The 115343-nt window shown below is 72.2% G+C and carries 93 protein-coding genes (2 of these 93 running past the window's edge); 44 read left to right on the top strand and 49 right to left on the bottom strand.

What is annotated here, in order from left to right; genetic code table 11:
- The 5 genes from A4E84_RS32005 to A4E84_RS31985 all read right to left on the bottom strand — a co-directional run.
- Positions 1-1018 carry the 5' portion of a winged helix DNA-binding domain-containing protein gene (locus A4E84_RS32005; protein WP_062929886.1) on the bottom strand. Its footprint begins 98 nt before the window's first position, so the window shows 1018 of its 1116 coding nt (coding positions 1-1018); its start codon is at positions 1016-1018; its stop codon lies off the left edge, out of view.
- 421 nt (positions 1019-1439) lie between these two features.
- Complete coding sequence (locus tag A4E84_RS41450) at positions 1440-5843, bottom strand: AAA family ATPase (RefSeq protein ID WP_062929885.1); 4404 nt, start codon at positions 5841-5843, stop codon at positions 1440-1442.
- The gene (locus A4E84_RS43075) at positions 5836-6930 is read right to left on the bottom strand and encodes an effector-associated domain EAD1-containing protein (protein ID WP_062929884.1); all 1095 of its coding nucleotides are present in this window, start codon (positions 6928-6930) and stop codon (positions 5836-5838) included. Before A4E84_RS43075 ends, A4E84_RS41450 begins: the two co-directional genes overlap by 8 nt.
- Positions 6931-6934: 4 nt before the next feature.
- Positions 6935-7966, bottom strand: coding sequence for a S1 family peptidase (locus tag A4E84_RS31990; protein WP_062929883.1), 1032 nt, complete (start codon positions 7964-7966; stop codon positions 6935-6937).
- A 37-nt stretch (positions 7967-8003) separates the two neighbouring features.
- Positions 8004-9260: an alpha/beta hydrolase gene (locus A4E84_RS31985; RefSeq protein ID WP_062929882.1), complete on the bottom strand. Its 1257-nt coding sequence runs from the start codon at positions 9258-9260 to the stop codon at positions 8004-8006.
- Between the two features lie 844 nt (positions 9261-10104).
- On the opposite strand from A4E84_RS31985, the gene A4E84_RS31980 reads away from it, so the two are divergent.
- On the top strand, positions 10105-10674 hold the full coding sequence (locus tag A4E84_RS31980) for a cysteine hydrolase family protein (RefSeq protein ID WP_062931684.1): 570 nt from the start codon (positions 10105-10107) through the stop codon (positions 10672-10674).
- A gap of 54 nt (positions 10675-10728) precedes the next feature.
- Complete coding sequence (locus A4E84_RS31975; protein WP_062929881.1) at positions 10729-11613, top strand: bifunctional helix-turn-helix transcriptional regulator/GNAT family N-acetyltransferase; 885 nt, start codon at positions 10729-10731, stop codon at positions 11611-11613.
- 261 nt (positions 11614-11874) lie between these two features.
- Here the strand turns inward: A4E84_RS31975 and A4E84_RS31970 are convergent, their stop codons facing one another.
- Positions 11875-12606, bottom strand: a complete 732-nt coding sequence (locus A4E84_RS31970) for a flavodoxin family protein (RefSeq protein WP_062929880.1) — start codon at positions 12604-12606, stop codon at positions 11875-11877.
- A 125-nt stretch (positions 12607-12731) separates the two neighbouring features.
- Between A4E84_RS31970 and A4E84_RS31965 the strand changes: the two genes are divergently transcribed.
- Entirely contained in the window at positions 12732-13733 is a 1002-nt protein-coding gene (locus A4E84_RS31965) for an NAD-dependent epimerase/dehydratase family protein (protein WP_062929879.1), read from the top strand.
- A gap of 789 nt (positions 13734-14522) precedes the next feature.
- Here A4E84_RS31965 and A4E84_RS31960 read toward each other — a convergent pair.
- Positions 14523-15635 carry a sensor histidine kinase gene (locus A4E84_RS31960; protein WP_062929878.1) on the bottom strand — a complete coding sequence of 371 codons (1113 nt, stop codon included), beginning with the start codon at positions 15633-15635 and terminating at the stop codon, positions 14523-14525.
- Between the two features lie 2 nt (positions 15636-15637).
- Positions 15638-16363 carry a response regulator transcription factor gene (locus A4E84_RS31955; RefSeq protein ID WP_062929877.1) on the bottom strand — a complete coding sequence of 242 codons (726 nt, stop codon included), beginning with the start codon at positions 16361-16363 and terminating at the stop codon, positions 15638-15640.
- A gap of 128 nt (positions 16364-16491) precedes the next feature.
- Between A4E84_RS31955 and A4E84_RS31950 the strand changes: the two genes are divergently transcribed.
- Genes A4E84_RS31950 through A4E84_RS31940 form a run of 3 tightly spaced genes read left to right on the top strand, consistent with a single transcriptional unit; the run spans position 16492 to position 18601 of the window.
- Entirely contained in the window at positions 16492-17202 is a 711-nt protein-coding gene (locus A4E84_RS31950; RefSeq protein WP_062929876.1) for a glycosyltransferase family 2 protein, read from the top strand.
- Complete coding sequence (locus A4E84_RS31945) at positions 17199-17846, top strand: TIGR04282 family arsenosugar biosynthesis glycosyltransferase (protein ID WP_062929875.1); 648 nt, start codon at positions 17199-17201, stop codon at positions 17844-17846. The genes A4E84_RS31950 and A4E84_RS31945 overlap by 4 nt, the downstream gene beginning before the upstream one ends.
- Positions 17843-18601, top strand: coding sequence for a class I SAM-dependent methyltransferase (locus A4E84_RS31940; RefSeq protein ID WP_062929874.1), 759 nt, complete (start codon positions 17843-17845; stop codon positions 18599-18601). The genes A4E84_RS31945 and A4E84_RS31940 overlap by 4 nt, the downstream gene beginning before the upstream one ends.
- A gap of 316 nt (positions 18602-18917) precedes the next feature.
- On the opposite strand, the gene A4E84_RS31935 is transcribed toward A4E84_RS31940, so the two are convergent.
- Entirely contained in the window at positions 18918-20159 is a 1242-nt protein-coding gene (locus A4E84_RS31935) for a molybdopterin-dependent oxidoreductase (RefSeq protein WP_062929873.1), read from the bottom strand.
- Positions 20160-20275: 116 nt separating this feature from the next.
- Between A4E84_RS31935 and A4E84_RS31930 the strand changes: the two genes are divergently transcribed.
- Positions 20276-21631 carry a hypothetical protein gene (locus A4E84_RS31930; RefSeq protein WP_062929872.1) on the top strand — a complete coding sequence of 452 codons (1356 nt, stop codon included), beginning with the start codon at positions 20276-20278 and terminating at the stop codon, positions 21629-21631.
- Positions 21632-21647: 16 nt separating this feature from the next.
- On the opposite strand, the gene A4E84_RS31925 is transcribed toward A4E84_RS31930, so the two are convergent.
- Positions 21648-22154: an ATP-binding protein gene (locus A4E84_RS31925; protein WP_062929871.1), complete on the bottom strand. Its 507-nt coding sequence runs from the start codon at positions 22152-22154 to the stop codon at positions 21648-21650.
- 353 nt (positions 22155-22507) lie between these two features.
- Between A4E84_RS31925 and A4E84_RS31920 the strand changes: the two genes are divergently transcribed.
- The 4 genes from A4E84_RS31920 to argG all read left to right on the top strand — a co-directional run bounded on the left by A4E84_RS31920 (position 22508) and on the right by argG (position 29028).
- Positions 22508-24316, top strand: a complete 1809-nt coding sequence (locus A4E84_RS31920; RefSeq protein WP_062929870.1) for a methylmalonyl-CoA mutase family protein — start codon at positions 22508-22510, stop codon at positions 24314-24316.
- Positions 24316-26490: a methylmalonyl-CoA mutase gene (gene scpA / locus A4E84_RS31915; RefSeq protein ID WP_062929869.1), complete on the top strand. Its 2175-nt coding sequence runs from the start codon at positions 24316-24318 to the stop codon at positions 26488-26490. The genes A4E84_RS31920 and scpA overlap by 1 nt, the downstream gene beginning before the upstream one ends.
- On the top strand, positions 26487-27479 hold the full coding sequence (gene meaB, locus A4E84_RS31910) for a methylmalonyl Co-A mutase-associated GTPase MeaB (RefSeq protein WP_062929868.1): 993 nt from the start codon (positions 26487-26489) through the stop codon (positions 27477-27479). Before scpA ends, meaB begins: the two co-directional genes overlap by 4 nt.
- A gap of 94 nt (positions 27480-27573) precedes the next feature.
- The gene (argG, locus tag A4E84_RS31905) at positions 27574-29028 is read left to right on the top strand and encodes an argininosuccinate synthase (protein ID WP_062929867.1); all 1455 of its coding nucleotides are present in this window, start codon (positions 27574-27576) and stop codon (positions 29026-29028) included.
- Between the two features lie 74 nt (positions 29029-29102).
- Here argG and A4E84_RS31900 read toward each other — a convergent pair whose 3' ends face one another.
- The 3 genes from A4E84_RS31900 to A4E84_RS31890 form a co-directional block, all read right to left on the bottom strand.
- Positions 29103-29792, bottom strand: a complete 690-nt coding sequence (locus A4E84_RS31900) for a neutral zinc metallopeptidase (protein WP_079129194.1) — start codon at positions 29790-29792, stop codon at positions 29103-29105.
- Between the two features lie 157 nt (positions 29793-29949).
- Positions 29950-31383 (bottom strand): Re/Si-specific NAD(P)(+) transhydrogenase subunit beta, encoded by a 1434-nt coding sequence (pntB, locus tag A4E84_RS31895; RefSeq protein WP_062929865.1) that lies wholly within the window; start codon positions 31381-31383, stop codon positions 29950-29952.
- Between the two features lie 6 nt (positions 31384-31389).
- Positions 31390-32946: a Re/Si-specific NAD(P)(+) transhydrogenase subunit alpha gene (locus A4E84_RS31890; protein WP_062929864.1), complete on the bottom strand. Its 1557-nt coding sequence runs from the start codon at positions 32944-32946 to the stop codon at positions 31390-31392.
- Positions 32947-33246: 300 nt separating this feature from the next.
- On the opposite strand from A4E84_RS31890, the gene A4E84_RS31885 reads away from it, so the two are divergent.
- Complete coding sequence (locus A4E84_RS31885) at positions 33247-34776, top strand: MFS transporter (protein WP_062931683.1); 1530 nt, start codon at positions 33247-33249, stop codon at positions 34774-34776.
- A gap of 9 nt (positions 34777-34785) precedes the next feature.
- Here A4E84_RS31885 and A4E84_RS31880 read toward each other — a convergent pair whose 3' ends face one another.
- From A4E84_RS31880 to A4E84_RS31855, 6 genes are all read right to left on the bottom strand, one after another.
- Positions 34786-35238 carry a VOC family protein gene (locus tag A4E84_RS31880; protein ID WP_062929863.1) on the bottom strand — a complete coding sequence of 151 codons (453 nt, stop codon included), beginning with the start codon at positions 35236-35238 and terminating at the stop codon, positions 34786-34788.
- Between the two features lie 62 nt (positions 35239-35300).
- A complete protein-coding gene (locus A4E84_RS43860) occupies positions 35301-36161 on the bottom strand; it encodes a helix-turn-helix domain-containing protein (RefSeq protein ID WP_062929862.1) in 861 nt (286 codons plus the stop codon).
- Positions 36162-36198: 37 nt separating this feature from the next.
- Entirely contained in the window at positions 36199-37851 is a 1653-nt protein-coding gene (locus tag A4E84_RS31870; protein ID WP_062929861.1) for a glycoside hydrolase family 13 protein, read from the bottom strand.
- Between the two features lie 30 nt (positions 37852-37881).
- Entirely contained in the window at positions 37882-38715 is an 834-nt protein-coding gene (locus tag A4E84_RS31865) for a carbohydrate ABC transporter permease (protein ID WP_062929860.1), read from the bottom strand.
- Positions 38712-39773, bottom strand: coding sequence for a carbohydrate ABC transporter permease (locus tag A4E84_RS31860; protein ID WP_062929859.1), 1062 nt, complete (start codon positions 39771-39773; stop codon positions 38712-38714). The genes A4E84_RS31865 and A4E84_RS31860 overlap by 4 nt, the downstream gene beginning before the upstream one ends.
- An 11-nt stretch (positions 39774-39784) precedes the next feature.
- The gene (locus A4E84_RS31855; protein ID WP_062929858.1) at positions 39785-41092 is read right to left on the bottom strand and encodes an ABC transporter substrate-binding protein; all 1308 of its coding nucleotides are present in this window, start codon (positions 41090-41092) and stop codon (positions 39785-39787) included.
- Between the two features lie 286 nt (positions 41093-41378).
- Here A4E84_RS31855 and A4E84_RS31850 point away from each other — a divergent pair, with 286 nt between their 5' ends.
- The 5 genes from A4E84_RS31850 to A4E84_RS31830 all read left to right on the top strand — a co-directional run bounded on the left by A4E84_RS31850 (position 41379) and on the right by A4E84_RS31830 (position 46348).
- A complete protein-coding gene (locus A4E84_RS31850) occupies positions 41379-42434 on the top strand; it encodes a LacI family DNA-binding transcriptional regulator (protein ID WP_418082231.1) in 1056 nt (351 codons plus the stop codon).
- A 64-nt stretch (positions 42435-42498) separates the two neighbouring features.
- Positions 42499-43311, top strand: a complete 813-nt coding sequence (locus A4E84_RS31845) for a class I SAM-dependent methyltransferase (RefSeq protein ID WP_063827525.1) — start codon at positions 42499-42501, stop codon at positions 43309-43311.
- Between the two features lie 180 nt (positions 43312-43491).
- The gene (locus A4E84_RS31840) at positions 43492-44934 is read left to right on the top strand and encodes a family 43 glycosylhydrolase (protein WP_418082230.1); all 1443 of its coding nucleotides are present in this window, start codon (positions 43492-43494) and stop codon (positions 44932-44934) included.
- Positions 44935-44995: 61 nt separating this feature from the next.
- Positions 44996-45922 (top strand): polysaccharide pyruvyl transferase family protein, encoded by a 927-nt coding sequence (locus A4E84_RS31835; protein WP_062929856.1) that lies wholly within the window; start codon positions 44996-44998, stop codon positions 45920-45922.
- Between the two features lie 105 nt (positions 45923-46027).
- Complete coding sequence (locus A4E84_RS31830) at positions 46028-46348, top strand: DUF3040 domain-containing protein (protein WP_062929855.1); 321 nt, start codon at positions 46028-46030, stop codon at positions 46346-46348.
- Positions 46349-46363: 15 nt separating this feature from the next.
- Here the strand turns inward: A4E84_RS31830 and A4E84_RS31825 are convergent, their stop codons facing one another.
- The 3 genes from A4E84_RS31825 to A4E84_RS31815 form a co-directional block, all read right to left on the bottom strand.
- The gene (locus A4E84_RS31825) at positions 46364-47344 is read right to left on the bottom strand and encodes a glycosyltransferase family 9 protein (protein WP_062929854.1); all 981 of its coding nucleotides are present in this window, start codon (positions 47342-47344) and stop codon (positions 46364-46366) included.
- Positions 47345-47972: 628 nt separating this feature from the next.
- Positions 47973-48572, bottom strand: a complete 600-nt coding sequence (locus A4E84_RS31820; RefSeq protein ID WP_062929853.1) for a D-glycero-alpha-D-manno-heptose-1,7-bisphosphate 7-phosphatase — start codon at positions 48570-48572, stop codon at positions 47973-47975.
- On the bottom strand, positions 48569-49570 hold the full coding sequence (locus A4E84_RS31815) for a glycosyltransferase (protein ID WP_062929852.1): 1002 nt from the start codon (positions 49568-49570) through the stop codon (positions 48569-48571). Before A4E84_RS31815 ends, A4E84_RS31820 begins: the two co-directional genes overlap by 4 nt.
- A 146-nt stretch (positions 49571-49716) precedes the next feature.
- Between A4E84_RS31815 and A4E84_RS31810 the strand changes: the two genes are divergently transcribed.
- Both A4E84_RS31810 and A4E84_RS31805 read left to right on the top strand, forming a co-directional pair.
- Positions 49717-50505, top strand: coding sequence for a polysaccharide deacetylase family protein (locus tag A4E84_RS31810; protein WP_418082229.1), 789 nt, complete (start codon positions 49717-49719; stop codon positions 50503-50505).
- A 28-nt stretch (positions 50506-50533) separates the two neighbouring features.
- A complete protein-coding gene (locus A4E84_RS31805) occupies positions 50534-50974 on the top strand; it encodes a hypothetical protein (RefSeq protein WP_062929851.1) in 441 nt (146 codons plus the stop codon).
- A gap of 36 nt (positions 50975-51010) precedes the next feature.
- Here the strand turns inward: A4E84_RS31805 and A4E84_RS31800 are convergent, their stop codons facing one another.
- From A4E84_RS31800 to A4E84_RS31780, 5 genes are all read right to left on the bottom strand, one after another.
- Positions 51011-52162, bottom strand: a complete 1152-nt coding sequence (locus A4E84_RS31800; protein ID WP_062929850.1) for an XdhC family protein — start codon at positions 52160-52162, stop codon at positions 51011-51013.
- Positions 52163-52199: 37 nt separating this feature from the next.
- The gene (locus tag A4E84_RS31795; protein ID WP_062929849.1) at positions 52200-53657 is read right to left on the bottom strand and encodes an NCS2 family permease; all 1458 of its coding nucleotides are present in this window, start codon (positions 53655-53657) and stop codon (positions 52200-52202) included.
- A gap of 110 nt (positions 53658-53767) precedes the next feature.
- Complete coding sequence (locus A4E84_RS31790) at positions 53768-56167, bottom strand: xanthine dehydrogenase family protein molybdopterin-binding subunit (protein WP_062929848.1); 2400 nt, start codon at positions 56165-56167, stop codon at positions 53768-53770.
- 2 nt (positions 56168-56169) lie between these two features.
- On the bottom strand, positions 56170-56751 hold the full coding sequence (locus tag A4E84_RS31785) for a (2Fe-2S)-binding protein (protein ID WP_062929847.1): 582 nt from the start codon (positions 56749-56751) through the stop codon (positions 56170-56172).
- Positions 56751-57641, bottom strand: a complete 891-nt coding sequence (locus A4E84_RS31780) for an FAD binding domain-containing protein (protein WP_062929846.1) — start codon at positions 57639-57641, stop codon at positions 56751-56753. Before A4E84_RS31780 ends, A4E84_RS31785 begins: the two co-directional genes overlap by 1 nt.
- A 306-nt stretch (positions 57642-57947) precedes the next feature.
- Between A4E84_RS31780 and A4E84_RS31775 the strand changes: the two genes are divergently transcribed.
- Together A4E84_RS31775 and A4E84_RS31770 are read left to right on the top strand one after the other, a co-directional pair.
- Positions 57948-59621, top strand: coding sequence for a PucR family transcriptional regulator (locus tag A4E84_RS31775; RefSeq protein WP_062929845.1), 1674 nt, complete (start codon positions 57948-57950; stop codon positions 59619-59621).
- Between the two features lie 164 nt (positions 59622-59785).
- On the top strand, positions 59786-60553 hold the full coding sequence (locus tag A4E84_RS31770; RefSeq protein WP_062929844.1) for a hypothetical protein: 768 nt from the start codon (positions 59786-59788) through the stop codon (positions 60551-60553).
- A gap of 325 nt (positions 60554-60878) precedes the next feature.
- Here the strand turns inward: A4E84_RS31770 and A4E84_RS31765 are convergent, their stop codons facing one another.
- The gene (locus A4E84_RS31765) at positions 60879-61712 is read right to left on the bottom strand and encodes a GntR family transcriptional regulator (RefSeq protein WP_062929843.1); all 834 of its coding nucleotides are present in this window, start codon (positions 61710-61712) and stop codon (positions 60879-60881) included.
- Positions 61713-61886: 174 nt separating this feature from the next.
- Between A4E84_RS31765 and A4E84_RS31760 the strand changes: the two genes are divergently transcribed.
- Both A4E84_RS31760 and A4E84_RS31755 read left to right on the top strand, forming a co-directional pair.
- On the top strand, positions 61887-62738 hold the full coding sequence (locus tag A4E84_RS31760; protein ID WP_062929842.1) for a (2Fe-2S)-binding protein: 852 nt from the start codon (positions 61887-61889) through the stop codon (positions 62736-62738).
- Positions 62739-63043: 305 nt separating this feature from the next.
- Positions 63044-64084: a DUF2637 domain-containing protein gene (locus tag A4E84_RS31755; RefSeq protein ID WP_062929841.1), complete on the top strand. Its 1041-nt coding sequence runs from the start codon at positions 63044-63046 to the stop codon at positions 64082-64084.
- A 57-nt stretch (positions 64085-64141) separates the two neighbouring features.
- Here A4E84_RS31755 and A4E84_RS31750 read toward each other — a convergent pair whose 3' ends face one another.
- Both A4E84_RS31750 and A4E84_RS31745 read right to left on the bottom strand, forming a co-directional pair.
- Positions 64142-64624 carry an ATP-binding protein gene (locus A4E84_RS31750; protein WP_237305022.1) on the bottom strand — a complete coding sequence of 161 codons (483 nt, stop codon included), beginning with the start codon at positions 64622-64624 and terminating at the stop codon, positions 64142-64144.
- 428 nt (positions 64625-65052) lie between these two features.
- The gene (locus tag A4E84_RS31745) at positions 65053-65673 is read right to left on the bottom strand and encodes a hypothetical protein (protein WP_062929840.1); all 621 of its coding nucleotides are present in this window, start codon (positions 65671-65673) and stop codon (positions 65053-65055) included.
- 231 nt (positions 65674-65904) lie between these two features.
- Between A4E84_RS31745 and A4E84_RS31740 the strand changes: the two genes are divergently transcribed.
- On the top strand, positions 65905-67299 hold the full coding sequence (locus A4E84_RS31740) for a helix-turn-helix domain-containing protein (protein WP_062929839.1): 1395 nt from the start codon (positions 65905-65907) through the stop codon (positions 67297-67299).
- Here the strand turns inward: A4E84_RS31740 and A4E84_RS31735 are convergent.
- Both A4E84_RS31735 and A4E84_RS44805 read right to left on the bottom strand, forming a co-directional pair.
- Complete coding sequence (locus tag A4E84_RS31735; RefSeq protein ID WP_062929838.1) at positions 67296-69038, bottom strand: pyruvate dehydrogenase; 1743 nt, start codon at positions 69036-69038, stop codon at positions 67296-67298. The two genes, A4E84_RS31740 and A4E84_RS31735, sit on opposite strands and share 4 nt — an antisense overlap.
- A gap of 66 nt (positions 69039-69104) precedes the next feature.
- A complete protein-coding gene (locus tag A4E84_RS44805; protein ID WP_079129190.1) occupies positions 69105-71261 on the bottom strand; it encodes a protein phosphatase 2C domain-containing protein in 2157 nt (718 codons plus the stop codon).
- A 210-nt stretch (positions 71262-71471) separates the two neighbouring features.
- On the opposite strand from A4E84_RS44805, the gene A4E84_RS31725 reads away from it, so the two are divergent.
- Positions 71472-71954: a DUF456 domain-containing protein gene (locus A4E84_RS31725; RefSeq protein WP_062929837.1), complete on the top strand. Its 483-nt coding sequence runs from the start codon at positions 71472-71474 to the stop codon at positions 71952-71954.
- Positions 71955-71971: 17 nt separating this feature from the next.
- Here the strand turns inward: A4E84_RS31725 and A4E84_RS31720 are convergent, their stop codons facing one another.
- From A4E84_RS31720 to A4E84_RS31695, 6 genes are all read right to left on the bottom strand, one after another.
- Positions 71972-72466, bottom strand: coding sequence for a methylated-DNA--[protein]-cysteine S-methyltransferase (locus A4E84_RS31720; RefSeq protein WP_062929836.1), 495 nt, complete (start codon positions 72464-72466; stop codon positions 71972-71974).
- Positions 72463-73875, bottom strand: a complete 1413-nt coding sequence (locus A4E84_RS31715) for a DNA-3-methyladenine glycosylase 2 family protein (RefSeq protein ID WP_062929835.1) — start codon at positions 73873-73875, stop codon at positions 72463-72465. Before A4E84_RS31715 ends, A4E84_RS31720 begins: the two co-directional genes overlap by 4 nt.
- 106 nt (positions 73876-73981) lie before the next feature.
- Complete coding sequence (gene rsgA, locus A4E84_RS31710) at positions 73982-75100, bottom strand: ribosome small subunit-dependent GTPase A (RefSeq protein ID WP_062929834.1); 1119 nt, start codon at positions 75098-75100, stop codon at positions 73982-73984.
- Positions 75101-75403: 303 nt separating this feature from the next.
- Positions 75404-76897 (bottom strand): cellulose-binding domain-containing protein, encoded by a 1494-nt coding sequence (locus A4E84_RS31705; protein WP_062929833.1) that lies wholly within the window; start codon positions 76895-76897, stop codon positions 75404-75406.
- Positions 76898-77130: 233 nt separating this feature from the next.
- Positions 77131-78453: a radical SAM protein gene (locus A4E84_RS31700; RefSeq protein ID WP_062929832.1), complete on the bottom strand. Its 1323-nt coding sequence runs from the start codon at positions 78451-78453 to the stop codon at positions 77131-77133.
- Positions 78454-78579: 126 nt separating this feature from the next.
- Positions 78580-79587, bottom strand: a complete 1008-nt coding sequence (locus tag A4E84_RS31695; RefSeq protein ID WP_062929831.1) for a hydroxyacid dehydrogenase — start codon at positions 79585-79587, stop codon at positions 78580-78582.
- Positions 79588-79773: 186 nt separating this feature from the next.
- On the opposite strand from A4E84_RS31695, the gene A4E84_RS31690 reads away from it, so the two are divergent.
- The gene (locus tag A4E84_RS31690; protein ID WP_062929830.1) at positions 79774-81030 is read left to right on the top strand and encodes a D-arabinono-1,4-lactone oxidase; all 1257 of its coding nucleotides are present in this window, start codon (positions 79774-79776) and stop codon (positions 81028-81030) included.
- A gap of 31 nt (positions 81031-81061) precedes the next feature.
- Here A4E84_RS31690 and A4E84_RS31685 read toward each other — a convergent pair whose 3' ends face one another.
- On the bottom strand, positions 81062-81406 hold the full coding sequence (locus A4E84_RS31685) for a helix-turn-helix transcriptional regulator (protein WP_062929829.1): 345 nt from the start codon (positions 81404-81406) through the stop codon (positions 81062-81064).
- A 134-nt stretch (positions 81407-81540) separates the two neighbouring features.
- Between A4E84_RS31685 and A4E84_RS31680 the strand changes: the two genes are divergently transcribed.
- From A4E84_RS31680 to A4E84_RS31640, 9 genes are all read left to right on the top strand, one after another.
- The gene (locus A4E84_RS31680; protein WP_079129189.1) at positions 81541-82308 is read left to right on the top strand and encodes an ANTAR domain-containing protein; all 768 of its coding nucleotides are present in this window, start codon (positions 81541-81543) and stop codon (positions 82306-82308) included.
- 201 nt (positions 82309-82509) lie between these two features.
- A complete protein-coding gene (locus A4E84_RS31675; protein WP_062929828.1) occupies positions 82510-83757 on the top strand; it encodes an ROK family transcriptional regulator in 1248 nt (415 codons plus the stop codon).
- Positions 83758-83988: 231 nt separating this feature from the next.
- Positions 83989-85248: an ABC transporter substrate-binding protein gene (locus tag A4E84_RS31670; protein WP_062929827.1), complete on the top strand. Its 1260-nt coding sequence runs from the start codon at positions 83989-83991 to the stop codon at positions 85246-85248.
- A 20-nt stretch (positions 85249-85268) separates the two neighbouring features.
- Positions 85269-86234, top strand: coding sequence for a carbohydrate ABC transporter permease (locus A4E84_RS31665; RefSeq protein ID WP_062929826.1), 966 nt, complete (start codon positions 85269-85271; stop codon positions 86232-86234).
- The gene (locus A4E84_RS31660; protein WP_062929825.1) at positions 86231-87112 is read left to right on the top strand and encodes a carbohydrate ABC transporter permease; all 882 of its coding nucleotides are present in this window, start codon (positions 86231-86233) and stop codon (positions 87110-87112) included. The genes A4E84_RS31665 and A4E84_RS31660 overlap by 4 nt, the downstream gene beginning before the upstream one ends.
- 12 nt (positions 87113-87124) lie before the next feature.
- The gene (locus tag A4E84_RS31655; protein WP_062929824.1) at positions 87125-89998 is read left to right on the top strand and encodes a glycoside hydrolase family 2 TIM barrel-domain containing protein; all 2874 of its coding nucleotides are present in this window, start codon (positions 87125-87127) and stop codon (positions 89996-89998) included.
- 125 nt (positions 89999-90123) lie between these two features.
- Entirely contained in the window at positions 90124-91119 is a 996-nt protein-coding gene (locus tag A4E84_RS31650; protein ID WP_062929823.1) for an ABC transporter ATP-binding protein, read from the top strand.
- Position 91120: 1 nt separating this feature from the next.
- Complete coding sequence (locus tag A4E84_RS31645) at positions 91121-91924, top strand: ABC-2 family transporter protein (RefSeq protein WP_062929822.1); 804 nt, start codon at positions 91121-91123, stop codon at positions 91922-91924.
- 1 nt (position 91925) lies between these two features.
- Positions 91926-92732 (top strand): ABC transporter permease, encoded by an 807-nt coding sequence (locus A4E84_RS31640; RefSeq protein WP_062929821.1) that lies wholly within the window; start codon positions 91926-91928, stop codon positions 92730-92732.
- Here A4E84_RS31640 and A4E84_RS31635 read toward each other — a convergent pair.
- Entirely contained in the window at positions 92722-94014 is a 1293-nt protein-coding gene (locus A4E84_RS31635) for an MFS transporter (protein ID WP_062929820.1), read from the bottom strand. The genes A4E84_RS31640 and A4E84_RS31635 overlap by 11 nt on opposite strands.
- A gap of 249 nt (positions 94015-94263) precedes the next feature.
- On the opposite strand from A4E84_RS31635, the gene A4E84_RS31630 reads away from it, so the two are divergent.
- The 5 genes from A4E84_RS31630 to A4E84_RS31610 all read left to right on the top strand — a co-directional run bounded on the left by A4E84_RS31630 (position 94264) and on the right by A4E84_RS31610 (position 98581).
- Positions 94264-95046 (top strand): hypothetical protein, encoded by a 783-nt coding sequence (locus A4E84_RS31630; protein ID WP_062929819.1) that lies wholly within the window; start codon positions 94264-94266, stop codon positions 95044-95046.
- A 491-nt stretch (positions 95047-95537) separates the two neighbouring features.
- A complete protein-coding gene (locus A4E84_RS44800; RefSeq protein ID WP_062929818.1) occupies positions 95538-95849 on the top strand; it encodes an alpha/beta hydrolase in 312 nt (103 codons plus the stop codon).
- Positions 95846-96994: a WD40 repeat domain-containing protein gene (locus A4E84_RS31620; protein WP_062929817.1), complete on the top strand. Its 1149-nt coding sequence runs from the start codon at positions 95846-95848 to the stop codon at positions 96992-96994. Before A4E84_RS44800 ends, A4E84_RS31620 begins: the two co-directional genes overlap by 4 nt.
- A gap of 13 nt (positions 96995-97007) precedes the next feature.
- Entirely contained in the window at positions 97008-97592 is a 585-nt protein-coding gene (locus A4E84_RS31615) for a TetR/AcrR family transcriptional regulator (RefSeq protein WP_062929816.1), read from the top strand.
- A gap of 74 nt (positions 97593-97666) precedes the next feature.
- The gene (locus A4E84_RS31610) at positions 97667-98581 is read left to right on the top strand and encodes a phosphotransferase enzyme family protein (protein WP_062931676.1); all 915 of its coding nucleotides are present in this window, start codon (positions 97667-97669) and stop codon (positions 98579-98581) included.
- A 391-nt stretch (positions 98582-98972) separates the two neighbouring features.
- On the opposite strand, the gene A4E84_RS31600 is transcribed toward A4E84_RS31610, so the two are convergent.
- The 3 genes from A4E84_RS31600 to A4E84_RS31590 form a co-directional block, all read right to left on the bottom strand.
- Complete coding sequence (locus A4E84_RS31600; protein ID WP_062929814.1) at positions 98973-99785, bottom strand: isocitrate lyase/PEP mutase family protein; 813 nt, start codon at positions 99783-99785, stop codon at positions 98973-98975.
- Between the two features lie 126 nt (positions 99786-99911).
- Entirely contained in the window at positions 99912-101594 is a 1683-nt protein-coding gene (locus tag A4E84_RS31595; protein ID WP_062929813.1) for a DUF2264 domain-containing protein, read from the bottom strand.
- A 79-nt stretch (positions 101595-101673) separates the two neighbouring features.
- Positions 101674-102717: a rhamnogalacturonan acetylesterase gene (locus tag A4E84_RS31590; protein WP_062929812.1), complete on the bottom strand. Its 1044-nt coding sequence runs from the start codon at positions 102715-102717 to the stop codon at positions 101674-101676.
- A 191-nt stretch (positions 102718-102908) separates the two neighbouring features.
- Between A4E84_RS31590 and A4E84_RS31585 the strand changes: the two genes are divergently transcribed.
- Positions 102909-104573: a rhamnogalacturonan lyase B N-terminal domain-containing protein gene (locus A4E84_RS31585; RefSeq protein WP_062929811.1), complete on the top strand. Its 1665-nt coding sequence runs from the start codon at positions 102909-102911 to the stop codon at positions 104571-104573.
- Between the two features lie 6 nt (positions 104574-104579).
- Here A4E84_RS31585 and A4E84_RS31580 read toward each other — a convergent pair whose 3' ends face one another.
- Both A4E84_RS31580 and A4E84_RS31575 read right to left on the bottom strand, forming a co-directional pair.
- A complete protein-coding gene (locus tag A4E84_RS31580; RefSeq protein WP_062929810.1) occupies positions 104580-105992 on the bottom strand; it encodes an RICIN domain-containing protein in 1413 nt (470 codons plus the stop codon).
- Position 105993: 1 nt separating this feature from the next.
- Complete coding sequence (locus tag A4E84_RS31575) at positions 105994-107115, bottom strand: glycoside hydrolase family 43 protein (RefSeq protein ID WP_062929809.1); 1122 nt, start codon at positions 107113-107115, stop codon at positions 105994-105996.
- A 218-nt stretch (positions 107116-107333) separates the two neighbouring features.
- Between A4E84_RS31575 and A4E84_RS31570 the strand changes: the two genes are divergently transcribed.
- Positions 107334-109427 (top strand): autotransporter-associated beta strand repeat-containing protein, encoded by a 2094-nt coding sequence (locus A4E84_RS31570; RefSeq protein WP_062929808.1) that lies wholly within the window; start codon positions 107334-107336, stop codon positions 109425-109427.
- A 12-nt stretch (positions 109428-109439) separates the two neighbouring features.
- On the opposite strand, the gene A4E84_RS31565 is transcribed toward A4E84_RS31570, so the two are convergent.
- From A4E84_RS31565 to A4E84_RS31555, 3 genes are read right to left on the bottom strand one after another with little or no spacing between them, the layout of a single operon-like run.
- On the bottom strand, positions 109440-110267 hold the full coding sequence (locus tag A4E84_RS31565) for an MOSC domain-containing protein (protein ID WP_062929807.1): 828 nt from the start codon (positions 110265-110267) through the stop codon (positions 109440-109442).
- Positions 110268-110290: 23 nt separating this feature from the next.
- Positions 110291-111409: an aminoglycoside phosphotransferase family protein gene (locus tag A4E84_RS31560; RefSeq protein ID WP_062929806.1), complete on the bottom strand. Its 1119-nt coding sequence runs from the start codon at positions 111407-111409 to the stop codon at positions 110291-110293.
- A gap of 9 nt (positions 111410-111418) precedes the next feature.
- Positions 111419-112801: an amino acid permease gene (locus tag A4E84_RS31555; RefSeq protein WP_062929805.1), complete on the bottom strand. Its 1383-nt coding sequence runs from the start codon at positions 112799-112801 to the stop codon at positions 111419-111421.
- A 130-nt stretch (positions 112802-112931) separates the two neighbouring features.
- On the opposite strand from A4E84_RS31555, the gene mmuM reads away from it, so the two are divergent.
- Positions 112932-113843, top strand: a complete 912-nt coding sequence (gene mmuM, locus A4E84_RS31550; protein WP_062929804.1) for a homocysteine S-methyltransferase — start codon at positions 112932-112934, stop codon at positions 113841-113843.
- Positions 113844-114000: 157 nt separating this feature from the next.
- Positions 114001-115059: a LacI family DNA-binding transcriptional regulator gene (locus A4E84_RS31545; RefSeq protein WP_062929803.1), complete on the top strand. Its 1059-nt coding sequence runs from the start codon at positions 114001-114003 to the stop codon at positions 115057-115059.
- A 33-nt stretch (positions 115060-115092) separates the two neighbouring features.
- On the opposite strand, the gene A4E84_RS31540 is transcribed toward A4E84_RS31545, so the two are convergent.
- On the bottom strand, positions 115093-115343 hold the 3' portion of the coding sequence (locus A4E84_RS31540; protein WP_062929802.1) for a carboxylesterase/lipase family protein. It continues 1354 nt past the right edge of the window; 251 of the gene's 1605 nt are visible here — the last part of the coding sequence; the start codon falls outside the window, past its right edge — the gene reads right to left on this strand; its stop codon occupies positions 115093-115095.

Genomic DNA, 115343 nt, shown 5'->3' with positions numbered 1-115343 from the left:
CCCGGGTGAGGCGTTCGAAGGGCTCGACCACGAGCGCGTCCTCCTCCAGCCGCCACAGCCCCGCGAGGAAGCCGTCGACGAGGAGCGTGCGGTGGGCCAGGTTCCCCTGCCACGAACGGCCCCGGTGCTCGGGCGGGACGACACGGGTGCGGTCGGCGTGCGAGAGCAGCAGGTTGTCGAACTCGGGCAGGAAGCGCGGCGGCGCTGGGGTCTCCGGGTCGGGGCGGGGGGCCTCCGGGAGGTCGAAGAGTTCGACGCCCGTCTCGTCCTGGAAGGTCACGAGCCGCGGACGGAGACGTTCGAAGGCGTCACGCAGCCGGGTCATGCCGGCCCAGGCCTGCATGTCCTTCACCGAGGCGGGGCCGAAGGCGGCGAGGTAGCGCAGGACGACCGCGTCGGGCGCGGGGGCGGGTCGCGCGGGCCGGCCGAGCCAGTGCTCGGCGGTGGTGAGACGGACCTGCCCGCTGCGCCCCCACAGCCCCCGGGGCGTCACCTGCACGAGCGGGAGGCGGCAGCGGGCGGCGACGGCAAGGGCCTGCGGATCGGCGTCGGGCCACTCCCGGAGCAGGGCCTCGCGCAGCTGCGTCATGGTGCGGGGCTCGGTCTCGACGAGGTCGCGGGCGAGTCCGGCGAGCCGCTCCAGGTCGACACCGGCGAGTCCCTTGCGGAAGGTGACGAGCTCCCGGTCCCGGGCGGGCTGCACCAGCGGTCGCAGGGTGAGGCAGTCGTCCGCGGTGTGGGTGTGGATGGTGGAGCGCATCGTGACGATCCGGACGGCCTCGCGGTCCGCCATCAGCCGGGACAGCGCCTCGGGGGTGAACCCGTCGAGGCGGGCTGCGAGCGCGTAGTACGGCGGCTTGACGTTCTGCGCCTGGAGCCCGACCAGATGCTCGACGGCCGCCGCGACGGACAGCCGGGCGGGGCGCAGGAGCAGCTGGCGGTCGAGGGTCGCGCGGTTCAGGGCACGCGTGCCGAGCAGGGGTGCCGTGCCGGTGACGCTCCGCTTGGTGTTCGTCATGTGAGGCACGGTAGCGACACTTGCGGACAGGTTCTGTCCGCGACTCCGGGGGCCCCGCCCGGCGACCGCTCCCGCACTTGCGGACAGGTTCTGTTCGCAACTCCGGGCCCCCGCCCGGCGACCGCTCCCGGCGGGGAACGCCAGGACTCCGCACTGCGGGAGCAGGCCGGGCCGCACGGGCACGGCAGGAAGGTGACCCGGCGGAGTACTCGTTGCCCGGGTATGCCCGGGACAGCCCCGGGCGGCAGGCGGCCAGGACGATCAGGCGGGCGCGCAGCTGAAGCCGCACCAGGTCAGGCGCCCAGAGCAGATGACGATCGGCGCCCGTCCCGGTCGTGCAGGCGGGAAGATCCGGATATCCGTCGAATGTGATGCCCTGGCACGCGAAGTGGACGACATCCGCCTCAGCAGGGAACTCCGGTCAGTCGCCGTCCTCGGGGTCCACGACGAGGACGACCTGGCCGGCGGACCGGTTGCCCTCCTCCACCGTGACCCGGTACAGCCCCGGCGCCGGGAAGGTGACCTCGGCGACCACGTCCTCGTCGTCGTACCGGCGTACCACAGCCACGATCGACGGAGACAAGCCGTCGATGTGATCGCACCGGACAGGCACCTGCGACCGGGCACCGCGGACCTGGATCATGCAGCGCTGCCCGGCCTCCACGACGTCGGACAGGGACAGGGAAAGTTCGTGCCGATCGGACGAGGGCAGCCCGATGCCCCCGTCATCCGGCAGAGCTCGCGCGAGGCCCCGTCCGGACGAACCGGGGGCGGCCTCGGCCACGTGCCCCTCCGACAGCATGTCCCGCACCCAGGTCAGGACAGTGCGATGAGTCGTCAACGCGCCGTACTGGACAGGGACGAAGAAGTCCCCGCGCGTCGGCGAGCTCGCGGACCGGCAGGGCACCACACCGTCCCCGCCGAGGTCCCACCGGCTGAGGTTGCCGTGCTGGTCCCTTACGGGCTCCCCGTCGTTGTGCATCCGCACCGAGCTCAGCAGGGGGAGGACCGTGCCGTCGGACCTGAGGCGGACGCTCTGCACAGTGGGCTGCCCGCTGCCCACCACGGCCTGAACCGGTGACACCAAAGAAGCCGCGTCCGTGTCACGACGGGTGCGCATCGCATCCCTGGCGAGCGCCGTGTCACCGCCCAGCCATCCGATGTCGTCGAGCTCCAGGCGCCGTACCTCCCCGTCGTGGTGCTCGACGCAACGGTAGTCGGGCAGCAGGTCGTAGAAGCCGGGCAGGGTCCGCATGATCTGCCGCAGCGCCAGGGAAGGCACCGCCGCCGGGCCGGAGTTCCGGTAAGGACGCAGCACCTCCAGGGCCTTGGGGACCCCGCGGAAGGGCGTCCCCAAGCAGAGGACCTGCCGCGTGACTTCGGCGAGGCCGCGGGCCATCGCCGCGCGGACGACGAGTCCGCCCGTGGAGTGTGCGACGAACACCAGCCGGGGCTCGCGTGCGTCGTACCCCGCTCCGCCGCCCGTCCGGGCGACCTCCGGATGGGCTCGCCAGCGCTCCAGGTGGCGGGTGGCCGCCTGTGTCAGGAGGGCCGCGTTGTGTGCGGCGGACAGGCGCCAGTCGTAGGAAAACTCCAGTACGGCATCGGGATGGACCACGGAGTCCCTGACGGTCCGCAGCAGGCGGCCATACGGTTCCAGACCGCCGAAGAGGGGCGCCCAGGCGGGCGTGCGCAGGAGGCCGCCGGGACGGACGCGGCGGGTGTCGCCGGCGCGTTCGTCCGCCGTGAGCTCAAGGGCTCGGGCTCCGTTGCGCCACCACACGTCGAGCAGACCCGCGATGGCGTCGTGTCCCCACAGACGCCTGCCGGAGTCCGTGTCCTCCAGCGCGCTGCCCATGAATCCGGGGACCACGACCACGGCGTCCCGGCCGGCCCCGGGCATCGGGACGGCCGAGCCGGGCCGGCTGCCGCTCCTGCTCCTCGTGTACGAAGCCTGGTCGACCTCGTACTGGTAGGTGTTGACGAGGGCGTGGTGCCAGGACGGTTGCCGCTCGGCGCGGCTGTCGATGTAAGCGCCGACCACCTCACCACGGACGGTGCTGTTGTGGCCGGCCAGCCAGGTCGAGGAGTTGTCCTCCTGCCCGGTGTCCGCCTCGTCGTCGTCTTCCCGGCGGGCAGCCGGCTCCTTCTTCGCCGCCCGTGTCACCTCGGCGAGGTCTCGTACGTCGTCGTCGCTGAGCGACGTCCGCAGGATCTTGCCGGCAGCGCCCTGGACGTCGACTCCGAGCAGACGGGCGGCCTGTGACACCAGCTCCGGCACGTGATCGCCCACCTCCGCGGCGAGTTCACGGACGAGCGCGGGATGCCGGGCCCGCTCGCGTGAGCCCAGCCGGGAGACGCGCTCCACCACCTCGTCCCGCAGCCGCCGTGCCTCCACGCTGTCCGCGCGGTCCTCCCGCCGGTGCAGGCGCAGTTCGGCCACGGCGACGCTCAGCGGGAGTGCCTCGCCGAGCCCAGGGGGCTCGGCCGCCCGGCGCGCCTGGCGCAGAAGAGCACGCGCGGCACCGAAGCGTCCGAGGTCCTCGTCGATACGGGCGCCGCTCACGGCGATCTCCACGAACCCGCGGGCGTCGGAGAGCCGGGAAGCCAGTTCGAGCGCCGGCTCGACCAGCTCGCGTGCCTCCACCATCCGGCCCAGCACGGTCAGCGCCCGGATGCGCAGTGCTGCCAGCTCGACGTCCCCACCCACGTGGTCCGGACGTTCGTCCAACAGGAGCAGCGTCTCCTCGGCCCTGCCTTCCGCCAGGCAGGCGGTGCCGGCGCGCAGCGCCTGGCGTGCCCAGGTGTCGTCGTCGGCCTGGCGCAGCAGGTCGGGGGCGACGGTGATGCCGAGCCGCTCGGAGAGGTAGATCCGGCCGCGTACGGGCAGTTCTTCGAGGGCGGAGTCCAGCAGCTGGCCGGCTCCGCTCAGCCACCGGCGATCCAGCGTCCTGGCCGACTGACCCAGACACAGGCGGTGGTAGAGCTCCTCCGCCCGGTGCTCGACGGCGTTGACGGGGTCTCGCTCGGCCAGGTCCGCGTAGTAGGCGACCGCCTTGCGGTGAATGCGATGTACGAGGGTGCGCCCCTCGCCTCTCAGCATCGGCAGCATCACGCGGCGCACATCGGCGCGGTGGACGACGGCTTCCCGCCCCGGTGTTTCCTCGACGAGAGCCGCCTCTTCCCGGAGCCGCCGGAACAGGGTTCGGGCGCGTCGCTCGTCGACTTCTCCCAGACCGCACGGTCCGGCCAGTACGTGGCGGATCACGTCCGGGGTGACACGGCGGACGGTGAGCCCTGGGCTGGCGATGCGTCGCAGCCCTGGATCGTCCAAGTGGTCGAGGATGCGCCGGTAGAGGATGCCCTGACGTTCCTCCGGCTGGAGCCGCAGCTGCACTTGGCGGCGCAGCGACGCGTCGCGCAGGGCTTGTGGCCCTTCCCGGCGGAAGAGGTCGGCGGCCAGTTTCAGACTGAGCGGGTCGGATCCGACCGTCCGGATGACGGTCTGCAGCGCGGCCTCGTACTCCCGGCCACCGCCGGGCAGCAGCCGGCGCAGGTAGCTTTCCGCGGTGGCGGGATCGAAGCCCTCCAGCGGCACGTGCGCGAACCGTCCGTCGTCGACGGGTGCTCGGCCCGCGGCGATGATCCGCAGCCACGGGCACAGGTCTTGCAGGACTTCGAGGAAGTCCAGCAGCCGTGCCAGGGTGAAGGCCCCCTTGCGCTGGGCCTGTTCGAAGGTGTCGAGAACCAACAGGACCGGCCGGTTCCCGGGACGCAGCGCCCCGGTCACCAGATGGGCGAACCGGGCGACGAGGGCCGTCTCGTCGCTCCGCCGTCCCGTTCTCGGGCCTCTGGTGCCCCGCAGCTCGCTCTCCGCCCTGCTGTCCGCCTCCAGGGTGGTGCGCACCGCCCCCTGAAGCTCGGGTACCGCGGGTCCGTCGAGTGCGGGTAGCAGTATCGGCAGCTGCCGCAGCATTTCGCCCAGCACCGTGAGCGGCTGCTCCGGCACCAGGTCGGTGCGATCGAAGGGGAGATAGGCGTAGGGCCGTCCGTGCGACGGCCGGGCCCGCGTGACGCCGTCCAGCACGAAACGGGCGACGAGGGTGGACTTGCCCACGCCGCCGGGGCCGTGGATCAGCAGCCAAGGGGGCCGTCCCGGTGGGCCGTCCGCACCGGTGCGGACGTGCCGGGCCAGTTCCCCCAGTTCACGCTCGCGCCCGCAGAAGGTGGCATCGGCCAGTGCGTCCAAGGGCTGGAAGAGTCTCGCCAGTTCGATGTGCCGGCTGATGTCCTGTGTGCCGGGCAGGGTGAGGGATCGTGCGGCCAGGGCGGCGCGGGCGCGCGGCGCGTCGTCGAGCCAGCCGGCGACGGTGAGGGCGGCGTGCAGCTCTTCCAGGCGCAGTTCGCCGAGCGGCCGCGCGGTGCCCGTCAGGAGCCGCTCCGCGCAGTCCCGCGCGGTGTCCTGTCCCGTCCCGGCCCCCGAGCGCAGGGCCGCCAGCAGGCGGTCCGGGGTGCCCAGTCGCTCCAGCGTCGTCGTGCGCGCTGCCGGAAGCAGTCGCCAGCGCCGGCCCTGACGGGTGGTCACCCGCTCGCAGTCGTGCGAGAGGAACTCCCGCAGGGCCGCTTCCGCCGTGTGTTCGCCGGGCCCGTCTTCCTCCAGCTCGGCCGCGTCGAAGGCGCTCACCAGGGCCGTCTTCTCCCGCAGCGCCCACCGCCGCGGTCCCGCGTCATCGGCGCCGGGCAGGGCACCGGTGGAAGGGGCCGAGCGCAGGAGGTTCAGGACGTCGTCCTCGGTGACGTCCCTCCCGGGTGAGGACTCAGCCACCTGTTCCTCCGTACATCTGGTAGAGCTGCCGGCCGCGGAGCGCGGCCACATGGGAGATCCGTTCGAGGGGCAGGGGCAGGCCGGGGTCGTGGTCGCCGCCGGTGGCCTCGCGCAGCACCTCCTTGACGAGGAGATCGGCGACGGCCGGGTCGATCCGCGCCCCGGCGCTCGCCGCGATCGAGCAGAAGAACTCGTGCAGGTGCTCCACGCCGATCGGGCCCAGGCGCGTGCGCCACACATACGGGTCGGCGGACGGCTGGAGTTGTCCGTCGTAGGCGATGAGGACCATGTTGAGGCGGTCACCGGTCTCCCCGTCGACCACCGCTTCCGCAAGGCCCTCCACCATCCGCAGGGCGGATGGGGTCAGCGCCGTCCCCACCATGCCGTCGAAGACGAGCCAGTGGTCCTCCGACAGAGCGCGCATGTGCCGCTTGGCCACGTTCACCAGCCGTCTGACGTGGGTGGCTTCGGACGCGTAGGGGTCGCCGTGGCCCAAGTCCCAGCCGAGCTGGTCGGTGAGCGCGGCGGCGATGTCACTCACCTCGACGGGTGGCACGTACGCGGACAGATCGATCTTGTACGGGGTGATCCTGCGATTGCCGAGGACGTGGCAGAGCAGGAACCAGGTCCAGGTCTTGCCGCACCTGCGGTCGCCGTCGACGATCAGTACCCGGCCGCCGGGGGCGTCGAGCATCTCGCGCAGGGTCGCGCGCAGTTCGCCCCGGTCGATGAACGCCCTCGTGCGTCCGCCGCCGACCAGCAGCGCGGCACAGGGGTCGGTCTCCTTTGCGGGCGGTTCCTGGGACAGGAGCACCTTGAAGATGTCGTACTCGGCACTGTTCGGATGGTGTGCGACGACCTGGATCAGTTGCCGCAACTTGCGTGCGCAGGCCGCGTGTTCCAGCACGCGCGGCCAGATGTCGGTGAGGGGTCCTCTCCATTCGATGGCCGCGGGGAGGAGACCGACGGCCGCGACGAACTGCCGGACGGAGGCCTCTCTGTCGTGGACCTTCAGCAGCACGTCCAGGAGTTCGCGGGCTTGCGCGTCGTCGAACGCGAAGACGGTCTGGTCGAGCAGGAGCGCCACTGCGTCACCTCAGCCCCGCGTGCGCCATGCCCGCCGCGACCCGCTCGATCCTGACGCCCTCATTGCGGTACTCGGCCGGTGCGCTGAGCGGGCCGATCCGGGTCCAGCGGCGATGCAGGGCGACGAGCCGCCACCGCTCGTCGAAGACGGGCGAGCCCGACGATCCTCGGTCGGTGTCGGTCCAGTACTGGACGATCTCGTCGTCGACGTAGCGCACGACGTTGTGCCGCGCGGCGAATTTCTTCACTCCGCCGTTCGGGTGCTGGATGATGTAGAGGCGGTCGCCCACGTCCAGGCCGGCCCGCTCCGGCAGTTCGATCACGACCGCGTCGTCGGGCAGGGGTCCGGCCGCCTTGATGACGGCCCAGTCGTCCGTCTCGTCACCGACCACGGAGCCGGGATCGCAGGCGACGCTCACGTGCTCCAGGTCGCGGCCGTCGAGGTCCTGCTCGTAGCCGAACCAGGCATCCACCTGCTCCGGGCGGGTGCCGCCGCCGCACAGGACATGATGATTGGTCAGCAGCAGGTCGTGGCTCACCCGGAATGCCGTGCCGTGGTAGCGGCGCCCACGGTCGTCGGTGACGAGCAGTCGGCACACCGCCGTTGCCTGTTCCGTTCCCCGGCGCAGGAACGCCACGTCCTGGAAGGTGTCGGTGCTGAAGATCCGTCGTTCCAGGGGGTCCGGGTCGGAGAAGTCCTTCCACGTACCTGGCGGAGGATCCGCCGCGGGTGCCTCGAGAACCGGCCTGTCTCCGATCAGTTCCTTCAGACGCTCCGCCACCGCGAGGTCCGGCCCGCTCTCGATCACTGAGAGCAGTGCCCTCAGCTTGCCCTGGTTGCGGGCGGCCGGGATGAGGTCGAACCAGACGCCGTAGACCGGCTGCCGCCAGTCCACGTCCCAGGTCACGATGCCCGCCTTCCCCGCCATGGCCTTCACGGCCATCGGCTCGTCGTAGACGGAGACGAGCAGTTCCTGGAGTTCCCGGGCTCCGGGGGCGCTCCATTCGAAGGGTAGGCGGTCGAGGAAATGCGTCATCGCTGTCACCTTGCTGCGGGCGGACGGTCGGCAGGCGTCACTTCTGCGGCTGGAAGGACCAGTAGGACCCGTCGGCGTGCGGCACGGACACCAGCCCGAAGCGCCGGGACGGCGGGAGGGCCTGCCGCAGCAGGCCGTAGACGTCCGCGAGGACGGACGTGTGGTCGCCCACGTACGAGTGGCCCATCAGCCCGGTGTCGAGGGCGCTGGCGTCGACGGTGTCGAGCCCCGGGGCGACGACGATTCCGGCCCCGGCCTGGCCGGCGCGCGGTGCGGCCGCCAGGGTGCGGGAAGCGGCCAGGGCTCGGTCGACGGACGATGCGTAGAGGGTGCATCCGGCCGCCTGCCGGGCGATGCGGGGAAGGCGCCGACGGAACACCTCGGCGTCGACGTCGGGCGCGGCGAAGATCACCTGGCCGAGTCGGCCGGAGCCCTCGGGCAGGCTCGTGGTGTCGAAGTCGGCGAGTGCTTCGGTGAGCAGCCGGTTCCCCATGCTGTGGGCCAGCACATGCACCTCGCTCACGTTCGTCTCTGTCAGAACCAGGCGCAGGAATTCCTGGAAGTACGGCACCGCGCGGCTGACGGAGTTCTCGTCCGCCACGTAGCCACCGACCGTGCCTTTCGACGGCCAGCTGTAGAGCAGGGGGACGCCGGTGAAATTCAGGTCGTAGGCGATCTGGGCCGCACGCATCACGGCGTCGCGGAACGGGACGTTGTAGCCGTGGACGAACAGCAGTGCCTGGTCCACCTCGCACTCCGCGAGCCGTTTGCGGGTCAGCTCGGTGAACTCCGGGGCGGTGGACCTCGCCACGGCGCCGAGGGTCGCGACCCTGGCCGGATCGTCCCGGAAGCGCAGCCGCCACACACGGGATTTCTCCGCGGCGCCCATACGGTGGTCGTCCGGGATTCCCACCCGGGCTTCCCCGTACGTCAGTTCCCCGCGCCCCGCGCCGAAGCCGGCCCGCTTCCCGTCGAGCGCGCGGTCCGTGGCGTACAGCACCGGAACCAGCAGTGAACGCTGCCAGGCGACCCAGTGCGGCGGCGGCGCGGCGGGGCCGAACCGCTCCCGGCGGGCCGCAAGAGCGTCGAACTCGGCAGCCAGCATGGCTCCGAGCGGAGCGTGGGCTTCGAATGCCAGGGCCACTTCGCGCGCCGCCGAATCGATCGCCTCATACGTCTCGGGCGTCGGCGTCTCCTCCGTGCCGCCGGCTGCGGAGACGTGCTGTACGGCGTCCAGCTCCCGCAACGCCGTCAGAACATGTGACTCCAGGCGTTCGAGGTCGGCTCCGTGCACGAACTCAGCTGCTTGCGGCCACACTTGCGCGACTGCGGGAACGAGTGGTCCCCAGTCCTCCACGTTGCCCCCCATGACTCCGAGAAGACTGCCGATACGCGGACCGGATGACTCACGGCCCCCCGAGGCATCATAAGGCGCGGGTCGGCCGCCTCGGAGGCCAAGTGCGCGGGTACCGAACCACGGTTGTGGCCGCGGCGCAGGGGTGCCCCTGAGTACCCGGCCTCATCGGGCTTGAGCAGCCGCTCGGATATCCCACCGCAGGTCAGCAGGACAAGGTCGTCCTGGGCGACCCGGTCCGGATCCGTCCGAGGGTGGCGCTCAGAGGCAAGAGGCGGGGACATCCGATGAGCAACGCGGCCGAGCAGATGCACATGTGGGCACATCCGTTGGTGCAGCGCCTTCTGTCACCGGAACTCGACCCGGATCACTGCGCGGTCTTCGGTAGCGGCCCCATGCGGGCACATGGACTCAAGAAGTCGCTCGGGGACCTCGACATCGTCGCCCGAGGGGGTCGCCCGGCATCCGCTTCGTCCAGCTCCGGCACGTGCTCGCCTACAGGCGCCGGCTGCGACGGCCGAAGGACGTCCCGGACATCGCCGCACTGGAGCAGGCTCTCGGCGCACCTGCGCACGCCTGCGGCCCGCGAGCGGCCTGAGCGCGGTTCCGTGCGGATCGGACACCCGAGCGGCTTGTTAGGCCCACCGCACCCCCGGGTACTCAGCAGTACATTCCCGGAACCCGCACCACCCGCACCACTCGGGAGATCCGATGCTCCGACGTCCACCCCCACGGCATCCCGCCGCAGCCCATGAGTGACGACACCGGACGGGCGGTGGAGGGCATGGAACGAGGCGCGGACCCGGCGCGGTCGGCTCTGATCTTGATCGACATGATCAACACCTACGACCATGAGGACGCCGAGCTCCTCGTGCCGTCCGTCGAAGGGATCCTGCCGGTCCTGACCGAGCTGCTCGGCCGGGCCCGCGAGGCGGACGTTCCCGTGATCTACGTGAACGACAACTCCGGGCTGTGGCGCTCACACCACGGAGAGCTGCTGGACGCGGCCCTGTCCCAGCCGAACGCCCATCTGATCGAGCCCATCCGGCCCGACGACCGGTCGCTGTTCGTCATGAAGGCACGCCACTCGGTCTTCTTCGAGACACCGCTGTCCTATCTCCTGTGGAGCCTGGACGTCGGGCACGTGGTCCTGACCGGCCAGGTCACCGAGCAGTGCGTCCTCTACTCCGCTCTGGACGCGCACATCCGCCACCTGGAGGTGACGGTGCCGAAGGACGCCGTCGCCTCTATCCATACCCACCTGGCGTCGGCCGCCCTGGAGATGATGGAACGCAACATGGGCGCCCGGATCACCACGGCGAAGGAGACCGAGTTCGAGCCCCACAAGACCTGAAGGCCGCCTTGCCCCTCCTTTACTCCGACGCCATTACCTGACTAAGGTCAGAGAATGACATCGGAGCAGGTGGAACGCGTGCGGCGCTTCAACCGGACGGTCGCCGAGCGGGTGGGGGTGCTGCACGACCACTATCTGGGCGGGGCGCGCCCCTACGGCCAGGCCCGGCTGCTCTGGCAGATCGGCGACGGCGGCACGCACGACGTACGCGGCGTACGGGAGCGGCTCGGCCTCGACTCCGGCTATGTGAGCCGCCTGCTGCGGGCACTCGAACGCGACGGCCTCGTCACCGTCGAACCGCACCCCCTCGACCGGCGGGTCCGCACCGTACGGCTGACCGAGGCCGGGCAGCGCGAGCGCGCCTTCCTCGACGACCGCAGCGACACACTGGCCGCCTCGCTCCTCGACCCGCTCGACGCCCGGCAGCGGGAGCGGCTGACCTCCGCCATGGCCGAGGTCGAGCGGCTGCTGACCGCCTCGGTGGTCTCCCTGGAAGAGCTCGGCCCCGATCACCCGGACGCCGCGCACTGCCTGCGGTCCTACGCCGCCGAGCTCGGCGAGCTCTTCGACGGCGGTTTCGACCCCGCGAACAGCCTGCTGCCCGACCCGGGCGAACTGCGCGCGCCGCGCGGGCTGTTTCTCGTCGCCCGCTTGCACGGCGAACCGGTGGGCTGCGGCGGGCTCAAGCTGCCGGCCGGGGCTCCCGCGGAGATCAAGCGGTTGTGGGTCTCCCCCGGGACCAGAGGACTCGGCCTGGCCCGACGCCTGCTGTCCGAACTGGAGGCACGCGCCGCCCGGCACGGCAGGGACCGGGTGCGGCTCGACACCAACAAGGCGCTGACGGCGGCGACTCGTCTCTACCGCGACAGCGGCTACACCGAGGTCCCCGCCTTCAACGACGAGCCCTATGCACACCACTGGTTCGAGAAGCGGCTGTGAGACAGCGGGCCCGTCGGGCTCAGCCGCAGCGGCGGCCGGAGTTGATGCAGCCGACGGCCTGCTTCATCAGCGCACCGCCCTGGCTTCCGGTTGTGCCTGTGTCCCTGGTCCATGGTTGCCTTCCGTTCGTCTGTCACCTGTGACACCTGTTTCTGGTGTGTCTGGTGTGACCACGTGCCCGCTGGGACGAGGGCCGGCCACCGATTCCGCCGGGCGTCACCGTCGCGTAGGAACGCGGGCGCCCCACTCCTGCCGCGCCGGTCAGCGGTGCTCGGGGTTGTCCGCACCGGGGCGGCACCCGGCGTCCCACTGCGAGCGCTGGTTGCCGTGGGCGGGAACTCCTCCGGCGCGCTTCAGCAGGGCCGCGATGTGCATGAGGTTCCAGGTCATGAAGCTGGTGTTGCGGTTGGTGAAGTCGTTCTCCGGGCCGCCGGAGTCCGCGTCCAGGTACGACGGTCCGGGACCGGCCGCTCCGATCCAGCCGGCGTCCGCCTGCGGCGGGATCGTGTAGCCGAGGTGCTGGAGGCTGTAGAGGACGTTCATCGCGCAGTGCTTGATGCCGTCCTCGTTGCCGGTGATGAGACAGCCGCCGACCCGGCCGTAGTAGGCGTACTGCCCCTGTGGGTTGAGCAGCGAGGAGCAGGCGTAGAGGCGCTCGATGACCTGCTTGGTGACGGAGCTGTTGTCGCCCAGCCAGATGGGGCCGGCCAGGACCAGGATGTCCGCCGCCATGACCCTCTCGTACAGCGTCGGCCAGACGTCCGTGGCGAAGCCGTGCTCGGTCATGTCCGGGTAGACGCCGGGCGCGATGTCGTGGTCGACGGCGCGGATCAGCTCCGTGGTCACGCCGGCGTTGTCCATGATCGACCGGCTCTTGTCGATCAGGCCCTGGGTGTGGCTGCGCTGCGGGGACGGCTTGAGCGTGCAGTTGATGTAGAGGGCGGTCAGGTCGTCGAAGCGGTGGGCCGCATCGGGTGCGGAGGGGGCTGTCATGGGGGCAGGTTCTCGTGCCGGGTCCGGTTTGTTGCGCTCCGGCACACCCGTGCCCGTCTTACGGAGTCATGACGTACGGCCGCGTTCTGATGAGGCGGGGGCCGTGGGGCGCCTAGCGTGCCCGTATGCGCGTACTGGTCACCGGCGGAGCCGGGTTCATCGGGTCGCACGTGGTCTCCGCCCTGCGGGAGCGGGGGCACGAGGCGGTCGTGTTCGACGTGCGGGAGGATCCCGCGGCCGACGTACGGGACACCGCTGCGGTGCGCCGCGCCCTGGCCGGTGTGGACGCCGTGTGCCACCAGGCCGCGAAGGTCGGGCTCGGCGACGGGGTCGCCGACGCGGCGGACTACGTCTCGCACAACGACCTGGGGACGGCCGTGCTGCTCGCGGCCATGGCGGAGGCGGGCGTTCGGGCCCTCGTGCTCGCCGGGTCGATGGTCGTGTACGGCGAGGGCCGGTACGCGTGTGCGCGGCACGGGGTGGTGAGGCCCGGGCCGCGGGCCGTGGCCGAGCTCGACGCGGGCCGGTTCGAGCCCCCGTGCCCGGTGTGCGGGGACGCCCTCTCCCCCGGGCTGGTCCGCGAGGACGCCCCGGCCGATCCGCGGAACGTGTACGCGACGACCAAGCTCGCCCAGGAGCATCTGGCCGCCGCCTGGGCCCGCTGCACCGGCGGGTCGGCGGTGTCGCTGCGCTACCACAACGTGTACGGGCCCGGCATGCCCCGGGACACCCCCTACGCCGGGGTCGCCTCGTTCTTCCGCTCGGCGCTCGCCCGGGGCGAGGCCCCGCGGGTGTTCGAGGACGGGCGGCAGCGCAGGGACTTCGTGCACGTCCGGGACGTGGCGGCGGCGAACGCCGTGGCGCTGGAGGCGGCGGCCGCCCCGGGCGCGCTCACCGCGTTCAACACCGGCAGCGGTGACCCTCACACCGTCGGCGAGATGGCGCGAGCCCTGGCCGCCGCGTACGGCGGCCCCGAGCCGGTCGTCACCGGCGAGTACCGGCTCGGGGACGTACGGCACATCACCGCGGACTCGTCGCGGCTGCGGGCGGAGTTGGGGTGGAAGCCCGCGGTCGGCTTCGAGGAGGGCATGACGGAGTTCGCGCGGGCGGGGATGCGGGGCGCCTAGCCGGCCGGCCCGGGGCGGGGCGGGACCGGTGGCCACCGTGGCCGCCGGCGTCCCCGGTCGCGGCGAAGGCCGGTGGGGAGGGACAGCACCACGGCGGTGGCCGTCGCGGCCACCGCCGTGGTGCTGTCCCTCGACCGGCTGCCGAGCCCGAGAGCCCGCGGGAGCGGGCCCGAACGCCTCGCCTGCCCGCGGGTGACGGGGTGCGGCTCGACGGGCGGGCCGCGGTGGCGGCGCGGAAGCGAGGTGCCCATCCCAATGCCCCGGGGTACGGCGCGGCCCCCGCGCCCACGGCGCCGGTCCGCCGGTCCACCGGTCCACCGATCCGCCGATCCGCCGATCATGACCAAGCCGGAGCGGCCTGCGCGGAAGCGAGGTCCCCGCGGCACAGCTCCCGCCCACGGGCGCCGGCCCACGGCCGCCAGCCCACCGGTCGAGCCGAGCCACCGACGCCGATGCCGACGCAGACGCCGACGCAGACGCCGACGAGAAAGCAAGGTGCCCATGGACACCTGCCCGCCGATCACGGCCGCGGTCGCGGTGGCCGGCGCGGGGCCGGGACCCGGCGCGGGGCCACGGCTCGGCACAGCGCCAGAACCCGGCACACGGCCACGGCCACCGCCGATCACGGCCGCGGTCGCGGTGGCCGGCGCGGGGCCGGGACCGGCGCGGGGCCACGGCTCGGCACAGCGCCAGAACCCTGCACACGGCCACGGCCCGGCACAGCGCCAGAACCCGGCACACGGCCACGGCCCGGCACAGCGCCAGGCCCCGGCACGGCCCCCGGCCGATTCACGAAGCGGCCGCGGGCAGCACCACCTCGAAGCGGCAGCCACCGGGAATGTTGCGTACGTCGGCCCGGCCCTGGTGGGCCTCCACGATGCCGCGCACGATGGCCAGGCCGAGGCCCGCCCCCGCCGGGGGCGTCCGGGCGTGTGTGCCGCGCCAGCCGGTGTCGAAGACGCGCGGCAGGTCCTCCTCGGGTATGCCGCCGCAGCCGTCCGTCACCGACAGGACGACGCCCTCGGGGGAACGCTCGGCGGCGATCGCGACCGTGCCGTCGGCCGGGGTCCGGCGGATCGCGTTGACCAGCAGGTTGCCCAGCACCCGGCTCATCTCCTTGCCGTCCACCTCCACCGGCACCGGCTCGACCCGGCCACCCACCAGCCGCACCCCGTGCGCGCGTGCGAGGGGGTCGACGCCGGCGAGGGCGTCGCCGACAAGGTCGTACAGGGAGATCCGGGTCGGTGTCAGGGCCAGGGCCCCGGCGTGGATGCGAGAGAGCTCGAAGAGGTCGCCGACCATGTCGTTGAGGCGTTCGACCTCGGTCCGCATCTGCCTGAGATAGCGGTTCGGGTCGGCGGCGACGCCGTCCTCCAAGGCCTCCGACATGGCGCGCAGACCGGCCAGCGGGGTCCGCAGGTCGTGCGAGATCCAGGCGACGAGTTCACGGCGGGAGGTCTCCAGGGCGCGTTCCCGCTCCCGGGACTCGGCGAGTCTGGCGCTGGTGGCCGCCAGCTCACGGCTCACCGCGGCGAGTTCGGCGGTGGCGGGCCCGTCGGGTGCGGCGAAGTCCCCGCCGTCGCCGAAGGAGCGCGCGGCCACGGCGAGTTCACGGCTGCGGGCGACGACCCAGCGGCCCAGCAGCAGGGCGGTGGCCAGGGAGACGACGGCCGCCATGGCGACGACGGTCGTCACGACGGTCAGGTCGTGCGGCGACAGGAACATCGCCCAGGCGACGGCGAGCGTGCCCGCGAGCATCGCGACGACGCCGACCGCCGCCACCACCGCGAGCGAGACGGTCAGCGAACGGCGCCGGATCAGGCGCAGTACACCCGCTCCGGCCAGCCCCGTCACGGCGGCACCGGCGAAGGCGTACAGGGCGATCAGGAGGTTGTCGCGCACGGTCAGTCGTCCCCTTCACCGGGCTCGAAGCGGTAGCCCACGCCCCAGACGGTCTGGATCAGGCGGGGCCGGGCCGGGTCGTCCTCGACCTTGCCGCGCAGGCGGCGGACGTGGACCGTGACGGTCGACAGGTCACCGAAGTCCCACCCCCAGACCTCCCGCATCAGGTCCTCGCGGCCGAAGGCCCGTCCCGGGTGGCGCAGGAAGAAGGAGAGCAGGTCGAACTCCCTCAGGGTGAGGGCGAGTTCGGTGCCGTTCTTGGTGACGCGGCGGGCCGTGGGCTCGACGGTCAGACCGGCCGCTCCCAGCCGGTCCCCCGGGGTGGCGGGGCGGCTGCGCCGCAGCACCGACTCGACGCGCAGGACGAGTTCGCGGGGGCTGAAGGGCTTGGTGACGTAGTCGTCGGCGCCGACCTCCAGGCCCAGGATGCGGTCGTCCTCGTCGCCGCGGGCGGTGAGCATGATGACGGGTAGGGGGCCGTTGCCGCGGATCCGCCGGCACACTTCCAGACCGTCCATGCCGGGCAGCATCAGGTCGAGCACGACGAGATCCGGCCGGCGCGCGGCGGCGCGTGCGAGGGCGCTCGGGCCGTCGTCGGCGCGGTCCACGGCGTAACCGGCGCGGTCCAGATATCCGGCGACGACCTCGGCGACGGTCGGATCGTCGTCGACGACCAGGATCCTGGGGGTCCGGCCCGCGGCGTCGGGGGGCTCGTACGGCTGCTGCATGCCTCCAGCCTGGCATCAGGCCGCCCCCGGCGGGACCCGGGCACCGCTCCGGCCGCCCGACGTCCGCGTTTCGTAAGGAGTGATGGTCCGGTATGCCCGATTCGCGTTCGTAGGGTGAAGCCGTGACGATGACACCTCCGGACGTCGACGTGGTGCTGCCCTGCCTGAACGAGGCCGAGGCCCTCCCCTGGGTGCTCGAACGGATTCCGCCGGGCTGGCGCGCACTCGTAGTCGACAACGGTTCCACGGACGGCTCGGCCGGCATCGCCCGCGCGTGGGGCGCGACCGTGGTGCACGAGCCGCGGCGGGGCTTCGGCGCCGCCTGCCACGCCGGACTGACGGCCGCCACCGCCGACGTGGTGTGCTTCTGCGACTGCGACGCCTCCCTCGACCCGGGACTCCTGGCCCCCTTCGTACGCGAAGTGCGCGACGGCGGGGCCGACCTGGTGCTCGGGCGGCGGCGTCCGCAGGGGCGGGGCGCGTGGCCGCCGCATGCCCGGGCCGGCAATCTCGCGCTCGCACGGATGCTGCGCCGCCGCACCGGGCTGCGCCTGCACGACCTCGGCCCCCTGCGCGCCGCCCGCCGGGAGGAACTGCTCGCCCTCGGCCTCAGCGACCGGCGCAGCGGCTATCCGCTCCAGATGGTCGTCCGCGCGGCCGACGCGGGGTGGCGGATCGCCGAGCACGACGTGCCGTACCTGCCGCGTGCGGGGGCCTCGAAGGTGACCGGCACCTGGCGCGGTACGTGGCAGGCCGTACGGGACATGAGCCGCGTGCTGGCCGAAACGCCCGCGCCCGAGAGGGGAACGACCACGCACGAAGGGGGACCCGTCCGTTGACCACGCTCCTCGTCATCGCCAAGGAGCCGCGACCGGGCCGGGTGAAGACGCGGCTCACGCCGCCCTTCACGCCCGGGGAGGCGGCCGAACTGGCCGAAGCGGCCCTGGCGGACACGCTGAACGCCGTGGCGGCCACGCCCGCCACCCGGCGCGTCCTGGTGCTCGACGGTGCCCCAGGCCCCTGGCTGCCGCCGGGTTTCGACGTCGTGGCGCAGTGCGCGGGCGGTCTCGACGAACGGCTGGCGGAGGCCTTCGCGGGCTGCGCCGGCCCCGCCCTGCTCATCGGCATGGACACCCCGCAGGTGACCCCGGAGCTGCTCACCGTGGACTTCGCCGACTGCGACGCCTGGTTCGGCCCGGCGGAGGACGGCGGCTTCTGGGCCCTCGGCCTGGCCTGCCCGGACCCCGCTCTGCTGCGGGGCGTGCCCATGTCGACGCCGGTGACGGGTGCCGTGCAGCGGGAGCGGCTGGCCTCCGCGGGACTACGGGTGCGCGACCTGCCGCCCCTGCGCGACGTCGACACCGCCGCCGACGCCCACGCCGTCGCCGCACTCGCCCCGCGGGGGCGCTTCGCGGCGCGGCTGGCCCGGTGTCCGGCGGCCGGAGGACCGGTCACCGGGCCGGGCCCGGTCGGTCCCCGATGAGCGCCCCGTCCGCGACCGCCCTGGCGTGGGCCGCCGCCGACCCCTACGACGCCGCCCTGCGCGCGGGCCGCGGCCCGCTGTTCCTGCGGCGTACGGACGGCTGGCTGCTGCCGCTGGAGGTGGAGCGCTGGTGCGCCGGGGCCGACCCGGTCGACCGGGACGTGCTGGACCGGTGCGAGGGAGCCGTGCTGGACGTGGGGTGCGGGCCCGGACGCCTCGTGGCCGAACTGGCCGCCCGGGGGCGGGCCGCCCTGGGGATCGACGTCAGCGAGGCCGCGGTGGAGCACACCGCCCGGCTCGGGGGCCAGGCGCTGCGGCGGTCGGTGTTCGAGCAGCTGCCCGGCGAGGGCCGCTGGGACACCGTGCTGCTCATGGACGGCAACATCGGCATCGGCGGCGACCCGCGTGCCCTGCTGGAGCGGGTCGCCGGGCTGTTGCGCCCCGGAGGTCTGCTGATCGCCGAGACGGTCCCCGCGGACGTCGACGAGCGCGTGCGCGTGCACATCACCGACGCCCGTGCCACCACCGGCGACCCCTTCCCCTGGGCGCGGCTCGGCACCCGGGCGCTGCTCGGGTACGCGCGGGACTGGGAGCGGGCCGGTCAGTGGACGGCCGGCGGACGGCACTTCGCCGCCCTGCGCAGCCGCAGCAGCCGCACCACCAGCAGCAGCGCCGAGCCACCGAAGAGGACGGCGGTGATCAGCAGCCAGCGCGCGAGGAACACGTCGGCGGGCAGACCGGTGGCGGACCGGTAGCGCCGCTCCACCGCGCCGCTGATCAGCGGGAACCACACGAGGAGCAGCAGCCCGGAGAGGGCGGCCGGTACGCGCACGTACATCGCCCACTCCCGGCGGCGGACCGCGCCGAACCCGGATACCACCGCCCGGTCCGCCGCCGCGTACAGCGGCAGCAGCACGAGGTCGTGCAGCAGCGCCGCGCCCACGACCCACAGCGCCACGCCGAACCAGTCGCCGGCGAGCAGGCGCACCCCCGCGTAGACCGCGAGGGCGAACGAGCAGGACAGCAGCAGGAGGTGCAGGGGGCTGCCGAGCGGGAGCCGCGGTGCGCGCATCAGAGGTCTCCGAACGTCATGCGGGCCACCCACTTGGTGTTCAGCACACCGGGCGCCGCGGGCACGATGATCCGCGCCGGGTAGCCGTGGTCGGGGGACAGCTCCTCGCCGTTGACGTACAGGGCGAGCAGGGAGCGCGGGTCGGCCACCTGGTCGGCGCTCAGGGCGGCCTTGCGGAAAGCTCCGTGCCGCTGGAGGGACTCGACGAACACGTCCGGCGGGTCGTCCTCGTACCCGACGAGGGCCGCGAGGTCGCGCAGCCGCACCCCGCGCCACCACTGGTCCGGCGTGGACCAGCCCTCCACACAGGCGATGGGCAACGCCGAGCTGTGCAGGGCGAGCCCGGTGAGCCGGGCGCGGCTGAGGCGGACCGTGCCCGTACGCCCCGTCACCACGAGCCGCCACGCGTCCTCGGCCGTTTCCGCCGTGTCGATCCCGGCGTACGCGGCGGTCTTGTTGATCTGGAAGCCATTGGGGCCGCTGCCGGGTTCGGCGCCCCCGTGCGGGGCGAGGAGGGCGGTGCGCCGGAGCGGGCCCCCGAAGTTCTGTCCCACGGTCGTGGCGAACAGCAGCAGTGAGCCGCCCCCGACGAACCACAGGGCGCCCCGCCGGGAGACGGTCGGCTCGGCGGGACGGGGGGACACCAGGTCGTTCTTCTCCTCCCTCAGCCGCCGCAGATTGCGCAGGGCCGTGGGCGCCTTCAGCAGGGCGTGGGCCACGAAGGCGGCGAAGAACACCCAGGCGCCGTAGAAGTGCAGGGGGTAGAACGAGCCCGGGAAGACGTAGTCGAGCTGGACGTTGAGGACACCGGTCACGAACTCGAACAGTCCGCCGCCGACCAGCAGGAGCAGCGAGATCCGCTCCAGGGCGTGGGCGAGGGAGCGGGCCGGGGGCAGGGTGAACAGCCTCGGCACGACGGACCACAGCTTGGCGAGCAGGACGGGGATCAGGGTGATGCCGAGGGTGACGTGGACGCCCTGGTTCAGCCGGTACAGCCAGTGCGGGTTCGTCGGCCAGGAGAAGAGGTAGAAGCCGAGGATCCCCTTGTCCGGGGTCTTGTCGTTGACCGGCGACAGGTCCGGGTTGTAGGCGGCGTACGAGAGGAGTCCCGTCACGAACAGCACGGTGATGCCGGCGAGCAGGACCAGGCCCAGCACCGAGGTGAACCAGGGGCCGCGCAGGGGGCTGCGCCAGAAGCCGGGGGACGTGGGGAGCCGCAGGTCGCGTGGATCGTCTCGCATGAGCCGACGGTAGGCCGCGAGCACCCCGCGGGAGGGTGCGCGACCCATGACGAAACGCTGACGTCGGACCCGGTCGGCGGCCCGCGGCCGGTCGCGCGGCCTAGCGTGCCGGTGTGATGCGCACCCCGCCCTCCGCCCCGCCGTCCCTGGACCTGCGCCGTGACCTGTACGCCGTCGCGGCCGCCGTGCTGCTCGTGACGGTGTCCGTGGCCGTCGGCCGCCACATCGAGGACACCCGCCGGACGTTGTTCGTCGACTGGCCCCCACTGCTGGCCTCCTGGGCGCCGCACCTGGGCCCCGGCACGCCGGCCGCCGTCCTGGTGGCGATCGCCACCGTCGCCCAGGGTCCCGCGCTGGCGGCCCGCCTCCCCTGGCGTGCCCTGCTCCCGGCCGCCTGGGGCACGGCCATGGCGTGGATCTTCTCCCTCGCCCTGGTCGACGGCTGGGACCGGGGCATCGCACGCCGGCTCACCACCCGCCACGAATACCTCCAGGTCATCGACCGCTTCCATGACATCCCGGCGGCGCTGCGGGGCTTCACCGGGCACATCCTGCTGGACTCCCCCGACAACTGGCCCGCCCACATCGCCGGGCATCCGCCCGCCGCCACCCTCACCTTCGTGCTGCTCGACCGGATCGGGCTGCGGGGCGGGGGGTGGGCGGGGGTGTGGTGCATCGCCGTCGGGGCGACCGCCTGCGTGGCCGTGCTGGTGACGATCCGCGCGCTGGCGGACGAGACGCTCGCCCGCCGGGCTGCCCCCTTTCTGGTCCTGGCCCCGGCGGCCGTGTGGATGGGCACCTCGGCCGACGCGTACTTCGCGGCGGTGGCGGCGTGGGCGGTGGCACTGCTGGCCCTCGCGGTCACCCGGGGATCCCTGGGGTGGGCGGGCGCGTCCGGGCTGCTGTTCGGCCTGACCTGCTACCTGTCGTACGGCCTCACGCTCGTCGCGCTGATCGCCGGGGCGGTCCTGGTGCTCGGCCGGCACGGCATCCGGGAGCGCCCGGCCCTGTCGGTGCCGTGGCTCGCCGGGCTGGCGGTGGTCCCCGCGGCGTTCACGATCGCGGGATTCGACTGGTGGGAGGCCTACCGACTGCTGGTCACGCGCTACGGCCAGGGGGCGGGCGGCATCCGCCCCTACGGCTACTGGGTGTGGGCCAACCTGGCCTGCACGGTGCTCGTCACGGGACTGGCGACGGCGGCGGGACTGCGGCGGACGGCGGCCGCACTGGTCCGGCGTCGCACCGGCCCTCCAGCCGCCGTACGTCTGGCGTTCCTGGTCTCCGTCGCGCTCCTGGCCCTGCTGGTCGCCGACCTGTCCGGCATGAGCAAGGCGGAGACGGAACGCATCTGGCTGCCCTTCGCCCTGTGGCTGCTCCCGGCATGCGCGTTCCTCACCCGCCCCCGCGCCTGGCTCACCGCCCAGGCGCTGCTCGCGCTGCTCCTCAACCATCTGCTGATCACCGGGTGGTGACCCGCTGCCTGCGGCGTCAGGCGACCGGGTGGGTGTCGGTCATGGCGACGGTGTCGACGTCGGGGGCGACGTCCGGTGCCGTGCGCAGGTAGGCGGTGATCTGCTTGCCGGTGCCGAGGGGAGCGACGGCGACGTCCGCGCTGACCGTGTGCACCACGTGCATGCCGTGGCCGCCGAAGCGCTGCCCGTCGCGCTTCCTGACCACCGGCAGCTCGGCGGAGGTGTCCCACACGGTGATGGCCAGTCCGTCGTCGGAAAGCTGCAGGATCATCCCGCAGGCGCCGGGAGCGTGCCGGATCGCGTTGGTGACGAGTTCGCTGACGACCAGTTCGGCGTCGATCGCCAGCGGGGCCGGTACGGGCCTGCGGCCGGTACACGGTACGTACGCCAAGAACGCCTGCAGCGCCCGGCGCGCCTCGACGGCGCAGGCCGCGCCGTCGGCCCAGACCGCGCCGCAGCGCAGGGCGGCCTGCTCGTCCGTGCCCGGCTCATCTGCCGCCTGCTTCATAAGCGGGATGACCATGTGGGGCTCTTTCGTTGTGGTTCATGTTGCTCAGGGGTGCTTCGGTCGCTCGTCTACCCCGGAGCGGACCGGGCATACTGCCCTCCGCCCACCGTTGTGTTGCGCTCTGCGCCGCACTCGCCCGTCCGCGTGTCCCGCCACCTCCTCCGGCTGCGCCGAGCTGAGCTGTTCACTCCTTCGCCGGGAGGCCCTCGCAGGAGTACGGGCACCTGACCGCCGACGCCGCTCCTCTAGTACCTGACCAGACCTGACTCAAGAGCGGCAGGTGGAGATCAGGGCCACATTCTCGGCGAGGGAAAGGTCACAGCCGCGCCCACTGCTGCTCCTTCGTGTCCGTGACCTAGCATCCGAGCATGACGGTCCTGCCTGACGACGGGCTCGAGCTGGCCGGCGAATTCCCTGACGTGCCCCACGAGCAGTGGCAGCGCCTTGTGGCGGGTGTCCTGCGCAAGTCGGGCAAGGACGTGGAGGGCGCCGAGGCCGAGGAAGCCCTGTCCACCGCCCTGGAGGACGGGTTGCGCACCCGCCCCCTCTACACCGCCCGTGACTCCGCGCCGGAGCCGGGCCTGCCCGGGTTCGCGCCTTTTGTGCGCGGCGGCCGGGCCGAGGGGAACACCCTCGGCGGCTGGGACGTACGGCAGCGGCACACGGTGGCCGACAGCGGACCGGTGCTGACGGACCTGGAGAACGGCGTCACCTCCCTCTGGCTGGGCGTGGGCGGCTCCGGCATCCCGGTGCCGGAGCTCGGCCGGGTGCTCGACGGGGTCCATCTCGACCTCGCCCCCGTCGTCCTCGACGCCGGGCCCGACACCGAGGACGCCGCGCGGGAGTTGCTGCGGCTGCACGAGGAGCGCGGTGTCGCCCAGGACAAGGCGCGCGGCAACCTGGGCGCGGACCCGCTGGGCCACGAGGCCCGCAGCGGGCAGCAGGGTGACTTCGCGCCGGCGGCCGGACTCGCGCGGCTGTGCGCCGAGGGGTACCCGGGGCTGCGGGCACTGACCGTGGACGCGCTGCCGTACCACGAGGCCGGTGGCTCGGCCGCCCAGGAGCTGGGCTGCTCGCTGGCCACCGCGGTGGCGTACCTGCGGGAGCTGACCGGGGCCGGGCTCAGTGTCGAACAGGCCTGTGCGCAGCTGGAGTTCCGGTACGCGGCGACCGCCGACCAGTTCCTGACGATCGCCAAGCTGCGGGCCGCGCGCCGGCTGTGGGCCCGGGTGGCCGAGGTCTGCGGGGCGCCGCGCGCGGGGGCGCAGCTCCAGCACGTGGTGACGTCGCCGGTGATGATGACGCGCCGCGACCCGTGGGTGAACATGCTGCGCTCGACGATCGCCACGCTGGCCGCCGGCGCGGGCGGGGCCGACGCGGTCACCGTGCTGCCCTTCGACCACGCCCTCGGCCTGCCGGACGCCTTCGCGCGCCGGATCGCCCGCAACACCTCCACGATCCTCATCGAGGAGTCGCACCTGGCCCGGGTGATCGACCCGGCGGGCGGCTCCTGGTACGTGGAGCGGCTCACCGACGAACTCGCGCACGCGGGCTGGGAGTTCTTCCGGCGCATCGAGCGGCTCGGCGGCCAGGCGGCGGCCCTGCGCTCCGGGGACCTCGCGCGGGACCTGGCCGAGACCTGGCAGGCACGCACCGGCAGGCTGGCCAAGCGGCGCGAACCCATCACCGGTGTCAGCGAGTTCCCGTTCCTCGCGGAGAAGCCGGTCGTGCGGGAGAGCGCGCCCGAGCAGCCGTCCGGCGGACTGCCGCGGGTGCGCCGTGACGAGGCGTACGAGGCGCTGCGCGCCCGCTCCGACGCCCACCTCGCCGCGACCGGCTCCCGGCCCCGGATCTTCCTCGCCGCGCTCGGCCCGGCCGCCGCCCACACCGCGCGGCTCACCTTCGCCTCGAATCTCTTCCAGGCGGGCGGCATCGAGCCGGTCACGGAGGGCGGCTTCGAGGAGAGCGGTGCGAGCGAGGCCGTGCTGTGCTCCAGCGACGCGCTGTACGAGGAGCAGGCGGAGGCGGTGGCCGGGCGGCTGAAGGCCGCCGGTGCCGCGCACGTGTTCCTCGCCGGGCGGCCCGGGGACCACCCCGGTGTCGACGGTTACGTCTTCGCGGGCTGTGACGCCGTCGCCGTGCTGTCCGCCACCCTCGACCGCATGGGAGTGTCCTGATGGGAATCCCCGACTTCTCCGGGATCGAACTGGGGATGCCGGCCCCGGACGGCGGCGCCGACGAGTGGCGCACGGCGGTCAAGAACGCCTCCGGCGGGGACGACCTGCTGTGGGAGACCCCCGAGGGCATCGCGGTCAAGCCGCTGTACACGGGCCGTGACCTGGAGGGCCTGGACTTCCTGGAGACGTACCCGGGCGCTGCGCCGTATCTGCGCGGCCCGTACCCGACGATGTACGTCAACCAGCCCTGGACGATCCGCCAGTACGCCGGCTTCTCGACGGCCGAGGAGTCCAACGCCTTCTACCGGCGCAACCTCGCGGCCGGCCAGAAGGGCCTGTCGGTCGCGTTCGACCTGCCCACGCACCGCGGGTACGACAGCGACCACCCGCGGGTGACCGGTGACGTCGGCATGGCGGGCGTGGCCATCGACTCGATCTACGACATGCGGCAGCTGTTCGACGGGATCCCGCTGGACAGGATGACGGTGTCGATGACGATGAACGGCGCCGTGCTGCCGGTGCTGGCGCTGTACATCGTGGCGGCGGAGGAGCAGGGCGTACCGCCCGAGAAGCTGGCCGGGACCATTCAGAACGACATCCTCAAGGAGTTCATGGTCCGCAACACCTACATCTATCCGCCGAAGCCGTCGATGCGGATCATCTCCGACATCTTCGCGTACACCTCGCAGCGGATGCCGCGCTACAACTCCATCTCCATCTCCGGCTACCACATCCAGGAGGCGGGTGCGACGGCCGATCTGGAGCTGGCGTACACGCTCGCTGACGGCGTGGAGTACATCCGGGCGGGCCGTGAGGCGGGCCTGGACGTGGACGCGTTCGCGCCCCGGCTGTCGTTCTTCTGGGCGATCGGCATGAACTTCTTCATGGAGGTCGCCAAGCTGCGGGCGGCGCGCCTGCTGTGGGCGAAGCTGGTCAGGCAGTTCGACCCGCAGAACGCCAAGTCGCTGTCGCTGCGCACCCATTCGCAGACCTCGGGCTGGTCGCTGACCGCGCAGGACGTCTTCAACAACGTCACGCGCACGTGCGTCGAAGCCATGGCGGCGACCCAGGGCCACACGCAGTCGCTGCACACCAACGCCCTCGACGAGGCGCTCGCGCTGCCCACCGACTTCTCGGCGCGCATCGCCCGCAACACGCAGCTGCTCCTCCAGCAGGAGTCCGGCACGACCCGCGTGATCGACCCGTGGGGCGGCAGCGCGTACGTGGAGAAGCTGACGTACGACCTGGCCCGGCGGGCCTGGCAGCACATCGAGGAGGTCGAGGCCGCGGGCGGCATGGCCAAGGCCATCGACGCGGGCATCCCGAAGCTGCGCATCGAGGAGGCCGCGGCCCGCACCCAGGCCCGGATCGACTCGGGCCGCCAGCCGGTCATCGGCGTCAACAAGTACCGGGTGGAGACCGACGAGCAGATCGACGTCCTGAAGGTCGACAACTCCTCCGTGCGGGCGCAGCAGATCGAGAAGCTTCGGCGGCTGCGCGCGGAGCGGGACGAACGGGCCTGCCAGGACGCGCTGGACGCGCTGACCCGGGCCGCCGGCGGTGAGGGCAACCTGCTGGAGCTGGCCGTGCACGCGGCCCGCGCGAAGGCGACCGTCGGGGAGATCTCCGACGCCCTGGAGAAGGTGTACGGCCGGCACGCGAGCCAGATCCGTACGATCTCCGGCGTGTACCGCAACGAAACCGGAGAGTCCCCGAGCGTGGACCGCACCCGCACCCTGGTGTCCGCCTTCGAGGAGGCCGAGGGCCGCCGCCCGCGCATCCTGGTCGCCAAGATGGGCCAGGACGGCCACGACCGCGGCCAGAAGGTGATCGCCACCGCCTTCGCCGACCTCGGTTTCGACGTGGACGTCGGCCCGCTGTTCCAGACGCCGGCCGAGGTGGCCCGGCAGGCCGTCGAGGCGGACGTGCACATCGTCGGCGTCTCGTCGCTCGCGGCCGGTCACCTCACCCTCGTCCCGGCGCTGCGCGAGGCGCTGGCCGAGGAGGGGCGCGAGGACATCATGGTCGTGGTCGGCGGGGTGATTCCGCCGCAGGACGTGCCGACGCTGCTGGAGATGGGCGCGGCGGCCGTCTTCCCGCCCGGGACGGTGATCCCGGACGCGGCGTACGACCTGGTGCAGCGGCTGTCGGACGGTCTCGGGCACGACCTGTGATCGATGTCGACGCGTATGTGAAGGGCGTGCTCGACGGGAAGCGGGCGATCATCGCCCGTGCCATCACGCTCGTCGAGTCGACGCGGCCCCAGCACCGGGCGCTGGCCCAGGAGCTGCTGACCGCGCTGCTGCCGCACAGCGGCCGGGCCCGGCGGATCGGCGTCAGCGGGGTGCCGGGCGTGGGCAAGTCGACGTTCATCGACGCGTTCGGCACGCTGCTGACCTCGCTCGGGCACCGGGTCGCGGTCCTGGCCGTCGACCCGTCCTCCAGCCGTACGGGCGGCTCGATCCTGGGTGACAAGACCCGGATGGAGCGCCTGGCCGTGGACCCGGCGGCGTTCGTGCGCCCCTCCCCCACGGCGGGCACGCTGGGCGGGGTCGCGAAGGCCACCCGCGAGTCGATCGTGGTGATGGAGGCGGCCGGCTACGACGTGATCCTGGTGGAGACGGTCGGCGTGGGCCAGTCCGAGACCGCGGTCGCGAACATGGTCGACACGTTCCTGCTGCTCACCCTCGCCCGCACGGGCGACCAGCTCCAGGGCATCAAGAAGGGCGTGCTGGAGCTGGCCGACGTGATCGCCGTCAACAAGGCGGACGGCCCGCACGAGCGGGATGCCCGGGCCGCCGCGCGCGAACTGGCGGGCGCCCTGCGGCTGATGCACGGCAAGGACGCGTTCTGGACGCCGCCGGTGCTGCACTGCAGCGCCCGCGAGTCGACCGGTCTGGACACGGTGTGGGAGCGGCTGGAGCAGCATCGCACGCTGCTGGACTCCACGGGCCGGCTCACCGCGAAGCGCCGCGACCAGCAGGTCGACTGGACCTGGAGCATGGTCCGCGACGAACTCCTCGGTCGGCTGCGGGCCGACCCGGCGGTACGGGCTCTGGCGCCCGTGCTGGAGCAGCGGGTCCGGGAGGGCGAGCTCACCCCGACGCTGGCCGCCGAGCGGATCCTCGGCGCGCTCGGCGGCTTTGAGGCTGCGGGTTCCTGAACCGGAAGACCCCGGACGACACCGCAAGGCAACCGGGACAGCGATTTCGCATACCCGGCTTGCATGACTATGCAAAGTGATACATACTCTTTCTATGTCCAAGGTCCTCACCTCCCTGCCCGCCGGCGAACGCGTCGGCATCGCCTTCTCGGGCGGTCTCGACACCTCCGTCGCGGTCGCGTGGATGCGCGACAAGGGCGCCGTCCCGTGCACCTACACCGCCGACATCGGCCAGTACGACGAGCCCGACATCGCCTCGGTGCCCGGCCGTGCCAAGACCTACGGGGCCGAGATCGCGCGCCTGGTCGACTGCCGTGCCGCGCTGGTCGAGGAGGGCCTGGCGGCGCTGACCTGCGGCGCGTTCCACATCCGCTCGGGCGGGCGGGCGTACTTCAACACCACCCCGCTCGGCCGCGCCGTCACCGGCACGTTGCTGGTGCGGGCGATGCTGGAGGACGACGTCCAGATCTGGGGCGACGGCTCGACCTTCAAGGGCAACGACATCGAGCGGTTCTACCGCTACGGCCTGCTCGCCAACCCGCACCTCAGGATCTACAAGCCCTGGCTGGACGCGGCCTTCGTGACCGAGCTCGGCGGCCGCAAGGAAATGTCCGAGTGGCTGCTGGCGCACGGCCTGCCCTACCGGGACAGCACGGAGAAGGCGTACTCCACGGACGCCAACATCTGGGGCGCCACCCACGAGGCCAAGACGCTGGAGCACCTGGACACCGGCGTCGAGACGGTCGAGCCGATCATGGGCGTCCGGTTCTGGGACCCGTCGGTCAAGATCGCCGCCGAGGACGTGACGATCGGCTTCTTCGAGGGCCGCCCGGTGTCGATCGACGGCAAGGAGTTCGCCTCCCCCGTCGACCTGGTGATGGAGGCCAACGCCATCGGCGGCCGGCACGGCCTCGGCATGTCGGACCAGATCGAGAACCGGATCATCGAGGCCAAGAGCCGCGGCATCTACGAGGCCCCGGGCATGGCCCTGCTGCACGCCGCCTACGAGCGGCTGGTCAACGCGATCCACAACGAGGACACCCTCGCCCAGTACCACGCCGAGGGCCGGCGCCTCGGCCGGCTGATGTACGAGGGCCGCTGGCTGGACCCGCAGGCGCTCATGATCCGCGAGTCGCTCCAGCGCTGGGTCGGCGCCGCCGTCACCGGCGAGGTGACGCTGCGGCTGCGGCGCGGTGAGGACTACTCGATCCTCGACACCACGGGCCCGGCGTTCAGCTACCACCCGGACAAGCTGTCGATGGAGCGCACCGAGGACTCCGCGTTCGGTCCGGTGGACCGCATCGGCCAGCTCACCATGCGCAACCTCGACATCGCCGACTCGCGCGCCAAGCTGGAGCAGTACGCCGGCATGGGCCTGATCGGCACCGGCAGCCCCACCATCGGCGCCTCCCAGGCCGCCGCGACCGGGCTGATCGGCACCATGCCGGAGCTGCCGCAGGGCGGCGCCCAGGCCATCGCCTCCCGGGGCGAGGTCTCGGAGGAGGACGCCTGGCTGGACCGGGCCGCGATGGAGTCCGGCACGGACTGACCGCCGGCACCGCCGCGAGGTCGGCCCGACAGACGTCGGGCCGGCCTCGCGGCGTTTCGGATCCCGGTTCCGCTCTACCGGTCGAGGGCGGTCGCGCCTTCGGCGGACACCTCTTGCGGCAGGCACCCCTCGACCCCCAGCTCCTGCCCCATGGCGAAGGCGTCGACCCGCTCGGAGGCGCTTCCGTGGTCTCCCTCCTTCGTCCAGGGGGTCTTGTCGGCGTCGCGGACGAGGGCCGTATGCACCTCGTCGACATCCCCCGGCTCGAAGACGACCGTTCCGTCCTGCGCGGCACCCTCCAGTTCCGCACCGGCCAGGCAGTCCGCCTGCAATTCACCGTCCACCGACTGAAGTTCCGCGTCGAGGCGGTTCTGTATCGCATGACCCCACTCGTGCGCGACGACCAGGTACACGAAAGCGTCTCCGTACTCGTAGCCGAAGCGCATGAGGTCGGTGTCCCAGGCGACGTAGTCCTCGTCGTCCGTGCTGCAGTAGACGGCGTTGTCATCGGCCAGCGGTTCCCCGTCGCAGGTAGGGACGTTGGGAGAAGCGCCGTCGTACTCGCCCAGGACAGCGGGCGGAACGTACGTCTCCGTGAAGAACTCGGACCAGTGAGCTTCCCAGTAGGCGTCGACGCCCTGCACCGCTGTCTCGATGTCCTGGGTCATCTCGTCGTCCGGCGCGGAGAAGGCGTAGCCACCCGAAACGGCCAGTAAGGCGGCGGTCAGTCCCGCGCACACCCGCATCCGATACCGATGGACCATGGTTGACTCCGCAACAAGACGATGTCGCAACGCGGCTGCGCCAGTTGGCGCGTGCCGGGCGCAGCCCTGGTGCCTCCCCATCAGTCAACGCCGATACGTCGCCGACCGCATCCCCACACCCCGTGCCCCGCCGGCCCGTACCGGCGGGGCACCGCGCTCAGCGCGACGAGCCGGCCATCTCCGGAACCGGTGCGTCCAAGGCGTCGAGGCCGCGCAGGATGTCCTCGACGCGTTGCTTGGCGTCGCCGAAGAGCATCTGGGTGTTGTCGCGGAAGAACAGCGGGTTCTGCACGCCCGCGTACCCGGCGGCCATGGACCGCTTGAAGACGATCACGTTGGCCGACTCCCACACGTGCAGCACCGGCATCCCGGCGATCGGGCTGGACGGGTTGTCGGTGGCGGCCGGATTGACCGTGTCGTTGGCGCCGATGACCAGCACGACCGAGGTCGCGGCGAAGTCGTCGTTGATCTCGTCCATCTCCAGGACGATGTCGTACGGCACGTTCGCCTCGGCCAGCAGCACGTTCATGTGCCCGGGCAGCCGCCCCGCCACCGGATGGATACCGAAGCGCACCTCCACGCCCCGTTCACGCAGCTTGCGCGCCAGTTCGGCCACCGGATACTGCGCCTGGGCGACGGCCATGCCGTACCCCGGCGTGATGATCACCGAGGTGGCGTTGCCCAGGAGTTCCGCGGTCTCCTCGGCGTTGATCTCCCGGTGCTCGCCCTGCTCGCCCTCGTCTGCGGCTGCCGACGGGGTCCCGAAACCTCCGGCGACCACCGAGATGAAGGAGCGGTTCATCGCCTTGCACATGATGTACGACAGGTAGGCGCCGGAGGAGCCGACCAGCGCGCCGGTGACGATGAGCAGGTTGTTGGCGAGCAGGAACCCCGAGGCCGCGGCGGCCCAGCCGGAGTAGCTGTTGAGCATCGAGACCACCACCGGCATGTCACCGCCGCCGATCGAGGCGACCAGGTGCGCGCCGAGGGCGAGGGCGATCACGGTGACCGCGATGAGCAGGCCCATGTTCGGGCGTGCCACGAACGCGGCGGTGAGCGCGACGAAGGCGACGAGCGCGCCGATGTTGAGGACATGCTTGCCGGGCAGCGTCAGCGGGCGGGAGTTGATGCGCGCCGACAGCTTCAGGTAGGCGACGACGGACCCGGTGAAGGTGACGGCGCCGATGAACACCCCGATGAACACCTCGGCGTGATGGATGGCCAGCAGCGAACCGGACAGTTCGGCGTCGACGTCCAGGTAGCCGTTCCAGCCGACGAACGTCGCCGCCAGACCGACGAGGCTGTGCATGATGGCGATCAGCTCGGGCATGCCGGTCATCTCCACCACCCGGGCCCGCCACAGGCCGATCCCCGCGCCCAGAGCGGTGGCGACGGCGATCAGCACCAGCCCGGTCGTGGTGATGCTGCGCGAGGCGAGCCCGACCGTGGCGGCCAGGGCCACGACCATGCCCGCGATGCCCCACACGACTCCCGAACGGGACGTCTTGTGCTGGGAGAGGCCGGCGAGGCTGAGGATGAACAGCAGCGCCGCGACGACGTAGGCGGCCTGAGCGGCCGTGTCTGTGGTCATCCCTGATCAGCCCTTCGAGAACATGCCGAGCATGCGGCGGGTCACGGCGAATCCGCCGAAGATGTTGATGCTCGCCAGCAGGATCGCGGCGAACGACAGCACGGTCACGGCGGTGTCGCCCTGCCCGATCTGCAGCAGCGCCCCCACCACGACGATGCCGGAAATGGCGTTGGTCACCGACATCAGCGGGGTGTGCAGCGCATGGTGCACATTGCCGATGACGTAGAAGCCGATGACGATCGCCAGCACGAACACGGTGAAATGGCCCAGCAGTTCACTGGGCGAGAAAGCCGTCACCAAGAACAGCGCGAGCGCTCCGGCGCCGACCAGGGCGTAGGAGGACCAGGCCGGCCGGGGGGGCTTCGCCGGAGTCTGCGCAGGGGCCGGGTCCGGCTCCTTCGCCCCGGCGGGGGCGGGTGCGGCGGACACCTGGACCGGGGGCGGCGGCCAGGTTTTCTCGCCCTCGCGGACCACCGTCATCGACCGCTGCACCACATCGTCGAAGTCCAGCACCAGCCGGCCGTCCTTGCCCGGGGTGAGCAGCTTCATCAGGTTGACGATGTTCGTGCCGTACAGCTGCGAGGCCTGGGCCGGGAGCCGGCCGGGCAGATCGGTGTAGCCGATGATCGTCACGTCGTTGTCGGTGACGACCGCCTTCCCCGCGACCGTGCCCTCGACGTTGCCGCCCTGCAAGGCCGCCATGTCGACGATCACACTGCCGGGCTTCATACGCGCCACGTCCTCGGCGGTGATCAGCCGCGGCGCCGGACGGCCCGGAATGAGCGCGGTGGTGATGATGATGTCGACATCGGCGGCCTGCTCGGCGTAGAGCTGCGCGGCGAGCCGGTTGTAGTCCTCCGAGGTGGCCTTCGCGTAGCCATCGGTGCTCACCTCCTGCTCGGCGGTCACCGTCAGGAACTCCCCACCCAGGGAGCGCACCTGCTCGGCGACCTCGGGCCGGGGGTCGGTCGCACGGACCACGGCACCGAGGCTGCGGGCCGCCCCGATCGCCGCCAGCCCGGCAACGCCCGCGCCGGCCACCAGCACCTTGGCGGGCGGCACCTTGCCCGCGGCGGTCACCTGGCCGGTGAAGAACCGGCCGAAGGCATGTGCCGCCTCGACCACGGCCCGGTAACCGGCGATGTTCGCCATCGAACTGAGCACGTCCAGCGACTGCGCCCGCGAGATGCGCGGCACCGCGTCCATGGCGAGCACGGTGATCGGCCGCCGCGCCAACTCCTCGACCAGCTCCGGGTTGAGGGCCGGGCTGATGAGGGCGATCAGCGTCGCCCCCTCGCGCAGCCGGCCGGTCTCCTCGCTGGAGGGGCCGTTGACCTTGAGCACGATCTCCGCCTGCCACGGGTCGCCGAGTTCGGCGCCCGCCTCCTGGTAGGCCGCGTCGGAGAAGCGGGACGAGGCCCCCGCTCCCGGTTCGACGACCACGTCGTATCCGAGCGCGACAAGTCTCCCCACGGTGGCCGGCGTGGCCGCCACCCTGGTCTCGCCCGCAGTGGATTCGGCCGGTACGCCGATCCGCTGGGGTTGCGGTTCCGCTGGGACCATCGTGTGCCTCTCCCGTCGTTCGACTGCCTGTCCTCCTTGGTGCCCGCATCCTGCACGTTCGACGCGGCATCCGTGGCGGGCCGCGGTCACATGGCCGAGGAGGCCGTCCTCACACCGCCGAGGGGTTGCCAGGGAGAGCGATTCGGGGGTATCCGTGTGACCCCCGGGACGAGAGAGTCCTGTGATGCGAGGTAGGACCGCCGGGCGCAGACTGATGGCGTGAGCAGCACGCGCCCGGGGCGCGGCGACGCCGCGGCCCCCTCCCGATCCGCACCGCAGCAGACCGTCGCGCTGGCGGCGATGATGTTCGCCGTCGCCATGACCTTCATCGACCAGACCATCGTGTCGATCGCGGCCCCGGACATCGTCCGCGAACTGGGGCTGTCGTCCTCCGGTATGCAGTGGGTGGTCAACGCCTACCTGCTGGCCCTCGCGGCGTTCTTCGCCCTCGGCGGGCGCCTCGCCGACCTCTACGGGCCGCGCCGGGTCGTCGTCATCGGCACGCTGGTGTTCGTCGTCTCCTCGGTGCTGTGCGGCTGTGTGCCCGAGGGCGGCGCCGCACAGGCCTGGCTGATCGTCTTCCGCACCACCCAGGGGCTGGGGGCGGCACTGCTGTTCCCCGCGGCCCTGGCCGTGGTGGTCGCGGTGTTCCCCGTCGAGCGGCGCGGGCGGGCCCTCGCGCTGTTCTTCGGGGTCACCGGCGCGCTGACCGCCATCGGCCCGCTGCTGGGCGGCTGGCTCACGAGCTGGACCTGGCGGGCCGTGTTCTGGGTCAACGTGCCCGTGGCGATCGTGGCGCTGGTCCTCACGGCCATGGCGCACATCTCCGACCGGCGGCGCTCCGGCACCCTGGACGTCCCCGGCGCCGCCCTGATCGCGGCCGGCATGGGCCTGAGCGTGCTCGGGTTCCAGCAGGCCTGGTCCTGGGGCTGGGACAGCTGGGCGACCTGGGTGTGCATCGCGGGCGGCCTCGCGATCCTCGCCGGATTCGTCCGTTTCGAGCGGAAGGTGGAGCATCCGCTGATCGACCTGCGGGTCTTCCGGGACAGGGCGTTCACCGTGGACGTGGCGGTGCTGTTCTTCTCGATGCTCGCCTTCGTCCCGCTGTTCTTCTTCACCTCCGTCTACGCCCAGGTGTCCCTGAGCGCCTCACCGAACCAGGCGGCCCTGTTCCTGCTGTACTTCTTCGTCGGTTTCGCCATCGCCTCGCAGTGGGGCGGCCGGATCCTCGACAAGAAGGGCGCCCGCCCGGCCCTGAAGCTGGGCACGGCCGTGGGCTGCGTCGGCTTCGCCCTGTGGGCGAACAAGCTCACCGACCTGTCCATGCACGACCAGTGGCCCTACGCGGCCCTGGCCGGGGCCGGCATCGGCTTCGTCCTGGCGCCGGCCTCCACGGACGCCGTCAACCGGGCCATCGGCGCCTCGTACGGCGAGGTCACCGGCATCACCCAGACCGTGCGCAACTACGCGGCGAGCGTCGGCCTGGCCGTCTACGGCACGATCCTGACGCATGTGACGACGGACAAGGTGATGGGCACCCTGACGGGCAAGGGCATGTCCGCGGCGGACGCGGACACCGTGGCCCGCGACGTCACCGAGTCCATCACCGGCAGTGGCGACTCCCGTCCGCCCACCGGCACCGGCCCCGCCGCCGAGGCGACCCGGGAGTCGATGTCCGCGATCCGCATGGACTTCGCCGAGGCCAACCAGTGGGTGTTCTACGGCATGGCCATCGCCCTGGGCATCGGCTACCTGTGCGCACTGCGCCACCCGGGCGGCAAGGTGGACGCGAACGCGAAGGTGGAGGAACCGGCCGGGCAGGCCCGCTGACGCCGCGCGTCAGGTGAACGCCTCGTCCGTACGCGCCTGGATCTGTTCGGGGGTCAGGTCCTCGATCGTCTGGGAGATCATCCAGAGATGGCCGAACGGGTCGGCGAGCCGGCCCCCGCGCTGCCCGTAGTGCTGGTCGGCGACGGGATACACCACGGTCGCCCCGCCCCGCAGCATGGCCTCGGCCACGGCGTCGGCGTCGGACACGTCGAGGGCCATGATCACCGGGCTGCCGCCGAGGGACGCCGGTGCCGGGTCGCCCTCGTCGGCGTCCTTGACCGCGATCACCGAGCCGCCCAGCCGCAGCAGGGCGTGCACGATCCTCCCGTCCGGGCCGGTGTACCGCTCGATCTCCTCGGCACCGAGCGCGGCCCGGTAGAAGTCGATCGCCCGGGGGGCGTCGGGGACGACGAGCCGGGCGTAGAGCCGGGTGACGGTCTGCTGTGCGGATGTGTTCGTCATGCCTTCACGATCGCCGGGCCGGGGGAATCGTGGATTGTAGAAATCGGCCGGCCCGGGGCCGTTCACCCGTCCAGCGGCACGTGGTTGCGTTCGAGCGGCGAGCGCGGTGCGTACGCGGTCGGGGTGATCCCGGCCAGCGCGCGGAACTCGTGGATCAGGTGCGCCTGGTCGTGGTAGCCGCAGTCGGCTGCGAGCGCCGCCCAGTCCGGCGGCTGCGGCCCGGCGTTGACGCGGCGGAGGAGCCGCTGGAAGCGCCGCAGGCGGGCGTACCGCTTGGGCGCGAGTCCCAGCTGGTCGGTGCAGCGGCGGGCCAGCCGCCGGGCGGTCCAGCCCAGCCGGTCGGCGACCTCGGCGACGGGCGTGCCGCGGTCGAGCAGCGCGGCGGCGAGGCGGACCGCCGGGTCGGGCTCCAGGGGGCGTCGCGCCCGGGCCGCCAGGGCCGCCTCCAGCTCCCGCAGCCCGGCCCGCGGGCCCCCGGCGGCCATGGCCTCCAGCAGCCGCTCGCGCAGCACCGCGCCGTCCGTGCCCCACAGCTCGTCGAGCCCGACCAGGTCGTCGCGGACCGCGGAGAGCGGGGCGGTGAGGAAGGGGCGGGCGCCCGCGGGCCGGAACGCCACCCAGACGACGGCCCGCTGCTGCGCCGGGTCGATCAGGGCCGGCTCCGTGTACGGGCCGTGCAGGGCAGCGCCCCCGGTACGCCGGTCCGGGCCGCGCAGCGGGGAGGAGGACAGGGCGTCCCCGTCGAGGTTGACCAGCAGCTGTGCCCCGCCCGTCGGCAGGGCCAGCTCGGCGGTGTGCGCGAACCGCACCTCGGCATATCCCATCGCGCCGATCAGCGGAGCCAGGGCTCCCACGGACGGGCGGACGGTGAGCGAGACCGGCGTCCGCTCCGCCGCGGGAGCCGGGCGGGCCGGGCGGGTCATGGGTCCAGCGTACGGCCGGGCGACGCGGGTGCGGGAGCTACGCCGCCAGCCACACCGCCTGGTCCGGCTCCAGCACCCCGCCCTCGACGGGGCCGGCGGCCAGCAGCAGCGCGGTGTGCGCGGGCAGCTCGTACGGCGCTCCGGAGAGGTTGACCACGCAGACGAAGCCCGGCTCGCGGCGGAAGGCCAGCACCCCCTCGGGGGTGTCCAGCCAGGTCATGCCGCCGTCACCGAGGGCGGGGTGGTCACGGCGGATGCGCAGGGCCGCGCGGTAGAGCTCCAGCATGGAGGCGGGGTCGCCGGTCTGGGCCTCGACGCCGAGCCCCGCCCAGTCGTCCGGCTGCGGCAGCCAGGGCTCTGCTCCGGTGCCGAAGCCGTAGGGGGCCGCCGTGCCCGACCAGGGGATCGGGACGCGGCAGCCGTCGCGGCCGCGGTCGGTGTGGCCGGAGCGTTCCCAGATGGGGTCCTGGAGGGCGGACTCGGGCAGGTCCTCGACCTCGGGCAGGCCGAGTTCCTCGCCCTGGTAGACGTAGGCGCCGCCGGGCAGGGCGAGCATCAGCAGGGCGGCGGCGCGGGCGCGCCGGGTGCCCAGGGCGAGATCGAGCGGGCCCTCGGGTGCGTAGCGCGTGTCGACCGTCCAGCTGCGCTCCGCCGCCCGGCCGTAGCGGCTGGGGTGGCGCATGACGTCGTGGTTGGACAGGACCCAGGTGGCCGGTGCGCCCACCGCGCCGAGCATCGCGAGGGAGTCCTCGATGACGGCCCGCAGTTCCCCGGCGTCCAGGCGGCACATGAGGAAGTCGAAGTTGAAGGCGGTGTGCAGGCCGTCCGCCCGGACGTAGGCCGCGAGGCGCTCGGGGGTGTCCGCCCAGGCCTCGGCGACGAAGGAGCGGTCGCCGGGGAACTCGTCGGCGACCTTGCGCCAGGACCGGTATATCTCGTGCACCTCGTCGCGGTCCCAGTGCGGGTGGTCGAGGTGCCGGCGCACCTCCTCCCGGCGGGTGAGCGGCCCCAGCACCGCCGGTTCCGCGCGCGGCGGCAGGTCGGGCAGGTCCGGGTGCTTGATCAGCCCGTGGGCGACATCGATACGGAAGCCGTCCACGCCCCGGGCGAACCAGAACCGCAGGATCGACTCGAACTCCTCCCGTACCTCGGGGTGTTGCCAGTTCAGGTCGGGCTGCTGCGGCGCGAACAGGTGCAGGTACCAGTCGCCGTCGGGCAGCCGGGTCCAGGCCGGGCCGCCGAAGCAGGACACCCAGCCGTTCGGGGGCTGCGCCCCGTCGGGGCCGCGGCCGGGGCGGAAGACGTAGCGCTCGCGCTCCGGGCTGCCCGGGCCGGCCTCCAGCGCCGCGCGGAACCAGGCGTGCTGGTCGGAGGTGTGGTTCGGGACGATGTCGGGGATCACCCGGATCCCCAGCGCGTGCGCCTCCTCGATGAGCCGCTCGGCGTCGGACAGCGTGCCGAACAGCGGATCGATGTCCCGGTAGTCGGCCACGTCGTAACCGTGGTCGGCCATGGGCGACTTGTACCAGGGGTTGATCCAGACGGCGTCCACGCCCAGCGACTTCAGGTACGGCAGGCGCGAGCGGAGGCCGGCGATGTCGCCGACGCCGTCGCCGTTGCCGTCGGCGAAGCTGCGGATGTAGACCTGGTAGATGACGGCGCTGCGCCACCAGGGTGCGGTGAAGGACACGGTGGATCCGGCTCCTCGGGTGTGCGGTGTCTACTTGGCCGCGCCGGCGGTGAGCCCGGCGACGATACGGCGCTGGAAGAGCAGCACCATGACCACCAGCGGAATGGTGACGACGACGCCCGCGGCCATCTGGCTGCCGAACGGCGTCTGATAGGTCGTGGCGCCGGAGAACTTGGAGATGGCGACCGTGGCGGTCTGCATGCCGGGCTTGTTGGTCATCGACAGGGCGATGAGGAACTCGTTCCAGGCCGCGATGAACGTGATGATCGCGGTGGTGAAGATGCCCGGCGCCGCCAGCGGCACGATGACCTTGCGGAAGGCCTGGCCGCGGGTGCAGCCGTCCACCATCGCGGCCTGCTCCAGCTCGTCGGGCATCTGCCGGAAGAACGTGGTCAGGTTCCACACCGCGAGCGGCAGCGTGAAGGACATGCTGGGCACGATCATCGCCTGGTAGGTGTTGATCCAGCCGATGTCGGTGAACAGTTTCAGCAGCGGCACGACGATCGACACCACGGGGAACATCGACGTGGCGATGATCAGGGTGAGGATCAGCCGCTTGAAGCGGAACTCCAGCCGGGCCATCGCGTAGGCGGTGAACGTGGCGAGGACCAGCGACAGCGCCGTGGTGACACCGGCGACGGTCAGGCTGTTGAGGAGTGCCCGGGTGAATCCCTGGGCCGGGCCGAACACCGAGCGGTAGTTCGCGAAGGACACCGGGGACGGGAGCAGCGAGGTGCTGAAGACGTCGTTCGTGCTGCGCAGGCTGGAGACCAGCATCCAGTAGAACGGGGCCAGGCAGTAGGCGACCACCAGGGCGATGCCCAGATGGGGCAGCCACTGCCGCCACTTGGCGGTGAGGGTCATGCCGTCACCTCCCGTGCGCGGCGGCCGAGCATCCCGGCGGGCCGGCTCCTGCTCTTCTTCGTGCCGCCGGCGTCCCCGACGATGTCGGCGCCGAGCAGCCGTACGAAGGCGAGCGCGATGAGGAAGACGTACAGGAAGAGCAGGACCGCGTAGGCGGAGGCCGGGCCGAAGCGGACGTTGGACGCCTCGTTCTGGGCGAGCATCGACAGGGTTTCCACGGAGCCCTTCTGGGCGCCGATGAGGATGTAGGGCAGGTCGAACATGCGCAGCGCGTCGAGGCAGCGGAACAGCACCGCCACCAGCAGGGCGGGCTTCACCAGGGGCAGGGTGATGCGCCGGAACTGCTGGAGGGCGCTGGCCCCGTCGAGCCGGGCCGCCTCGTAGACCTCCCTGGGGATGACCTGGAGGCCGGCCAGGACGAGGAGCCCGATGAAGGGGGCGGTCTTCCACACGTCCGCGATGACGACGGCGACCTTGGCGGAGAAGCCGTCGGCGGTCCACAGCACTTGGTGGCCGAGGAGGACGTTGGCGATGCCGTCGGCGTTGAAGATCCACTTCCAGAGCAGGCCGGAGATGGCCGTCGGGATGGCCCAGGGCACCAGGATGCTCGCCCGGACCAGGCCGCGGCCCCGGAACGCCCGGTGCATGATCAGTGCCATGGCCACGCCGATCACCGTCTCCAGCGAGACCGTGACGACGGTGAAGCAGGTGGTGTTCCAGAAGGCGTTCCAGAAGCGGTCGCCGGCCTGAGTGAGGATGTCGGTGTAGTTCTTCAGTCCGACGAACGGCTCGGTGTCGCTGATGAACCCGGTCTTGGGGTCCAGGCCCTTGACCCCGTAGAGGGACTCGTCGAGCGCCATGAGCGTCGGGTAGAGGACGACGATCGTGAGGACCAGCAGCGTCGGGGAGACCAGGAGGGCGGCCAGGCGGCCCGCGCCGGCGGTGGCCCGGGGGCGGCGTCGTGGGCTCGCGGACGCGGGGGGCCGCCCGGGGCGGCGGGCGGCGGCCGTCCCGGGCCGGTGCGCGGTGGTGCCGGGCGGGATCGCGGTGTCGGCCATGAGCCACGCCCTCACTGAGCCGTCAGCTTCTGCAGGTCCGCCTGCAGGTCCTTCAGTGCCTGTCCGCTGCTCTTCTTGCCGGTGAGGGCGGCGTAGACCTCGTTCTGGACGGCGGCGGTGACATCGCCGTACTGCACGACGCGGGGGCGGGGCACGGCCTTGGTGATGGACTGCTTCAGGTCGGGCAGGTACGGGAACTGCTTGTCCAGCGCGGCGTTGTCGTACAGGTCGGCGTAGGGCGAGGCGAGGGAGGCGTTCTCCAGGAAGTAGGTCGAGCTCTCCTCGCTGGTGAAGAACTTCATGAAGTCCAGGGCGGTGGCCTTGTTCTTGGCGAAGGACGACAGGGCCAGGTTGGCCCCGCCGAGGCTGGAGGCGCCGGGGCCGTTCAGGCCGGGCAGGGGTGCGACGGCGAACTTGCCCTTGATGGCGCTCTTCTGCGCCAGGGAGTACACGTAGGGCCAGTTGTTCAGGAAGACCAGCTTGCCGGACTGGAACGCCTGCCGGCCGTCCTCCTCCTGGTAGGTGATGGCCTCCTTGGGGATCGTCCCGTCCTTGAAGGACTTGACGAGGAAGTCCAGGCCCTTCTTCGCCTGCGGGGTGTCGACGTCAGGCTTGCCGTCGGCGTCGACGATGCGGCCGCCGGCGGAGTTCACGGCCTCGGCGAAGTTCACGGTGAGGCCTTCGTACTTCTGGAACTGCCCGGCGTAACAGGACATGCTCTTCGCCTCGGGGAGCTTCTCCACCTTGGCGCAGTCGGCGGTCATCTGCGCCCAGGTGCTGGGGGGCCCGGTGACGCCGGCCTTCTTGAGCAGGTCGGTGCGGTAGAATAGCAGGCCGCCGTTGGAGCTGGCGGGGACCGCGTACAGCCTGCCGCGGTACTGGCCGGTCTCCACGACCGGCTTGAGCATCTTGCCGAGCGGGAACCGGTCCGCGGGCAGCGGCTCGATCCACTGGTGGGCGGCGAACTCGGACGTCCACACGACGTCGGTGGCGAGCACCGTGTAGGCGTCGGACTTCGTCTCCGCGTTCTGGATCATCTGCTGGCGCTGCGAGTCGGCGTCCGTCGGCAGCTGGATGAAGGTGACCTTCTCCTTGGGGTGGGCCTTGTTCCAGCGGTTGATGACGGTCTGGACGGTGCCGGTGGTGTCCTTGCCCGCGACGTAGGTGATGGGGCCGCGGCCCTTGAACGTGGCCGTCGCGGCCTGCGCCGACCCTCCCGAGCCGCCGCTGCCGCCGGACGAGCCGCAGGCGGTGAGGAGGAGTCCGACGGCGGTGAGCGCTGCGGAACACTGAATCGCTCTGGCGGTGCTGGTCTTCACTGTCGCTCCTGGTCTGACGAACCGAAGTCGTGTCTGTTCCCCCGGAATGGCTTTGGTCATGAGATTGCGTTGCCACGGCATTGCACTGCTAAAAACAGCAGTTCACAGCTGGTGTGAGGCGGCCCTCCGGGGCGACTTCGAACCTGTCGAGACAACGTTTGCACGCTAGAAGCGCAACCATCGAGAAGTCAATGCGGACCAACGTCGTAAGAAGGCAAGAATCCGGTGAGACAGCGCTGCCAACTGCAGCCGCCGGGTGCGGTGTCGGCGTGCTAGCGTTCGGCGCATGCCACCAGGTCAGCGGCACCCCACGATGGCTGACGTCGCGGAACGGGCCGGGGTGTCCACCTCCACCGTCTCGCGCACCCTGCGCGGCCTGTCCACCGTCTCCCCCGAGGTCCGCGCCCGGGTCGAACAGGCCGCCCGGGAGCTGGACTTCGCGGTCTCGCGCCATGCCGCGAGCCTGGTGACGGGCCGGACCCGCAACGTGGCGGTGCTGGTGCCCACCCTCAGCTCGTGGTTCATGGGCACGGCCCTGTCGGGCCTCGCGCGCGTCCTGCGGGCGGCCGGCATGGAACTGACGGTGTATGTGATCCCCGGCATGGCCGAACGCACCGCGTTCTTCGAACATCTCCCGGCCCGGCGCAACGCGGACGCGCTGCTGGTGTTCTCCTTCGACCTCACCGACGAGGAGACGGCCCGGCTGGACGACCTCGCCATGCCGGTCGTCTACGTCAGCCAGCACGTCGACGGACGCCCCAGCGTGTACGTCGACGACGTGGCGGGTGCCCTGCACGGCACCCGGCATCTGCTGAACCTGGGCCACCGCCGGATCGCCTACGTGCGGACCGAGGGCGCCTGCGGGTTCTCCTTCAGTTCGCAGGAGCGGCTGGTCGGGTACCGGCAGGCGCTGGCCGAGGCCGGCCTGCCCCTCGACGACGATCTGGTGGTCGCCACCCCGGCGGGCGACAAGCGGGGGGCGGCCGAGGCGGTCGGCCGGCTGCTCGGGCTGCGGGAGCCGCCCACCGCGGTCTTCGCCGAGCAGGACGAGGTGGCCGTCGCCGTGATCTGGACGCTGCGGGCGACACGGATCGAGGTGCCCGGGCAGATGTCGGTCGTCGGCTTCGACGACCAGCCGGTCGCGCAGTGGTTCGATCTGACCACGGTGGCCCAGTCGCCGTCGCGGATCGGGCAGGAGGCCGGTGAACTGGCACTGTCCCTCATCGACGACCCGGGCGCGGAGCGTGAGCGGCACCTCGTGCTGCCGACCCATGTCATCCCCCGGACCACCACGGCTCCGCCTCCCGCCCCGCGGGCGGAGCCTCAACTGCCGCCGGACTGAGGGAAAATCGCGGTGCCTCTACGGAGCCACGCCTAGACTCGGCCCGACACGAGGGGGCTGCCGTATGACCACCGGGGCGAACACCGTCGGAGACGTCTTCAGCGCGGGAGCGGAGGAGTTCCACCGCTGGTCCGGGGCTCTGTGGGACCCGGTGGGGGCCGCCACCGCCGAAGTGGCCGCTCCGGCCGCCGGCGAGTCGGTGCTGGACGCCTGCTGCGGGGCGGGGGCGTCGGCGCTGCCGGCCGCGCGGGCCGTGGGTGCGGCAGGGCGGGTGGACGCCGTGGACCTCGCGGCCGGGCTGCTGTCGATCGGCGAGCGCCGTGCGCGGGAGGAAGGCCTGGACAACCTCCGCTTCCATTGTCACGACGTCACCTCGTGGCCCGTGACCGGCGACGGCTACGACCTCGTGCAGTGTGCCCTCGGTGTGTTCTTCTTCCCGGACATGGACCGGGACGCCGCGGCCCTGACCCGGAAGGTGCGTCCCGGTGGCCGGTTCGTCGTGACGGTCTGGGAGAAGGGCGCGCTCGACGGCTGGCAGTCGGCGCTCCGGGAGGCCGTCCTGACGGAACGCGACCTCCCCCGCCCGCCGCAGCGGGACCAACTCGCCCGGATCGACACCGCGGACACCCTCGCGGCCTGGCTCCAGGACCTCGGCGGCAGCGTGCCCCGGGTCGTCCGGCGGCGGTTCGACACTCCGCTGTCCCCGGACACGGCCTGGGTCCTCGCCACCGGCAGCGGCACGCGCGGGATGCTCACCGGGCTCTCACCGGCCGCCGTGGAGCGGGTGCGCGCCGAGTTCACCACCCGGATCGCCGCGGCCGGGGTCACCGACCTCGACGTACGCATCCTCACGGGAACGGCACGCTTCACCGGCTGACCCGGTCGCCCCGGGGCCGGGCCGTTCGGCGTCCTCGTGCGTCACACCTGCGCGAACCGTTGACGACGGTGAGAGCCGCCCTTATCTTCTGACCACTTCTTGGCCGAATTCACGAACCATGTTCGAAATTACGCACAGAGGCGGCTCGCCCCCATCCCGATCACCCGCTGGAGAACCCCCTTGAGACGCATAGCCGTACGGCTGCTCCTGGCCGCCCTGATGGCCTTCGCGACCTGCCTGGCGTCGGCGCCCGCCCGGGCGGCCGTGCCCGACTCCCCCGCCGTCACCTACACGAACCCGATCGCGGAGAAGCGGGCCGACCCCCACATCTTCAAACACACCGACGGCTACTACTACTTCACCGCGACCGTCCCCGAGTACGACCGCATCGTGCTGCGTCGGGCGACCACCATCCAGGGCCTGAAGACGGCACCCGAGACGACCATCTGGACGAAGCACGCCAGCGGCGTGATGGGCGCCCACATCTGGGCGCCGGAGATCCACTTCATCGACGGCAAGTGGTACGTGTACTTCGCGGCGGGCGCCACCAACGACGTGTGGGCGATCCGGATGTACGTCCTGGAGGGCACCGGCACCAACCCGCTCACCGCCACCTGGACCGAGAAGGGTCAGATCAGGACCCAGTGGGAGAGCTTCTCCCTGGACGCCACCACCTTCGTCGTGAACGGCGTGCGCTACCTGGCCTGGGCGCAGCGCGACCCGTCGGTGAACAACAACACCGACGTCTACCTCGCGAAGATGGCCAACCCCTGGACGATCACCGGCACTCCGGTGATGCTGTCGCGGCCCACCTACTCCTGGGAGACCGTCGGCTACAAGGTCAACGAGGGCCCGGCCGTGATCCAGCGGGGCGGCAAGGTGTTCATGACGTACTCCGCGAGCGCCACCGACGCCAACTACTGCCTGGGCATGCTCACCGCCTCCGCCGGGGCGAACCTGCTCAGCCAGGCGTCCTGGAGCAAGAGCCCCACCCCGGTGTTCGCCAGCAGCGCCGCGACCAGCCAGTACGGCCCGGGCCACAACTCCTTCACGGTCTCCGAGGACGGAAAGAGCGACATCCTCGTCTACCACGACCGCAACTACAAGGACATCAGCGGCGACCCCCTCAACGACCCCAACCGCCGCACCCGCGTCCAGAAGGTCTACTGGAACGCCGACGGCACCCCGAACTTCGGCATCCCGGTGGCCGACGGCGTCACCCCGCAGCGCTTCTCCTCGTACAACTTCCCGGACCGCTTCGTCCGGCACTACGACTACCGGGCCCGGATCGAGGCGAACGTCACCAAGCTCGCCGACTCGCAGTTCCGCGTCGTGCCGGGCCTCGCCGGCAGCGGCACGGTCTCGCTGGAGTCGGCCAACTTCCCCGGCTACTACCTGCGGCACGAGAACTTCGAGGTGTGGCTGCGCAAGAACGACGGCAGTGCGCAGTTCGCGTCCGACGCGACCTTCCGGCAGCGTGCCGGGCTCGCGGACCCGGCGGGCGTGTCGTACGAGTCGTACAACTACCCGGGGCGATACGTCCGCCACTGGGAGTACCTGCTGAACGTGCAGGCGGTGAGCACCGCCACCGACCGGGCGGACGCCACCTTCTACGCCCAGTGACGGCACGGTAAATGCGCGTAATGCCCTGAATGTCTTGCCGAGAGGCGGGCACTCAGGGCCTGTGCAGACACAACAGGGCAAGCGACCGCGCAGGGTGCTGCTCACCGGCTGGTTCAGCTTCCGGGACAGGGAGGCGACCGCCGGGGACGTGCTGGCCCTGCGCCGGGTGGAGGACGTGCTTCTGGGGACGGGTATCCCCTACGACGTCGCCTGGAGTCCGCGCTTCCGTCCGGAGGCACTGCATCTGGACCGGCTGTGGCCCGAGGACTACACCCACCTCGTGTTCGTGTGCGGCCCGCTGCACGGACCGCAGGTGGAGGAGCTGCACCGGCGCTTCGCCCACTGCGTGCGGATCGCCGTGGGCACCTCGGTGATCGACCCCGGCAGCGCGGCCGTGACCGGCTTCCACCGGGTGCTGCCCCGGGACGGGCCGGACAGTGAGCCGGTGGAGGACCTCGCGGCCCGCGCCCCTGACGTGCCCGCGCGGCCCGTCGTCGGGGTGATCCTCGCGCACGGGCAGCACGAGTACGGGCAGCTGCGGCGGCACGGGCAGGTCGCCGAAGAGGTCACGCGCTGGCTGGCGTCCAAGGACTGCGGACGGCTGGAGCTGGAGACCCGGCTGGACACGCACGACTGGCATCTGAGCGCGACGCCCGCCCAGCTGCAGTCCGTACTGGCCCGGCTGGACCTCGTCGTCACCGACCGGCTGCACGGGCTGGTGATCGCTCTGCGGGTCGGGACGCCGGTGCTGGCCGTCGACCCGGTCGCGGGCGGCGCCAAGCTGACCGCGCAGGCCCGTGCCTGCGGCTGGCCCGCGCTGGTGCCCGCCGAACGGCTGGACGTGCGGCAGTTGGACCGCTGGTGGGACTGGTGCCTGACCGGCGGCCGGGTGACCGCGCGGCAGATCCGCGACGGATTCCGCGAGGGCTCCGTGCCCGACAGCGCGGACCGGCTCGTCGAGGCGCTGGGGCGGCCGGTGCCCGGTTAGCCGGAGGCCGCCACGGGGCACCCGCTGGTACGTCCCCCGCTGTACTTCCCCCGCCGCACGTCCCCCCGGGAGGAGAGACGGTCCGGCCGCCCGGAAGGAGAGAGCGTGTCCATCGGCCGACTTCCCGAGAACGAGCAGCGCATCCTCGACGAGATGGAACGCGCTCTGCGCCGCGACCGGCGCCTCGACCGCAAGCTGCGCAGCCACCGCGTGAGCCGCTGCCCCGACCTCGCCCATCTCCTGGCCCGACTGGCCTCCTACCGCCCCCGCGTCCGGACCGTGATGATCCTGCTCGCGGTGTCGGTCGGGCTGATGGTGGCCGGGATCGTCACCTCCGAGCCGGGCGTGATCTGGGCGTTCGCCGCACTGTGGCCCCTGACGATGTTCGCCGCGTTCCGGCTGATGTGCCGGTGCTGCGACGGCTGAGGACTGCCCTGCCCCCTACGCCCGCAGGGCGCCGGGCAGTTCGCCGACGGCCCTGACGACGTCCTCGACGGTGACGCGCAGGAGAGCCGGGTCGGGCCGGCCGCCGTGCGGGTCACCCTCCGGGCCGTACCACAGGGCGCGGTGCCGCGGGTCGGGCGGCGGGCCCCAGCGGCTCGGCGCGACCGGGCCGAACAGGGTGACGGAGCGTGTGCCGTGGGCGACCGCGAGGTGGGCGATGCCGGTGTCGCCGCTGATCACGACGTAGGCGTCGGCCACGAGAGCGGACAGCCGTTCGAAGGGCAGGCCGCCGTCGAACACGTCCGTGTCCGGCAGGCCGGCCTGCTTGGCGAGCCTGGCCACCAGGTCGCCCTCGGCCGGGCCGCCGGTGACCACGACCCGCAGTCCCCGGCCGCGCAGTTCGGCCGCGACGGCGGCGTACCTCTCGACGGGCCAGCAGCGCGCTGGTGACCCGGCGCCGGGGTGCAGGACGACCCCGCCGGGGGCCGGGGAGGCGGTCTTGGGGCTGGGCAGCAGCAGATCGCCCGGGTCGGCGTCGATGCCGTACGCCCGCAGCAGCCGGCACCAGCGGTCACGTTCGTGCTCCTCCGGGTACCAGGGCGGGCCGTCGATCCCGGGCAGGTCCGGATGGGCGAAGGCCAGCAGCTTTCCCGGGCGCAGGCCGAGGAGCAGCCGGTGGCTGGGCGGGCCGTTGCCGTGCAGGTCGACGGCGATGTCCGGGGGCGGGCCGGTCCAGTCGAGCGCTCGTGGGACGGCCCGGCCGGGGGCGCAGGCGGGCAGCAGCCGGTCCACGGCCCCCGTCGCCTCCGCGACCGGCGCGAGTTCGGCGGGGGCGGCCAGCACGAGTTCGTGCCCCGGATGGGCCCGCCGCAGGGCACGCAGCGCGGGGACGCCAGCGAGGAGGTCCCCGAGCCCGAGGGCGCGCAGGACGAGGAGGCGGGGTCGTGCGGGCTGCGCTGTCCGGTCCGGGGTCGTCATGCCAGCAGCCTGCCCCGCGCACGCGGCCTCCGCCGCCGCAGGCCCGCCCATCGGGTGCAGCACGGCCCGGCTGCGGCCGGGCCGGGAAACGACCTCGTGCGGCACCGGCCATCACCAGGCACCCGCCGGGCGGCCCGGGCAGGCGCCTCTCTGTCCGGGGCGGTGAGGGTGCGGCTCCGCCCCGGCACGGCTACCCGGACGCCCGGGCCCCCGGCACGGCTACCCGGACGCCCGGGCCGACGGCTCGGCTACCCGGACGCCCGGGCCGACGCCGACCACGCCCCGGCCCCCGGCCCGCACCGGCCGACACCGGCAGCCGCCCGATCCACACCACGGGGGCAGATCGGGGACCACCCAGCACGCCTGCGCCCCGCCCAAAGCCCACCAGGGCCCCGCACCGCACCGCCCTCGCACGACCGCCCCGCCCGATCCGCGACTGCGGCCAGGAAGTCGGCAGCCACCCAGCACCCCCGCGCCCGGGCCGGCGCCGACCACGCCACCATGCGGGACGGTTACCTTGCCCGGCCAGTACGGACCACCGCCCCGCCCCGCGGCGGCCGCCGGGCGGGTGCCTGCCCGGCGGCCGCTGCAGGTCAGCGCGGGCGACAGCCGCGTGCGGCAGCAGGCGTCACGGAGGGCCGTCCGGTTCGGGGCCGGAGGTGAACGCCCTCTGGATGGGGCGTTCGTCGGCCAGGACGCGGCCCTGGGGCGGTTCGTCGAGCACCGCTCGTACGGCGGTGAGCAGGTCCGGGGCGATGTGGTCGGCCTGTGCGGTCTCCTCGGGACGGGTACGGCCGTTCGGGACGAGGATGCCGTGGGCGCCCGCGCGGCGCGCGGCCTCGGCGCCGGCGGCGGTGGAGCCGATGACGACGAGTTCATCGGGGTCGGTGCAGATCCGCCCGCCGGCCCAGAGCAGCATGCCGGGCTGTGGCCTGCGGCAGTGGCAGCCGTCGTCGGGGCCGTGCGGGCAGACGGCGAACACGTCGAAGGGGCCGAGGAGTTCGTCGACGCGGTGGTTGACGCGGCGGACGTCGGCGTCGCTGAGCAGCCCCTGGGCGACGCCCGGCTGGTCGGTGACGACGCCGGTGCGGATGCCGTGCTCGCGCAGCAGGGCGAGTGCCTCCCGGGCGCCCTCGACCGGGCGTACGCGGTCGGGGTCGGCGGTGTCCGGGATGTCTTCGACGAGCGTGCCGTCGCGGTCGAACAGCACGGCCTTCACCGGGCTCACGGGGTGACCTCCTCCTGCCAGGCGGGGGTGTGACGGTGGCGCCAGGCACCTGCCAGCCGGTGCCAGGTCGCGCTGGGCGGGATGAGCACGCTGGTGGCCAGCACCGTCGCCACCTCGTGGCGGGTGCGCGGCCCGGGGACGATACGGGCGCGGGCGAACTCCGCCGTGCCGGCCGCCCAGCCGAGCGCGCAGGCCGTCGCGGCCCGGCCGTGCCCGGTGGCGGCGAGGGCGCAGGCCGCGACCCCGGCGCTCGTGATGGCCGCGTGGGTGCGTATCCGCCCGCGCGGCGCGACGGCCTTGTCCCACCAGTCGGGGCCGTGCAGATGCCGCATGAGGGCGTCGTCGGCGTTGCCGCGCTGCTGGCGCACGGACGCCCAGCGGGAGGCGGAGCGCACGGGGTGGCGGGTGGTGCGGCGGCCCTGCCGGATGCGCCAGCCCGAGTCGAGGACGCGCAGCGCCAGGTCGGCGTCCTCGCGGAAGGCCCGCCGGAAGCGTTCGTCGAAGCCGCCGACCTGCTTGAGGACCTCCGTGCGGTAGGCCATGTCGGCGGTGACCCAGTGGGCCCGGACGAGTCCCGCGGTGCCGCGTTCCCAGTCGGTGGGACGGCGTTCGCCGGGCAGCGGCACGGCGAGGACGCCCTGGACGCCCGCGGTGTCGTGGGACGCCTCGGCGAGGTCCTCGGCGAGTTGGTCGCACCAGCGGGCCCCGACCTGGACGTCGTCGTCGAGGAACACGGTCCACGGCGTGTGCACGGCGCGCAGCCCGGTGTTGCGGGCGGCGGCGGGCCCACGACCGCCGCCGCCCAGCACGGTGGTCCGCTCCCGCAGGTCGCCGAGGACGCTCAACGGGTGCTGCAGCGACCCGGGTTCGCGGTCGGTCCGGTCGTCGACGAGGACGATCTCCTCGGGGCGCGGTCCGTTCGCCGCGGCGAGCGCGGCGAGACAGTCGGCGAGGGTGTCCGGTACGAGGGTGGGGATCACGACGGCGTACGACGTCATGCGTGCGGCCCTCCCTCCTGCGGTGTGCGCGGACTACCGTGCTGGCGAGTGCCGCGGTACAGCTCCCTCAAACACCAGGTCAGGGCCGTCCGGGCACGCCTCGGTGACTATAAACCGCGCGTATACACGCGATATATAGTCCCGGCATGCCTTCTCTGACCAAGAAGATGACGAAAACGGGGACCGCGTTCCGAACGGCCGGAACACTCGTGGCGACCGCCGCCCTCACCCTCGCCCTGAGCGGCTGCACGGGGACCGACACCACGGCTCCCAGCGCCGTCCGGGCCCGCCCGGCCACGGACATGCAGCCGGCCCGCTTCGGCGCCGTCGACTGCCGCGAGGTCAAGTGCATCGCACTCACCTTCGACGCCGGACCGAGCGAGCACTCCGCGCGGCTGCTGGACATCCTGAAGGAGAAACAGGTCCCGGCGACCTTCTTCCTCCTCGGCAAGCGGCACATCGAGAAGTACCCGGAGCTGGTGCGGCGCATGGCCGACGAGGGGCACGAGGTGGCCAGCCACACCTGGGACCACAAGATCCTGACCGAGCTGAGACCCGAGGAGATACGCGAGGAACTGGAACGCCCCAACGAGGAGATAGAACGCCTCACCGGCCGCCGCCCGACCCTGATGCGCCCGCCGCAGGGCCGCACCGACGACACCGTGCACGCCATCTGCCGCGAGCTGGGCCTCGCCGAGGTGCTGTGGAGCGTGACGGCCAAGGACTACCGGACGACCGACTCCGACCTGATCACCCGCCGCGTCCTCGACCAGTCCTCCCGGGACGGGATCATCCTCCTGCACGACCTCTACGACGGCACGGTGCCGGCGGTACCGGGGATCATCGACGCGCTGAAGGAACGCGGCTACGTCTTCGTGACGGTGCCCCAACTCCTCGCACCGGGCAAGGCGGAGCCGGGCGAGGTGTACCGGTGACGCCCCGCGGGTTCCCTACGATCGGAGGGTGGCGAACTTCCTGATCGAACGCACCGTTCCGCTCCCCCTCGACGAGGCGTGGCGGCGGATCACCCGGTGGCAGCGGCACGGTCACGCGGTGCCGTTGACGGTGGTCAGGGTCGTGCCGCCCGGGCCGACACGCGAGGGCACGCTCGTCGTGGCCCGCTCGGGCGCCGGAGTGCTGGCCTTCGACGACCCGATGGAGGTGACGGTGTGGCAGCCGCCGCGGGACGGGGCCACCGGGTTGTGCCGGCTGGAGAAGCGGGGGCGCGTCGTCCTCGGGTGGGCGGAGCTGGAGGTGCGGCCCGGGCCGGGAGGGCGGTCCCGCGTGGTGTGGCGGGAGGAGATCCGGGTCCGGTTCGTGCCGTCGGCCTTCGACGCGGTGGTGCGGCGCTCCTCGCGGTACGTGTTCGGGCGGGCCCTGAACTGTCTGCTCAGGCAGGCCTGACGCATCGGCCGCCGGCCCGGCGTTCCCGGCCGGGGCTCAGGCCACCGACCCGATCCGGCCCATGGCCCGCGACTCCGGCTCGTGGTGGATCGGCGTGTGCGCCCCGGTCAGGGAGACCCCGCTGCCGCCACGCCGCGCGGCGACGATCTCCGCCGCGATCGACAGGGCCGTCTCCTCGGGCGTACGGGCGCCGAGGTCCAGCCCGATCGGCGAGTGCAGGCGGCTCAACTCCACTTCGGTGACGCCGACTTCGCGCAGTCGGTCGTTGCGGTCCAGGTGGGTGCGCCGGGAGCCCATGGCGCCGACGTACGCCACCGGAAGGCGCAGCGCCAGCTTCAGCAGGGGGACGTCGAACTTGGCGTCGTGGGTCAGCACGCACAGGACCGTGCGGGCGTCGACGTCGGTGCGCTCCAGGTAGCGGTGGGGCCACTCGACGACGATCTCGTCGGCCTCCGGGAAGCGCGTCCGGGTCGCGAAGACGGGGCGCGCGTCGCACACCGTGACGTGGTGGCCGAGGAACTTGCCGATGCGGACCAGGGCGGCGGCGAAGTCGATCGCGCCGAACACGATCATGCGGGGTGCGGGGACCGAGGACTCGACCAGGACCGTGAGGGGCGCTCCGCAGCGCGAGCCCCGCTCGCCGATCTCCAGGGTGCCGGTGCGGCCGACGTCCAGGAAGGCGCCGGCCTCGGCGGCGACCGTGCGGTCCAGTTCCGGATGGGCGCCGAAGCCGCCGTCGTACGAACCGTCGGGGCGGACCAGCAGGGCCCGGCCCGTCAGTTCGGGCGGGCCCGACACGATCCGCGCCACCGCCGCCGCCTCCCCTCGGGCGGCGGCGGTGAGCGCGGACGCGACCACCGGGCGGACCGGATCGGCGGCCCGTACCGGGGTGACCAGGATGTCGATGACGCCGCCGCAGGTCAGACCCACGGCGAAGGCGTCGTCGTCGCTGTACCCGAAGCGCTCCAGGACGGTTTCGCCGTCCCGCAGCGCCTGCTCGCACAACGCGTAGACAGCGCCTTCCACGCAGCCGCCGGAGACCGAGCCGATCGCCGTGCCGTCGGCGTCCACCGCGAGCGCGGCGCCGGGCTGCCGGGGCGCGCTGCCGCCGACGGCCACCACGGTGGCGACGGCGAAGTCACGGCCCTGCTCGACCCACCGGTTCAGCTCCTCGGCGATGTCCAGCATCTGTCTCGGTCTCCTTGGGGTTGCGGGAGGGCGGGCGTCAGTGGACGCCCAGCCAGCTCTCGATCGGGTTGAGGGCGAAGTAGACGAGGAACACGGCCGTGAGGATCCACATGAAGGCGCCGATCTCACGCCACTTGCCCTGGGCGGTCTTGATGGCGACGTAGGAGATGACGCCCGCGGCGACACCGGTGGTGATGGTGTATGTGAACGGCATCAGCACGACGGTGAGGAACACCGGGACGGCCGTGGCCCGGTCGGCCCAGTCCACGTGCCGGGCGTTCATCAGCATCATGGCGCCGATGACGACGAGGGCGGCCGCCGCGACCTCCGAGGGCACGATCGCGGTGAGCGGGGTGAAGAACAGGCAGGCCGCGAAGAACAGGCCGGTGACCACGGAGGCGAGGCCCGTGCGGGCGCCCTCTCCGACCCCCGTGGCCGACTCGATGAACACCGTCTGGCCGGAACCGCCGGACACGCCTCCGATCGCGCCGCCGGCCCCGTCGATGAACAGCGCCTTGGACAGGCCCGGCATACGGCCCTTGTCGTCGGCGAGCTTCGCCTCGGTGCCGACGCCGATGATGGTGGCCATCGCGTCGAAGAACCCGGCGAGCACCAGCGTGAAGACGATCATGCCCACCGTCATCGCGCCGACCTCGCCCCAGCCGCCGAACCGCACCTCCCCGAAGAGCGAGAAGTCGGGCATGGAGACGGCACTGCCGTGCAGTTCGGGTGCGCCGCCCGCCCACTGCTTGGGGTCGACGACGCCGGCCGCGTTCAGGACCGCAGCGACGACCGTGCCGCCGACGATGCCGATGAGGATGGCGCCCGGGACGTTCCGGGCCTGGAGCATGAAGATCAGCAGTAGGGTGCCGGCGAAGAGCAGGACGGGCCAGCCGGCCAGTTCGCCCGCCGGGCCGAGCGCGAGGGGGGTCGCCTCGCCCTGGTGCACGAAGCCGGACTTGTAGAAGCCGATGAGGGCGATGAACAGGCCGATGCCCATGGTGATGCCGTGCTTGAGCGCGAGCGGGATCGCGTTCATGATCATCTCGCGCAGGCCGGTGACGACCAGCAGCATGATGACCACGCCGTACATCACGCACATGCCCATCGCCTGCGGCCAGGTCATCTCGGGCGCGACCTGGGAGGCGAGGACCCCGGAGACGGACAGGCCGGCGGCGAGGGCCAGGGGCACCTTGCCGACGAAGCCCATCAGCAAGGTGGTGAAGGCCGCCGCGAACGCGGTCGCGGTGATCAGGGCCGGCTGGGCGAGCGTGTCCCCTGCGGCGTCCCTGCCGGACAGGATCAGGGGGTTGAGCAGCAGGATGTACGCCATCGCCATGAAGGTCGTGATGCCGCCGCGCACTTCACGGGCGACCGTCGACCCTCTGTGGGATATGTGGAAGTACCGGTCGAGCCAGGACCGTCCGGCCGGGACGCGGGTGCCTTCACCCGCATCCTCGGCTGTGGCCCTCGGCTCCAGTGATTGCTGGGTCATGGGTGCCGTCTCCCAAGTTTCAAAGGGGGTTGGGATGTTCACGACCCGGGGGACGGCCCGAGACGAACAAGGGACCTGGGGGACGAAGCCCCCCAGGGGATCGTGACTGCTCAGCCCTCGGAGAGCTGGGTACCCGTCAGGTGCTCGGGCCTCACCGGAGTCCGGTTGAGTTCGAGCCCGGTCGCGTTCCGGATCGCCGCGAGGACGGCCGGGGTCGACGACAGGGTGGGTGCCTCGCCGACGCCGCGCAGCCCGTACGGGGCGTGCTCGTCGGCGAGTTCGAGCACGTCGACCGGGATGGACGGCGTGTCGAGGATGGTCGGGATCAGGTAGTCGGTGAAGGAGGGGTTCTTGACCTTCGCCGTCTTCGGGTCGACGACGATCTCCTCCATGACCGCCACACCCAGGCCCTGTGTGGTGCCGCCCTGGATCTGGCCGAGCACCGACAGCGGGTTGAGCGCCTTGCCGACGTCCTGGGCGCAGGCCAGCTCGATGACCTTCACCAGGCCGAGCTCGGTGTCGACCTCGACGACGGCCCGGTGGGCGGCGAAGGAGTACTGCACGTGCCCGTTGCCCTGGCCGGTGCGCAGGTCGAAGGGCTCGGTCGGCCGGTGCCGCCACTCCGCCTCGACCTCCACGGTCTCCCCCTCCAGGACGTCGGCCAGGTCGGACAGGACCTCGCCGCCGTCGGTGACGACCTTGCCGCCCTCCAGGAGCAGCTCGGCCGTCGCCCAGGCCGGGTGGTAGGAGCCGAACTTGCGGCGCCCGATCTCCAGGACCTTCTCGCGGACCAGTTCGCAGGAGTTCTTCACCGCGCCGCCGGTGACGTACGTCTGCCGCGATGCCGACGTCGAACCGGCGCTGCCCACCTGGGTGTCGGCCGGGTGGATGGTCACCTGCGTGACGCCCAGCTCGGTGCGGGCGATCTGCGCGTGGACGGTGACACCGCCCTGGCCGACCTCCGCCATCGCGGTGTGCACGGTGGCGACGGGCTCGCCGGCGACGACCTCCATGCGGACCTTGGCGGTGGAGTAGTCGTCGAAGCCCTCGGAGAAGCCCACGTTCTTGATGCCGACCGCGTAGCCGACCCCGCGGACGACGCCCTCGCCGTGCGTGGTGTTGGACAGGCCGCCCGGCAGCTGCCGTACGTCGGCGCCCTCGCTGGACTCCCACTGGCGCTCCGGCGGCATCGGCATCGCCTTGACCCGGCGCAGCAGTTCGGCGACGGGGGCCGGGGAGTCGACGGGCTGCCCGGTCGGCAGGAGCGTGCCCTGCTCCATGGCGTTGAGCCGGCGGAACTCCACCGGGTCCATGCCGAGCTTCACGGCGAGCTTGTCCATCTGCGCCTCGTAGGCGAAGCAGGCCTGGACCGCGCCGAAGCCGCGCATGGCGCCGCAGGGCGGGTTGTTGGTGTAGAGGGCGATGGCCTCGATGTCGACGTCCTCGACCACGTACGGGCCGACGGACAGGGAGGAGGCGTTGCCGACGACGGCCGGGGAGGCGGAGGCGTAGGCGCCGCCGTCCAGGACGATCCGGCACTTGAGGTGGGTCAGCTTGCCCTCGCGCGTGGCCCCGTGCTCGTAGTACAGCTTCGCGGGGTGGCGGTGGACGTGGCCGAAGAACGACTCGAACCGGTTGTAGACGATCTTGACGGGCTTGCCGGTGCGCAGGGCCAGCAGGCAGGCGTGGATCTGCATCGACAGGTCCTCGCGGCCGCCGAACGCGCCGCCGACGCCGGACAGCGTCATCCGCACCTTGTCCTCGGGCAGGCCGAGCACGGGCGCGATCTGGCGCAGGTCGCTGTGCAGCCACTGGGTGGCGATGTAGAGGTGGACTCCGCCGTCCTCCTCCGGCACGGCGAGCCCGGACTCGGGGCCGAGGAAGGCCTGGTCCTGCATGCCGAAGGTGTACTCGCCCGTGACGATCACGTCGGCCCGCTCGCGCGCCGCCGCCACGTCACCGCGGACGATCGGCTGGCGGTGCACGATGTTGGGGTGCGGGACGTGGCCGGCGTGGTGGTCGTCGCGGTTCTCGTGGACGAGGAGCGCGTCCGGGGCGGTCGCGGAGGCCTCGTCGGTGATGACGGGCAGCTCGCGGTAGTCGACCTTGATCTTCGCGGCGGCGCGGCGTGCCGTCTCCGGGTGGTCGGCGGCGACGAGCGCGACCGGCTCGCCGTGGTGGCGGATCTTGCCGTGGGCGAGGACCGGGGTGTCCTGGATCTCCAGCCCGTAGTTCTTCACGTCGGTGGGCAGGTCGTCGTACGTCAGCACGGCGTAGACGCCCGGCGTGGCCAGGGCCTCGCTCGTGTCGATGGACACGATCTCGGCGTGCGCGACGGTCGAGCGGAGGATCTGGCCCCACAGCATGTCCTCGTGCCACATGTCGGACGAGTACGCGAACTCGCCGGTGACCTTGAGGATGCCGTCGGGGCGGAGCGTGGACTCGCCGATGCCACCCTTGGTCGGGGACCCCTGGGTGATCTTCGTGGGGGTTCCGCTGGGGGAAGCCATGATCAGACCGCCTCTGACTGCCGGGCGGCCGCCAGGCGGACCGCGTCCATGATCTTCTCGTAGCCGGTGCAGCGGCACAGGTTGCCCGACAGTGCCTCGCGGATGTCCGCGTCGGTCGGGGTCGGGTTGCGCTCCAGCATCTCGTCGGCGGCGACCAGCAGGCCGGGGGTGCAGAAGCCGCACTGAACGGCGCCGGCATCGATGAACGCCTGCTGGATGGGGGAGAGCTCGGTGCCCTCACCGGTCTGCGAGTCGGTGCCCTTGGCCTCCCACTGCTGGGCGTTCTGCAGGGACGTACCGCAGGCGCCGGACGCGCAGCCGCCCTCGGCGCGCTGCTTGGCGAAGTCGGCGAGCCCCTCGACGGTGACGACCTCGCGGCCCTCCACCTGCCCGGCGGCGACCAGGCACGAACACACCGGCACACCGTCCAGACGGACTGTGCACGAACCGCACTCGCCCTGCTCACAGGCGTTCTTCGACCCGGGAAGGCCCATGCGCTCCCTCAGCACGTACAGCAGGGACTCGCCCTCCCACACGTCGTCGGCTTCCTGCTGACGGCCGTTGACCGTGAAGTTGACGCGCATCAGGCAGCTCCCTCGTTGGTGCGGCGGGTGCCGCGGTAGGACTCCCAGGTCCAGGTCAGCGTGCGGCGGGCCATGACGCCGACCGCGTGGCGGCGATAGCTCGCGGTGCCCCGGACGTCGTCGATCGGGTTGCAGGCGGCGGAGCACAGGTCCGCGAACTGCTTGGCGACCGACGGGGTGATGATCTGCCCGTTGTCCCAGAAGCCGCCCTCCTCCAGCGCGGCGTTCAGGAACTCCTCGGCGGCCTCGGCCCGGACGGGCGTCGGGGCGGCCGAGCCGATCCCGGTCCGCACGGTCCGCGTCCCGGGGTGCAGCGCGAGCCCGAAGGCGCACACGGCGATCACCATCGCGTTCCTCGTGCCCACCTTGGAGAACTGCTGCGGCCCGTCGGCCTTCTTCACGTGCACGGCGCGGATCAGCTCGTCGGCCGCCAGCGCGTTGCGCTTCACGCCCGTGTAGAACGCGTCGATCGGGATGCGGCGCGAGCCGCGTACCGACTCGACCTCCACCTCGGCGCCCGCCGCGAGCAGCGCGGGGTGGGCGTCACCGGCCGGGGAGGCGGTGCCGAGGTTGCCGCCGACGCCGCCGCGGTTGCGGATCTGCGGGGAGGCGACCGTGTGCGAGGCGAGGGCGAGACCCGGCAGCTCGGCGCGCAGGTTCTCCATGATCTTCGTGTACGGCACGGAGGCACCCAGCCGCACGCTCTCCTCGCCGACTTCCCACTCGCTGAGGTCGCCGATGCGGTTCAGGTCCAGGAGGTACTCGGGCCGGCGGTGGTCGAAGTTGATCTCGACCATCACGTCGGTGCCACCCGCAATCGGCACAGCTGTGGGGTGCTCGGCTTTCGCGGCGAGCGCCTCCTCCCAGCTGGCGGGGCGAAGGAAGTCCATGACCGGCTCTCTTCTTCGTCTTCTCGTGGGGCGTTCGGTTTGAGCCAATCCGTGTGCGGCGGTCCCGGCTCGTTCATGTGCTGTTGACGCGTAGTGGCCTCAGTACACAGGGGGGTGCTCCGACTGAGTCAGTCACGGAAACCATGAAGGAGTTGGCTGGCCAGGACAGGCATCTTGTAGATTCGTATGAACAGAGGCCCTCAGAAACCTCCTCGTTCTCCTGTGGAAACGCGCGACGCAACCGCGTGACCTGGAACACAGCCGGGGCAGGGTTTGATTTCGAGACAAAGATCGGCGGCGACGAGAATGCGGCTGCGCGCACTGCTGGACACCGACGCGCTGGGCCTCAAGCTGCTCGGCGGCGAGGACGAGCTGGACCGCACCGTGCGGGGTGTGATGACCACCGACCTCCGCGACCCCAGCCGTTACCTGGCGGGCGGCGAACTGGTCCTCACGGGCCTGGCCTGGCGCCGGGACGAGGACGACTCGGAGCCGTTCGTCCGGATCCTGGTGCAGGCGGGCGTGACGGCCCTCGCCGCGGGCGAGGCCGAGCTCGGGGACGTCCCCGAGGACCTGGTCGTCGCCTGCGCCCGGCACCGCCTCCCGCTCTTCGCGGTGCACGAGTCGGTGGCGTTCGCGACGATCACCGAGCACGTCGTACGGCAGGTGTCCGGCGAGCGCGCCGGCGACCTCGCGGCGGTCGTCGACCGCCACCGCCGGATGATGACCTCGGGCCCGGCCGGCGGCGGCCCCGACGTGGTCCTGGACCTGCTGGGCACGGACCTGGACCTGCGGGCCTGGGTCCTCTCCCCCACCGGCCGCCTGATCGCCGGCTCGAAGGCGGCGGGCCCCGCCCTGCCGGCCGAGACGTGCGCCCGGCTCGCCGGAGAACACCTGGCCGCCACCCGCACGGGCCGCCGCGGCCCCCACCGCGTCGTCCTGGGCGCCACGACGTACTCGCTGTTCCCGGTCCGCTCCACGGGCCGCTCCCCGCAGCCCGCCCGGGACGTCCGCGAGACCGTCCTGTCGGACTGGCTGCTGGCCGTGGAGGCGGACGCAGGGGACTGGCCCGAGGAGCGCCTGGACCTGCTCTACGGCGTCACCCAGCTGATCGCGGTCGAGCGGGACCGCCGCGACGCGGCCCGCACGGTCCGCCGCCGCCTGGCCCAGGAGGTCCTGGAACTGGTCCAGACGGGCGCGGCACCCGCCGAGATCGCCGCCCGGCTGCGCGTGGCCGCGCCGGTGCTGCTGCCCGGCCTGGGCGCCGCGCCGCACTGGCAGGTGGTCGTGGCCCGTGTCGACTGGGAGGGCGGGGAGATCGAGGGCGGCCCGGTGGCGCAGGCCCTGCTGGAGGAGGTCCTCGTCGACCCCGCGGTCGCCGGGCCGGAGCACTCCGACCGCATCGCCGTGGCCCACACGGGCGACGAGGCCATCGCCCTGGTGCCCCTCCCGGCCGTCTCGACGGAGCACGACGGCACGGAGACGGGCGTCCTCGCGGACACCCTCCTGGCATCGGTACGGGACCCCCTCACGGCGGGCCTCGACGACGACGGCCGGCTCACTCTCGGCGTCAGCGCGGCCGTCCACTCGGCGGAAGGCCTGCGCGGCGCCCTGGAGGAGGCCCGCCACGCCAGGCGCGTCGCCGCGGCCCGCCCGGGCCGGGTCTGCGCGGCCGGCCACCAGGAACTGGCCTCCCACGTCCTGCTGCTGCCCTTCGTCCCGGACGACGTCCGCCGGGCCTTCACGGCCCGCCTCCTGGACCCGCTGCGCGACTACGACCGCCGCCACCGGGCCGAGCTGATCCCGACCCTGGAAGCCTTCCTGGACTGCGACGGCTCCTGGACCCGCTGCGCCGCCCGTCTGCACCTGCACGTCAACACGCTGCGCTACCGGGTCGGCCGGATCGAGCAGTTGACGAGCCGTGATCTGTCGCGGCTCGAGGACAAGCTGGATTTCTTCCTGGCCCTGCGCATGAGCTGAAACACGGGGTGTCCCGGCCCAAACCCGGAACGCCCCCGAGTCCCACGACTTTGTGAAATCCTTCACCCACCCTCTTGGCCCGGCCCGCCGATTCGTGCTGAGATGCCGCCACCACTCAACAGCTCGATGGCGTGCTCGGGGAGGGCAACGTGGCGCATACCGCCATGTCTGGTAACGGAACGACCGCCGGTGACGATCCCCTCCAGACCGCGGTATGGCGGCTGCGCTCCCGCGGATGCTGGGCCGACGCGGCCGCCCTGCTGCCGCCGACCACACCGGCGGCGGCGCTGCAACGCGCGTCGTTGCTGGTGGAACGGTGTCTGTACACCGAGCAGGGCTGGGAGGAGGCCGAGGACGCGCTGCGCACGGCCGAGGCGATGGCCCACAGCGACGACGAACGCGGCGCGGCCGCTTGCGAACGCGGTTACCTGGCCTACGCGGCGACGCTGCTCGCGGTGCGGGACCGGGCCGACGAGGCACGGGCCGCGCTCGGGCGGGCGGCGGCGCTGGTCCCTCCGGGGGCTCCGGCGCGGGCTCTGCTGGACTTCCGGCGCGGGCTCCTGGCGGAGAACCTGACGAGCGCGCCCCAGGCCGCCCGCGCGGCGTACCGCCGTGCCCATGCGGCCGCGACGGCGCACTCCGACCCGCTGCTGTTGTCGTTCACCTGGCGTCACCTCGCGGGACTCGCCCTGCGGGAGGGGGAGTTGGCGGAGGCGCGGCACGGTTTCACGGAGTCGCTGCGGATCCGGGAGGAGCTGGGCTATCTCGTCGGCACGGCTCCGGCGCTGGTGTCCCTCGCCGACACCGAGACGGAGCCGGAGGCGTCCCGGCTGCGGGAGGAGGCCCGGCGGTTGTTCCGGCTGCTCGGGGGCGTACCGACGTGGCTGTCCCGCCAGTTGGCTCCGCCCGTTCCGCCGGCTGCGACGGCTTGAGGGGGGTGGCGGGTACTCGGCTTCGTCGCTGAGGCGCGGGTGGGTCCGCAGCCCGGCGAAGCGGGGTGCCTCCCCCAAGCTCTCGGCTTCGCTCGAGCAGGGGGACCCTCATCGCCCCCAGCGGCACGCAGGCACGCAGGCCCGCAGGCCCGCAGGCCCGCAGGCTGAGCGGACCCGCACCCGCCGGACCACACAAGGGGCCGTGTCGGGGGGTGTCCGCCCGCAGCGGTTGGCGCGTCAACGGACAGTCAGTCGGTATGACACCCCATCGCGCCGTTTCCGAGGACGGACACCCCCCGGCGCGGCCCCGACCCGCCCCCCGGCGTCAGGCGCCGCCCGCACCCGCACCGGCGCCCGCGAAGTGCTCCCCCACCAGCGCCCGCACCACGTCCAGGTCCCGTGCGACCAGCGCGTCCAGCAACGCCGTGTGCTCGTGCGCGTCCGCGACCAGGTCGGCCCGCCCCCGGATCCCCGGCCCACCGCCGACCAGCGGCCACTGCGCCCTGCGGTGCAGGTCCTCCGCGATCTGGACCAGCTGCTCGTTGCCCGAGAGGGACAACACGGCCCGGTGGAACCCCCGGTCGGACTCCGCGTACGTCGCACGGCAGCCGGTGGACGCCGCGCGGACCGTCGCCTCGGCGAGGGGACGCATCTCGGCCCAGCGTTCGGCGGGCACGGTACGGGCCAGCCGCAGCATCACCGGGACCTCGATCAGCGCCCGGACCTCGGCCAGTTCGGCCAGTTCCCGCACACCCCGTTCGACCACCCGGAACCCGCGGTTCGGCACGACCTCGACGGCCCCTTCGAGGGCCAGTTGCTGCATGGCCTCCCGGACCGGCGTCGCCGAGACCCCGAACCGCTCGCCCAGCACCGGCGCCGAGTAGACCTCGCCCGGCCGCAGATCCCCCGCCACCAGCGCCGCCCGCAGCGCGGCCAGGATCTGCCCGCGCACCGAGGCCCGCTGGACCACCGGCCGGGCCCGCGGTACGACCGGCACGGCCGGCGCGGGCGGCTCGCTGTGCGTGTGCTCCCCCCGCGCCGCCCCGGCCTGCTGCGGGACCCGTGCCGACCCGGCCGGTTCCGCCGCTGCCGCCGCCACCGCAGCCGTCGCCGCCCACGGAGTCCCCGTGTCCGCGGAGCCCTGCGCTCCCTGTCTCACGGGTCCTCCTCCGGACGTATCGGTACTTGGGGTCATTACGGCGGGTTGTTACTCGTCCGTCAAGCACCATAAGCGCCCCGGCGCCCAGTTCACATCCCGGTTCGATTTCCGGAGATCTTGAGTAAGGTTAGGCTTACCTTCAAAAGCCCCGTGCCCCGATGGATCGGTGATCACATGCCTGCGCCCCTTTCGGCCGTCTCCGGCGCCTACGCCCGCCTGGCCGAGGTCCTCCCGGGGCTGGCCGTCACCGAACTGGACGCCGGCGACGAGACCCCGCACGGCGGCGGCTGGACCGCGGTCGCCGACCTCGCGGCCGCAGGGCCCGCCCTCGACCGCTACCTGGCGTGGGACGTGGACCAGATCCAGCGGGACTACGACCGTCAGGCCCGCCCCGACGTCGTCGCCACCTTCGGTCTGCACCGCTACGCCTGGCCCGCCTGCCTGCTGATCACCGTGCCGTGGTTCCTGCACCGCCGGGTCCCCCGCTACCCCGTGACACACGTCGCGTACGACCGCACCGCCCCGGGCCACGCCCTCGGACACCTGGCCGTCCGCCCCGCCGGCTTCGCCTGCCTGCCCGGCGACGAGGCGGCCGCGCTGCCCGGCGCCCGGGTCGTCCGCGACGAGGAGGCGCTGCGGGCGGAGGTGCGGTCGGCGGTCGCCGAGCACCTGGAGCCGGTCCTGGCCGGTTTCGGCCCCCGGATGCGGCGCCGCGGACGCGCCCTGTGGGGTATGGCGACCGACGAGATCGTCGAAGGACTCTGGTACATCGGCCAGTCGCTCGGCGAGATCGAGGAGCGGCGCGCGATGCGCGAGCTGGAGCTGCTCCTGCCGGGCGCGACCAAGCCGTACGTCGGCACGGCGGCGTTCCGCGAGCTGACCGGCCCCGGCGGCGAGCCACTGCTCACCCGCGACCGCGCGAGCTGCTGCATGTTCTACACGCTGCGCCCGGAGGACACCTGCGCCACCTGCCCGCGCACCTGCGACACCGACCGCGTCACCAAGCTGCTGGCCACGGCCAGTTGACGTAGGCACGGGGGCGATCCGTCCCGCCGTCCCGTAAGATCATCGCGGTACCGGTACACCCACACGCCCACAGGCGATTCACAACTTCCTCACGCGTCACGGGAACTTTCCGGAGAACCACTCGTACGGGTAGTCTTGTTCGAACTCAACTCCCGCCCCTCAAGCGGCAGTTCGAGCAGAACGCCGCCCTGACCAATCCCTTGCACTTCCTTGGCGGCCTCTTGCCCCGAAACCCCCTGAGGGCCGATGGGATTGGGCCACTATGGCGGGCGTTACGCCCTATCCCAATGCAAGGGACCACCCAGATGAGACTGACCGACATATCGCTGAACTGGCTGCTTCCGGGCGCCGTGCTTCTCCTGGGCATGCTGGCGGCGGTGGCGGTGCTCGCGCGCGGCAAGCGCTCCTCGGTCAAGGACACGAGCGCGGACGACTCCTGGGAGCGCAGCGAGGAACGCCGCAGACGCAAGGAAGCCCTCTACGGCACCCTCTCTTACCTCCTTCTCTTCTGCTGTGCGGCCGTCGCCGCCCTGCTCTCCTTCCACGGCCTGGTCGGCTTCGGCGAGCAGAACCTCGGACTGTCCGGCGGCTGGCAGTACCTCGTCCCGTTCGGCCTGGACGGCGCGGCGATGTTCTGCTCCGTCCTCGCGGTGCGCGAGGCCAGCCACGGTGACGCCGCACTCGGCTCCCGGATACTGGTCTGGACGTTCGCCTTCGCCGCGGCCTGGTTCAACTGGGTGCACGCGCCCCGGGGCGCCGGCCACGCGGGTGCCCCCCACTTCTTCGCCGGCATGTCCCTGTCGGCGGCGGTCCTCTTCGACCGCGCTTTGAAGCAGACCCGCCGGGCCGCCCTGCGGGAACAGGGCCTGGTGCCCCGCCCGCTGCCGCAGATCCGTATGGTGCGCTGGGTGCGGGCCCCCCGGGAGACCTACCGCGCCTGGTCGCTGATGCTCCTCGAGGGTGTGCGCAGCCTGGACGAGGCGGTCGACGAGGTGCGCGACGACAAGCGCAAGAAGGAAGAGACCCGGCAGCGGCGGCGCGACCAGCAGCGCGTGGAGCGGGCCCAGCTGAAGGCCATCAGCCGCGGTCACCGCGGCCATTTCGGCCGAGGCGGCGGACGGCAGCTCGAGGTGCAGGTGGAGCGCGGCTCCTCGCAGGTCTCCGCGGAGCCTGCCATATCCGCGCCGGAGCCCCTGCCCGTGCGCTCGCGTCCCTCCCTTCAGCCGGTACGCAAAGGAGCTGACCCGGTGACCGTCGACCTCACCGCGGAGGACGACACCATGGCGCTGCCGCGTCTGGACTCCCTGGAGCGCAAGCTCAAGGACCTGGAGCAGCAGTTCGGTTAGCCCGGCCGCATCGACGCGACGAGGGGGCGTGGCCTGCGGGCCGCGCCCCTTCGGCGTTCACGCCGCCCCGGCCTCCAGCTCGAACCAGACGGCCTTGCCCACGCCGTGCGGCCGGACCCCCCAGGCATCCGCGAGGGACTGCACGAGGAACAGGCCCCTGCCGTTCGTGCCGTCGTCGGCGACCGGTACGCGCAGCCGGGGCCTGCGGGCCACGAAGTCCCGTACTTCCACCCGCAGTCCGCGGGGCCCGACGGTGGCCGTGAGGACCGCGTCGTGGTCGGTGTGGACGATCGCGTTGGTGACGAGCTCGCTGGTGAGCAGTTCCGCCACGTCCGACTGCCCCTGCTTCCCCCACTGCCCCAGCAGTTCCCGCAGGGCCCTGCGGGCTTCCGGGACGGCCCGCAGGTCCGCCCGCCCGAGTCTGCGCCTCAACTGCGGTGCCGGTTCCCGCGCCGTGACGTCGTCGGTCCTGTCCTCCACCGTCTTCGCCGAGAAGCCCCCGATCGCTATGGGACCGCCTCGTCGTGCCTGCCTCTCCATGACCCCCGCCCGCGCGCCGATGTCGGTTCCCCTCCTGCTCGAACACGTTCACGGGGATCCATGCCCCATCGCGAACGCGGCAGTCATGCCGGATCGTCGACGACCGGGTGTTCGGCCACCGGAACGGCGCGGGCGGCCCGGGCGGCGGGTCGCCGAGCGGTACGGCGATGGAGGGGAGGGGGACAAGAGGGTAGCCGGTCATCGTCCCCGGACGGATGCTGACCGCCGGAGATCGGACGATGGGCCGACGGCCGGCTGCCGATCCCTGCGTACGCGGTGAAGGGTCGGGGCGGCGGGCCGGAGTGCGCGGCTCTCCGGTGAAGTTGGCCGAAGTACGACGGTCTTGACGGGCGCCGGGACGCGTGCGGGGCCGTCCTCCCCCACCCCCGTGGCGGGAGGACGGCCCCGGTCTTTCGGCGGCGGCGCGGTCAGTACAGCTTGTTGACGGCGGTGGTCGTCGTCTTCTTGAAGGCACCGACGGGGGCGTCCCCGAAGTCGCCCATCTGGCCCCACGACACGACGGTGACGGTCCTGCCGTCCCGTCCGACGGACAGCAGCGAGATGTCCGTGGCCCCCCAGGAGGTCTCGGTGTGCAGGCCGCGGACGCGGGCGCCCTCCTCGACCGGCAGTGAACCGTAGTCCCGGCCCTCGGCCCTGACGTCCGGGTCGTTCCTCTCGATGCGCTCGGCACAGGTGCGGATCAGGTCGTCGTAGTGCTTCGCCAGGGCCTTGGCCAGGGCGGCTGTGTCCGCCACGACGGTCAGCTGCACGGCGCCGGTGTCCAGGTCGGTCCGGAACTCCCGGTGCCGGTAGTCGTAGGAGAGCACGCCCTCCGTATCCACGCAGCCGAGTCCGTCCGGGAACCCTTCGGTGACCGGGCCGGCCGTCCAGGCGGAGGTCGGGTGCGGCGGCAGCTGGGACGCCGACAGGAACTTGGGGACGGCGGCCTTCGGCGCGGCGCCGGCGGCCGGTGCCGTGAGGACCGTGCCCGCCGCGAGGGCGGCGACGGTGAGTGCGGTGAGAGCGCTTGTTCGGATGCGCATGGACATGGGTGTTCCCCCGTGGATGAGTGCGTGGACGTGGAGGCCGCGGCGAGGCCGGCTGGTCGGCCCGGACCTGCTCGGTGCGACACCAGAAGCATCAGCGGTCCCACCGTCCGGATGCAACACCCGGCATCCGATCCGGCACGGTGGAACCATCCCAGCCCGTCTGACGTGCAGGTACATGGGGTGCCTGGGATGCCGTCCCGGGCGGGGACCGAGCAAGAGGACGGGGGAACGGTGTCGGCACAGGACGACGTCGACGAGGTCGGGGAGTTCGCGGCGCTGCTGAGAGGGCTGAAGGAGCGCACGGACCGCAGTTACGGTTCACTGGCCCGGCGTCTGGCCATGAACACCTCGACCCTGCACCGCTACTGCGCGGGCGACGCGGTCCCGCTCGACTTCGCGCCCGTGGAGCGCTTCGCCGCCCTGTGCGGGGCGTCCCCGGAGGAACGACTGGAGCTCCACCGCCGCTGGCTCCTGGCGGTGGCGGCGCGGCAGCGGCCCCGCGCGGCGAGCCCTGCCGACACGGCGGAGGCGGACACGGATACGGATACGGACGCCGCCACGGTGGGCACGGATTCGGACACCCCCGCGGTGGACACGGATACCGACACCACCACGACGACGGTGGACACGGATACCGACACCGCCACGGTGGACGGCCCTGCCGAAAGCCCCGCGGAAGCGGACCGGCTCCCCCGCCGCCCCTGGTACCGGCGCGGACGCGTCGCGGTCGGACTGGCAGCCGCCTGCGCGGTGCTCGCGGTGCTCGGGAGCCTCGCCGCACTGCCGGACGGGCGGAGTGCGTCCGCCGACGACCGTGCCCCGTCGGCGCGCCCGGCCCCGTCCGGCACGGCGGGGTCAAAGGCCCCGGACCGCGAGAGCGCCTCCCCCACCCCGAGCGGCAGTTCCCCCACCGCCAAGCCGTCCTCGCCCTCGGCCACTCCGAAGAAGAAGCCCTCCCCGTCCTCCTCGGCCCGCACCACCCCGCCCACCGACGTGGCCGGCCCCGCCGTCCCCCTCACCTGGTCGGCCGACTCCCAGGCCTGGAAGCTCGGCTGCGGTCACGACTACGTCGTCGCCCGGCCGCCCGGACAGGTGGCACCGCCGCCGGTCCCGCAGGACGCCGGCGTCTGGGCCGCCGCGCACAACGCGGTGCACGGCGGCGAGACGCTCGTGCGGCTGTCCGTGCAGGGGCGCACCGACACGGCGGTCGTGCTGGAGGCGCTGCGCGTGCGCGTGGTGGGGCGTTCGGCGCCGGCCCCGGGCAACGCCTATGCCATGGACCAGGGCTGCGGCGGTTCGATCACCCCGCGCTCCTTCGACGTGAACCTGGACAAGGACCGCCCCATCGCCCGCGCGGTGGCCGGGAGCGACGCGGGAACGCCGATCCCGGCGGTGCGCCTGCCCTACCGGGTCTCCGCCCGCGACCCCGAGGTGCTGCTGGTCAACGCCAGGACCCAGGGGTGTGACTGCCGCTGGTACCTGGAGCTGGACTGGTCCTCGCAGGGCCGCACGGGCACGGTCCGGATCGACGATGCCGGCCGCCCGTTCCGGACCAGCGGCATCAAGGGCCTGCCTCGCTACACGTACGACACCTCCGCGCGTGACTGGGCACCCGACAGGCCCTAGAACCGGGGGACGTTGCGCAGGTTGGAGCGGGCCATCTGCAGCATCCGGCCGACCCCGCCGTCCAGCACCATCTTCGAGGCCGACAGGGCGAAGCCGGTCACCATCTCGGCCTTGATCTTCGGCGGGATGGACAGCGCGTTGGGGTCGGTGACGACGTCGACGAGGGCCGGTCCCTTGTGTTTGAAGGCGTCCTTCAGCGCCCCGGGGAGGTCCTTGGGCTTCTCGACGCGCACGCCGTACGCGCCGCAGGCGCGGGCGACGGCGGCGAAGTCGGGGTTCCTGTTGGCGGTGCCGTACGACGGGAGACCGGCTACCAGCATCTCCAACTCGACCATGCCGAGGGAGGAGTTGTTGAACAGGACGACCTTCACGGGCAGGTCGTACTGCACCAGCGTCAGGAAGTCGCCCATCAGCATGGAGAAGCCGCCGTCGCCGGACATCGACACGACCTGCCGTTTGCGGTCGGTGAACTGGGCGCCGATCGCCATGGGCAGCGCGTTCGCCATCGAGCCGTGGGAGAAGGAACCGATGACACGGCGGCGGCCGTTGGGTGAGATGTAGCGGGCGGCCCAGACGTTGCACATGCCGGTGTCGACGGTGAACACGGCGTCGTCGGAGGCCACTTCGTCGAGCACGGACGCCACGTACTCGGGGTGGATCGGCGTGTGCTTCTCGACCTTGCGCGTGTACGCCTTCACCACCCCCTCCAGCGCGTCGGCGTGCTTCTTCAGCATCCGGTCGAGGAAGCGGCGGTTCTTCTTCTCCTTCACCCGCGGGATCAGACAGCGCAGCGTCTCCCGCACGTCGCCCCACACCGCGAGGTCCAGCTTCGAGCGGCGGCCGAGGTGTTCGGGCCGGATGTCGACCTGGACGATCTTGACGTCGTCGGGGAGGAAGGCGTTGTAGGGGAAGTCGGTGCCGAGCAGGATCAGCAGGTCGCACTCGTGCGTCGCCTCGTAGGCGGCGCCGTACCCGAGCAGCCCGCTCATGCCGACGTCGTACGGGTTGTCGTACTGGATCCACTCCTTGCCGCGCAGGGCGTGCCCGACCGGGGACTTGACCTTCCCGGCGAACTCCATGACCTCGGCGTGCGCGCCGGCCGTGCCGCTGCCGCAGAAGAGGGTGACCTTGCCGGCCTCGTCGATCATCTCGACGAGCCGGTCGATCTCGGCGTCGCCGGGGCGGACCGTCGGGCGGGAGGTGACGAGGGCGGTCTCGGCGGCCTGCTCCGGGGCGGGCAGGTCGGCGATGTCGCCGGGCAGGGTGACGACACTGACGCCGCTGCGGCCGACGGCGTTCTGGATGGCGGTCTGCAGCAGCCGGGGCATCTGCTGCGGGCTGGAGATCATCTCGCTGTAGTGGCTGCACTCGGCGAACAGCCGGTCGGGGTGGGTCTCCTGGAAGAAGCCGAGGCCGATCTCGCTGGACGGGATGTGCGAGGCGAGGGCGAGGACCGGGGCCATGGAGCGGTGGGCGTCGTAGAGGCCGTTGATGAGGTGGAGGTTTCCGGGGCCGCAGGAACCGGCGCAGGCGGCGAGCCCGCCGGTGATCTGCGCCTCGGCACTGGCGGCGAAGGCGGCGGTCTCCTCGTGCCGGACGTGGATCCAGTCGATGGCGGAGTTGCGTCGGACGGCGTCGACGACCGGGTTGAGGCTGTCGCCGACGACTCCGTAGAGGCGTTTGACTCCGGCACGGGTGAGGATGTCGACGAACTGTTCCGCGACGTTCTGTTTGGCCATGGCTCTCGTCTGCCCCTTCGGTCTCCTGGGATCCCTCCGGGTTCCATCAAGTCACACCGGTCGCGCTCACGCCTCCCACACGGCGGCGGCCGTACGGTCGTCCGCATAACCCTTGACCCGGACTTGGGAGTCGGCGAGGAAGGCCGCGAGGCCGGGCGGCTCGGGGCGGGACCAGCGCTCGGCGAGGTACTCGCCCAGTTCGGGCTCGCCGCGCAGGGGGTCGGCGAGGCCGGCGCTGCACATCAGGAGCGTGTCACCCGGGCGGGCGACGGAGGTCCGGAAGCGGAAGGGCTCGCGAGGCGGCTCCGGGGCCGGTTCGTACGGACTGGGCGGGGTCGGGATGCCCAGGTCCATGGTGAGCCGGTCGCCCTCGGGCGTCTCCGGGGGCGGTGAGCCGAAGCCCAGGACCGGTTCGCCCTTGGCCTCGGCGGCCTGCGGCTCGATGTCCTGCCACTCGCCCTCCCGCAACCGGAACAGCCCGCCCGGCCCGACACCGAAGAACACCCGCGTACGGCACCCGGGGTCGGCCGACAGCAGCAGGCAGCGCAGGCTGGCCGCGTACTCGCCGGGGTCGACGCCCTGCTCGGAGGCGCTGGCCCGGAGCTTGCCGAGGCTGCGGTCGGTGAGGCGGTGCAGCCCGGACTTCAGGTCACCGCGGCGGCCGTCCCTTATGTCCTCGACGAGCCGTGCGTGGCTGCGGCCGACGGCCCGCCCGATCCAGTGACAGGCCTCGGCGGCGGCCCGGTGCGCGCCCGGCGTGGCCCGGGCCCCGGTCGCCATCGCCACCAGCAGCAGCGCGTGCTCCCCCGTGCCGAACCGGGCGGTGAGCAGCGCGTCCCGGCGGGGCTCGCCCCGGTACCGCGCGGAGTCCCCCCGCACGGAAACGGCCCGCAGCGTGCATGACCCGTACCGGGCCCCGTCCAGCACGGTGTCCGCCACGAGATCGTCGAGATCGTCCGGATCGGCGGCCGGGAGGGCGGTGGGTTCGGCGTCGTAGGTGGGGGGCCGGGTGCCGACGTGGCCACGGGACCGGGGGGCGGGTGCGGGGCGCTCGATCCGGTCGGTGGCGGGTGGGTCCGGCGGCTCGGGCGTCCGATCAGCCGGGTTCGACGGCTCGATACCGGGGCCGGGAGGCACGGGCGGCCGCTGGTCGGTCGGGGGCGACGGTGCGGGCGGTACGGCGGGGCGCGGCGGCACGGGTGGCCGGTCGGCCGGGGCCGGGGCCGGGTACGGGGCCTCCCCGAAGCCGGCGGCGGGCGACGCGGCTCCGCCGGGCTCGGTGGCAGGGGCCGCGGGCGTGAGGTTGCCGGGTGGGTCCGCAGCCGCGGCCGGCCAGGCCGGAGGGGCCGCGGGGGGCGGAGGAACCGGAGCCGGCCGAGTGCCGGGGGCGGGGGGCTGCCCGGGGCTCTCCGGAGGCGTACGCGGGCCGGCTGAGGGCGGGGGCACGTCACCCGGCCACCCACCCGAGGGCCTGCCGGGGCCGGCCGCGGGAGGGCGCGCGCCCGAGGGCGCAGGAGGGACGGCTGAGGACGAGGGCCCACCACCTGCCCCCGCACGCGCAGGCCCACCGGAATCGGCAGCGCCCGGGCGCGCATCCGAAGGCGAACCCGGGCCGGATGAGGACGAGGGCCCACCACCTGCCCCCGCACGCGCAGGCCCACCGGAATCGGCCGCGCCCGGGCGCGCATCCGAGGGCGAACCCGGGCCGGATGAGGACGAGGGCCCGTCACCCGCACCCGCGCCCGAAGGCCCGCCGGGGTCGGCCGCGGGCGGGCTCGTGGCCGGAGGCCTGCGGGGACCGGTCGGCGGGACTGCGTCGCCCGGGCGTCCTTCCATGAGGGCGCGGCCGGGTGGCTGCCCGGTGTGCCCCGGCGGATTCGCCGCGGTCGGGAAACTCGTGGGGCCGGGGGGCCGGGCCGGCGGCGGCTCCCAGGGGGCGCGGTGCGGGGTCCGACCGCTCGGGCGCGGCGTGTCCCGTACGTCGTCGGCCCCGGTCCGGGGCGCCGGAACCGTCGGCTCCGCGCCGAAGGGCCGTCCCGCCGGCCGGTCCGGGGGCCGGGTTCGCTCCTCCGCCCCGTCTCCCACGGCTCCCGACGCCGACGCGAACCGGTCGTCGAGGGAATCGCGTGCCGGTGTGGGGCCCGTGTCGTCGGTGGAGTCGTCGTACAACTCCCTCCACCAGTCGTCCTCGTGACCGGTGGGCCTTCCCCCCTGCTGACTCATGCCCTGATTGTCCACCGCACGAGCCGGATGAAAACGGGGCTTGTGGAAAAAACCGGCCCGTCGCGGGGCGGTGAACGGCACGTCGAGTGAGCCGTAGAACGGTCATACGAAAACGTGGGCCCGGTCGGCGGCGGGCGGCTGACCTGCGGGTCCGGTCCCCTGACACGCTCCTGACCTGCGCGTTCCCTCGCCTTCCGGCAGGCTGGTCAGATGGGAGTGTGGGACCTCCTGCTGGTCGGGCTGGTCATCCTGCTCGGGCTGTGCGGAGTGCTGCTGCCCGCCATGCCGGGATCGTTGCTGGTGTGGGCCGCGGTCCTGTGGTGGGCGCTGAAGGATCCGCGGCCCGTCACCTGGTGGGTGCTGGTCGGGGCCACGGTGCTGCTGCTCGTCTCCCAGGCCGTCCGCTGGTCGTTGCCGCCCCGGCGGCTGCGGATGAACGCCACCACCCGCCGCATGCTGGCCTGCGCCGGAGCCGGTTCCCTGCTCGGGTTCGTCCTGGTCCCCGTACTGGGCGCGATCCCGGGATTCCTGGCCGGTGTCTACCTCTTCGAACGGGTCCGGCTCGGCCGCCACGCGGACGCGGTCGCCGCCCTGCGCACGGTCATGCGCGCGGGCGGCTCCGGCATCCTGGCCGAACTGTTCACCTGCCTGCTGATCGCGGCGGCCTGGGTGGGCGCGGTCTTCTGGGGCTGAGCCTCCTGGGCCGTGTCCTACGCGGTCAGCACACCCTCGTGCGTCAGCAGCCGCACCTTGCGGTCCAGACCCCCCGCGTAGCCGGTCAGCGCGCCGTCCGCCCCGATCACACGATGGCACGGGCGGACCACCAGCAGCGGATTCGCGCCGATCGCACCGCCGACGGCCCGCACGGCCGCCCGGGGCGCCCCGATGCGCGCGGCGATCTCGCCGTAGGTCGTGGTCGAGCCGTAGGGGATGTCGTCCAGCGCGGCCCAGACCTTCTCGCGGAAGGCGGTGCCCTCGGCCCGCCAGGCCAGGCGGAACTCCTTCAGTTCCCCGGCGAAGTAGGCGGCGAGCTGCTCCTCGGCCTCCCGGAAGGGGCCGGGGTCGCGCCGCCAGCCGTCCCGCACCTCGCGTCCGCCCTTCTGGCCGGGCACGGACAGGGAGGTCAGCTCGCCGGTCGGGGCGGCGGTGAGGAGCAGCGGCCCGAGGGGGCCGGTCACGCTCGTCCAGTAGGTCGGGTCGGTCATCGAAACTCCCACTCCCCTGCTGTGCGCAGGTGGTTCACGGCGTACGAGCGCCAGGGGCGCCAGTGGTCGGGGACGTCATGGCCGGGCGGCGCCACGTCCGGGTCGCCGAGGGCGCGGGTGCGGATCTCGGCCACCGTACGGGCGTCCAGGCCGGGCACGGCACGCAGGGCGTCCCGCGCGTCGTCCCGGTCGGCGCCCGGGTCGAGCCGTACGGCGTGGTCGGCGAGGGCGGCGGTGAGCGCGCCGAGGGTGCCGCCGGGTTCGGCCCCGGCGAGGACGGCCGGCTCGGGGAAGAGGTGGGTGAGGCTGCCGCAGGGGGCGTCGAGGGCCTTGCCGTAGCGGTGTACGAGCCGTTCCGCCTCCGTGCGGCCGGTCAGCGCGCGCACCGCGAGTTCCTGCGGGTCGGCGGTGCCCGGTGAGCGCAGCCCGGGCCGGGCGGCGACCAGGGGGGCGAGCCGCGGGTCGGCGGCGAGGCGCTCGTCGACGGCGTAGGGGTCGGCGTCGAGGTCGAACAGCCGCCGCAGCCGCTGGACGGCCGTGGTGAGGTCGCGCGGGTCGGTGAGGTGCAGCCGGGCGTCGAGCCAGCCGCCCGGGTGGGCGCCGGACCCGGTCCGGGCGGTGCCCGGACGTTCGTCGACGGCGACGATGCCGGTGCCGTACGGGAGGCGGAGGGTGCGCCGGTAGGTGCGGGTGCCGGGCGGGCCGCTCACGTCTTCGATGCCGGGTACGGCCTCGCGTTCCAGCAGGTCGAAGACGGGTCCGGCCTGGTAGGGGCCGCGGTGGGCGAGCCGGAGCGGGATGCCGGCGTCGGGGGTGGCCGCGCGGCGGCCCCGGCCGGCCTTAGGCGCGGCAGTGCGCAGCTCGCTCGGGGTCGACGCGTACACCGCCCGGATCGTGTCGTTGAACTGCCGCACGCTGGCGAAGCCCGAGGCGAACGCGATCTCGGTGATCGGCAGGTCGGTGGTCTGCACCAGGACGCGTGCGGTGTGGGCCCGCTGGGCCCGGGCGAGGGCGACGGGCCCGGCGCCGAGTTCGGCGGTGAGCTGCCGCTGCACCTGCCGTGCGCTGTAGCCGAGGCGTCCGGCGAGCCCGGCGACGCCTTCCCGGTCGACCACGCCGTCGGCGATCAGCCGTACGGCCCGGCCCACCACGTCCGCGCGGACGTTCCACTCGGCGGAGCCGGGCACGGCGTCCGGGCGGCACCGCCGGCAGGCCCGGAAACCCGAGCCCTGCGCGGCGGCGGCCGTGGCGAAGAACCGTACGTTGGATCGCTTCGGGGTGACCGCGGGGCAGCTCGGCCGGCAGTAGATGCCGGTCGTTTCGACGGCGAAGAAGAACACGCCGTCGAAACGGGCGTCGCGGCCGCGTACGGCCTCGTACCTGGTGTCTTCGTCCGTTCCCTGGTCCATCACCCGTCCAGTCTCCGCCGTCGGCCGGGCGGCCGCTGGCGGAAATCGGACACGGCGATCGGACACGGCGATCGGACCGGAGGCCGGGCGGTGGGACGGGGAGCGGTCAGGAACGCCAGTTCGCTCCCCGCTTGGCCTCCATCGCGGCCTTGCCCATCGCCCCCTTCCGCTTCCAGTCCTTGCGGATCTCGGCCCGGAGGCGGGCGTCGGTCTTGGCGACGATGCGCTGGTTCTCCCGCTGGAGCTTGCGGTAGCTCTGCAGCCGTCGCTCCGGCAGCTCACCGGTGTCGATGGCGGCCAGCACGGCGCATCCCGGCTCGGCCTCGTGGGCGCAGTCGTGGAAGCGGCAGCGCTCGGCCAGCGCGGCGATCTCGGAGAACACCTGACCGACGCCGGTCTCGGCGTCCCACAGGCCGACGCCGCGCAGGCCGGGGGTGTCGATCAGGACACCGCCGCCCGGCAGGGCGAGCAGGTTGCGGGTGGTCGTGGTGTGGCGGCCCTTGCCGTCGACGTCCCGGGTGGCCTGGACGTCCATGACGTCCTCGCCGAGCAGCGCGTTGGCGAGGGTCGATTTACCGGCGCCGGACTGCCCGAGCAGTACGGACGTCCCCCCGCCGACGATCGCGGCGAGGGTGTCGAGCCCCTCCCCGCCGACGGAGCTGACGGGCACGACCGCCACGCCGGGCGCGCTCGTCTCCACGTCCTGGACGAGGTACGAGAGGGTCACGGCGTCCGGCACGAGGTCGGCCTTGGTGAGGGCGACGACGGGCTGGGCCCCGGATTCCCAGGCGAGCGCGAGGAAGCGCTCGATACGGCCGAGATCCAGTTCGACCGCGAGGGACACGGCGATGACGGCGTGGTCGACGTTGGCCGCGAGGATCTGCCCCTCGGACCGCTGGGAGGAGGTGGAGCGGACGAAGGCGGTGCGCCGCGGCAGGCAGGTGCGGACGTAGCGCGGGTTGCCTCCGGGTTCGACGGCGACCCAGTCGCCGGTGCAGACGACGCGCAGGGGGTCGTGCGGGGTGACGAACGCGGTGTCGGCGCGCAGCGGCCCGTCGGCGGTGACGACGTCGCACTGCCCGCGGTCGACCCGGACGACCCGGCCGGGGAGCAGGCCTTCGGCCTCGTACGGGCCGAACTCGGTCTCCCAGCCCGCGTCCCAGCCGTACGGCTGGAGCGGATGCGAGGTGGACGAGGACGAACCCGGGAGAGAAGAGAAAGACAAGGGGTGACCCTTCACAAGGGTGGCCCCGGCACCGCGCTCGAAGGCGCTGAGAGGAGGAGGTCAGCCGGAGGCCACGGAGGTGGACTTGATGAACTTCCGGATGCGGGCAGCGCCCATCTCAGAGACAGCCATCGATCACACCTCCTGCTCGTCACACAGCCGACGGCGGCAGCAACAGGCTGCCGCGCGATTCGCCCCCACCATAGAGGCGTACGCCCGTCGGGCGCCACGGAATTAGGCCGGTACCAGGGTGCGGAAGAGGGCGAGCAAGTGCCGCTCGCAGCCTGACGGGCGGGTGGTCCGTCACTTGCTCTTCGCGCAGGCCTGGCCGTTCAGCTCGAAGTCGTACGGCGGTGAGTTCTTGCCCCGCCAGGAGGAGATGAAGCCGAAGGCCAGGTCGCCGCCCGCGGGGACCGACTTGTTGTAGTCCGCGGCGGTGGCGGTGACGCGGGAGCCGTCCTGGGAGACGGAGGCGTCCCAGATCTGGCCGACCCGCTGGCCGTCCCGGAAGGACCAGGCGACGCGCCAGGAGTCGAGGGACTCGGCGCTGGTGACGGTGACGGTGGCCTGGAAACCGTCGGGCCACTGGTTGACCAGGTCGTACTCGACCCGGCAGACGGGGTCCGCGCTCTCGCCGGGTTCGGTCCGGGCGGTGGGCGAGGAGGTGCCCTGCGGTTCGGTGTGGCGGTTCTCGCCCTCCGGCTTGCCGGACTTCTCCGGCTTCTTCGTGGCCTGGGTGGTCCGTTCGGCCGGCTTCGAGGTCGCGGGCGGCAGGGACGGGGCGGACGGCAGCGGCGGCGCGGGGTCGGCCACCGGCTGGCGGTCGGCGCCCCCGGTTGCGCCGAGGTCGTCGCCTCCGCCGCCGAAGGGCATCAGTGAGACGCCGAGGGCCAGCACGGAGACCAGGACCGCGGCGACGAGAAGGCTGTTGCGGGCGACGCGCGCCTTCTGCTCCCCGTCCTCCGGTGCTCCGGCCGTCTTGTCCGCGGAGCCGGGGCGGCCGGCGCCGAGCCGTACCTCGGCGGCGCGACGGCGGCGCTCCAGGTAGGCGAGGCCGCCCCAGCCGATCACGCCGCCGGCCAGCGCCCCGGGCAGGGCTCCGCCGTGCAGGCGCAGGCAGGCGGCGGCCTCGGCGCACTGCACGCAGGTGGCGAGGTGCCGGGAGAGGTCGCCGGGGGTCTCGGCGGCGGAGGAGCGGGTGACGGCGTCCAGGAGCCGGGCGTAGCTGCGGCACCGGGCATCCATCGGCGTGTCGAGGTGGTTGCGGTGGCAGCGGTCCCGGAACAGGGTGCGCACCTGCTGGAGTTCCTCGGCGGCGCCGGCCGGGTCGAGGCCCAGGCGGCCGGCGACCAGGGTCAGCGGCAGCGCCTCCACCTCGGTGAACCACAGCAGCTCGGCGTCCGCCTGCTGGAGGTCACGCAGACCGCGCAGCGCGAGCGGGCGCTGCAGGGGCGGGCCGGTGTAGCGGGCGGCCTTGTCCGAGTTGAGCCACAGGCGCAGGTCGGGGTCGAGTTTGTGGCCCTGCCCCTCCTCCTCCCAGGCCGCGGCGGTGGTGCGCACGGAGGTCAGCAGCAGGGGTATGCGGGGCAGCCGGGCCGGGCGGCGGCCGGTGCCGCGGGCCGGGCCGGTGTCGGCGGCGCGGGCCTCACGTATGCCGTGTGCGAACGCCTCGCGGCCCAGCTGTGCGGCGGCCGTGGAACCGGACGTGCACAGATCCGCGTACGCGAGGACCGCGTCCCAGCACTCGGAGAACAGCGCGGCCTCGGAGGCGTCCTGAGGGGTCGGCAGGTCGGGCATGAGTCTCCTGCGTGGACAGGCGAGGTCAACTCACCACATCGGCATTGGAGTTGGGGGGAACCTCGCGGCAGTGCAAGAGCTTTTCACGCCTCCCACACAACTGACAAGCGCCCTGTTCAGATATCAGGACAGGGCGGCCGCACCCCCATGGCTCCGGCCTCGGAGTGTCATACGGGTGCGGCCGCCCTGTGACTCAATGTCCTGCCGTCCCGGGCGACGACGTCATCGAACCGTTATCGGACGGCGGTGGGTTCGTCGGCCGGCAGGCTGTCCATGAAGGAGCTGACGGAGAAGACCGCGTTGCCGGCGCCGGGCGGGCCGTAACCGGGGGGCGAGGAGAGGCCGAAGTCCTCCATGGTCTGCCGGTACGCCTGGAGCAGGCGGATGTGGTACTCCAGCGGCGCGCCCTGCGGGTTGGCCTTGCCGAGCGGCGTCGTGGGCTCCGGGCACCAGGTGGTGAAGCGGGGCGTGATGCCGTGCGACATGAAGAAGCGCAGGCCCTCGGTGGTGGACGCGATGGCCTCGTCGACGGTCGTGAAACCGGAGGGCGCCGCCATCTCCACGCCGGCCACGAAGTTGGGGATGACGTTGCGGGCGCCGAAGACCTCGGCCGAGTCGAGGATGCGCTTGTGCCACTCGTCGCGGCCGACGTAACGCTCCTTGCCCGGGCAGTACAGCTCGAACAGGCGGCGGTCCCACACCTCGTAGTTGGGGTGGTAGATCTGCACGCCGTAGTCCTTGAAGCGCTGCACGTCGTCCTTGGGCAGCGCCTGCGCGACGACCTTGCCGATCCAGCGGCCCGGGAAGTGCTCCTCGATGGCCTTGGCGTACATGCCGTAGAAGTCGGCCTCGTCGCGGCCCTGCAGCTTGGAGGTGATGGCGCCGCCGGTGAGCGTGTACGCGGTCGACGCCTTCGCGGTGTCGTACCGGTTGATGATCTCCAGCGCCTCCAGGACCTCGTCGACCTCCTTCACGCCCGTGTACGGCCGCCCGGCCGCCTTGTGCTGGCGCCAGTTGTGGTTGATGTCGCAGTACTGGCACTCCTCCTTGGCGCCGAAGTACTGGCAGACCCGGAAGACGGTCAGGTAGATCAGGTAGCCCCACTGGATGGTCGGGGCGACCTCCATGACCGACTTCCCGCTGGCGAGGGTGTGCCGGTAGTACTCGGGCATCGGCGGCACGCCGACATCGGAGATCCGCTTGCCGTCGAGGTAGAGGCCGAGCACGCCGTCCTCGTTCGCCGCGACGCGGTAGGGCGAGGACGGGTTCACCCGCACCGAGACGACGGTGCGGCGCAGGTCGTACGGGCCGCCGGTGAGGATGATCTCCTCCGGCGGGCGGCGCAGCGCGGCCTCGCCCAGCTCGGGCAGGGTGCCGTGGTCGAACGAGAAGATGAAGTACGACTTCGGCTTGACCTCTCCGCCCTCGTTGTCGCTGAGCGCGGACGGGTCGAAGGCGACGCCGCCGCGGAGCAGGTCCTCCTTGAAGACGGCCTCCCGCGGCACGTGCGGGAACCGCTCCATCAGATCCTCGACCAGCGCGGTACGGCTGCCCATCCCGTTGCTCCTCCCGGTTCGGACGTACGACTCCTCACGGTATGCCCATCGGTGCACGCGGCCGGTACCGGGTCCCCCTGAGCCGACGGAATGCCCCGTTCGCGATGGTTTGGCAGGGGGCGTGGGTCAGGCTTCGCGTTCCAGCGCCGCCCAGTCGACCGCGTACGCCGGCTTCTCGCCGGCCAGCAGCCGTTCCGCCTCCTCGGCGACCGTCAGGCCGAGCCGGGCCAGCTCGTTGCCCTGGGAACCCGCGAGGTGCGGGGTGACGAAGGCGCCGGGCAGGTCGTAGAGGGGCGAGTCGGCGGGGAGCGGCTCCGGGTCGGTGACGTCGAGGATCGCGGTCAGGCGACCGGTGCGCAGCTCCGCCACGAGGGCGTCGTGGTCGACCAGCGCGCCGCGCGCGGTGTTGATCAGCACCGCCCCGTCGGGCATCAGGGCCAGCTCACGGCGGCCGATCATGCGGTGGGTCTCGGGCGTCTGCGGGGCGTGCACGGTGACGATGCCGGACGTGCGCAGCAGCTCGTCCAGGGGCAGCAGGGGGACGCCGAGCGCCGCGGCCCTGCGTTCGTCGACGTACGGGTCGCTGAGGACGGGCCGCAGGTCGAAGGGGCGGAGCAGTTCGAGGACGCGGCGGCCGATGCGGGAGGCGCCGATGACGCCGACCCGGCGGCCGTAGTTGCCGATGCCGGGGATGACGCCCCAGCCGGCGGAGGCGCGGGTGGTGCGCATCCGTTCGCGGGCGGCGAGGACGTCCTTCCCGGCGAGCAGGATCATGGCGAGGGTGTACTCGGCGACCGGCAGCGCGTTGGCGACGGCCGCCGAGGAGACGGCGATGTCGCGCTCCCACAGGGCGGGGGTGGCGAAGGACTTCACGGATCCGGCCGAGTGCAGCACCGCCCGCAGCCGGGGAGCGGCGTCGAGGACCGTCTCGTCGAGCCGGGGGCACCCCCAGCCGGTCACCAGGATCTCGGCCCGGGCCAGCGTGTCGAGGACGCGCGGGTCGGTGAAGTACTCGGCCACGAGGTCCGGTTCGATGTCCACGGACGTGCGCAGCCGCGCCAGCACCTCGGGCGGGAAGACCTGCGGCACGTTCTCGGCGGCCATGGCGAACAGTGCCTGGGGGCGCTGGCTCAAGGGGGTGACCTTCCGGCTCGGCGGACACGGGAGAAGCGGATGGGTGACTGCGGATGCGGTAGAAACCGCTCTCTACGATGGCCCACGGTAGGCCGGGCCGGGCCGCGGCGGCAATGGACGCCGGGGCCGGGGTAGGTTCCGGCGGGGACTTCCAGGTCCCCGCTGCCTCGGGGAAGGACGACGCGGATGCACGAGACCGTGACCAACTGGGCGGGCAACATCACCTACGCGGCCAAGGAACTGCACCGGCCCGGCTCGCTCGCCGCGCTGCGCGCGCTCGTCGGGGGCAGCGACCGGGTGCGGGTGCTGGGCAGCGGGCACTCGTTCAACGAGATCGCCGCACCGGGCCCCGAGGGCGTTCTGCTGTCGCTTGCCGACCTGCCACCGGAGATCGACGTCGACACGGCGGCCCGGACGGTCCGGGTCGGCGGCGGCGTGCGCTACGCGGAACTGGCCCGCCGGGTGCACGGCCAGGGACTCGCGCTGCACAACATGGCGTCCCTGCCGCACATCTCGGTGGCCGGGTCGGTCGCGACGGGCACTCACGGCTCGGGGGTGCTCAACGGGCCGCTGTCGGTGTCCGTGCGCGAGATGGAGCTGGTCACGGCCGACGGCTCGGCGGTGACCACAGGCCGGGACGAAGAGCGGTTCGGCGGCGCCGTCACGTCGCTCGGCGCGCTCGGGGTCGTCACCGCGCTCATTCTGGACCTGGAGCCGGCCTTCGAGGTCGAGCAGCACGTGTTCACCGAACTGCCGCTGGAGGGACTGGACTCCGGTGCGTTCGAGACGGTGATGGCGACGGGGTACAGCGTCAGCCTGTTCACCGACTGGCGGGAGCCGGGCTTCCGGCAGGTGTGGCTCAAGCGGCGTACCGACCAGCCGCTGCCCGCGTTCCCCTGGGCCGCCCCCGCGACGGAGAAGATGCACCCGGTGCCGGGCATGCCCGCGGTCAACTGCACCGAGCAGTTCGGTGTGCCGGGGCCGTGGCACCAGCGGCTGCCGCACTTCCGGGCGGAGTTCGTCCCGAGCAGCGGGGCGGAGCTGCAGTCGGAGTACCTGCTGCCGCGCGGGCACGCCGTGCGGATGCTGCACGCGCTCGACGCGATCCGGGAGACGGTCGCCCCCGTCCTGCAGACCTGTGAGGTGCGCACGGTCGCCGGCGACGACCAGTGGCTGAGCCCGTCCTACGGGCGCGACACCGTCGCGGTGCACTTCACGTGGGTCGAGGACGCACAGGCGGTGCTGCCGGTGGTCCGGCTGGTCGAAGAGGCGCTGGAGCCCTTCGAGGCACGGCCGCACTGGGGGAAGGTGTTCACGGTGCCCGCCCCCGTCCTGCGCGGGCTGTATCCCCGGCTGGATGATTTCCGGAGGCTGACGCGGGAGCTGGACCCGGAGGGGAAGTTCGCCAACGCCTTCGTGCGGGAGGTGCTGGCCCCGGCGTAGGGCCGCCGCCCCGGGGCGGGCCGCCGGGAGGTCAGGTCGTGGCGTGCGGCTGGCCGCCCGGGGCCGGGGCGCGGTCGGCCTCGGCCTGGATGAGCAGAGAGAGCAGTGACGCCACGGTCAGACCCGCCTCGGCCGGGTGGCGCAGCACCTTGCCGGGGTCGATCCGGTAGGTGTTGCTGCGTCCCTCCCGGGTGTGGGAGAGGTACCCGTCCTGCTCCAGGTCGGCGATGATCTTCTGCACCGCTCGCTCGGTGAGCCGGCAGTGGGCCGCGATGTCCCGGATACGAACACTGTGATCGTCGGCAATGGCGGCCAGCACGCGGGCGTGGTTGGTGAGGAACGTCCATCCGCTGTGTGGCTCCGGCACTCCATCCATGCCCCAACTCTAGCGACCGAACATTCATGCACCCAAAAACACGTACTCCGTTTCATGTATCGATTGACGTGTATGGGGTAGAGGGGCAACGCTGGAAGCGGAGGCAAGGCGAAAGAACGAGGGAGACCAGAGCCATGCCGGAGCCTGCGTACTCTGTGCGGTCATACCCGCAGGAGGACGCCGTACCCACGGCGGACGACAGTGCGCCGGCGGCGGTCCCGCCCTGCATGGCGACCATGGACGTCGTTCCGGACGGCGACCGCATGACCGTGTCGATGTGGGGCGAACTCGACCTGGGCAGCAGGCGGTTGCTGCCCGAGCTGTACGACATGCTCACCCTGTCGGGCGGCGGCGTCGACCTGCGTCTGGACGCCGTCGGGTTCTGCGACTGCTCCGGCCTCAACGCGCTGCTCGATCTGCGCACACGCGCGGTCGACCAGGGCAAGACGGTCACCATCCAGTCCTGCGGCGTCGCCGTCGAGCGCCTTCTCGACCTGACCGGCACGCGGGAGCTGTTCACCGACTCCGCCCGGCCAAAGCGCCCCGCACCCCCGGCGCGGCCCGACACCGGTGCGCCGGAGGAGAACAGCCAGGAGCTCCGCGCCGAAGTCGCCCAGCTGCGCCGCGCCATGCAGACCCGGCCCGCCATCGACCTGGCCCGCGGCATCCTGATGGCGTCCTTCAACCTGACCCCCGAGGCGGCCTGGAGCGTGCTGGTCAGGACTTCCCAGAACACCAACACCAAGCTGCACCACCTGGCGCAGGACCTGGTGGGCACCGTGGGCGGCAGCACCCTGCCGGAGCAGGTGCAGCGACAGCTGTCCGCCGCGGTCGCCGGCGCGAGCCGCCCGGGCGAGGGGGCCGCCCGCCCGACGGGCGGCTCCGTCGAGGACCGGGACTGACACACCGGTGAGGTCGGCGCACCCGACCTGAGGCATCATGAGCAGGCCACGCCCGGCCACCTCCACTCCTTCCAGGGCGAGCACTTTATAAAGCCCCTTTCCAAACCCCTTGTCGAAAGTCCCGGCAGCCCATAGCCTTGCGCCGCGCCGGTGCCGACGTCGACCCGGCCCGGCCGGTCTGGGAAGGAATGGGGCACCCCGGTGAAGCGCACATCACGTGACATCCGCACCGCCAACCGCTACGAGGTGCTGCGCCAGATCATCGCGGAGTCACCCACCTCCCGGCAGGAGCTGGCAGCGGCCACGGGCCTCAGTCTCGCGACGGTCGCCACCCTCGTCGGCGAGCTGCTCGACCTCCGCATGATCACCGAGGTCGGCTTCGAGGACTCGGCGGGCGGGCGCCCCCGGGGCCTGGTCGCGGTCAACTCCTCGGGTGGCGCCCTGATCGGCGTCGACATCGCCGAGACGTACGTCCACGTCGAGCTGTTCGACCTCGGACTGAACGTGCTGGCCCGCGCCGAGGAGGACGTCCGGCCCAGCGAGAGCCTGCCCGAGCAGGTGGTGGGCCATGTGGCCACGGCCGTCGGCTCGGTGGTCATGCAGGCCGGCATCGAGGGCGCCCGGGTGCTCGGGGTCGGCGTGAGCGTGCCGGGGCAGGTGGACCGCGCGACCGGCATCTCGGAGTACGCGCCCAACTGGGACTGGCACGACGTACCGTTCCTCGACCTGCTCACCGAGCACATCGCCTACCCGCTCTACCTGGACAACCCGCTGCGTGCCAGCGCGGTCGCCGAGCTGTGGTTCGGGGCGGCGCGCGGACGCGGGAACGCCGTGGTGGTCAACCTCGGGACCGGTGTGGGCGCCGGGCTCGTCCTGGGCGGCGGGCTGCACCGGGGCGTCAGCAACAGCGCCGGCGAGTGGGGCCACACCACGATGGTGCTGGACGGGCGCCTGTGCCGCTGCGGCAACCACGGCTGCGTGGAGACGTACGTGGGCGCGCGCGGCATCATGCTGAACCTGAGGGAGATCGGCCCCGACAGCGAGCTGCTGCACGCGGACGACCAGACGGCGACCATCAACGCCCTGGCCCGCGGAGTCGCGGCGGACGACCCGGTGGCACGCCGGACCGTCCACGAGACCGCCCGCTACCTGGGCGCCGGTGTCGCGGACCTGGTGAACCTGTTCAACCCCGAGATCGTCGTGCTGAGCAGCTGGGTCGCCCGCACCCTGGGCGAACCGCTGCTGCACGAAGTGCGCGAGGCCGTGACCCGGCACGCGCTGCCGCGGCCGCTGGCCGCCACCGAGATCGTCCTCTCCCCGATCCCCACCGACCCGGTGTGCCTGGGCGCGGCGACGTTCGCACTGGAGGGCGCTCTCCAGGTCGTCGGACAGAAGAACGGCAAACGCACCGCACCCGTGAGGAGCCGCACCACCGCCCCACCGTCGTAGCGACCTCGCGGCGGCGGAACCAACTCCTCCACACCCCCCGCGTGTTCGAAATCGCGAACCGGACACAACGCTTCGAACAGACTTCGTCCAACCCCTTGCCGAAGCCTTAGCCGAAGCTCTAGCGTCCCGCACCGCACCTCTCTTTGAGCCATCTGGCGCGAGCCCCTGGGCCGTGAGCCATCTGGCAGTGAGCCGCAGAGCCGCAGCCACACTCGAGACAAGGACGTCAGCATGTCGGCATCGAGCAACATGAACTGGGACCGCCGAAACGTACTGCGGGCCGCGATGGGCCTGGCCGCCGCGGGCGGACTCGCCGCGTGCGGCGGCAACACCGGACGCAGCGGCGGGTCGGGCGACGCCCTCGTCCAGTACTTCCACGCGTACGGCGAGGCGGGCGTCGAGCAGGCCGTCAAGCGTTACGCCAAGGCGTACAAGGACGCCAACGTCGCCACGCAGTGGATCACCGGTTCCAACTTCGAGCAGAAGCTCTTCGCCGCGCTGCTCACCAAGAACGCGCCGGACGTCTTCGAGTTCCACCCGCAGATCCAGCTCATCAAGAGCGGCCAGGTGGCCGACCTGACCGACATCGTCGAGCCGGTCAAGGACGACTTCAACCAGGCCGACATCAAGTCCCACACGGTCGACGGCAAGATATACGGCGTCCGGATGATCGACGACCCGCAGTTCTTCTTCTACCGGCCCTCGATGTTCGAGAAGGCGAAGGTCGAGGTGCCGACCACGCTGGAGGAGCTGATCGAGGCCGCTGACAAGCTCACGACCAGCAAGGTGAAGGGCGCCTTCCTCGGCAACGAGCTGACGGCGTTCCAGCACAACGTGATCTGGTCGGCCGGTGCCGACACGCTCACCGCCGACAACAAGCCCGCCTTCAACACCGACGGCGTCGCCGAGGGCCTGAAGCAGCTGCGTGGTCTGTTCACCAGCGGCAACCTGCTGCTCGGCGCCCCCGCCGACTGGTGGGATCCCTCGGCCTTCACCCAGGGCCTGACCGCCATGCAGTGGTGCGGCATGTGGGCCATGCCGGTCATGCAGAAGGCGCTCGGCGACGACATCGGCATCTTCCCCTTCCCGAAGATCGGTTCGGCCGGTAAGGAGTCCGTCTACAACGGCGGCTGGTCGATGTTCGTCAACGCCAAGGGCAAGAACGTCGAGGCGGCCAAGGAATACGTCAAGTGGCTGTGGATCGACCAGAAGGAGCACCAGGAGGACTTCGCCACCTCCTACGGCTTCCACATCCCGCCGCGCACCTCCCTCGCGCAGTCCGCCACCAAGCTCAAGTCCGGTCTGCCGGCCGAGGGCGTGAAGCTCTTCAACGAGTTCGGTCACTTCGACAACATCGGCTGGACGCAGGCCATGATCGCCTCGTTCAACGACGTCATGGCGAACTCGGTCCGCAAGAACGGCGACCCGAAGGCCCAGCTCGCCGCGTGCGAGAAAAAGGTCAACGCCGAACTCAAGAAGCTCTTCGGATAGACCGCCGGACGGATCTCGACATGTCGACCACCACCACGCGCGGGGTCGCCCAGCCCGCCCCGGCCCAGGCCTCCAAGCCTCGGCCGCGGCGGGGCCTGAGGGCGAGCAGCACCTTCAACTTCTGGCTGTTCACCGGGCCGTTCCTGATCGGCCTGATCATCTTCGTCTTCGTGCCCATCGGCTGGAGCGTCTGGCTCAGCTTCTTCGAGGCACGCTTCACCGTCACGCCGAGCGAGTTCGTCGGCTTCGAGAACTACCGGCAGGTCCTCACCGACGAGGACTTCCTGAACTCGCTGGTCACCTTCACCGTCTTCGCCGCGTTCATCGTGCCCGCCACCTGGGCCATGTCGCTGGGCCTGGCGCTGCTCGTGAACCGGTTGCGGTTCATGCGGGCGTTCTTCCGGTCGGTGTTCTTCCTGCCGACCGCGGTCAGCTATGTCGCCGCCTCGCTGATCTGGAAGATGTCCCTCTTCAACGGCGTGCGCTTCGGCCTGGCCAACACCGTCATCGGCTGGTTCGGTGTGGACAACATCGCCTGGCTGGCGAGCCCCGACCCGCCCTGGTACTGGCTGGTCATCGTGACCGTCCGCCTGTGGCTGCAGTCGGGCTTCTTCATGATCCTGTTCCTGGCGGCACTCCAGAACATCCCGCGGGAGCTGTACGAGGCCGCTTCCATCGACGGCGCCAAGCCGGGCTGGCAGACCTTCCGGCACATCACGCTGCCCCAGCTGCGGGCCACGTCCACCGCGGTGATCCTGCTCCTGCTGATCGCCGCCTACCAGGCCTTCGACGAGTTCTACAACCTGCTCACCAAGGCCACCTGGGGTCAGCCCCCGCTGGTCGAGCTCTACAAGATGGCCCTCGGCGAGAACCAGAACTACGGCGCGGGCAGCGCGGGCGCGGTCGTCCTGACAGTGCTCATCTGCGTCGTGACCCTGCTCCAGGGCAAGATCATGGGCTTCGGAAGGGGTGAGGAGTCCAAGTGACCATCACAGCACCCGACATCGACAAAGCCGCGAAGCCGGTCAAGGTCAAGCGCGGCGGAGTCATCGGCAACACCGGCCTGTACATCGCGACCGGCATCGCCGCCCTGCTCTTCCTGATCCCCTTCTACCTGATCGTCCGCAACGCGCTCATGACGGACCCGGAGATCACGGGCGAGGAATGGAAGTGGTTCCCCACCGCCATCCAGTGGGGCAACATCACCGAACCCTTCAACGACGTCACCGTCGATTTCGCCAGGTCCCTGTGGAACTCGGTCGTCGTCGCCGTGCTGCACACCGCGGGCATCCTGCTGATCTGCTCGATGGCCGGGTACGGACTCGCCCGGATCCCCTACCGGCACGCCAACAAGGTGTTCTACGCCGTTCTGGTGACCCTGATGGTGCCCACGGCCGTCACCTTCGTGCCGAGCTTCGTTCTGGTCTCGTCCCTCGGCTGGGTGGACAGCTACCGGGGTCTCATCATCCCGGGCCTCTTCAGTGGTTTCACCTGCTTCCTGTTCCGGCAGTACTTCCTCGGATTCCCGAAGGAGCTGGAGGAGGCGGCGCGCGTGGACGGGCTCGGCTACTGGGGCGCGTACTGGCGGGTCGTCGTGCCGAACTCGCTGAACTTCTTCGCGGCCATCGCCACGATCACCTTCATCAACGGCTGGAACGCCTTCCTGTGGCCCCTGGTCATCGGACAGGATCCGAGTGCCTGGACAGTCCAGGTGGCGCTGTCGTCGTATATGACGAACCAGACCGTCAACTACCACCTGATCTTCATGGCCACCGCCATCTCGATCCTGCCCCTGATCTTCGTCTTCCTCTTCCTCCAGCGCTGGCTGGTGCAGGGGATCGCACAGACCGGCATCAAGGGCTGAGCTAGGAGACCGATGTCTTTCCGCACGACCCCATCCGTCGACTACGTCGAGGACGTCTCCCCGGGCAGCGGTGCCCTGCCGCCCCGTGCCTGGTACGCGTCCTCGGACGCGCGGTCGCTGTCGCTGAACGGCAGCTGGCGCTTCCGGCTCTCGGCCACGGCCGGCGCCGAGGACGACTCGTTCGCCGATGAGGGCTACGACGCCGGGAACTGGGCCGAGGTCACGGTCCCCGGGCACTGGGTCCTCCAGGGCGACGGGGCGTTCGGCTCCCCGATCTACACCAACCACCTCTACCCCTTCCCGGTGGACCCACCGTACGTCCCGACGGAGAACCCGACCGGTGACCACCTGCGCGTCTTCGACCTGCCGTCCGACTGGCCGTCGGACGGCGGGGCGGTGCTGCGCTTCGACGGTGTCGAGTCCTGCGCCCGCGTCTGGCTGAACGGCACGGAGCTCGGCGAGTTCAAGGGGTCCCGGCTGGCGCACGAGTTCGCGGTCGGTGAGCTGCTGAAGCCGGGCGTCAACGTGCTGGCCGTGCGCGTGCACCAGTGGTCGGCGGGGTCGTACCTGGAGGACCAGGACCAGTGGTGGCTGCCGGGCATCTTCCGTGACGTGACCCTGCTGCACCGTCCGGCGGGCAGCGTCGCCGACTTCTTCGTGCATGCCTCCTACGACCACACCACCGGCGAGGGCACCCTGCGCGTCGACTCCGACGTCGACGGGCGGGTGCTCGTCCCCGCCCTGGACATCGATGTCGCGACCGGCGAGCCGGTGACGGTCGCGGTGGAGCCGTGGACCGCCGAGACGCCGAAGCTGTACGACGGTGTGCTGGCCACGGACGGGGAGCGGGTGCCGCTGCGGATCGGTTTCCGTACGGTCGTCCTGGAGGACGGGCTCGTCAAGGTCAACGGCACGGCCGTCCTCTTCAAGGGTGTCAACCGGCACGAGTGGCACCCCGAGCGGGGCCGCGCGCTCGACCTGGAGACCATGCGCGAGGACGTGCTGCTGATGAAGCGGCACAACCTCAACGCCGTGCGCACCTCGCACTACCCGCCGCACCCGGCGTTCCTGGACCTGTGCGACGAGTACGGCCTGTGGGTCATCGACGAGTGCGACCTGGAGACCCACGGCTTCACCGAGCAGGACTGGCGGGACAACCCGGTCGACGACGACCGCTGGACCCCGGCCCTGCTGGACCGCGCCGCGCGCATGGTCGAGCGCGACAAGAACCACCCGTCGATCGTGTTCTGGTCGCTGGGCAACGAGGCCGGCACCGGCCGCGGTCTCACCGCCATGGCCGAGTGGATCCACGGCCGCGACCCCGAGCGGCTGGTGCACTACGAGGGCGACTGGAACTGCCGCGACACGGACGTGTACTCGCGGATGTACGCCTTCCACGACGAGGTCGAGAAGATCGGGCAGCAGCTCGACGGCGGCACGCACAGGCGCCGCGAGCTGCCGTTCATCCAGTGCGAGTACGCGCACGCCATGGGCAACGGCCCCGGCGGGCTCGCCGACTACCAGGAGCTGTTCGAGAAGTACGACCGGCTGCAGGGCGGGTTCATCTGGGAGTGGATCGACCACGGCGTCAAGCACGCCGAGCTGGGCTACGCCTACGGCGGTGACTTCGGTGAGGAGCTGCACGACGGCAACTTCGTGTGCGACGGGCTGGTCTTCCCGGACCGGACGCCGTCGCCGGGCCTGATCGAGTACAAGAAGGTCATCGAGCCCGTCCACATCGAGGGCGACGGTGCCAACGGCATCGTGCGGATCACCAACAAGCAGGACTTCGCCGACCTGTCCGCGCTGGCCTTCGAGTGGTCGTGCCAGGTGGACGGCGAGACCGTCGAGTCGGGTTCGCTGTCGGTGCCCGCGTTGGCGCCGGGCGGGAGCGCCGAGGTGAAGCTGCCGGAGCCGCCCGTGGACGGCCGGGGCGGCGAGCGCCAGTGGACCGTGCGGGCCCTGCTCGCGGGCGACACGCTGTGGGCCGCGAAGGACCACGTCGTGGCCTGGGGCCAGTTCGCGGTGGGGGCGCGGCCGCTGCCGTCCTTCCCCGCGACCGACCGGCCCGCGCTCGACGACGGCCGGATCACGCTCGGCCCGGCCCGGTTCGACGCCCGCACCGGTGCGCTGCTCTCGATCGGCGGGGTGGAGGTCGGCGCGACGCCGCGGCTGGACGTGTGGCGGGCGCCGACCGACAACGACGACGGTGCCGAGTGGCAGACGGACACCCGCTACGGGGTGCTGTGGCGCACGCTCGGCCTGCACCGGATGCGGCACCGCCTGGTCTCGGTCGAGGCGGGCGACGACGCGCTGACGGTGCGGAGCCGGGTGGCGCCCGCGGCCCGCGAGGTGGGCCTGGACACGGTGTACCGCTGGACGTCCGACGGCGAGCGGCTGCGGCTGTCCGTGTCCGTGACGCCGGAGGGCGACTGGACGGTGCCGCTGCCCCGGCTCGGCGTCCGCTTCGGACTGCCGGAGGCGGACCGGGTGGAGTGGTTCGGCGGCGGTCCGGGCGAGGCGTACCCGGACAGCAAGGCAGCGTCCATGATCGGACGGTGGCAGTCGACGGTGGACCGGCTGCAGACGCCGTACGTCCGCCCGCAGGAGAACGGCGCCCGTGCCGACGTCCGGTGGGTGGAGCTCGGCGGTCTGAGGATCGAGGGCGACCCGGAGTTCTGGTTCACGGCGCGGCGCTGGACGACCGAGCAGCTCGACGCCGCCCGGCACCGGAGCGACCTCGCGGCCGGCGACACGGTGTGGGTCAACCTCGACCACGGGCTGCACGGCATCGGCTCGCAGTCCTGCGGCCCGGGCCCGCTGCCGCAGTACTTCCTGAAGGCGGAACCGGTGGAGTTCTCGTTCGTGTTCTCGACCACCAGGTAAGAAGCTGATTAATCGATTGACCGATTGATCGACATTCCGAGAGTGTCGGAATGTCATCCGCGGCCGGTCGGCCCTCGTGCCGACCGGCCGCTGCTGTGTTCACCGCAAGGGAGTTGGTGGGTCAGTTGAGTGTCGCCATCGAGGTCCGAGGACTGTCCCGTACCTTCCACACCACCGTCCGCCGCCCTGGCTTCGCGGGCGCGGTCCGGTCCCTGGTCAACCCCGAGCGGGTGGCCAAACACGCCGTCTGCGACATCACCTTCGACGTGGCCGCGGGCGAACTCCTCGCCCTGCTCGGGCCGAACGGCGCCGGCAAGTCCACCACCATCAAGATCCTCACCGGCATCCTCACGCCCACGTCCGGCGAGGCCCGGGTCGCGGGCGTGGTGCCGTACCGGGAGCGGGAGCGCAACGCCCGCAACATCGGCGCCGTCTTCGGGCAGCGCACCCAGTTGTGGTGGGACCTGCCGGTGCGCGAGTCGTTCGCGATCCTGCGGGACATCTACGAGGTGCCGAGGGCCGAACACGCCGCCCGGCTCAAGGAGTTCGACGACATCCTGGAGCTGTCGTCGTTCTGGGACACCCGGGTCCGCCATCTCTCGCTCGGCCAGCGGGTGCGCAGCGACCTGGCCGCCGCCCTGCTGCACGACCCGCCGGTGGTGTTCCTCGACGAGCCGACCATCGGCATGGACGTGGTGGTGAAGGAGCAGGTGCGGGAGTTCCTGCGGCACCAGGTGGAGCAGCGCGGCCGTACGGTGCTGCTGACCACGCACGACATGACGGAGGTCGAGCGGCTCGCCGAGCGGGTCGTGCTGGTCAACCACGGCCGGCTGATGCTGGACGGCTCGCTCGACGAGATCCGCCGGAAGTTCGGCTCGACGTGGCAGGTGCGGGCCACCCTGGCCGATCCGCACGCCGAGGTCGTCCCGCCGCCGGGCACCGCGCTGCTGCGGCACGCGGGCGCGCAGGTCGTCTTCGGTCCCGACGGGCCTGCCCCGCTCACCGTCCAGCAGGCGCTCAAAGCGGTGATCGAGCGGTTCGAAGTCACGGACATCGCCCTGGACGAGGCGGACCTGGAGGACGTGATGCGGGCCGCGTACGCGCACGCCGAGGAGGTCTGACGTGGCCGTGCTCCATGCCTGGCGCGCCGCCCGGGTCACCCCGCTCGGCGAGCTGAACGCACCGCCCCGGATGACCGCCGTCGCCCTCCGGCTGGCCGTGCAGGTGGTGCTGGTCTGGTCGCTGTGGCGGGGCCTGTACGCGCAGACCGGAACGACCGCGGGGCTGAGCCGCGACCAGGCGGTCACGTACGCCGTACTGGCCGTACTGGCGTCCCGGCTGCGGGAGCTGGACCAGTACGCGGGCCGTGACACGGTCCTGCAGCACATGCACTTCGGCACCATCGTCTACTGGTACCTGCGGCCGCTGCCGCCGCAGCGCTACTACGCCCTGCGGGCCGCCGGGGAGCAGTTGTACGGGCTGGCGTGGGCGCTGACCGGGTACGTGATCTGCCTGGCCGCGGGCGTCGTCGAACCGCCCGCGTCGGCCGGCGCGGCCGGGGTGTTCGTGCTCAGCATGCTGCTGGGCCAGTGGGTCCTGTACTACGTCATGCTGGTGCTGGACCAGTTGTGCTTCTGGACGGTCCGCAACACCGCCGCGATGCTCATCCTGATGTTCGCCCAGAACCTGCTGTCCGGGGTGTACGCGCCGCTGTGGTTCTTCCCGGACTGGTTCGTGACGATGAGCGCCTTCCTCCCCTTCCAGGCCACGCTGAGCGTGCCGCTGTCGCTGTACGTGGGGCGCATTCCGCTGTCCGACGCGGCGTTCCAGCTGTCCGTGCAGGCCGCGTGGGTCGTGGCGCTGGCGTTGTTCACCCGGTTGCTGTGGCGGCGGGCCGCCCGGCGCGTGATCTCGCAGGGAGGCTGAGATGTCGTTGAAGGCACTGCGGATCGTGTGGCGCGTGACGGCGCTCAACTTCCGCGCGCAGATGGAGTACCGCACCGAGTTCCTGCTGATGATCGCGATCGGCGCGATCTGGCAGGTGTCGGTGATCGTGTTCGCCACGGTGCTGCTGTCGCGGTTCGCCGGGATGGGTGGCTGGGACAGCTCCGACGTGCTGCTGATCCCGGCGACGCGGATGCTGGCGCACGGGCTGTTCGTGCTGTTCCTGGGGCGCATGCACTGGGCCGGCCGGCAGATCCAGGAAGGCCGCATCGACATCTACCTGATGCGTCCGATGCCGGTCCACCGCCAGATCCAGCTGGCGTTCTTCCCCACCAACGCCATCGGTGACCTGACGGTGGCGGCGGGCCTGATGGTGGGCGCGCTCTCGCGCAGCGACCTGGACTGGACGACGGGCCGCGTCACCTACCTCGTCGCGGCCGTGCTCGGCGGGATGCTGCTGGAGGCCGCCCTGTTCACGGTCGTGGCCAGCGCGTCCCTGCGCTTCCCGGCCGCCGACATGTGGGGCCGCTGGCTGGAGGAACTCCTCGGCACCTTCGGCAGCTACCCGCTGAACGTCCTGCCCAGGGCGGTGGGCGGTTTCCTCACCTACGGCCTGCCGCTCGCGTTCGTCGCCTACTTCCCGGCGGCGGTCCTGACGGGCCACGGCCACTCGACCGGCGTTCCGTACTGGTTGGCGGCGGCCTCACCCCTGCTGGGGCTGCTGGCGTATCTGGCTGCGCGGATGCTGTGGAGGTGGAGTCTGCGGCACTACAGCGGCATCAACGGCTGACGGTCCGGCCCGAGCCGCGGATCGGGGTGAGCAGGCCCGTGGCGGCCAGGGCGACGCAGGCCGCTCCGGCCACCAGGGCGACCGGGGTCGTGCCCTGCTCCTCCGCGGCCCAGGTGAGGACGGCCGCGCCGATGGGGGCCGCCGCGTACTGGAGGGTCCAGAAGGCGGAGGTGACGCGGCCCAGGAGGTGTTCGGGGGTCACCTCCTGGCGCAGCGACATCGAGCAGGTGCCCGCCATGCCGGCACAGGCGAGGAAGGCTGCGCTCAAAGCCGCGACGACGGGGACGTCGCGGGCCCAGCCGAGACCGGCGAAGGCCAGGCCGCACACCGCGACCGACCCGGTCCACGTCGGGCCGAAGCCGAGACGGCGGCGGACCCGGGCCACCAGCAGGGCGCCGGTGATGGCGCCGAGCGCGCCGACCGCCATGACCGTGCCGACCGTGCGGTCGTCATGCCCGAGGTCGTGCTTGAGGTGGTAGATGACCAGGTCGTTCAGACCGAGGGTGAGGAAGCTGAAGCCGAAGAGGAGGACGGTGAGGGAGCGCAGCACGGGATGGCCCTGGAGGAAGGCGATGCCGGTGCGCAGGTCCTGCCAGAGGCCGGTGCGGCTGTCCTGCCGGTCGTCGGGGACGCGCTTGCGGAAGCGGACGAAGAGCAGGCAGGTGGCGGAGAGCCCGAAGCTGGCCGCGTCCACGCCCACGGCCGCCGCCGGGCCGGACCAGGCGGCGACCAGGCCGGCGCACAGCGGGCCGAGGACACCCGCGGCGGCGGCCGTGGAGTTCAACCGCCCATTGGCTTCCGTGAGTTGCTCGGTGCCGACCAGCCCGCGCACGACCGTGACGTAACCGACCGCGAACAGCATGCCGACGGCTTCGCACAGCGGCAGCACCACGTACAGCAGCCAGAGCTGCGGGCCGAACAGCCACACCAGCGGGATCACCCCGTAGAGCGCCATGCGCACCAGGTCGCAGGCGATGAGCAGCCGGCGCCGGTCCACCCGGTCCACGACCGCCCCGGCGAACACCGCCGCCACGACCGCCGCCGCCCCTCCCACCGCCGTCAGCAGGCCCATCCGCGCGACCGATCCGGTGGCCTCCAGCACCAGCAGGGGCAGGGCGATGAGGGCGAAGGAGTCGCCCAGAACGGAGAGGGTCTGGGCGGCCCAGAAGACCCCGAAGTCGCGCTGCCGCCACAACGGGCGCCTACCGCGCGGGCCGCCGCCCGAGGGGGCGTCGGCGGAGCTGCCGGGTTCGTCCTCGCGCCGCGCCGCCCCGTGCGTCATGCCGCCTCCCCGCGCCCCGCCTTCCCTGTAACCCTAGGGCTGTTGGGCGACCGGGGGGCGCGCCACCCGCCTCCCGCCGCCCGCGCCGGGTCTGTCCGACGGGCTGGATCCACAGGCCTGAACGGGTAGCCTAGGCACCGTGAAGTGATCTCTCCGGCGGCGCTCCCCGGCGCCGCAGAAGCAACCGATCCGTCTCCGCGGCAGCCGCCTGCGCCTGCGCCGCGGACGTTTCCGCATGGAGAGATCATCATGGTGCGCGACAGCTACGCCCCCGTCCCCGGCCGGACCCCCGAGGAGACGCTGCACGCCTTCACCTCCCGGGCGACCGCGCATCCCGGCGTCGTCGGGCTCGTCCTCAGCGGCTCCCGGGTGCACGCCGGCATGCCGACGGCCCACTCCGACCACGACCTGCACGTCGTCGTGCGTGACGAGAGCGTGCCGGTCCTCGCCGCACTGGACCGCTTCCGCTCGGCCCACCTCGACCTCGTCGTCATCACCCTCGCTCAGTTCCGCACCCGTGGCATGCCCGGCCGCCCGGACAGCTTCGCGCGGTACTCCTACGTCCACGCCGAGGTGCTGTTCGACCGGCTCGACGGGACCATCGCCGAGATCCTCGACGAGAAGCGGACACTCGGCGCCGACGAAGCCCGGCATGCCGCCGCCGGCCGGCTCGACGCCTACGTCAACCAGGCGTACCGCTCCCTGAAGAGCTACCGCGACGACCGCCCCGACCTGGGCCATCTGGATGCCGCCGAGTCCGTCCCGTACGCACTGGAGGTGCTGTTCGCCCTGCACCGCCGGGTCCGGCCCTACAACAAGTACCTGCGGTGGGAACTGGAGCGGCAGCCACTGGGCGACCCCCGGTGGGGTGCGGACCGGCTCCTGCCGGTCCTGCGGCGCATCCTGGCCGACGGGGATCCGCACACCCAGCGGGCCCTCTTCGCCGGTGTCGAGGAGGCGGCGCGCCGGGCCGGTCTCGACGAGGTCCTGGACGCGTGGGGCACGGACCTGGGGCTCCTGCGCCCCCGGTGACGGCAAACGGCCCCGCCGGTCCGTGCCCCGTACTACGCTCGATCCCTCTGAACTGCGCCGATGAGCACCGGGGGAACGGGCGATGGCACGGGTCGTGGTGGTGCACGGGATCGGGCACGAGTGGTCGGGGTCGGCGCTGATGGGCCGGGACGTGGTCCCGGCCCTGCGTGACGGCGTACGGCACGGCTCGGGGCTGCGGCTCACCGAGGACGACATCGCCTGCGCGTTCTACGGCAACGTCTTCTTCGAGGAGGGCACGCGCAACCTCGGCGTACCGCCCTGGGACGAGCACGACGTCGAAGACGGTTTCGAAGCGGAGTTGCTCACAGCGTGGTGGGAGGCCGCCGCGGAGACGGACCCGGCGGTCACGGCCCCGGACGAGCCCGGCACCCGCGCGATCCCCGGCACCGGGACGGCTGCTGTCCCAGCGGGTCCGCTCCGCGCTGGACGCGCTGTCCGGGTCCCGGTTCTTCGGCACGTACTCGGACCGCATGATGGTGCTCGCCCTGAAGCAGGTGCGGCGGTACATGAACGAGCTCGTCGTCTGGCAGGAGGCCCGGCCCCGGGTGGCGGAGGAGATCGGCCCCGACACGCGCGTGGTCGTCGCGCACTCGCTGGGCTCGGTGGTGGCGTACGAAGCGCTGTGCGAGCACCCCGAGTGGCCGGTCACCGACCTGGTGACGGTCGGCTCCCCGCTCGGCATGTCCCTGATCTTCAACCGGCTGAGCCTCAAGCCGCACAGCCTGCTGCGCTACCTGACGGCCCGGAAGACGGGCCGGGCGGTCGCCGAGGGGCTGACGTGACCGACCCGGGGGCCGGGAGGCGGTTCCTGACCTCGGTCGGCGTCGGCGTCTACACGGACTCCGGCATTCCGGGACTGCCGGGTGCGGTGACGGACGCGGACCGGGTGGCGGCACTGCTCGCGCCCATGGCCACCGGGCACACCAACTTCGTGCAGTCCCTGTGCGCTTCGGACATGGACGGGCGCCCGCACGCCATTTCCACCGGGTACGACGGCACACTCCGTCTCTGGGGCCTGACCAGCGCCCGGACAGTCCCGTCCCGTGAGTGGCACACCGACTGGATCACCGACATCACGGAAGTCGTGATGGGCGGGCGCCCGCACGTTCTGACGGGCAGTTACGACGGGTCGGTCCGCCTCCGGAGAACCGCCACCGGTGAGTGCGTGTGCTCGCTGACACTGCTGGATCATGGAGAGGCCGTCGGCTGCGTCATCGTCGATGAGCGACCCCACGCCCTCACGGTCGATCATGACGGCACCACGCACCTCTGGGACGTGCGAACGGGACATCAGGTGCGCAGCTTCAGCGGAGGATCCGGCGAGCTCAGCGGCGAGGACGTCCTGACCGTCGACGGCCGCCCTCACCTGGTGACCGCCTCTGCCTACGACGGCACCGTCAAGCTGTGGGACGTGAGTAGCGGAGAGTGCTCCCATACCCTCCAGACCGAGGACCCGGACATCGAGCGGGTCGCCGGCGTGGTCATCGGCGATCGCCCTCACGCGCTCACCACCGCCTACAGCTCCGACGTACACCTGTGGGATTTCGGTACCGGGCAGTGCGTGCGCATCCTCACCGGGCATACCGCCTCCGTGGAGTTGATGTGCCGCATCACTCTCGGCGACCGCCCCCACCTGCTCACCGGCAGCCACGATCACACCGTGCGGCTGTGGGACCTCCACACCGGAGAAGCCGTCCTCCGTCTCACCGGACACAGCGCCCCGATCCACACGGTCAGCCGTGTCGCTCTTGACGGGGAGCCCCACGCCCTCACCGCCGCCGACGACCACACCGCCCGCCTGTGGAACCTCCGCACCGGTGAGTGCGCCGCGACCATCGGCCTCCCCCTCGTCGCCACCGCCGCCACCGCCGTCGACAATCAGCTCATCATCTGTTTCGCCGACGACATGGCCCTCTTCGAGAGGTAACCCCGAACTCCCCATGCCCAGAGCCGGACTCACCCCCGAGCGTCTCGTCGCGGCCGCAGCCGATCTCGCCGATGAGGCCGGTGTCGAGCACGTCACCCTTTCCGCGCTGGCCCGCCGCTTCGGGGTGAAGGACGCGAGTCTGTACACCCACGTCCGGAGTCTGAAGGACCTGCGGACCCGTATGGCCCTGCTGGCCGGTGGCGAGATGATCGACTGGATCGCGGAGGCGGTCGAGGGGCGGGAGGCCGGCAGGGACACGCTGGGCGCCTTCGCCGCCGCCTACCGTGCCTACGCCCTGGACCATCCCGGCCGGTACGCCGCTACCCAGATCCGCATCGACCAGGAACTCGTCAGCGGCTCCCCCGCGATGCGCCGCACGGCCGACGTCACCTACGGCATGCTCCGCGCCTACGGCCTGGAGGAACCCGACCTCACCGATGCCGTGCGCCTGGTGCGCAGTACCTTCCACGGCTACTGCGCCCTGGAGTCCACCGGCGCCTTCGGCGCGGCCCGTGACATGCAGGCGTCCTGGGACCGGGCGATCGACGCCCTGCACGTACTGCTCCTGAACTGGCCCCGAGAAGAGGACAGACATTGACCGACCGCACCCGATCCGATGACAGGGCCGGTGTCATAGCCGAGCTCTACGCCCTCGGAACCGGCCCCTGGACCATGGTCCCCGTCACCCGCGGCGCCCTCGGCCAGATCTGGAAACTCTCCGGAAACGGCCGCTCCTGGGCCGTGAAGGAACTCCTCTTCGGCTGCGACGAGGCCCAGGTCACCCGCGAGGCCGCGCTACGGGACTCCGCGGCGGACCTCGGCATCGCCTCCCCTCGCCTCCACCGCGCCCGGCACGGCGCCCACGTCTCCCGCGTCGACTCCCCGGGCGGCGGGTCCTGGGTGAAGCTGTACGACTGGATCGACGGCGCCGAGGCCGACCCCTCCGACCCCGCCGTCCTGCACTGGTTCGGCCGGACCATGGCGCTGCTGCACCGGGCCGGGGAGGGAGCCGTCGAGGGCCCGGGCGACTGGTACGAGCGGTGCCCGGGCGACGCCGAGTGGGAGGACGTCCGCAAGAAGGTGCACGAGGCCGGCCTGGCGTGGTCGGACGAACTGGACCGGTTCATCGCCACGTCCGTGCCCCGGCTCGCTCAGTGGGTGACGCCGTCGGCGCCCGGCGGCCTGGTGACCTCGCACCTCGACCTCCGGCCCCAGAACGTCCTGGTCGGCCGGGACGGACCGGTCCTCCTCGACTGGGACAACGCCGGTCCCGTCTCGGCCGAACGGGAGTTCGCGCGCGCCGTCCACGTCTGGTCCGGCGGCAACGACGTGGACATCGCGTCCGCGCGGCGCCTGGCCCGGTCCTACCGCGAGGCCGGGGGCCCGGCCGTCCTCACCGGACCGGAGTCCTTCTCGATGCTCTTCGCCACGGCCCTGAACTACGTCCACGTGCAGGCCGAGACGGCCGTCGACCCCGGAGTGACGCCCGAGCAACGCGACTTCGGGGCCCGGCAGGCGGTGACCTGCCTGCGTGAGGTGCCCGACCTCGGCGCCGTCTCCCGGCTGATCGCCGCGCTCGGCACGTAGGACCGGACGTCCCCGCGGTACGCCTCAGTGGTGCGCCGCGGGGTCGAACCCGGCGGGTGCCTGGTCGAGGAAGGCGGTGACGGAGGTGATCCGGCCGTCCTCGTCGAGGTGGATCACATCGGTCCCGGTGGCGAAGGACGCGCGGTCGCCGTCCTCGGTCAGGATCTGTCACCGGAGCCTGGCGCGGTGGTGGTGGACCCGGGGCCGCTCACGCAGGCGCAGCACGGCGCCGCCCACGTGGGCGGCGAACTCGCGCTGCTGTCCACCACGACGGTGTTCGGCTCGCCCCGGGACGTCACGCTCGACGAGATCGCCATCGAGACGTTCTTCCCGGCGGATCCGGGCACGGCGGCCGCGATGCGAGCGCTCGCCGCCCGCCGGCTCCACTCCGTCATCGGCTCCCGGCCGGCCGCGCGGCCCGCCGCGCGAGCCCCGCCACGTCGTCGTACGACGCTGTCGCGCCCGTCGGCGTCCGGCCGGCCCGAAGGTCCGCCGCCGTCTCCAGGGCCGCGCCCAGTGCCCGCCGGTACAGCAGCGAACCGAGGCTGACGCGGCGTACACCGATGCCGGCGAGGCGGGCGACGGGCGGGCCGCCGGGCGAGTAGAGGACGTTGAGGGGCACGTCCAGCCGGCGCACCAGGGCCTCGATGCCGCGCGGGTCCGTGAGGCCGGGCACGAACACCCCGTCCGCGCCCGCCTGCTGGTAGGCGTCGAGGCGCGCGAGGGTGCCGTCGCCGTCGCCCAGCCAGTGGGTGTCCGTGCGGGCGTTGACGAACAGGCCGGGTGCGGCCCGCTTGACCGCCGCGATCTTCGCCGCGTGCCGGGCGGCCGGTCCGAGGCCGTCTTCCAGGTTGATGCCGACCGCCCCGACCACGTACAGCTCCCGCGCGAACTCCGCCACCTCGTCCGGGTCGTCGCTGAAGCCGCCCTCCGCGTCGACGGACAGCAGGAACGGCTCGGACCCGAGGGCGACGGCCAGCCGCAGCGTCTCCTCCCGGGTCGCCGCCGCCCCGTCGGGCAGACCGGCCGCCGCGGCGACGCCGAGGCTCGTCGTCCCGATCGCCGGGAAGCCCTGAGCCGCGAGAGCCCGGGCGGATGCGTGATCCCAGGCGTTCGGCAGGAGCAGGGGCTCTCCGGCACGGTGGAGGCCGGCGAAGGCGGTCGCGGCCCGGTTCGACGGTGTCTGCTGCGGATCTGCGGTCATGCCGCCATGGTGGGCCCGGCTCGCTTCGGCGCGGGCCGAACTACGGCGCGGGCCGAACTACGGCGCGGGCCGAACTACGGCGCGGGCCGAACTACGGCGCGGCAAAACCGACCTGGCCGGGAAGACTCAGCCGACGTGCACGCCGGACCCGTCCAGCCGGACCCGCACCTCGTGCCCCGTACTCCAGCGGACCGTCAGCTCCCCGTCCGCGGAAGCGGTTACCGCGACGGTTTCCGGCAGCGGCACGGGGTCCGTCTCGGCGGTGAGCCGGGCCAAGGCGACGAACAGGGTGGCGTCCCCGGCGGTGACGCCGGTGAGGTCGTCGTCGAGGCCGACGGCGGGGAGCAGTTCCGCACGGAGACCGTCCGGCGCGCTCCAGCCGGTCACGCGGACCGCCGTCCCCGGCTCCGCCCCCGCGACCAGATGCGCCCGCACCTCCACCGCCCCGTGCGCCAGCACCACGGTCGTCACCCGGGCTCCCCCGCCCGCCATGTGCCGGGACGCCGCCCAGCCCTCACCCGCGCCGAGCGGTTCGATGCCGGTGCGGCCCGGGTCGCCGGCGACGAGGACGCTGTTGTCGTACGTCTGCGCCGGTGTGGTGACGGTGGAGTACGCCAGCCGCGTGTAGTACGGGTCGTAGCGGACGTCCTCACTGCCGTGGTTGTGGAGGCGGACCACGCCGTCGGAGCGGGTGGACTGGAGCAGCCAGTTGGGCGGGCCGACGGGGGTGACGAAGTCGGCTCGTTCGGCGGGGGCGGGTTCCTCCGGCGCCGTCCACACCTCGTGGTCCGGGGGCAGGAGCAGACCGAGGAAGCCCTTGCTCGCCCAGTACGGGGAGGCCGGTCCCGAGTAGCCCTGCAGGACGGACTCGTCGGGGCCGTGCCAGCCGAGGGTGAGCAGGCCCCGGTCGTCCACCGCGCCCCGGTCCAGGAAGTACTTCAGCGCGCCGGAGGCCAGCCGCCGGGTCCCGCCGGGCGGCAGGGGCGTACGGCCGGTCATCGCGCCCAGCCACAGCGGGGCGGTGGTGGCGAAGCGGTACGTCAGGGAGCGCCCCTGGTGCATGGGCGCGCCGTCGCCTCCGAACAGGCGGGCGTAGTCGTCGAGGTGCCGGGCGAGGCGGTCGCCGTACCGCGCCAGCAGTCGTTCGTCCTGCTCCAGCCAGGCGTGCAGCACCGGGTAGAGGTGCATCGCCCAGCCGTTGTAGTAGTCGTACTTGCGGCCGTCGCCGTCGGTGTACCAGCCCTCACCCACGTACCACTGCTCGATGCGTTCCAGGCCGCGGTCGATCGCCGCGCGGGAGGCTTCCGGCTCGTGGCCGATCTCGGCCAGGAAGCCGCCCACCGTGACCGGGAACAGTTCCCAGTTGCAGGGCCAGGGCTCCGCCGTGAGGGCGTCGCCCAGCCAGGCGGCCGTCCGCTGGCGTACGCCGTCGTCCAGGCGGTCCCAGAGCAGGTCCCGGGTCAGGCGCAGGGCCAGGGCGATGGAGGCCGCCTCCACCAGGGGCTGGCTGCGGTCCTCGATGCGGGGCCAGACGCCCGAGACGCCGGCGGCGAGGCCGGTCGCGTAGCGCTCCAGGGCCTTCTCGTCGCGGCGGAAGGCGGCGAGCAGAAGGGTGCGGGCGTACCCCTCCAGGCCGTCGGAGAGGCGGCCCGACCAACTGGCCCGGTCGCCGGGCAGGTGGTAGAGCGCCCGGTCCTCGCTCGCGTACGGCTCCACGGCGGTGAGCAGGGAGTCGGCCGCCGCCTCCCAGTGGGCGCGGGTGTAGCCGGTGAACGGGGACGTCGTGCGGTCGGCGGGAGGCAGTTGCATCGGATGTCTTTCGTGCTCGGGCCGGTGGATACGGATCGGACCTGGAGCGCCCCGGTTCCGGTCGGGGCGCCCCAGGGGTTCATCCCACCCTCACCTGGCCCTTGGGCACCAGATGCCGGGTGACGAGTTCGTCGCGGACCAGGGCCGCGTAGGCCGTCGCACCGCGCACGGAGGTGTGCGTGTTGTCCCGCGCCTCGTTGGTGAGGTAGAGCGCCTTGGAGCCTTCCACGCCGAGGGACTCCACCAGTGCCTTGGTCTTGGCCGTGAGGTCGATCAGCGGGACGTCCCGCGCCGCCGCGACCGAGCGGATGACGGCCGGGTGGTCGACACCGAGGCCGTTGACGAGGAGCGCGGTTCCGTTGTTCAGCGTGCCGTCGGGGCTGAACCAGCGCCGCACGATGGGAGTGACAAGGACCGGCTGTCCGCCCCGCTCCCGGACGCCCGCGACCAGGGTCTCCAGGTTGGCCCGGTAGGTGGCCTCGTCCGTGGTCTTGTCGTTGTGCGCCAGCTGGACGAGGACCAGGTCGCCGGGGCGGATCAGGGGCCGTACGGTGGCCCACAGCTGCGGGTTCCCCAGATACGAGACCGTACTCTCCCCGGAATCGGCGTAGTTGGCGACGGACACCCCCTTGCGGAGGTACTGGGGCAGCTGCTGGCCCCAACCGGAGTACGGGTCGCCCGGCTGGTCGCAGACGGTGGAGTCGCCGACCAGGAAGATCTGGCGGGCGTGCCGTGCCCGGGTGACCCTGATGTCGGCGAGGGCCGGGGCGGAGCCGCCGACCCGCAGGTCGAGGCCGGGGGTTCCCTCGGGTCCGGTGGGCTCGCCCTCGGGAGTGCGGACGTTCACCGTGAAGCTGCGGGTGATCCGCTCGCCGGCCGGTACGGCCGTCTCCGGCAGCAGGGAGCGGCGGGACTCACCGCTGACGCTCGTGCCGGACGCCGCCTTCCCGCCGAGGGTGACCCGTACGTCGTAGGTGCCCGGCGGGACGTCGAAGTGGCACGTGCCGTCCGTGCAGTGGGCGAGGCCGCGGCCGCCGCTCCCCCCGCCCGCGTGGGCGGGTACGGACGACAACGCGGTTCCCAGGGTCACGGCCGCCACGACGGCGATACTGAAACGTCTCACTCCGGGCTCCTCCCAGCGCACGACAAGACCTGGAGGGGGACCGTACCGCTCCGGACAAGCGCTTTCTAGACCCCGAGCAGCATTCACCAGATCTCCGGCCGCACACGAGTGAAAGCCCTTTCGCGAAATCGATTCAACTGTCACTCTCGCTCCCACCGCGTTCCCCCCACCTTTCGCAGGAGGCGCCCCCCATGCCCGGAGCCACGAACAGACCGGTCGGCCGTCGCACCGTCGTCCTCGCCGCCACCGCCGGTGCCGTCGGCGCGGCCCTCGCCCGGCCGGCACACGCCGCCGGTTTCGGCTACACCGACGACGGCTCGAACTACGTCGTCGACACCGGCGCCCAGCTGGTCTTCAAGGTCTCCAAGTCCACCGGCGACCTGACCTCCCTGGTCTACCGGGGCACGGAGTACCAGGGCTACGGCGGCCAGAACTCGCACATCGAGTCCGGCCTCGGCGCCTCCACGGTGAGCATCCGGCAGTCCGGTTCGACGGTCCTGATCTCCGTCACGCACGGCACGCTCAAGCACTACTACGCGGCCCGCAGCGGCGAGAACAACGTCTACCTGTGGACGAACAAGGCCGACGCGTCGGTCTCCGCGACCCGGTACATCGTGCGCGTGAAGAAGGGCGCCTTCCTCAACGACGAGCCCGACTCCTACACCTACGCGCCGACCACCATCGAGGCCTCGGACGTGTTCCGGAAGTCCGACGGGCAGACTCGCTCGAAGCACTACTCCAAGCGGCGCGTCATGGACTACGACCACGTCGGCTGGTCCGCGGGCGGCGTCGGGCTGTGGATGGTGCGCAGCAACCACGAGAAGGCCTCCGGCGGCCCCTTCTACCGCTCCCTGCTGCGCCACCAGAGCGCGGACGGCGGCGGCCTGTACGAGATCCTCTACTACGGGCAGAACCAGACCGAGGCGCAGCGCTTCGGCCTCCAGGGGCCGTACGTCATCGCCTTCACGGACGGCGGAGCTCCCTCCTCGGCGCTGTTCCCGGGCACGCTGACCACGCCGTGGGCCGACTCGCTCGGCATCGCGGGCTACGTACCGGCGAGCGGCCGGGGCAAGGTGGCGGGTGTTGGGATCTCCGGGCGGAACACGGCCTATCCGTACACGGTCGGACTGGCCAACGCGGCCGCGCAGTACTGGGGTTCCGCACGGGCTTCGGACGGCTTCTTCTCCCTGTCCGGGGTGTTGCCGGGGACGTACACGCTGACCGTCTTCAAGGGCGAACTGGCGGTGTACAGCACGTCGGTGAGCGTGTCGGCGGGCGGCACGACGACCCTGAACACGATCGCGATACCGTCCTCCAACGACCCGTCGAACGCGGGCGCGATCTGGCGGATCGGTGACTGGAACGGCACGCCGGGCGGGTTCAAGAACGCGGACCTGATGACGTACGCGCATCCGTCGGACGCACGGGCCGCGTCCTGGACGGGGAACGTGGTCGTCGGCAGTGGCGAGACGGCGGCCTTCCCCTGCTACCTCTGGAAGGACGTCAACAGCGGGATCCTGGTGTACTTCCGGCTCACGGCGGCCCAGGCGGCCGCCGCGCACACCCTGCGCATCGGCGTGACGACGGCGTACGCGAACGGCCGTCCCCAGGTCACCGTCAACGACACCTGGACCTCGGCGATCCCCGCCCCGCCCACCCAGCCGGACACCCGGTCGCTGACCAACGGTTCCTACCGGGGCAACAACCACACGTTCTCGTACAGCGTCCCGGCGTCCGCCTGGAAGACGGACGCCGGCCAGTACAACGTGCTCCGGATCGACGTGGTGAGCGGGTCGGGAACGACCGGCTACCTCAGTGCGGGCACGGCGATCGACGCGATCGACCTGCTCGCCTGAGCCCGGTCAGGTACCGCGTGTCCACTGCTGGTTGGTGCCTCCGTTGCACGTGTACGTGATGAGCGCGGCGCCGTTGGCGGTGGACGCGCCGTTCACGTCGAGGCACTCGCCGCTCGCGCGGGACTTGACGTTCACGTACGAGCCGGTGGTGGTCAGCGACCACTGCTGGCTCGTCGCGGAGGACGTGCAGTTCTCCTGCGTGACCGTGCTCGCGTTCTCCTGCACGCACAGGCTGCTGTTCCTGACCATCAGCTGGTAGTAGCCGCTTCCGACGGACTTGAACCAGTACTTCTGGTTGGTGCCGCCGTTGCAGTCGTACTGCTTGAGCTGGGCGCCCGCCCACAGCGACTGGCTCGTCACGTCCGCGCACTTGGAGGAGTGGCGGGCGATCAGCGTGTTGTACGTGGCGCCGGTGCCGGTGACGGTTCCGGCCGCCGTGTCGATGGTGACCTCCGGCGACCAGGACATGGACATGGTGGTCGAGTTGGAGAAGTTCAGCGGCAGCCACACGTACCGGGAGTCGTTGACGGTGCCGCCGAAGGAGTTGCCCCAGCGGTCGCCCAGGTACAGGTACGAGGTGCCCGAGCTGCCCTGTACGGGCAGGACGAACGCGGTCTGCGACCCGTACGTCGTCGAGTCGCCGATGTTCTTCATGGCGGACCAGGGCCCGGCGATGTTCGTGGCCGTGGCGTACTGCTGCTGGTTGGGGTTCCAGCCCGTGGCGCCCGAGGTCAGCATGAAGTACACGCCGCCCCGCTTGAACAGCGCCGGGGCCTCGCGGTGGCCGCCCGGCCAGGGGTTGGCGACCAGGCTCGCGATGCCGGTGTAGTCGGCGGTGAGGCGGTAGATCTGGAGGTCGTAGTTCTCCCGGGCGGCGGAGATCATGTAGCCGGCGCCGTCGGTGTCGGTGAAGACGGTGATGTCGCGGGACATGTGCTGGCCGAGCGGCCGGAAGCTGCCCTTCCAGGTGTAGTTGCCGTCGACGGTGTCGGAGACGGCGACGGCGGCGCGCGCCTCGCTGTAGTCGGTGCCGTTCTCCTTGTGCATCCACATGACGAACTTGCCGGTGGAGGCGTTGTACATCACCTTCGGCCGCTCGATGTTGGCGGTCGCGAGTTCCGGGTCACTGGCCTCGGTCAGGACGTGGTTGCGGAACTCCCAGTTCTTCAGGTCGGTCGAGCGGTAGGCGTCGACGTACCGGAAGGTGTTGTCGGCGTTGCGGTGCTCGCCGAACCAGTAGTAGTAGGTGCCGACCTTGAGGACACCGCCGCCGTGCGCGTGGACGGGGCTGCCCGAGGTGTCCGTGAACTGGCTGCCGGTGGTGATGGTCTGGGGCGCGGCCTGGGCGGGCCCGCCAGTGGCGAGGGCTCCGAACAGGCCCAGGCACAGGGCGAGGAGGGTGGCGTACGCACGTCTCATGTCATTCGCCCACCTTCACCGAGTCGGCGACCGGGACGCCGAAGTCTGGGGTGCCGTCGCGTTTCCAGCCGAGCTTTTGGACGCGGGTGTGGCGGTTGGGGTCGTTCAGCGGGTCGCCGTTGATCTCCTTGTACTGGCGGGCGTGGTAGACGAGGACGTCGGTGCGGCCGTCCTCGGCGACCGTGAAGCAGTTGTGGCCGGGGCCGTACTGCTTGGTCGTGTCGTTGCTGGTGAACACCGGGGTCGGCGACTTGGTCCAGCTCAGGGGGTCCAGGAGGTGGCTGTCGGCGTCGGCGGTCAGCAGGCCCACGCAGTAGTTGAAGTCGGTGGCGCTGGCCGAGTACGTCATGAAGAGGCGGCCGTTGCGCTTGAGGACGTAGGGGCCCTCGTTGACCTTGAATCCGATGCACTCCCAGTCGTACTCCGGGGTGGAGAGCCGCACCTGCGGGCCCTTCAGGGTCCACGGGTTCGCCATCTCGGAGAGGAAGATGCCGGTGTTGTTGTCCAGGCCGGGCTCGTGCTGGGCCCAGGCGAGGTAGCGCTTTCCCCGGTGGGTGAAGGTGGTGGCGTCCAGGGAGAAGGTCTCCCAGGCCGTCTTGATCTGGCCCCGCTCCACCCAGGTGCCCTTGAAGGGGTTGGGGTGGGCGTTCTCCAGCACCCATATGCGGATCGCCCAGACGTCCTCGGCGGGCGCGGAGGCGAAGTAGATGTACCACTTGCCGCCGATGCGGTGCAGTTCGGGCGCCCAGATGTGGGCGCCCATGGGGCCGGTGGCGTGGGCCCGCCAGATGACGGACTCGTCCGCCGTGCCGAGGCCGTTCAGGGTGCGGGAGCGGCGCAGGATGATGCGGTCGTACTCGGGGGCGGTGGCGGTGAAGTAGTAGAAGCCGTCCTTGTGCCGGTGGATGTGCGGGTCGGCACGGTTGCGGACGAGGGGGTTCACGAAGGGGGCCGGCCTGGGGCGCCCGGCGGGTGTTCCGGCAGCGGTTTCTCCCTGGGGCGCCGCCTCGGCGACGCCGGGGAGGGCGGGGACTGCGGCCAGGGCACCGGCGGCTGCGGCGCCCTTCAGCAGCAGTCTGCGGCTGGGGGGTTCGGGCAGAGCGTGGTCGCGGTCGCGGCTCATGCGGTGGGGCCTGCCTCTCACTGGGGGACACACGGCGTTGTCGTCCGATGCAGCGTCTGAGATTTCGAACACCATCTGTCATTACGAACGGTGGAAAGGTAAGGGGGTGACACGAGGAGGTCAACGGGTCCGACGGGACGAACCCGTCCGGCCTGTTCCGGAAACGACAGCCGCCGAAGTTTCTGTTATCGGCGGGGGCATGGCCCGTCTCCGGTGATGTGCCCAGCCTCACCCACACCACAGCAGCGGCCGCGGGCGTCCTCGCGGCGGTCGCCTCTCTGCTCACCGCTCCCCCGGCGGCGGCCGCCGGCCCCCGGGACGTCACGGCCGACGTGCTGGCCGGCCGGAGTGTGACGCTCGACGGCGACACGGTCGTCACCGTGCCGCCCGGGACGACGACGTACGACGGCGTCTTCCGCGGCGAGGGCACGCTCACGGTGCGCGGCAGCGGAACGCTGGTCCTCACCAAGGACAGCGACTTCACGCTCCCGAAGTCCCGGCAGCGGCAGCAGATACGGACGCCGGGCGGCAATCACCCGTACGTCACCGTCACCCGCCCCGACCCGCCGGCGGTCACGGTGGAGCGGGGCGCGACGCTCCAGTACGGCAACGGCGGTACGACGGGCCTGATCGGCCGCTTCCCTTACGACACCCCGGCGTTCCGCCTCAACCAGGACAACATCCGGGTCGACGGCACACTGCGGCTGTCGCTGAAGAGCGCCTACAACCTGGGCACGATCAGCGGCTCGGGCCTGATCACGCAGCCGAGGTTCCTGTGGGGCACGTGGGACCTGTCGGGCACCCACTCCTTCTCCGGGGTGATCGACAACGGCACGCAGGCCAACGCCGGGCGGCCCGAGTACGCGACCTCGCTCCCGCGCGTCCGCAAGATCCTCAACCAGGGCACCTGGACGGTCGACACCCCGCTGGGCCGGACCGTCACCATGGGCATGGACTTCTACCAGCGCGAGTACGGCAGCGACATCAACGTCCAGTCACGGCCGGGCGGGAAAGTCGTCCTGACCGGGCAGTACAGCTGGTCGGACCAGGGCGGTGACACGGACCCGTCGCTCAGCGACCCGGCCCTCAACTGGACGCCGGCCCGCAGACACGTCAACAAGCGCGGCACCAACATCAAGGGCGCGGACGTCCGGTGGGGCGACGGCACGACCGACCGGATCTTCATGCCGGGCACGGCGGAGACCGTTTACATCAACCTGCTGGCGGCCCGCTCGCGCTCCCGGCTCACCTTCGACTACAACGGCCCGGTGACGCTCGGCGCCCCCATCGGCGGCGGCCGGTTCCACGACACCCTGTCGGCCCCCGGCGCCGGCGACGTCGTCATCGCGGGCACCCCCGGCAACGACGTGACCTTCGCGGCCGTGCAGTACTACGACGGCTCCACCACGGTGGAGAAGGGCGCTGTCCTGCGCCTGGGCAGCGGCGAACGGGGCGGCGACAGCGGCCTGTACACCGGCGGCACCCACTACCGGCTCGTCAACGACGGCTCCCTGGTCCTGCGCAACACGGCCAGGCCCCTCACCCTGTCCCGCGTCGGCGGCAGCGGCTCCCTCACCCAGTCGGGCACCGCTACGACGACCCTGACGGGCCGGGCGGTCACGTACACCGGGCCGACGACGGTGTCCGAAGGCACCCTCGCCCTGCGCGGCGGAGCCACCCTCACCCACAGCAGGTCGATCCGGCTCACCTCGGCCGACGCACGGCTGGACGCGGGCCGGCCGGGCCTGCGCGTGGCGACGACGCTGACCGGCAAGGGCACGGTGAGCGGCAAGGTCACCAACGACGGCACCGTCACGACGGGCCTCACCGTCGACGGCTCCTACACCCAGAGCCCGAAGGGCACCCTGGTCCTCCGGGACGAGCCGCTGACGGTGACGGGCCCGGCCCGGCTGGCCGGACATCTCGACGTGCCGGCCACTGGCCACGCGGCTCGCGAGATCACCGTGCTCGACCACCGGGGCGAGAGAAGAACCTCGGGAACCTTCACCGGCCTGAGGGAAGGCGCCCTTGTGAAGCGGGCGGACACGGCCTACCGCATCAGCTACCGGGGCGGCGACGGCAACGACGTCGTCCTGACGGTCGTCACCTCCCCCAGCCGCTCCGCCACCGACCCGTCCGCCCCGGCCCCCGCGAACCCGCGCAGCACCGGCGCCTCGGAAGCCGTCGGCTTCGGCTGGTGGCCCTACGCCCTCGCCGCCGCCCTGACCGTCAGCCTCGCGGTACCGGTGGCGGCGCGACGGGGGCGGAACGGGCGCCGGGGCGGACGGCACGCGGGCCGCGCCCGGCGCTGACCCGCCCGGCGCTCACAGCTCCGACTCCCCCCACACCGTCACCGTCACCTCGTCCCCCACCGCCACCCGGCCGGGCCGGAGCACCGCGTACTTCGTGCCGAAGGCGACTCCGCCCTGGGCGGCGCGGCGGTAGGCGGCGAGGGTGCGCAGGGGTTCCGGGCCTGCCCGGGCGGCGGTGTGCTGGTCGACCAGGGTGACCGCGCAGCGGATGGCGAGTTTGGCGTAGCCGAGGTCCGTGTCGCCGATGCGGAGGCGGTGGGCACGGTCCTCCGTGTGGGGGTCGTCCCAGCCGTCGATGACGATGTTGGGGCGGAAGCGGTTCAGGGGGAGGGCGTGGGCGCCGCGGGCGGTCAGCCGGGTGTTGAGGAGGTCGAGGGTGGAGCGGGAGATGACGTGCAGGGCGCTGCTGTCGGCGTAGCCCGAGGTGCCGGGTGTCAGGCCGTCGGTCACCCGGTCGTGTTCCGGCGGTGTCCGGACCAGACGGCTCGGTGCGCCGAGCAGGTCCGTCAGCCAGTCCGCCGCCTCGTCGCCCTGGTCGATGCCCTGGTAAGCGGTTCCGAACAGGTCGACCTTCCGGCGGGCGCCGGAGATGTCCACCCGGAGGTGGAGGGACGCGGCCCCGGGTGCGGTGAGCGTGAGGTGGTCGCCCTCGGAGGTGATGAGGGGGCGGATGACGGCCAACAGCGGATCCCGGCGCTGCGTCCGGTACACGCCGTCCTCGCTGACGACCATGAAGCTGCGGTCGTGCGCCAGTCCGGCCGGCGTCAGCAACGCCTGGTCCGCCGACGTGCCGGCGCAGCCCTTTACGGGGTAGTACGACAACTCGACGACGCGTGCCATGACCTTCCGTTCCGTTGCGGGGCTCAGCGGCCGCTGGGGGCTTCGGGGAACCCGAGGCGGGGAGCCAGTTGTCGTGCCTCGGCCGCCCATTCGGCCAGGAAGGCCAGGGTCAGGCCCCGTTCCCGGTAGCGGAGTTCGGCCGGCACGGTGCCCTCGCCGCCGTAGGCCGGCTGCTCCTCGTCCGCCCGCGCCAGCATCAGTGCCGCGAGCCAGTCGTACTTCACGGCGGAGGCGCATACGCCGAGCCGCACGAGCTGTTCGTCGCCGCGCCAGCCGCTCTGGCGCAGTCCCTGCACGTAGGCGTCGTACGCCGCCTTGGCCAGGCCGGGCAGCTCGGCTGCGGGCACGAACAGGTCGAGGACGGAGTCCGGGAGGTAGTTGCCGAGGTCCTCGCCGAGGGCGCCGTCGCCGGTGAACGCCCAGTCGAGCAGGACGCTGGTGCCGGCGCCGCCGGAGCGGACGTTCGCCGGCCACTGGTCGAGGTGGCACAGGGTGCGGGGCAACGACTCCATGACGGTGAGGAACCACTCGCGGTCGTGGTGGAGGCGGACCATGTCCTCGCGCAGGCCGGGCGGGAAGTGCCGCTGGACCAGCGGGTGCTGCCACGCCTCGTCGTCGTCGAGCAGTGCCTCGTCCGTCGTCCTGTCCGACGTGTAGTCCCGCAGGAAGCCCTGCGAGAGCCACGGGGCTTCCTCCCCCGGGCCTACCGCGCCCTGTGCGGCGCCCAGGCGGTGGGCGTGGTCGACGTGGCGGCTGAGGGGCCAGGTCGTCGCCGGTTCGCCCGGTACGTCCTCCAGCCACAACGCCACGTCGCCGTCCGGGCGTTCGGCGCACTCCAGCAGCCGGGGCGCGCGGATGCCGTGCCACTGCCAGACCCGGGCGAGCCCGGACCGGTAGACGTACGCCTCGCGCCGCCAGAAGTTCCAGTGCCGCGGGTCGTTGGAGGCCGACCAGGCGACGCTGGTCTCCTTCGTGCGCGTCAGCACCTTCAGGACGGCCGAGCGGCCGCCGCCGGTGACCCGCCACACCCCGGCCGTGACACCGTTGGACGGGTTGTGCGGGAGCGGCTCGAACACCGCCTCGTGTGCCGGGACTCCCAGGACCTCACGGACTTCGGCATGCGCTGCGGCGACCTCGGGCATCCCCCGATGCTATGCCGCCGCCTCCGCCGTGTCCTTGCGTCCCCGCAGCCACACGTACACCGGGATCCCGGCGAAGAGGAACAGCACGCCCTGGTACACGGCGGCGTACCCCGCACCGGCGATCAGCCAGAACGAGAAGCCGAAGGACAGGACGGCGACCGTCAGGTCCCGGGCGAGTCCCGCGGGACGGACGCGGTCGCGGGTGCCGCGGGCCAGCCAGTACAACTGGGCGGCGGCCGACAGCAGGTAGGGAACGCAGCCGGTGAACGTCGTGATCAGGACGAGGACGCGGAAGGTGGTGTCCGGGCCGGCCGTGTAGTTGAGGCCGATGAGGAGGGTGCCGAGGACCGCGCAGGCCCACACTCCGAAGCCGGGGACGCCGCCCTTGCCGAGGCGGGCGAAGGGCGCGGGGAAGAGGCCGTCGCGGGCGGCGGCGTACGGCATCTGCGCGGCCATGAGGATCCAGCCGTTGAGGCAGCCGGTGATCGAGGCGACGGCGACCAGGGCGATGGCGATGCCACCCCAGGAACTGCCGGTGACGGCGTTCACGGCGTCGGCGAAGGGGGCGCCCGAGTCGACGAGCCGGTCGTGCGGGACCAGCCCGAAGACGGCGATGGTGCCGAGGACGTAGACGAGGGCGGAGGCCAGCGTGCCGAGGACGCTCGCCCGGCCCACCGTGCGCTCGGGGTCACGGACCTCGCCGGCGCTGACGGCGGCCGACTCGACCCCGAGGAAGCTGTACAGCAGCAGGGCGGCGGAGGCGGCGAGCGCCCCGGAGACGCTCTGACCGGATGCGTTGAACGGGCCGAAGTTGTCCGCGTCGACGAAGAACAGGCCGACCGTGGCGAGCAGGAGCAGCGGGACGAACTTCAGGATCGTGGAGACGACCTGGACCGTGCCGACCCAGCGCGTGCCCGCGAAGTTCGCGGCGGCGGGCAGCCAGAGGGCGGCCAGGGCGACGAGGGCCTGGAGGGTGTGGTCGCCGTGCAGGGGTATCAGGACGTCGGCGTAGCCCACGACCGCGACGGCCAGGGCGGCGATGCTGACCCAGCACATCGTCCAGTACGACCAGGCCGACAGGAACCCGGCGAACTCGCCGAAGGCGTCCCGTGGGTAGACGTAGAGGCCGCCGGTGACGGGGCTGCGCCGTGCGAGCTTGCCGAAGAGCAGCGCGAGCAGTACGGCTCCGACCGAGAGCACGAGGAAGGCGAGCAGGCTGACCGTGCCGTAGGGGGCGACGGTGGCGGGCAGGGCGAAGATGCCGCCGCCGATGATGTTGCCCATGACGAGGGCCGTTGCGGCGGCGAGGCCGAAGGTGCGGCGGGGAGCGGGTGCCGCGGGGGTCGCCGGCTCGGCGGGTTCGGCGGCCTCGGTGGGGCTGGGGACGGTCATGAGGGTTCCTGTACAAGCGGAAGGGGAGGGCCCTGATCGTAAACCGTCATCCCACATGCTGGTCGACCTGTTCATGTGATGGACACCTTCGGCTGGGGGCCGCGGGCGGATCTCGGCTACGGTCGTTCGCATGACGAGCACCATCACCCTCGCCGAAGCCCTTGCCGCCGGGACGGTCGTCCTCGACGGCGGCATGTCCAACCAGCTCGAATCGGCCGGGCACGACCTGAGCGACGAGCTGTGGTCGGCGCGGCTGCTCGCCGAACAGCCGGAGGCGGTGACCGAGGCGCACCTCGCCTACTTCCGGGCGGGGGCGGACGTGGCGATCACGGCCAGCTACCAGGCCACGTTCGAGGGGTTCGCCCAGCGCGGGATCGCTCGTGAGCGGGCGGCCGAACTCATGGCGCTGAGCGTGGAGTCGGCCCGGGAGGCGGCCCGGCGGGCGCGTGTCCCGCGGCCCCTGTGGGTGGCGGCCTCGGCCGGTCCGTACGGGGCGATGCTCGCGGACGGTTCGGAGTACCGGGGGCGCTACGGGCTGAGCGTGGACGAGCTGGAACGTTTCCACCGGCCGCGCCTGGAAGTACTGGCCGCGGCCGGGCCCGATGTCCTCGCCCTGGAGACGGTCCCGGACGCGGACGAGGCCGCGGCCCTGCTGCGGGCGGTGCGCGGGCTCGGGGTACCGGCCTGGCTGACCTACTCCGTCGCCGGTGACCGCACCCGGGCCGGGCAGCCGCTGGAGGAGGCCTTCGCCCTGGCCGCCGAGGCGGACGAGGTGATCGCGGTCGGGGTGAACTGCTGCGCTCCGCAGGACGTGGACGGCGCGGCCGCGACGGCGGCGCGGGTCACCGGCAAGCCGGTCGTCGTCTACCCCAACAGCGGGGAGACCTGGGACGCCGAGGCCCGCGCCTGGACCGGCCGGTCGACCTTCACCGTCGGCCAGGTGAAGGGCTGGCAGCAGGCCGGGGCCCGGCTGATCGGCGGCTGCTGCCGGGTCGGACCGGACGGCGTCGCGGGCATCGCGGGGGCGCTGGCGGCGGCGTAGCGCGGCCGCGGAGCCCGCACTCCGACAGTCCGCGCACACCCCTCCTCCACCCCGTCCCCGCACTGCTAGCCTCCGTCATGGGAACCGGTTGCTACGGCATTGCCGCAGTTCCCGCGGGGGTGGGCGCGGACCGGTGCCCGGGAGGGACGAGGCAGGCATGACGAGGAAGAGCGGGGACGCGGGCCGCAGCACCATCCGGGACGTGGCGGCGCGCGCGGGGGTCTCCGCGTCGACGGTGTCCCGGGTGCTGGGCGGCGAGTATCCGGTGAGCGCGGCGACCCGCGGGCGCGTGATGCGGGCGGTCCGCGAGCTGGACTACGTGGCCGACGCCCGGGCGAAGGCGATCGCCGGCGCCGGCACGCCCACCCTCGCCTTCGTCCTGGAGGACATCACCGGCCCGTCGTTCGCGCACATGGCCCACGGGGTGGAGCGCGAGGCGACCCGGCTCGGCCATCTCTGCCTGGTGTGCAGCACGGAGGGCGACGTCCGGCACGAGCTGGAGTTCGTCGAGATGATGCGCGCCCAGCGGGCCGCCGCCGTGATCCTGGTCGGCGGCACGGCCGACACCCCCGAGTACCGCGAACGCACCCACCGCATGGCCGACTCCCTCGCCTCGGCCGGCTCCCGCCTGGTCCTGTGCGGCCGGCCGCCGCTGGACCCGGGTGCTCCGGTGACGGTCATCGAGTACGACAACGAGGGCGGTGCCTACACCCTGGTCGCCCACGTGCTCGCGCAGGGCCACCGCCGGGTGCTGTACCTCGGCGGCCGGGCGGACCACACCACGGCCCTGGGCCGCGAACGCGGTTATGTCGCCGCACACCGGGCCCGCGGCCTCGACCCGGACCCGTCCCTCGTCCTGCACGGCGACTTCACCCGGGACGCCGGCCACCGCCTGATGCAGCAAGCGCTCAAGGACGGCCTGCAGTTCAGCGCGGTGGTGGCGGCCACGGACATGGTCGCGGCCGGTGCCCTCACCGCCCTGCACGAGGCGGGCCTGACGGTGCCGGACGACGTCTCCCTCGCCGGCTACGACGACATCCCCTTCGCCCGCGACCTGCACCCGGCCCTGACGACGGTGCACGTCCCCTACGAGGAACTCGGCCGCCTCGCCGTCCGCACGGCGCTGGAGCGGACCCCGGGCGCGCCGGACGAACACCTGCTGCTGGGCACGCACGTGGTGGTGAGGGGCTCGGTGGGGCCGCCCCGGGCACGCTGAGCCCCACGGCCTGCCCGGCGGAGTGAGCAGCCGTCAGTGGCGCCGCAGGGCGCCGGAGCGGCGCAGCCGCCGTACGGCCGACCGCAGTTCGGTACCGCGAGCGGGCGAGACGTCGGCCGGGACCACCACGGGTGCGGGTTCCGCAGGTCTGAGGGCGTCGGCCTGCCACAGGGCGAGTTCACGGTCCCGGGGACCGTACGCCGTATAGGCCACACCGTCCTCGGCGTCCGGTGCGCGGTCTCCGAAGACGCGCACCGGGTGGGCCGCGTCCCAGCGCTCCCAGC

The organism is Streptomyces qaidamensis (assembly GCF_001611795.1).
Classification (GTDB): Bacteria; Actinomycetota; Actinomycetes; order Streptomycetales; family Streptomycetaceae; genus Streptomyces; species Streptomyces qaidamensis.
This window is presented reverse-complemented; position numbering and strand designations above follow the sequence as displayed.

Coding starts and splice junctions, on each gene's coding strand:
- A4E84_RS31595 (WP_062929813.1), bottom strand. CDS start 101,594: ATGCAACTGCCTCCCGCCGACCGCACGACGTCCCCGTTCACCGGCTAC.
- A4E84_RS31880 (WP_062929863.1), bottom strand. CDS start 35,238: ATGACGAACACATCCGCACAGCAGACCGTCACCCGGCTCTACGCCCGG.
- pntB (WP_062929865.1), bottom strand. CDS start 31,383: ATGACCACAGACACGGCCGCTCAGGCCGCCTACGTCGTCGCGGCGCTG.
- A4E84_RS31975 (WP_062929881.1), top strand. CDS start 10,729: ATGACATCGGAGCAGGTGGAACGCGTGCGGCGCTTCAACCGGACGGTC.
- A4E84_RS31685 (WP_062929829.1), bottom strand. CDS start 81,406: ATGGATGGAGTGCCGGAGCCACACAGCGGATGGACGTTCCTCACCAAC.
- A4E84_RS31665 (WP_062929826.1), top strand. CDS start 85,269: ATGTCGACCACCACCACGCGCGGGGTCGCCCAGCCCGCCCCGGCCCAG.
- A4E84_RS31775 (WP_062929845.1), top strand. CDS start 57,948: ATGCGGCTGCGCGCACTGCTGGACACCGACGCGCTGGGCCTCAAGCTG.
- A4E84_RS31815 (WP_062929852.1), bottom strand. CDS start 49,570: ATGACGTCGTACGCCGTCGTGATCCCCACCCTCGTACCGGACACCCTC.
- A4E84_RS31965 (WP_062929879.1), top strand. CDS start 12,732: ATGCGCGTACTGGTCACCGGCGGAGCCGGGTTCATCGGGTCGCACGTG.
- A4E84_RS31890 (WP_062929864.1), bottom strand. CDS start 32,946: ATGGTCCCAGCGGAACCGCAACCCCAGCGGATCGGCGTACCGGCCGAA.
- A4E84_RS31990 (WP_062929883.1), bottom strand. CDS start 7,966: ATGACGCATTTCCTCGACCGCCTACCCTTCGAATGGAGCGCCCCCGGA.
- A4E84_RS31615 (WP_062929816.1), top strand. CDS start 97,008: ATGCCCAGAGCCGGACTCACCCCCGAGCGTCTCGTCGCGGCCGCAGCC.
- A4E84_RS31745 (WP_062929840.1), bottom strand. CDS start 65,673: ATGTCCATGCGCATCCGAACAAGCGCTCTCACCGCACTCACCGTCGCC.
- A4E84_RS31780 (WP_062929846.1), bottom strand. CDS start 57,641: ATGGACTTCCTTCGCCCCGCCAGCTGGGAGGAGGCGCTCGCCGCGAAA.
- A4E84_RS31925 (WP_062929871.1), bottom strand. CDS start 22,154: ATGGTCATCCCGCTTATGAAGCAGGCGGCAGATGAGCCGGGCACGGAC.
- A4E84_RS31750 (WP_237305022.1), bottom strand. CDS start 64,624: ATGGAGAGGCAGGCACGACGAGGCGGTCCCATAGCGATCGGGGGCTTC.
- argG (WP_062929867.1), top strand. CDS start 27,574: ATGTCCAAGGTCCTCACCTCCCTGCCCGCCGGCGAACGCGTCGGCATC.
- A4E84_RS31735 (WP_062929838.1), bottom strand. CDS start 69,038: ATGGCCAAACAGAACGTCGCGGAACAGTTCGTCGACATCCTCACCCGT.
- A4E84_RS31850 (WP_418082231.1), top strand. CDS start 41,379: ATGCCACCAGGTCAGCGGCACCCCACGATGGCTGACGTCGCGGAACGG.
- A4E84_RS31610 (WP_062931676.1), top strand. CDS start 97,667: ATGGTCCCCGTCACCCGCGGCGCCCTCGGCCAGATCTGGAAACTCTCC.
- A4E84_RS31970 (WP_062929880.1), bottom strand. CDS start 12,606: ATGACAGCCCCCTCCGCACCCGATGCGGCCCACCGCTTCGACGACCTG.
- A4E84_RS31555 (WP_062929805.1), bottom strand. CDS start 112,801: ATGACCGTCCCCAGCCCCACCGAGGCCGCCGAACCCGCCGAGCCGGCG.
- A4E84_RS31825 (WP_062929854.1), bottom strand. CDS start 47,344: ATGACGACCCCGGACCGGACAGCGCAGCCCGCACGACCCCGCCTCCTC.
- A4E84_RS31770 (WP_062929844.1), top strand. CDS start 59,786: ATGTCTGGTAACGGAACGACCGCCGGTGACGATCCCCTCCAGACCGCG.
- mmuM (WP_062929804.1), top strand. CDS start 112,932: ATGACGAGCACCATCACCCTCGCCGAAGCCCTTGCCGCCGGGACGGTC.
- A4E84_RS31565 (WP_062929807.1), bottom strand. CDS start 110,267: ATGGCACGCGTCGTCGAGTTGTCGTACTACCCCGTAAAGGGCTGCGCC.
- A4E84_RS31980 (WP_062931684.1), top strand. CDS start 10,105: ATGGAACGAGGCGCGGACCCGGCGCGGTCGGCTCTGATCTTGATCGAC.
- A4E84_RS31680 (WP_079129189.1), top strand. CDS start 81,541: ATGCCGGAGCCTGCGTACTCTGTGCGGTCATACCCGCAGGAGGACGCC.
- A4E84_RS31920 (WP_062929870.1), top strand. CDS start 22,508: ATGACGGTCCTGCCTGACGACGGGCTCGAGCTGGCCGGCGAATTCCCT.
- A4E84_RS31755 (WP_062929841.1), top strand. CDS start 63,044: ATGAGACTGACCGACATATCGCTGAACTGGCTGCTTCCGGGCGCCGTG.
- A4E84_RS31670 (WP_062929827.1), top strand. CDS start 83,989: ATGTCGGCATCGAGCAACATGAACTGGGACCGCCGAAACGTACTGCGG.
- A4E84_RS31725 (WP_062929837.1), top strand. CDS start 71,472: ATGGGAGTGTGGGACCTCCTGCTGGTCGGGCTGGTCATCCTGCTCGGG.
- A4E84_RS31865 (WP_062929860.1), bottom strand. CDS start 38,715: ATGACCCTCACCGCCAAGTGGCGGCAGTGGCTGCCCCATCTGGGCATC.
- A4E84_RS31760 (WP_062929842.1), top strand. CDS start 61,887: ATGCCTGCGCCCCTTTCGGCCGTCTCCGGCGCCTACGCCCGCCTGGCC.
- A4E84_RS31640 (WP_062929821.1), top strand. CDS start 91,926: ATGTCGTTGAAGGCACTGCGGATCGTGTGGCGCGTGACGGCGCTCAAC.
- A4E84_RS31690 (WP_062929830.1), top strand. CDS start 79,774: ATGCACGAGACCGTGACCAACTGGGCGGGCAACATCACCTACGCGGCC.
- A4E84_RS31785 (WP_062929847.1), bottom strand. CDS start 56,751: ATGCGCGTCAACTTCACGGTCAACGGCCGTCAGCAGGAAGCCGACGAC.
- A4E84_RS31545 (WP_062929803.1), top strand. CDS start 114,001: ATGACGAGGAAGAGCGGGGACGCGGGCCGCAGCACCATCCGGGACGTG.
- A4E84_RS31950 (WP_062929876.1), top strand. CDS start 16,492: ATGACACCTCCGGACGTCGACGTGGTGCTGCCCTGCCTGAACGAGGCC.
- A4E84_RS43860 (WP_062929862.1), bottom strand. CDS start 36,161: ATGACCCGCCCGGCCCGCCCGGCTCCCGCGGCGGAGCGGACGCCGGTC.
- A4E84_RS44805 (WP_079129190.1), bottom strand. CDS start 71,261: ATGAGTCAGCAGGGGGGAAGGCCCACCGGTCACGAGGACGACTGGTGG.
- A4E84_RS31655 (WP_062929824.1), top strand. CDS start 87,125: ATGTCTTTCCGCACGACCCCATCCGTCGACTACGTCGAGGACGTCTCC.
- A4E84_RS44800 (WP_062929818.1), top strand. CDS start 95,538: ATGATGGTGCTCGCCCTGAAGCAGGTGCGGCGGTACATGAACGAGCTC.
- A4E84_RS31635 (WP_062929820.1), bottom strand. CDS start 94,014: ATGACGCACGGGGCGGCGCGGCGCGAGGACGAACCCGGCAGCTCCGCC.
- A4E84_RS31580 (WP_062929810.1), bottom strand. CDS start 105,992: ATGAGACGTGCGTACGCCACCCTCCTCGCCCTGTGCCTGGGCCTGTTC.
- A4E84_RS31900 (WP_079129194.1), bottom strand. CDS start 29,792: ATGGTCCATCGGTATCGGATGCGGGTGTGCGCGGGACTGACCGCCGCC.
- A4E84_RS31600 (WP_062929814.1), bottom strand. CDS start 99,785: ATGACCGCAGATCCGCAGCAGACACCGTCGAACCGGGCCGCGACCGCC.
- A4E84_RS31885 (WP_062931683.1), top strand. CDS start 33,247: ATGATGTTCGCCGTCGCCATGACCTTCATCGACCAGACCATCGTGTCG.
- A4E84_RS31845 (WP_063827525.1), top strand. CDS start 42,499: ATGACCACCGGGGCGAACACCGTCGGAGACGTCTTCAGCGCGGGAGCG.
- A4E84_RS31705 (WP_062929833.1), bottom strand. CDS start 76,897: ATGCCCGACCTGCCGACCCCTCAGGACGCCTCCGAGGCCGCGCTGTTC.
- A4E84_RS31930 (WP_062929872.1), top strand. CDS start 20,276: ATGCGCACCCCGCCCTCCGCCCCGCCGTCCCTGGACCTGCGCCGTGAC.
- A4E84_RS31790 (WP_062929848.1), bottom strand. CDS start 56,167: ATGGCTTCCCCCAGCGGAACCCCCACGAAGATCACCCAGGGGTCCCCG.
- A4E84_RS31860 (WP_062929859.1), bottom strand. CDS start 39,773: ATGGCCGACACCGCGATCCCGCCCGGCACCACCGCGCACCGGCCCGGG.
- A4E84_RS31575 (WP_062929809.1), bottom strand. CDS start 107,115: ATGAGCCGCGACCGCGACCACGCTCTGCCCGAACCCCCCAGCCGCAGA.
- A4E84_RS31940 (WP_062929874.1), top strand. CDS start 17,843: ATGAGCGCCCCGTCCGCGACCGCCCTGGCGTGGGCCGCCGCCGACCCC.
- A4E84_RS31715 (WP_062929835.1), bottom strand. CDS start 73,875: ATGGACCAGGGAACGGACGAAGACACCAGGTACGAGGCCGTACGCGGC.
- A4E84_RS31630 (WP_062929819.1), top strand. CDS start 94,264: ATGGTGCGCGACAGCTACGCCCCCGTCCCCGGCCGGACCCCCGAGGAG.
- A4E84_RS31800 (WP_062929850.1), bottom strand. CDS start 52,162: ATGCTGGACATCGCCGAGGAGCTGAACCGGTGGGTCGAGCAGGGCCGT.
- A4E84_RS31795 (WP_062929849.1), bottom strand. CDS start 53,657: ATGACCCAGCAATCACTGGAGCCGAGGGCCACAGCCGAGGATGCGGGT.
- scpA (WP_062929869.1), top strand. CDS start 24,316: ATGGGAATCCCCGACTTCTCCGGGATCGAACTGGGGATGCCGGCCCCG.
- A4E84_RS31935 (WP_062929873.1), bottom strand. CDS start 20,159: ATGCGAGACGATCCACGCGACCTGCGGCTCCCCACGTCCCCCGGCTTC.
- A4E84_RS31720 (WP_062929836.1), bottom strand. CDS start 72,466: ATGACCGACCCGACCTACTGGACGAGCGTGACCGGCCCCCTCGGGCCG.
- A4E84_RS31810 (WP_418082229.1), top strand. CDS start 49,717: ATGCCTTCTCTGACCAAGAAGATGACGAAAACGGGGACCGCGTTCCGA.
- A4E84_RS31560 (WP_062929806.1), bottom strand. CDS start 111,409: ATGCCCGAGGTCGCCGCAGCGCATGCCGAAGTCCGTGAGGTCCTGGGA.
- A4E84_RS31700 (WP_062929832.1), bottom strand. CDS start 78,453: ATGGGCAGCCGTACCGCGCTGGTCGAGGATCTGATGGAGCGGTTCCCG.
- A4E84_RS31955 (WP_062929877.1), bottom strand. CDS start 16,363: ATGCAGCAGCCGTACGAGCCCCCCGACGCCGCGGGCCGGACCCCCAGG.
- A4E84_RS31585 (WP_062929811.1), top strand. CDS start 102,909: ATGCCCGGAGCCACGAACAGACCGGTCGGCCGTCGCACCGTCGTCCTC.